Origin of the sequence: Amycolatopsis sp. A133 (genome assembly GCF_031082405.1) — a bacterium.
Lineage (GTDB): Bacteria > Actinomycetota > Actinomycetes > Mycobacteriales > Pseudonocardiaceae > Amycolatopsis.
Genome location: NZ_JAVHJU010000004.1, coordinates 228,826 through 342,535, shown reverse-complemented (window position 1 = coordinate 342,535; position 113,710 = coordinate 228,826). Strand labels below are relative to the sequence as shown.

The following is a 113,710-nucleotide window of genomic DNA, read 5'->3' as shown; positions in this document are numbered from 1 at the left end:
CGTGCGGCTGCGCAACGACGCCGACCTGCGGGCGGGCCGGAAGTACCTGTCGGTGGACGCGACGATCCGCACCTCACTGGAGGACCTGGGCGAGCCGGACGGCGTCGCCCGGTTGTCGGCAACCCGGATGTTCACCCGGACCGCCGATTCCGCCGAGGACGAACAACCGGCCTGAGGGGAACAACACGGCCTCGTCCGGGGTTGCCGGGCACATGACAATACTGGGGCCGCTGGGGGCCACGCACACCGCACTGGACACCGATCCGGCCGTGGCGGCCGAGCTCGAAGAGCTGGGCTTCGACACGCTCTGGCTGGCCGGGGGGCAGGGGAACAACCTGCCGCGGATCACCGAGGTGGTCCGCGGCACTTCGCGGATCCAGGTGGCGAGCGGGATCCTGTCGGTGGACCGGGTGCCGCCGGCCGCCGTGGCTTCGGCGTACGCGGAACTGCCGGCCGGCCGGTTCGTCGTCGGCCTCGGCGGGGCGCACGGCGCGCGTCCGCTGGCCACGCTCGGCGACTACCTCGACGAGATCGAGGACACCGTGCCGCCGTCCGCGCGGATCCTGTCGGCGCTCGGGCCGCGGATGCTCGAGCTGGCGCGCGATCGCGCGTCGGGCGCGTACCCGTACCTGGTGACGACGGACTACGTCGCGTCGGCGCGGGAGATCCTGGGCGCGGACCGGCAGCTCGCGGTCCTGCTCAGCGTGGTCGCGGGAACCGATCAGGCCGAGGTGCGCGAGGTCGTGCGCGGCGGCTCGCTGGGTTTCCTGGCCGGGATGCCGGGCTACGCGGCCAATTTCCGCCGGATGGGTTTCACCGATGCGGACATCGCGGACCGGTCGGACCGGCTGGTCGACGGCCTCACCGTGTGGGGCGACTTCGACGCCGTCGCCGCGCGGCTGCGGGAGTACCGGGCCGCGGGCGCCGACCAGGTGGTCGTCCCGCTCGACGGCCTGCCCCGCGAGTGGTGGCCGGAGCTGGTGACGGCGCTGGCCTAACCGCGGATCGCCCGCTGGTACGCGGCGAGGGCTTCGGCGTCGTCGATGCTGCCGTGGTGGTGGACCTGCACCCACCGGCCCGCCTCGTAGGCGAAGAACCGCGTCGTGCGGATGGTCAGGGGAACGGTTTCGGTCACGCGGTACTCGCCGGTCTCGCGCCCGGCGAACACCGCGTGGCCGTCGCCGGAGTACTCGACGATGTCGCCCAGCGTCACGGTGACCCGGGCCGGGCCGTGGAAGACCCGGTCGTACAGCTCGGTGATCGCTTCGCCGCCGCGGAGGATGCCGCCGAGCGGGTTGTTCAGCTGGGCCAGGGGATCGCCCGTCCAGACCCGGCGGAACACGTCGAGGTCGCGCTGGTTGAAGGCGTAGTAGAACGACTCGAGGGCGGCGAGGGCGCCTTCGCGGCCGGGCCGGGTGGCCTCGTCCAGCCGGTTGCGCGAGCCGGGGCCGAAAGTGGTGTCGAGGAGTCGGGGCACGATTGCTCCTAGAGTGTGTTCGACGGAGGTCGACCGGATGAGTGTACGACAATCATCGAACACTGCGCGAGCGCGCGGGCTGACCCACGCGCGCCCGGCGGAAGTTCCGCTGCAGGACGCACTGGCCGCGGTCGCCGACCCGGTGCGCCGCAGCATCCTGCGCGAGCTGGCGGCCGTGCCGGAGTGGACGAAGGCGTGCGGCACGTTCGACCTGCCGGTGACGAAGGCGACCCGCAGCCACCACTTCGCGGTGCTGCGCGCGGCCGGGCTGATCGAACAGCGCGACGAGGGCCCGCGGCGGCTGAACCGCTTGCGGCGCCCCGAATTCGACGCCGTTTTCCCGGGCCTGCTCGACCTGGTGCTCAGTCACCCCGGCCCGTGAAGGCCAGGGTGGTGCCCAGCCCGATCATCACCAGGCCGCCGGTGCCGCCGACCGCTTCGAGGCGCTTCGGCGAGCGGGCGAACCACGCGCGGGCGGTGCCGGCGACCAGCGCCCACGCGCTGTCGGTGGCCAGCGCGATCGCCGGCAGGCACAGCCCGAGGACCAGCATCTGGGCGGGCACGGACCCGGCGGCGGGGTCGACGAACTGCGGCAGCAGCGCCGCCAGGAACACGATCGACTTCGGATTCGCGAACCCGACGACGAAACCGTCGCGCAGCACGGCCCGCACCCGGCCCGGTGTGGCGCGCACCTTCGCGGTCATCGCGTCGGTCAGCTTCCGCCGGTGGCGCACGGCCTGGATCCCCAGGTAGACCAGGTAGATCGCGCCGGCGACCTTGATCGTGGTGAACACCGCCGCGGACGTCGTCACCAGCGAGCCGAGGCCGAACGCGACCGCGACGACCTGCGTGTACACGCCCGCGGAGTTGCCGACGACGGTGAGCAGCGCGTCGCGCCGCCCGACGGTGAGCGCGCGGCTGATCGTGAACAGCACGCTCGGCCCGGGGACCACGACCATGAGGAACGTCAGCGCGGCGAAGGCCGCCAAGTGCGCACCGGAGACCATCTCGCGAGGCTATCGCCGGTCGCGGCGCAGGACCAGGCGTTTCTGTCGGTGCCGGGTGGTAGGAAAAGCGGGTGCCTCCGAAGATCAGCACCGAGCAGCGCCGGGCCCGCCTCGCCGTCCGGCACCACCTGGCCGCGCCCGCGGCCACGGTGGCGGACGCCGTCGCCGGGGTCGTCGCGCTGCACGCCACCGACCCGGCGACCGTCCACCTGTCCGCGTCCGCCCGCCTCGCCGGGCCGGCGGTGGCTTCGGTGGAGCAGGCGCTCTACGAGGACCGGACGTTGCTGCGGCTGCTGGGCATGCGGCGCACGGTGTTCGTCACGGGCCTGGAGACGGCGGCCCTCGTGCAAGCCGGCTGCGCGGCGGACATCGTCGTCAAGCAGCGGAAACTGCTCGAACAGCACCTCGGTAAGCAGGGGCACCCGGAGAACGTGCCGGAGCCGGGGAAGTGGCTGGCCGACGTCGAGGCGTCGGTGGAGGCGGCGCTGCGGGCCCGCGGTTCGGCGACGGCGCAGCAGCTGAGCGAAGACGAGCCCCGCCTGCGCCAGCAGCTCCTGATGGCGGCGGGCAAGCCGTACGAAGCGATCGGCAACGTGACGAGCCGCGTGCTGTTCCTGCTGGCGGCGGGCGGCCGGATCGCCCGCGGCCGTCCCCGGGGCAGCTGGCTCAGCAGCCAGTACGTCTGGCACCCCCTGGACGAGTGGGTACCGGGCGGCCTGCCCCCGTGGGACCCGGACGAGGCCCGGGCGGAGCTGGCGCGGCGGTGGCTGCGCGCGTACGGCCCGGCCCCGGCGTCCGACCTCCGGTGGTGGACGGGCTGGACGGCGGGCCAGACGAAGAAGGCACTGGCGGCGCTGTCCCCGGCGGAGGTGGACCTCGACGGCTCGCCCGCGGTGGTCTTGGCGGACGATCTGGCTCCGCTGCCCGAGCCCCCGCCGTGGGTGGCGTTCCTGCCGGCCCTGGACCCGACGCCGATGGGCTGGCAGGACCGGGAGTGGTTCCTGGGGCCGCACCGCGCGGCCCTGTTGGACCGCAGCGGCAACATCGGCCCGACGGTGTGGGCGTCCGGGCGGGTGGTGGGCGGATGGGCCCAGCGGTCCTCGGGCGAGATCGCGTACCGCCTGCTGGAGGACGTGGGCGTCGAGACCGGCGCGAGGGTGGCGGCGGAGGCGGAGAAGTGCGCGGCGTGGTTCGGGGAGGTGCGGGCGGTGCCGCGGTTCCGCACGCCGCTGGAGCGGGAGCTGGCCGGGTGAACCGCTGTGGGTGCCTGGCGTGGCGAAGCGCGATTCCGCCGCCCGCCTGCCGCCCTGCCCGCCGGGCCCGCCCGGCCCGCCGGGCCGGCGGGCCGAGGTGTCGCTGGATCGGTCGAGTCACCGACCTCACGTCCGCGGTCGAGCCGCGGCGAAGCTTCTTCCACGCCGCCTTCCACGGCCTCGGAACGCCCCGTCGGCTGAATCGATCGAGTCGCCCCTCGTCCTCGGCGTCGTGCAGCCGGGCACACCCGGCACGATCAGCCGGAACCGGTCCCAGCCGGTCCTGCGCCGCACCCCGGCCGCCGACCCCGCAAAACCCCCGCGGAACGCCCCGGCTTCTTAATCGATTCTTGACCCGTTCGCCAAGTGGTGGAAGTCTCGTCAGGGCAGTCAGGGACGCGCATGCCCGCACGCTAGGGTGACCGCGAGCCCGCAAGTCACGGCCGGGGGTCCCGGCCGATCCTCAGAGGAGTGGCAGCAGTGACCGTTCGCGTAGGTGTCAACGGCTTCGGCCGCATCGGCCGCAACTTCTTCCGCGCCGTGCAGGCCAGCGGCCACGACATCGAGGTCGTCGCCTTCAACGACCTCGGCGACGTCGCCACCATGGCCCACCTGCTGAAGTACGACTCCATCCTGGGCCGGTTCCCGGGTGAGGTCAGCGTCAGCGACGAGGGCATCGTCGTCGACGGCAAGACCATCAAGGCCCTCGCCGAGCGCGACCCGGCCAACCTGCCCTGGGGCGACCTGGGCGTGGACGTCGTCGTCGAGTCGACCGGCTTCTTCACCAACGCCGACGCCGCCAAGGCGCACATCGCCGGCGGCGCCAAGAAGGTCATCATCTCCGCGCCCGCCAAGGGTGAGGACCTGACCATCGTCCTCGGCGTCAACGACGACAAGTACGACGGCTCGCAGGTCATCATCTCCAACGCCTCCTGCACCACCAACTGCCTCGGCCCGCTGGCCAAGGTGCTGCACGACGCGTTCGGCATCGAGCAGGGCCTGATGACCACCGTGCACGCCTACACGCAGGACCAGAACCTGCAGGACGCGCCGCACAAGGACCTCCGCCGCGCCCGCGCCGCCGCGCTGAGCGTCGTCCCGACCTCCACCGGTGCCGCCAAGGCCATCGGCCTCGTGCTGCCGGAGCTGCAGGGCAAGCTGGACGGTTACGCGCTGCGCGTCCCGGTCCCGACCGGCTCGGCCACCGACCTCACCGTGACCCTGACCAAGGCCGCCACGGTCGAGGAGATCAACGCCGCCTACAAGGCCGCCGCCGAGGGCCCCCTCGCCGGCATCCTGCGCTACAACGAAGACCCGATCGTGTCGGCCGACATCGTCACCGACCCGGCGTCCTGCATCTACGACGCGCCGCTGACCAAGGTCATCGGCAACCAGGTCAAGGTCGTCGGCTGGTACGACAACGAGTGGGGCTACTCCAACCGCCTCGCCGACCTGGTCAAGCTCGTCGGTACGAAGATCTCCTGAACCCGATGAGCGTCAAGAACCTCGAAGACCTGCTCAGCGAGGACAGTGCTGGTGTCCAGGGCCGCTACGTGCTGGTGCGCAGCGACCTGAACGTCCCGCTCGACGGGGACCGCATCACCGACGACGGCCGGGTCCGCGCCGCGCTGCCGACGATCAAGAAGCTCGCCGACGCGGGCGCGAAGGTCGTCGTCACCGCGCACCTCGGCCGCCCGAAGGGCGAGCCGGACGCGAAGTACACCCTCGCGCCCGTCGCCAAGCGGCTGTCCGAGCTGCTCGGCGCCGAGGTCGCGCTGGCCGGTGACCTGGTCGGCGAGTCCGCGAAGGCGCTGACGGCCGGCCTCGCCGACGGCGGTGTCGTCCTGCTGGAGAACGTGCGCTTCGACGCGCGTGAGACCAGCAAGGACGCCGTGGACCGCTCCGAACTGGCCGCCGAGCTGGGCGCGCTCGTCCCGGGCGGCGCGTTCGTCTCCGACGGCTTCGGCGTCGTCCACCGCAAGCAGGCCTCGGTCTACGAGGTCGCTTCGGTGCTCCCGGCGTACGCCGGCGGCCTGGTGCTGGCCGAGCTGGACGTGCTGAAGAAGCTCACCGACGACGTCAAGCGGCCGTACGTGGTCGTGCTCGGCGGCGCGAAGGTGTCCGACAAGCTCGGCGTCATCGCGAACCTGCTGACCAAGGTCGACCGGCTGCTGATCGGCGGCGGGATGGCGTACACCTTCCTCAAGGCCCAGGGCCACGAGGTCGGCAACTCGCTGCTGCAGGCCGACCAGCTCGACCAGGTGAAGGGCTTCCTCGCCGAGGCCGAGAAGCGCGGCGTCGAACTGGTGCTGCCGGTGGACGTCCTGGCCGCGACGGGGTTCGCGGCCGACGCCGAGCACGAGGTCGTCGCGGCCACCGCGATCCCGGCCGACCGCGAGGGCCTCGACATCGGCCCGGCGACCCGCGAGCTGTTCGCGAGCAAGCTGGCCGACGCCAAGACCGTGTTCTGGAACGGCCCGATGGGCGTGTTCGAGTTCGAGGCGTTCTCGGGCGGCACCCGTGCCGTGGCCGAGGCGCTGGTCAAGAGCGACGCGTTCACCGTGGTCGGCGGCGGCGACTCGGCCGCCGCGGTGCGGCAGCTGGGCCTGCCCGAGGACGGCTTCTCGCACATCTCCACCGGTGGCGGTGCCTCGCTGGAGTACCTCGAAGGCAAGGAACTGCCGGGCGTCTCTGCCTTGGAAAAGGTCGCCCTGGAGGAGAAGAACTAGTGGCACGCAAGCCGTTCATCGCCGGCAACTGGAAGATGAACCAGAACCACCTCGAGGCGATCGCGCTGGTGCAGAAGATCGCCTTCGCGCTGCCGGAGAAGTACTACGCGAAGGTCGACGTGGCGGTGCTGCCGCCGTTCACCGACATCCGCAGCGTGCAGACCCTGGTCGACGGCGACAAGCTGTCGCTCACCTACGGCGCGCAGGACATCTCGCCGCACGACTCCGGCGCCTACACCGGTGACATCTCCGGCCTGATGCTGGCCAAGCTGGGCTGCAAGTTCGTCGCGGTCGGGCACTCGGAGCGGCGCGAGTACCACGCCGAGACCGACGAACTGGTCAACAAGAAGGTCAAGGCCGCGCTCAAGCACGGCATCACGCCGATCCTCTGCATCGGGGAGAAGCTCGAGGTCCGCGAGGCCGGCGAGCACATCCACCACACCACGACGCAGCTGATCGACGGCCTGAAGGGCCTCAAGGCCGAGCAGGTCAAGGACGTGGTGATCGCGTACGAGCCGGTTTGGGCGATCGGCACCGGCAAGGTCGCGTCGTCGTCGGACGCCGAAGAGGTCTGCAAGGCCATCCGCGCCACCCTCCAGGAGAAGTACGGCGACGAGGTCGCTTCGTCCGTCCGGGTGCTCTACGGGGGATCGGTGAAGTCGGGCAACATCAGCGAGCTGGTGGGCCGGGAGAACATCGACGGTGCCCTGGTCGGCGGAGCGAGCCTGGACGGTGAAGAGTTCACGAAACTCTGCGCACTCGCCGCGGGCGGGCCGCTGCCCTGATCGAGGCCACGACCGGGTAGCCTGTGTATCCGGTCCGTCACACAGCAGTGGACGAGTCCAGGGGTACGGTGGTGGTCGGAAACGACCATGCCGTACCCCTGCATTCTCCTAGAGCCCAGAGGATGACATGAAGCTGTTCCTGCAAATCCTGTTGATCGTCTCCAGCGTCCTGCTGGTGGTCGCTGTGCTGCTGCACCGTGGCCGGGGCGGTGGCCTGTCGTCGCTGTTCGGCGGCGGGATGCAGTCGAGCCTGGCCGGGTCGAGCGTGGCCGAGAAGAACCTCGACCGGATCACCCTGCTGCTGGGCGCGGTCTGGCTGATCAGCATCGTGGGCCTGGGTCTGCTGCTCAAGGTGTGAGGCGTCCGGCGTTCCGTCGTCGAGCCGAGACCGGGTCGAGGCGGCGGGGCGCAGTGATTCGGCGTGCCTATTGGGGGGCGCGCCGCCGATTCCTAGGTGTGAGGGTTCATGGTTGGCGGTAACGCGATTCGGGGCACCCGGGTGGGTGCCGGTCCTACGGGCGAATCGGAACGGGGAGAGTCGGCGCCGCGACGCCGCATCTCCTACTGGTGTGCCAACGGGCACGAGGCACGGCCGTCGTTCTCGCTCGACGCGGAAATCCCCGACGAGTGGGACTGCCCCCGCTGCGGGCTCCCCGGCGGGCAGGACGAAAAGAACCCACCGGCCGCGCCGCGGACCGAGCCGTACAAGACGCACTTGGCCTACGTGAAGGAGCGGCGCAGCGACGCCGACGGCGAGGCCATCCTGGCGGAGGCGCTCGCCCGCCTGCGCAAGCGCCGGGAAATCCTCTAACCGTTCCACCCGAAAAGCCACCCCGAGGGCAGCAGACCCCTCGAGGTGGCTTTCCGCGCGCTCAAGCAGGCCTCACGCGTGACTGGCGGGGCATCACGCGTGATCAGCGGGGCATCACGCGTGACTGGATAGGCATCATCGCGATGCCCGCTCAATCACGCGAGATGCCTCCTGAGACACGGGTGATGCCCGTCCAATCACGCGAGATGCCCCTGGGGACACGGGTGATGCCCGCCGGATCACACGTCCTGCAGACCGGGCCGGCGGTCAGCGGTCCAGGGGGTAGCGTGCCCGGACCCGGAAGCCGCCGTCCTCCGTGCCCGAGGTCTCGAAGCTTCCGCCCAGCAGGCGGGCCCGCTCGGCCAGGCCCGTCAGGCCGTGGCCGCCCGAAGGCAGACCCTCCGTCGGCCGGTTGGCCCGTTCGTTGCGGACCTCGATCTTGAGTGCGCCGTGCTCACCCTGGATGCGGATGGTCGCCGTCGCACCCGGGGCGTGCTTGTGGACGTTCGTCAGGCACTCCTGCACCGTCCGGTAGGCGGCCGCCGAGACCTGGTTGGGCAGCGCCTCCGGCAGGTGCTCCACGGTCAGGTGCACCGGGACCTCGGACGTGCGGATCAGCCGGTCGAGCTCGTTGATGCCCGGCCGCGGGCCGTCGTCGTCCGAACCGGCGCGCAGCACGCTGACCAGCGACCGCAGCTCCTCCAGGGTCCGCTTCGACAACGTGCGGATGACCTGCGCGGTCTCCAGCGCCCGGTCGTCGGTGGTCTGGGCCTGCAGCGCGCCGGCCTGCATGGCGATCAGCGTGATCTGGTGGGAGACGACGTCGTGCATCTCGCGGGCCAGCCGGGCGCGTTCCTCGGCGCGGACGGCGTCGGCGTGGAAGCGGCGCTCACGGTCGCGGCTCGTGGCCAGCTCGGCGAGCTTGTTCGAAACCTCGGTCCGCGCCCCGACGAGCAGGCCGATCGCGATCGGCATGCCGGCGACCAGCACGCCGTAAATGCCGTCGAGGATGTGTTCGCGCCAGCTCAGCTGGGCGAAGTCCTCGAGCGGCCACTGCACGAACCGGCAGGTCCACACCAGCGCGGCCCCGACCCAGACCTGCCAGTGCAGCTGACGGCGGGTGGCGAGCATGCCGAGCGTGATCATCGACGCGAGCTGGGCCCAGCCGGCCAGGAAGCCGGGGACCGCGACGAGCACGGCGAGGAACGGGAACTTCCGCCGGAACACCACCGCGAGGCAGGCCGCGCCGGACAGGTAGATGGAGTACGGCTGGGCCTTCTCCGGAATGACCAGCCAGACGTCGAGCACGGCCAGGATGACCGCGGCCGCCTCGATGGCGAACGTGACCACAGCGGGGCGGGGCACCGAGCCGAAGAGGCTCAGGCCGCGCTTGCGCACCCGCTCGGCGGCCGACGGCCCCGAGCCGGCGATCGAGATGCCTGGAATCGAGAGTCCCTCTGTACTCATCGCTGGCGACCCCATTCGTCTTGTGGACTTGTTGGTGAGAGGCGCTCAGGGCCCGATCGGGACGCGCAGCGGCAGACAAATGTGCGGATGCTAACGAGGTCGCGTACGGAGACGGTTAGTTTCACCCGCAGTCGATGCTCCGGCGTCCGGATTCCGTAATTGGCTGGGCCGTCCGGGGCAGAGCCGGCGAGAAGTGCTACCCAGGGTGGGGGTGCTGTTTCTCAACGTGTGCCAAGACGACCACATCGTGGGAATCATGTTACCCACGTGTGGTCGTCCGGCGGTAGTTCTCAGGCGGCCATGGATCCGAGGTCGTCGCTCAGCAGGTCGTGCAGGCCCGAGGCGCACGCCTTCGCGGTCTCGATCGACCGCGGCAGCATCCCCGCTTCGTACGCCCGGACCGCTTCCCCGACGCTCGGCGCCGTGGCCAGCGCGGTCGCCAGCTCGGTGCCGTCCAGCATGGCGAGGTTCGCGCCGACACCGAGCGGCGGCATCAGGTGCGCGGCGTCGCCGAGCAGCGTGAGCCCGGGCGTGGTCGTCCAGGCGTGCGGCACCGGCAGGACGTGCAGCGGCCGGTGCGCGAACCCGCCGTCGAGGTCCCGCAGGTACGCGAGCAGATCCGGGTGCCAGCCGGCGTAGCGCTCGAGCAGGCTCGCCCGCACGGCGCCCGTGTCGGCGAAGTCGAGGCCGGCGGCCCAGTCCTCGGGGGCGTAGAAGGTCGCGTAGCAGCGGATGTGGCCGCTGCTGGTGCGCTGGGCGACAAGCGCCTTCCCGTCGACCTTCGTCATCATCGTGCCCTGGCCGGTCCGCGCGGCCAGCGCCGGATGACGGCGGTCGGCCTCGTCCAGGCCGAACTCCACGAAGGTGACCCCGCTGTACTCGGGCCGGACGCCGGTGAGGGCGCGCCGGACGCGGGACCACGCGCCGTCCGCGCCGACGACCAGCTCGAAGTCCTGAGCTCGGCCATCGGCGAACGTCAGCCGGGCGCCGTCGCCGGTCGCGGTGACGTCGGCGACCGGGTGTCCCCACCGGACGGTGCCGGGGGCGAGGGAGTCCAGCAGGATCCCGCGGAGCTGGCCGCGGTCGATTTCGGGCCGGAAGTCGCCCTCGGGCAGCTCGTCGATGACCACCTCGGCCGTGTGCGGGTCGAGGGCGCGCATCTGCTGGCCCTCCGGGCGGGCCAAGGTGCGGAACCGGTCGTGCAGCCGCGCGGTGCGGAGGGCGACCTGGCCGGTGTCGCCGTGCATGTCGAGCGTTCCGCCCTGCGGCCGGGCGTCGGCGGCCGGTTCCTGTTCGAAGACGGTGACGTCGAGGCCGTGGAGCTGCAGGACGCGGGCGCAGGCGAGGCCGCCGAGCCCGGCGCCGGCGATCGCGATACGAGAAGAAGTCATGTCACTACGAAAGCAGAGTGACTCAAAAGATGCAATGACTTAACTTTTGTAGTGAGTTAGACTTCAGTGCATGACCGAAGTGATCGGACGCCGCGAGCGCAAGAAGGCGCAGACCCGCAAGGCACTGGCCGACGCCGCGCTCGAGCTGTTCCTCGACCGCGGCTACGACCAGGTCAGCGTGAAGGAGATCGCGGACGCCGCCGACGTCTCGGTGACGACGTTGTTCAAGTACTTCCCGAGCAAGGAAGCCCTGGTGTTCGACCAGGACGAGGACATCGAGGCGGCGCTCGTCGGCGCGGTGCACGGCCGGCCGCCGGGCTGCACGGTCGTGGAGGCGCTGCGCGAGCACCTCCTGCGCCTGTCCGTGAGCGCGCCCAGCGACGAGTTCCTGCACCTGATCGAGAGCGAGCCGGCGCTGCGCGACTACGCGCGGCGGATGTGGATGCGCCACGAGACAGCGCTGGCCCGCGCGATCGCCGAGGAGAGCGCAGCCCCGGAGGGCGACGTGGCGTGCGCGGCCTTGGCCCGCTTCACGCTGGCGTCGCGCGAGCTGATCCTGGCCGACAGCCAGCCCCGCCGGGCCGCGGAGGAGATCTTCGCCCGCCTGGAGCGCGGCTGGCGAACCGAGTGACGCCGATGCGTGTCCGGTCCCGCGTATCGGCAGGCCCGCGCCAACGAGTGAAGGCCCCCTGCCGAAGCAGAGGGCCTTCACCGACAACACTCATGCGGTAGGCGGCTGATACACCTTCGTCAGCTTCCCCGCCGCAGCGCGGTCCAGCAGCCACAACGTCCGCCGGTGCCCGCGGGCCCCGGCCACCGGCAGCTGAACCTCGCCGGCCCCGGCCAACGCCAACGCCACCGCGTCGGCCTTGGCCTCGCCGGCCGTCATCAGCCACACGTCACGGGCCCGGCGGATCGCCGGCAGGGTCAGGGACACCCGGGTCGGTGGCGGCTTGGGGCAGTTGCGCACCGCCACCACCGATCGCTCGGTCTCGTACACCGCCGGGGACTCCGGGAACACCGATGCCGTGTGCCCCTCGCCGCCCAGGCCGAGGAGCATGATGTCGAACGACGGCACGTCGCCGTGGTCCTCCGGGCCCGCCTGAGAAGCCAGCACGTCGGCGTAAGCCGCGGCTGCCGCGTCGACGTCGTCGCCGAACTCGCCGTCCGACGGCGCCATCGCGTGGATCCGCTTCGGGTCCAGCGGCACGTGGTCCAGCAGGGCCTCGCGGGCCTGCTTCTCGTTCCGCTCGTCCGAATCCGCCGGCACGAACCGCTCGTCGCCCCAGTAGACGTCCAGCCGGGACCAGTCGATCGCGTCGCGGGCCGAGGAAGCCCGCAGCTCCGACAGCACCGCGATGCCCGTGCCGCCGCCCGTGAGCACCAGGGACGCCGATCCCTTCGCCGCCTGGACGTCCACCAGGCGGGTGACCAGACGAGCCGCCGCCGCGGCGGCCAGGAGGTCCTGGTTCGCGTAGACGACGACTTCCGTCTTGCTCATTTCTTCGCCTTGCCCGAAGCCGGACCGGCGGCCGAACCCGAACCCGAAGCCGGACCCGAAGAAGCAGCCGCCGCCGCGGCCGGGGACGTCACGTCGGCCTTGGGCGGTGCGCCCGTCTTGCCGTTCGTGCCCGACGTGATCTTGCCCAGGCCGTGCAGGGCCGCTTCGTAGACCTCGTCCGGGTCGAGCCGGCGCAGCTCCTCGATCAGGCAGTCCTGCGTGCTGCGCCGCTGCAACGCGAGCCGGCGGGTCGGCTGGCCCGGCTGGGTCAGCGTGCCCACGCGGCCGTCCGGGCGGTGCAGTTCCACCGGGCCCGAGCGGCGTTCGAGCGTCACCGAGATGATCCCGGCCGCGCCCGAGCTCTTGACCCGCTTGACCGGCACCTTCAGGTACTGGGCCAGCCAGGCGGCCAGCAGCTCGGTCGACGGCGAGTCGGCCTCGCCGGTCACCGTCGCGGCGGTGATCTTCTCGTACGGCGGCAGGTCGAGCGCCGAGACGAGCTGGGCGCGCCAGTGCGTGAGGCGCGTCCAGGCCAGGTCGGTGTCCCCCTCGGTGTACGCCTTCGCCCGCGTGGTCAGCGCCTTGACCGGGTTCTTCTCCGCGGCCGAGTCGGTGATCCGGCGCTGGGCCAGCTCGCCGAGCGGGTCCTTGTCCGGGTCCTTCGGGCCGGCCCCGGGCCACCAGCACACGATCGGCGCGTCCGGCAGCAGCAGCGGCACCACCGCGCTCTGGCCCTGCGCGGCCAGCGGGCCGTACAGGCGCAGCACGATGACCTCGCTCGCGCCGGCGTCGCCGCCGACCCGGATCTGGCCGTCGATGCGCGGCGCCGCCGTGCGGGCGCCCTTGGCGACCACGATCACCCGTGACGGGTGCTCGCGGCTCGCGCCGTTGGCCGCTTCGATGGCCTCTTCGAGGTGGGCGTCGTCGTCGGCCACGATGACCAGCGTCAGCACCCGCCCGAGCGCGACTTGCCCGCCCTGTTCGCGGATCTCCACCAGCTTCTTGTTGAGTGCCGAAGTCGTGGTGGACGGCAGGTCGATGATCACGGGCGCCTCCATTTCCGGCCGGTGCGCTCCAGCATTTCGTCGGCGGAGGGCGGGCCCCACGTGCCCGGCGCGTACTGCTCCGGCGCCCCTTCCTTGGCCCAGTGCTCCAGGATCGGGTCGAGGATCTTCCAGGAGAGCTCGACCTCTTCGTTCACCGGGAACAGCGACGGCTCGCCGAGCAGGACGTCCAGGATCAGGCGTTCGTAGGCCTCGGGGGAGGACTCGGTGAACGCGTGCCCGTACCCGAAGTCCATCGTGACGTCGCGGACCTCCATCGTGGTCCCCGGCACCTTCGAGCCGAACCGCAGCGTGATGCCTTCGTCCGGCTGGACCCGGATGACCAGGGCGTTCTGCCCCAGCTCCTCGGTCGAGGTCGAGTCGAACGGCAGGTGCGGCGCCCGCTTGAACACGACGGCGATCTCGGTGACGCGGCGGCCGAGCCGCTTGCCGGTGCGCAGGTAGAACGGCACCCCGGCCCAGCGGCGGCTCTGCACCTCGAGGGTCACCGCGGCGTAGGTCTCGGTCTTCGAGTCCTTCGCGAAGCCCTCTTCCTGCAGCAGGCCCGGCACCTTCGTGCCGCCCTGCCAGCCGCCCGCGTACTGGCCGCGCGCGCTCGTCTGGCTCAGCGGGCCGAGCGGCTTGGTGCCCGAGAGGACCTTGATCTTCTCCGCGCGCAGGGCCCGCGGGTCGAACGACAGCGGCTCCTCCATCGCGGTGAAGGCCAGCAGCTGCAGCAGGTGGTTCTGGATGACGTCCCGGGCGGCGCCGATGCCGTCGTAGTACCCCGCGCGACCGCCGAGGCCGATGTCCTCGGCCATGGTGATCTGCACGTGGTCGACGTAGTTGGCGTTCCAGATCGGCTCGAACAGCTGGTTCGCGAAGCGCAGCGCCAGGATGTTCTGCACCGTCTCCTTGCCGAGGTAGTGGTCGATGCGGAACACCGACTCCTCGGGGAAGACGTCGTTGACGATCGAGTTGAGCTCTTCGGCGCTCTTCAGGTCGTGCCCGAACGGCTTCTCGATGACCACGCGCCGCCAGGTGTTCTCGTCGGCGTTCGCCAGCCCGGAGCGGGCCAGCTGCTTGGTCACCACCGGGAACGCACCGGGCGGGATCGACAGGTAGAACGCGGTGTTGCCGCCGGTGCCGCGTTCGGCGTCGAGGTCGCGGACCGTCTGCGCGAGGCGGTCGAAGGCGTCGTCGTCGTCGAAGGTGCCCTGCACGAACCGGATGCCTTCGGCGAGCCGGTTCCACACCGACTCCTTGAACGGCGTCCGCGCGTGCTCCTTGACCGAGTCGTGCACGAGCTCGCCGAAGTCCTGGTGCTCCCAGTCGCGGCGGGCGAACCCGACGAGCGAGAAGCCCGCGGGCAGCAGCCCGCGGTTGGCCAGGTCGTAGATGGCGGGCATCAGCTTCTTGCGGGCCAGGTCGCCGGTGACACCGAAGATCACCAGGCTGGACGGCCCGGCGATGCGCGGGAGCCGCTTGTCCCGCTCGTCGCGCAGCGGGTTGGTCCAGGTCATGCTTGCCCCTCCTGTACAGCGACCTCCTGTACCGCGCGGACGACGGCCGCGAGGCCCGCGGCCCGGTCGGTCAGGTGCAGGCGCAGCACCGGGCGGCCGTGCCCGGCGAGCACCTGCCCGTCGCCGAGGGCCTGCGCGTGCTGCAGCTGCCCCAGCGTGTACGGCCGGTCCGGCACGTCGAGGTCCTGCTCGACGGCGCCGGTCAGCTGCAGGAAGACGCCGTTCTGGTGCCCGCCCTTGTGGTACTGCCCGGTGGAGTGCAGGAACCGCGGGCCCCAGCCGAACGTCGTCTGCAGCTGCGTGCGCTTGGCGATCTCGCCGCGCAGCACCGCCGTCGACGCGTCGTCGAGCCGGTCGAGGTAGGCCTGCACCGCGACGTAGCCCGCCTCCGGCGCCGAGGCGAAGAACGCCCGGAGCACGTCGGTCAGGCTGCCGTCCGTGGACACCCCGTCGGAGCCGAAGATCTCGACCGGGCCGTCCACATTGGACGCCTCTTCGCCGCCCTTCAGCTTCTCCGGGTCGTCCAGCAGCGCGCGGGCCGCCTTCTTGGCCGCCTCGACGTCCGGCTGGTCGAACGGGTTGATCCCGAGCAGCCGGCCGGCCAGCGCCGTGGCGAACTCCCAGAGCAGGAGCTGCGCGCCGAGCGAGCCGGTGACGGCGATCTTCGCCGCGCCCTTCGGGCTGCCGACGGCGACCGCGGTGGCGTCGGACTTCGCGTCGGCGAAACCGGCGGCCTCCGTGCCCTCGACCGCGACCGGCAGCAGACCGGTGCCCTGCTTGCCGGTGGACTCCGCGATCAGCTGCTCGGCCCAGTCCGGGAAGCCCTTGATGCCCGAACCGGAGTCGGCCAGGACGACCTTCTCGGCGCCGGCTTCGTGCGCGGCGGCCCAGGCGGCGGCCAGCTTGACCGCCGGGTTGGCCACGTCGTCGGCCGCGAGGTCCTCGGCCACCGAAGCGGCCTGGTCGAGCAGCCGGGCGACGTCCGCGCCGGCGAGCCCGGCCGGGACGAGCCCGAACGCGGTCAGCGCCGAATAGCGGCCGCCGACGTGCGGGTCGGCGAGGAACACCTTGCGGTATCCCTCCTTTTCGGACAGTTCCTGGAACGGCGAGCCGGGGTCGGTGACGACCACGATCCGCCGGCCTGCGTCGATCCCGGCGTCGGCGAACGCTTTTGCGAAGATCCGCCGGTGGCTGTCGGTTTCGACGGTGCCGCCCGACTTCGACGACACCACGATCACCGTGCGTTCGAGGTCGCCGGCCAGCGCGTCGGCGACCTGACCGGGGTCGGTGGTGTCGAGGACGGTCAACGCGACGCCGTCGGTCGCGGTGATCACCTCCGGCGCCAGCGACGAGCCGCCCATGCCGGCCAGCACGACCCGGTCGACGCCCTCGGACCGCAGTTCGGTCCGCAGCGCCTCGATCTCGCCGATCAGCGGCCGCGACGACTTGTGCAGCGTCGTCCACGACAGCCGGATCGACGCCTCGGATTCGGCGTCCGGCCCCCAGAGCGTCGCGTCCTGCGCCGCCAGCTTCGAGGCGGCCTGGTCGCCGACCAGCCGCTCGGCCAGCGGCGTGGCGCGCTCCGCCAGTGCGGCGTCCACGATCTCGACGCCGGTCTTCTCACCTGTCGTCATGTCGTGCGTCAGCCCTTCGCCTTCTCGAGCTGCCCGTTCACGGTCTCCAGCAGCTCGGTCCACGACTTCTCGAACTTCTCGACGCCCTCGTTCTCCAGCGCGAGGAACACGTCGGTGATGTCGATGCCGACGGCCTCGAGCTGGTCGAAGACCTGCTGCGCGTCCTTGCCGTGGCCGCTGACCCGGTCGCCCTTGAGGTCGGCGTGCTCGGCGACGGCGTCGAGGGTCTTCTCCGGCATGGTGTTGACGGTGTTCTTCACCACGAGGTCGTCGACGTACAGCGTGGGGGAGTAGTCCGGGTTCTTCACGCCGGTCGAGGCCCACAGCGGGCGCTGCGCGTTGGCGCCGTCGGCCGCGAGGGCCTTCCAGCGGTCCGAAGCGAACAGCTCCTCGAAAGCCACGTAGGCCAGGCGGGCGTTGGCGACGGCCGCCTTGCCGCGCAGCGCCTTGGCCTCGTCGGTGCCGATGGCTTCCAGGCGCTTGTCGATCTCGGTGTCCACCCGGGACACGAAGAACGACGCGACCGAGTGGATGCCGCGCAGGTCGTGGCCGTTGGCCTTCGCCTGCTCCAGACCGGCGAAGTAGGCCTCGATGACCTTCTTGTAGCGCTCGACGGAGAAGATCAGCGTGACGTTGACGCTGATGCCCTCGGCCAGAGTCTTGGTGATCGCCGGCAGGCCCTCTTCGGTGGCCGGGATCTTGATCAGCACGTTCGGCCGGTCGACGGTCTTCCACAGGTCCTTCGCCTCGGCCACCGTCTTGTCGGTGTCCTTGGCCAGGCGCGGGTCGACCTCGATGGAGACGCGGCCGTCGACGCCGTTCGTGGCGGTGTAGACGTCGCGGAACAGGTCCGCGGCGTTGCGCACGTCGGTCGTCGTCAGGTCGCGGATGGTCGCCTCGACGTCGGCGCCCTGGGCCGCGAGCTCCCGCGTCCGCTCGTCGTAGGCGTCACCCTTGGACATCGCGTTGGCGAAGATCGTCGGGTTGGTCGTGACGCCCACGACGTGCTTGTCGCGGATCAGGTCGGCGAGGTTGCCGGTGTTCAGGCGTTCACGCGAGAGGTCGTCCAGCCAGATCGATACGCCGGCCTCGGACAGCTGCGCGAGCTTGTCGGTGCTCATTGCTGCTTCAGTCCCTTCAGTTCTTGGTGTTGGCGATCGAGCGACGGGCGGCCTCGGCGACGGCTTCCGCGGTGAACCCGAACTCGCGGAACAGCGTGGCGGCGTCGGCGGAGGCGCCGAAGTGCTCGATCGAAACGTTCACCCCGGCGTCACCGGTGAAGCGGTGCCACGACTGGGCGATGCCGGCCTCGACGGACACGCGGGCCTTCACCGACGGCGGGATGACCGAGTCGCGGTACGCCTGGTCCTGCCGGTCGAACCACTCGACGCACGGCATCGAGACCACGCGGGCGGCGATGCCTTCCTCGGCGAGGGCCTGGCCGGCCTCGACGGCCAGCTGGACCTCGGAGCCGGTGGCGATGAGCACCACGTGCTCGTCGTCCGCCTTGCCGAAGTCGGCGAGCACGTACCCGCCCTTGGCGACACCCTCGGCGCTGGTGCCCTCGAGCACCGGCACGTTCTGGCGGGTCAGCGCCAGCCCGGACGGGTGGTCGGTGTCCTCCAGCACGGCCTTCCAGGCGTACGCGGTCTCGTTGGCGTCCGCGGGGCGGACGACGTTGAGGCCCGGGATCGCCCGCAGCGCCGACAGCTGCTCGATCGGCTGGTGCGTCGGCCCGTCTTCGCCGAGGCCGATCGAGTCGTGCGTCCAGACGTAGGTGACCGGCGCCTTCATCAGCGCGGCCAGCCGGACCGGCGGGCGCATGTAGTCGGAGAAGATGAGGAACGTCGCGCCGTACGGGCGGGTGCCGCCGTGCAGCGCGATCCCGTTGAGGATCGAGCCCATGGCGTGCTCGCGGACGCCGAAGTGCAGCGTCCGGCCGTACGGGTTGGCCTGCCACATGTCCGTGGCGGCCTTCTCGGGCCCGAACGAGTCGGCGCCCTTCATCGTCGTGTTGTTGCTCTCGGCCAGGTCGGCCGAGCCGCCCCACAGCTCCGGCAGCGGCTCGGCGAGGGCGTTGAGCACCTCACCGGAGGCCTTGCGGGTCGCGACGCCCTTGGCGTCCGGCTCCCACTTCGGCAGGTTGTCGGCGAAGCCCTCGGGCAGCGTGCGGGTGGCCATCCGGTCGCCCAGCTTCTTGCGCTCCGGGTTGGCCTGGGCCCACGCCTCGTACTTCTCCTGCCACTCGGCGTGCGCCTGCCGGCCGCGCTCGGCGGCCTGGCGGGTGTGCTTGAGCACGTCGTCCTCGACCTGGAACGTCTGCTCCGGGTCGAAGCCGAGGATCTCCTTGACCGCGGCGACCTCTTCGCCGCCCAGCGCGGCGCCGTGCGCCTTGCCGGTGCCCATCTTCTTGGGCGCCGGGTAGCCGATCACGGTCCGCAGCGCGATGAACGACGGCCGCTGCGTCTCGGCCTTGGCGGCCTTGATGGCCTCCTCGATCGCGACGACGTCCTCGCCGCCCTCGACGACCTGGGTGTGCCACCCGTAGGCCTCGTAGCGCGCGACGGTGTCCTCGGACAGCGCGATGTTGGTGTCGTCCTCGATCGAGATCTTGTTGTCGTCGTAGAAGACGATCAGGTTGCCCAGCTCCTGGCGGCCCGCGATGGACGAGGCCTCCGAGGTGACGCCCTCTTCGATGTCGCCGTCGGAGGCGATCACGTAGATGTGGTGGTCGAAGATGCTCTCGCCGGGAGCGGCGTCCGGGTCCAGCAGGCCGCGCTCGCGGCGCGCCGCCATCGCCATGCCCACGCCGTTCGCCAGGCCCTGCCCCAGCGGGCCGGTCGTGGTCTCCACGCCGTCGGTGTGGCGGTACTCCGGGTGACCCGGGGTCTTGGAGCCCCACTTGCGCAGCTGCTTGAGGTCCTCCAGCTCGAGGCCGTAGCCGGCGAGGAACAGCTGGATGTAGACGGTGAGGCTCGAGTGGCCGGCCGAGAGGACGAACCGGTCGCGGGCCGGCCAGTGCTGGTCGTTCGGGTCGTGGCGCATGGTGCGCTGGAACAGCGTGTAGGCCAGCGGAGCCAGGCTCATCGCGGTGCCGGGGTGGCCACTGCCACAGTTCTCGACCGCGTCCGCGGCGAGTACCCGGACGGTGTCCACGGCGCGGGTGTCGGTGTCGGTCCAGTCGGCGGGGACGTTACGCCGGAGGAGTGGGTTGTTCTCGCTGGTAGGGGCAGTATCGGACACTGAACTCCAACTCCCGGTGATGATGGTTGCGGCTGGTCTTCCTCGTTCCGGTTACCCGTGCGCGGGGTCATCTATCTCAATCGATCCCGAAGGGACGATATTCCTGCTCGCGACCCTGCGCAGAGGCAATCGCGGCCCGTCACGGCCAGCCTAGTGCTTGGGCCGGTCGAGGACCCGCGATCACCCACGGGATTCACCACGTCTAACATCGGTTCAGGGTTCAGTCCGGCGGGTTCCTCGCTTGCCCCACGTCTAACCGAGCTGTGGCCCCACCCGAACCTGACGCAGGGAGTGAAATGTCGCCGGTGAACGCTGCGCACGGACGCAGTGACGACACCAGCGCCGTGCACCCGACCGGTGAGCGACCGCACGGTGACCGGCGAAACTTCCGCCGGGTCGTGGGCGCGTACGCCGCGCTGGCGAAGCCCCGGGTGATCGAGCTCCTGCTGGTGACCACCATCCCGGCGATGTTCCTCGCCGGCCGTCAGATCCCCTCGCCGTGGCTGGTACTGGCCACGCTGGTCGGCGGGACGATGGCCGCGGGCAGCGCGAACGCGCTCAACTGCGTGATCGACGCGGACATCGACAAGGTGATGAACCGCACGAAGCGCCGCCCGCTGGTCAAGGACTCGGTGCCCCGCCGCGGCGCGCTGATCTTCGGCTTGGTCATGGGCGTCGCCTCGGCCGTCGTGCTCTACCTCACGGTGAACCTGCTCTCGGCGATCCTGGCCGTGGCGACCATCCTCTTCTACATCTTCGTCTACACGCTCGGCCTCAAGCGGCGCACGTCGCAGAACGTGGTCTGGGGCGGCGCGGCGGGCTGCATGCCGGTCGTGATCGGCTGGGCGGCCGTCACCGGCACCGTGCAGTGGCCGGCGTTCGTGATGTTCGGCGTGATCTTCTTCTGGACCCCGCCGCACACGTGGGCGCTGGGCATGAAGTACCGCGACGACTACGAGCGCGCCGGCGTCCCGATGCTGCCGGTGGTCGCCACGGCCCAGCACGTCGCCCGCCAGATCGTCATCTACTCGTGGGTGATGGTGGCGTGGACGCTGCTGCTGCTCCCGGTGACGTCTTGGCTGTACGGCACGTTCGCGATCCTCGCGGGCGGCTGGTTCCTCTTCTACGCGCACAGCCTGCAGGCCGCGGTGCGGCGCGGTGAAGAGACCAAGCCGATGGCGCTGTTCCACCGGTCGAACACGTACCTGATGATCGTGTTCGTCGCGCTGGCCGTCGACTCGGCGATCGGCCTGCCGACCCTCGGCCTGCCGTTCTGAATCCGGCTCTGAGGCGGATCGGGACCGCGCTCACCGCGGTCGTCGTCCTCGGCCTGCTCGCCCTCCTCGGCCGCGGGAAGCTCCCGGCCCTGGACGAGAGCCTGCTCACCGGCGGCTGCACCATCCCGTCCCGCATCACGGCGGTCCCCGGCCCGGCTCCCGACGGCGGCGCCGTCCGGGTCGCCGAACAAGGCCGGGGTGCCGCTGTGCTGGAGAACACCAGCACGCTGGCCGCCTACCGGATCCCGGTGACGTCCGGCTCCCGGACCGTCGAGATCCCGGTGCTCACCCCGGGGCAGCGGATCGGGGTGGTCCTCGACCGGCCCGTGGTCGGCCCGGTGATCTGGCTCGCACCCGAGTCCCTCGGCGGCTTCACGCCGGTGACCGCCGATGTCGTTCCCGGCGGCGTTCGTTACCGCTCCGGGAACTGCCGGGCGCTGACCAGCCGGGGTGCCGCGGTGTTGTTCCGTGCCCCGGACGGGCGAATCACCGGTGGCGAACAGCTGCCCGCGGCGAGTGTGTGGTGCGCCACGGGGGAGAAGGTGCTGCCGGCCGCCGTGCCGCCGGGCAGTGCGGTCTCTCCCTACTGCGACCTGCGGACGGAATGACCGCGCGGCGACCGCCGTTACACTTCGTTGGCTCTTTTCCTTGAGGCGAAAGCAGGATCCTTGTCTTCGGACGACTTTTCCGCCGAGCTCGCCCGCGAGCAGGCGTACGTCACCACCCTCTACACGAAGCTCGACGCCGAGCGCCTCGAAGCACAGCGGCGCCTCGACCAGACGCTGCGGCAGACCGGCGGCACCCCGCAGGCCCGGACCGAGCGCGACGTCGCCACGACCCTCTACACCGACCGGCTCGCCCAGCTCGGCTCGGTCGAGCAAGGCCTGGCCTTCGGACGCCTCGACTTCGTCCCCGAGAGCGCCGAGGAGACGACCTACGTCGGCCGGCTCGGGCTGTTCGACGAAGACGACGACTACCGGCCGCTGCTCGTCGACTGGCGGGCGCCGGTCGCGCGGCCGTTCTACCTGGCCACCGCGGCGTCACCCGAAGGGGTGCGGCGGCGCCGGCACCTGCGGTCGCTGAGCCGCAAGGTCACCGGCTTCGACGACGAAATCCTCGACCTCACCGCCGCCGACCAGGGCCAGGACCTCGGCCTGGCCGGCGAAGCCGCGCTGCTGGCCGCGCTGGAGCAGCGCCGCACGGGCGAGATGAGCGACATCGTCGCGACCATCCAGGCCGAGCAGGACCGCATCATCCGCGCCCCGCTCGGCGGCGTCATGGTCGTGCAGGGCGGGCCGGGCACCGGCAAGACCGCCGTCGCGCTGCACCGCGCGGCCTACCTGCTCTACACGTACCGCCAGCAGCTCACCACGCGCGGCGTGCTCGTCGTCGGCCCGAACAGCACGTTCCTGCGCTACATCGGCCAGGTGCTGCCGTCGCTGGGCGAGACGGGCGTGCTGCTCGCCACCGTCGGGCAGCTCTACCCGGGCCTGGTCGCCGACGGCGTGGAGCCGCGCGAGACGACCGAGGTCAAGGGGCGCCTGGTGCTGGCCGACGTGCTCGCCAACGCCGTCCGCGACCGCCAGCGCGTGCCCGAGCCGGTGCTGGAGATCGAGTACGAACACGACGTGCTCAAGCTCGACCGCAAGACGTGCACCGACGCCCGGACCCGCGCCCGCCGCTCCCGGCGCCCGCACAACCCGGCGCGGCGCCTGTTCGTCTCCGACGTCCTCGACGCGCTGACCCGCCAGGCCACCCGGAAGCTGGGGGAGGACCTCCTCGACGGGCAGGACGTGGCCGACATCCGCGCCGAGCTGGCCGCCGACGAGAACGTGGCCGCCGCGCTCGACGCGCTCTGGCCGGTGCTGACCCCGGAAGGCGTGCTCGACGACCTGTTCGCCGACCGCGAACGCCTCGACAGCGCCGCCGGGAAGCTGCTGTCGCAGGAGGATCGCGCGCTGCTGGAGAGCGGCCGCGACGGGAAGTGGACACCGGCCGACGTGCCGTTGCTCGACGAGCTCGCCGAGCTGATCGGCGTCGACGACACCGAGGCCCGCGTCGAGCGCAAACGCCGTGAGCGCGAGGACCGCGCGTACGCCGAGGGCGTGCTCGACATCCTCGAGCAGGACGAGGAGATCATCGACGAGGAGCTGCTGCGCGTCTCCGACGTCCTCGACGCCGAGCTGTTCGCCGAACGCCAGCAGGCGCGCAGCGAGCTGACCGCCGCCCAGCGGGCCGCGCAGGACCGGACCTGGACGTTCGGGCACGTGATCGTCGACGAGGCCCAAGAGCTCTCGGCGATGGACTGGCGGCTGCTGATGCGGCGCACGCCGAACCGGTCGATGACGCTGGTCGGCGACGTCGCCCAGACCGGCGCGGCGGGCGGGGCGCGGTCGTGGGGCGAGGTGCTCTCGCCGTACGTCGAGGACCGCTGGCGGCTCGAGCAGCTGACCGTGAACTACCGCACGCCGGCCGAGATCATGGCCGTCGCCGCGCGGGTGCTCGCCGAAGTCGACCCGTCGTTGTCCGCGCCGTCCTCGGTGCGGGAAACCGGAGTTCCGCCGTGGTCGGCGCACCCGGCCGACCTGGCCGCGGAGCTGCCCGGGCTGGTGGCCGCCGAACTGTCCGCTGTGGACGGTGGCACGGTCGCGGTGCTGGTGCCCACGGGCCGCTTCCGCGCGGTCTCGGCGTGGCTTTCGGACCACGACGAGCGGCTGAGCGTGCTGACCGTGGAGCGGTCGAAGGGCCTGGAGTTCGACTCCGTCGTGCTGGTCGCGCCGGACGAGGTCGTCGCGGGATCACCGCGGGGCCTCAACGACCTGTACGTGGCCCTGACGCGCGCGACCCGGCGGCTCGGCGTGGTCACCACCGGTGACGACGTCCCGGCACTCTCCGTGCTTGGCTAGGGTGCCCGGCATGCAGAACATCGGGAAGATCGTGGTCGCCGCCGCGGCGGTGCTGTCGCTGGCCGCGTGCGGCCAGGCCGCCAAGACCGAGACGGCCGCCCCGGCGGGGCCGGCCGTGCCGTCGTCGAGCGCCGCCCAGGCGCCCCAGAGCAAGGGCCGCGAGTGCACCGCGGACGACATCAAGACGACGGGCAAGTTCGGCGAGAAGCCCGAGATCACCATCCCGGACGACTGCGACCCGCCCAAGAAGCTGATCACCAAGGACCTGTCCCAGGGCACCGGTGACGGCGCGAAGGCCGGCCAGCAGCTCGAGATGAACTACCACCTGGTGACGTGGTCGGACAAGCAGGTGCTCGACAGCTCGTTCGGCCGGAAGCCGTTCGACCTCTCGCTCGGCGCGGGCAACGTCATCCCGGGCTGGGACCAGGGCCTGGTGGGCATCAAGCAGGGCGGCCGCCGCCTGCTGATCATCCCGCCGGACCTCGCATACGGCGAGGGCGGCAACGGCATCAAGCCGAACGAGACCCTGGTGTTCGTCACGGACGCCGTCTCCGTCGCCGCCGCCTGACGCCCGGAAGCGGCACTTTCACGTGAAAGTGCCGCTCTCGGGTCCGCACTTTCACGTGAAAGTGCGGGTGTCGTTCAGGGGATGAGCAGGAGCTTGCCGGTGGTGCGGCGGGCCTGGAGGTCCTCGTGGGCCTTGCGGGCGTCGGCCAGGGGGTACTTGCCGCCGATGCGGATGTTCAGCTCGCCGGCCGTGATGGCGTCGAAGAGCTCCTTGGCGCGCCAGTCCAGCTCCTCGCGGGTGCGGACGTAGTGGCCCGACGTCGGGCGGGTCAGGTACAGCGAGCCGCCGGCGTTGAGGCGCTGGGGGTCCAGGGGCGGCACCGGGCCGCTGGCGGCGCCGAACAGCGCGAGCAGGCCGCGGACCTTGAGGCTGGCCAGGCTGCCGTCGACGGTGTCCTTGCCGACGCCGTCGTACACGACGTCGACCCCCGCGCCGCCGGTCAGCTCGCGGGTGACCTTCGCGAAGTCGTCGCGGTCGTAGCGGATCACCTCGTCGGCGCCGGCTTCGCGGGCGAGCTTCGCCTTCTCGTCGGTCGACACCGTGCCGATGACGCGCGCGCCGCGCGCCTTCGCCAGCTGCACCAGCAGCAGGCCGACGCCGCCCGCGGCCGCGTGCACCAGCACGTCGTGGCCCGGCTTGACCTCGAACGTCGAGGCGACCAGGTAGTGCGCGGTGATGCCCTGCAGCATGGTCGCGGCGGCGGTCTCGAGGGAGACACTTCCGGGTACCTTCACCGCCACCGACGCCGGGACGAGCTTGCGGGCCGCGTAGCTGCCGAGCGATCCCTGCCAGGCGACGCGGTCGCCGGGCTCGAAGCCCGTGCCGGCGGCCGCCTCGACGACCGTGCCGGCACCCTCGAGGCCGAGCACGAAGGGCAGCTCCATCGGGTAGATGCCCTGGCGCTGGTAGGTGTCGATGTAGTTGACCCCGGCCGCGGCGACGTCGACCAGCAGCTCGCCGTCCTGCGGGGCGCGGACGTCCACTTCGGCCGGTTCGAGCACTTCCGGGCCGCCGGTCTTCGTCACCTGCACTGCGGTGGGCATGGGTCCTCCTCGGGTCGGGTCCTCCCGGTGCAACTATGGCCGAGGCCACGCTGTTCCGCGTTCCGGCGGGACATTGGTTATGGTTCGGTACGTGGCCGAATCATCTGAGACCGTCGTTCCGCCGACCAGCGCGCAGCTGGACGCGGCGCGCAAGTTCGTGAAGGCGCACGGCAAGCCGTCCCGTGCGGTGGTGGAGAACATCGGCCGGGCGGGTGCCCGGGTGGTGCTGGTCGGCGCGGACGGCGCTCTCGGTGACGTCGTGGTGCCTTCGGTGGCGACCGGCGAGGCGCTGGTCGAGGCGGTCGAGGACCTCGAAGCCGCGACGTGGGACGCCGAGACGGTCCAGGCCACGAAGATCGGCGCCGAGCACCGCCGCAAGATGGCGCGCCGGTGAGCCGCACCGCGATCCTGGTCAGCTGCAAGGAACTCCCCGAAGGCGACGGCGACGACGCCGCCGTGGTGCCGGCGCTGGCTTCCCTGGGTTTCTCGGTGTCGTGGGAGCCGTGGGACTCCGGGTTCGACTTCTCGGCGGCGGACGCGGTGATCCTGCGGGCGACGTGGGACTACCCTTCGCGGCGCTCCGAGTTCCTGTCGTGGTGCGAGTCGGTGCCGTCGCTGTTCAACCCGGCGGCTGTGGTGCGCTGGAACACGGACAAGTCGTACCTGGTGGAGCTGCTGGACGCGGGGGTGGCGGTGGTGCCCACTTCGCTGGTCCCGCCCGGCTCGCCGGCCACGTCCCCGTCGTCGGAGTTCGTGGTCAAGCCTTCGGTCGGCGCGGGTTCCCGCGGAGCGGCCCGGTTCGCGGCGGGCGCCGACGCTTCGGCCCACGTGGCCGCCCTGCACGCCGAGGGCCAGACGGCCCTGATCCAGCCGTACCAGTCCAGTGTGGACACCGAGGGCGAGCTGGCCCTGGTGTACCTCGGCGGGACTTTCTCCCACGCGTTCGCCAAGGGTGCCATGCTGGGGTCCACAACGGATTCGTCCGGGCTGTACCTGGCCGAGCAGCTGGCGAAGGCGGACCCGCCCGCGGACGCGGTGGAGCTGGCGGAGGACGTCCTGGATGCGGCGACGGGGTTGCTGGGAATCCTGCGGGCCGAGCTGCTGTACGCGCGGGTGGACCTGGTGCGCGGGGCGGACGGGAAGCCGCTGCTGCTGGAGCTGGAGCTGACGGAGCCGTCGCTGGGCTTCCGCCAGACGGACCCGAGCGCGGCGCTGCGGTTCGCATCGGCGGTGCGCCAGCAGCTGGCGTAGCTTCACCGGGCCACCTGCACGGCCACCAGAACGAGCGCCACGACCGCCCCGATCGCGGTGACGGCCAGGGAGCCGGTCACCAGGTAGAGCCCGCCGATCCCGGCCAGGCCGGCTTTGACCAGCTCGGGCAGCTCTCGCCGGGAGTTGCCGGGGTCAGGGTCTGTGATTTTCTTGGTCACTGTGCTACCCCTTTTATGGTGTACTAGTACGCCTGGGTAGATGATGGCTGACGGAAACCGTTGCCGGGCATGATCTTTTGTGTCCGCTGGGAGTCTTTCGTCGTCGGGCGGGTGCCTCTGCTGGTTGCGCTGTCGTCTGCTCTTGTCGCTGGTTGTCGTGAACCACGATGAGGTGGAGGAGGCGTTGTGACCATCGAGATCGACCGCGAAGTCCCGAGACCGGCGCAGGCGTCGCCGGGGATCGAAGCCGCGTTGCGGTGGTTGGCGATCCGCAAGGAAGGCGAGCCGTTGCGTTTCCTCCGGTACGCGCTCGAAGACCCGGCGAGCGAGTCGGCACTGATGTTGGGCTGTCTTGTCGAACCGGCTGCGACCATGCCGGAATCCACCCCGGAGTCGCGGGCGTTCGCAGTGTGGGGGCTGATCGCCGACGAGATCAGCAAGCTGGGATCGGCAGAGGATTCACGCCGCCGCAACACCTTGATGGCGGCCTTCCGGTTGCCGCCGGCCCCGGACACCGGATGGAAAGCCACGCTCGATGACCGCTTTCGGCAGCTGGTGGGCCTTCGTGGCGTCTTCGGCGATCCCCCGCCCACCACGACCACACCGATGCACAAGGCGTGGCGGCGGGCGGTCGACAAGTTGGCCGAGAACGTGTTGCGGCATTTGGGCCGGCTCCGGTTCGACGGCCAGGAGTGGCCGACCTACGCCGAAATAGGCCGGGCAGTGGCGAGTCCGATACCGCGTGGCCGATCGGTGCACGGGCTGAACGGGTATCGAGCTCCGTCCCGCGGTGCGCAACCGATCTTCATGGAACGCATGCTCGTCCAGGTGGTCATGCACCGGAAAACCGTTTCCCGGCGATCTACCGAGCGTGATGTCATCGCGTGCGAGGACGCGGTCGATGGCTACGACGTTTCGGCGTCGACCGGGTGGACGGCCGATCTGGCCGAAATACCGGTCAGGGCCGTGTGGGCATGCCGGCCCAGGATGCTGCCTGCGGTTCACCCGGGTGACCCGCTGACGGCTCGCCTGCTCTTCAGGAAAAAGCTCCGCTGCGGGGAGCGTTACCACTTCGTCTCCGAAGCGTTCGAGGGAGACCGTGAGCAGAAGCGCGAATGGATCAATGTGGAGGTGGATCACCACGGCATTGCGCCGGCCGCGTTCAATGAAGAGGGCAAACTGGTCGGCGGGCTGATGGTGCAGGTGAATTTCGACCCGGAATGCCTTCCCGAGGCCTGCTGGTGGTATGCGGAGCAGCTTGACGTCGAAAGGCGGAGGCGGCCGCCGGCCGGTGATCCCCATTTGCTCGACGTCGGCGACGGATTTGTGCAGCATGCGTTCAAGTCTTGCTGTCAACCGCGGGAGAACTACGGGATCGCGTTCAGGTGGCCTCAGGGGTGACAGAGGAGAGCAAGTCGCATCGGCTGTATGGCTTGCTCTCCTCCTTCGGGAAGCCGGCGCGGGCGCCAGGTCAGTTGCCGGTGTTGCCGCCTCCTTCGCCGCCGCCGATGGCCTGGCCGATTTGCTGGTGCACGTGACTCCCTCTCGTTGGGTTTCCGGTGAAACCGTTGCGAGAGAAATTACCGCAGTGTACTAGTACACCGCTGAGCGACCAGCCCCATCGGATTACCTGACTCTGCGTCGACCCGTTGCGGAACAGCAGTCGAGGCTTCAGCCGGTTGAGGGGCGGTCACCGAGGTGGGAGTGCGACCGCCGAGGCGGAACCGGGGCGGCGGCCGGGTCTGCTCGAAGTGCTGCAACCCGACCGCGCCCGGTGACTTGCCGGGGTCGTGACAAGGCGCCCGGTGTCTTGCCGGGTGGGCTGTCCGACCCCCGATCGAAGTCAGACGCGCTTCGCGGCCAGCCGCTCAGCCCGGGGCCACCGGACGTCGGTCGCCCAGCCGAGCCGCTCGAACGCCCAGATCACCCGCGCCGAGACGTCCACCTGGCCGCGCAGCACCCCGTGCCGTGCGCACGTCGGGTCGGCGTGGTGGGAGTTGTGCCAGGACTCGCCCATCGACAGCAGGGCCAGGGGCCAGAAGTTCGCCGCGCGGTCGCGGCTGGCGAACGGCCGCTCGCCGATCAGGTGGCACACCGAATTCACCGACCACGTCACGTGGTGCAGGAACGCGATGCGGACCAGGCCCGCCCAGAAGAACGCCGTCACCACGCCCCACCAGGACCACGTCAGCAGGCCGCCCAGGATCGCCGGCAGGGCCAGGCTCAACGTGATCCACAGCCAGAAGTAGCGGTTGACCCAGCGGACGTCCGGGTCCGCCACCAGGTCCGGGGCGAAGCGGTCCGCGTTGGTCACCTCGCGGCCGAACATCCAGCCCATGTGCGCGTGCCAGAAGCCGCGCAGGAGGGCCGAGGGGGAGGTGCCGAACAGCCACGGCGAGTGCGGGTCGCCCTCGCGGTCGGCGAACGCGTGGTGGCGGCGGTGGCTGGCCACCCAGAAGATCACCGAGCCCTGGACCGCCATGCTGCCCGCGATGGCCAGCACCACGCGGAGGGGACGCGACGCCTTGAACGCGCCGTGGGTGAAGTAGCGGTGGAAGCCGACCGTCACCCCGAGCGTCGCGAACACGTAGAACGCCGCCGCGAGGATCAGGTCGATCCAGGTCATGCCCCAGCCCCAGACCAGCGGGACCGCGACGAGGAGCGCCGCGAACGGCACGAGCAGGAAGGTCTTGAGCACGAGCATCTCCCCGGTGCCACGGCGGTGGGAGATCAGCGGCTTGGGCGCGGCGCGCGACGTCATGCGCGAACCCTAACCCACGGGCCGGACGGGCACGCCGACGCCGAGTTAAGCCCGCGTTGCCGTCAGGCGGCCGTGAGTTCGCGCGGCGCCGCCGTCAGCGACGTCACGGGGCCGCGGTCGCGGCTGCCCGTCCACAGCGACGCCGTCGCGATGATGACCGCCATCGCGCCGAGGACGTGGAACGACACCATCGCCTCCGGCACGCCCAGCGCGTACTGCAGCGAGCCGAGACCGCCCTGCGCGACCGCGACCACCCAGACCACCGTGTAGCGCCGCCAGAGGCTCTTCGGGGCGCCGATGCGCAGCAGCTGGAGGCCGAACACCGCGAGCAGCAGCAGGTAGAGCACCAGCAGCCCGCCGTGGACCTGGGCGAGCGCCTCGACCGGGGCGTCGAGGCGGTGCGTGTTGAGGTCGCCGCTGTGCGGGCCGGCGCCGGTCACCGTGGTGCCCGCCGCGAGCACCAGCCACATCACGGCCGCGAGCAGGACCAGGACCGTGCGCCCGGAGGACGGGACCAGCGGCCGGGCGGGTTCGTCGCCTTCGCGGAACGCGCGCAGCAGCAGGACGGCGAGCCAGACGAGCGGGGTGGTCGCGAGGAAGTGGATCGCGACGGTCCACCACTCCAGCTTCGCCAGCACGGTGAGCCCACCGACGACGGCCTGCAGCACCACGCCGCCCGGCATCGTCCAGGCCAGCTTGACCAGGCGCTTGCGGCCCGGGTGGTCGATCTGCACGCGCCACGCCGTCACGACCGCGATCGCAGCGACGACGATGATGACGCCGGTGAGCAGCCGGTTGCCGAACTCGATCCACTGGTTGAGCGCGTCGATCCCGGAGTCGTGCTTCGGCACCAGGCTCCCGGCGACGCACTCGGGCCAGGTCGGGCAGCCGAGCCCGGACCCGGTGACGCGCACGATGGACCCGGTGACGCCGATCAGCGCCTGCGCGAGGACGGCGGCGATCCCGACGGCCCGCTGCACGGAGGCGGAGGGAAACGGCAGACGGGCGACGAGGCTGGTGAACGGCACGGCATCGATGGTAGAGCGCGCGGAAAACGCGCTTTCGGCAGGTCCGGGCGCCCAGAACGGCGAGGCGCGCGCAAGGGACCAAGGTCACTTGGTTTTCTTGGCCTTCTTCTGGAACAGCCCCATCGACTGGGCGACGACGGCACCGAACCCCAGCACGGCCAAGGGAACGGTCCTGATCCAGAACGCTCCCGCGTCCACCTTGATCAGCAGGACGATCAGGCCGATCGCGACCGCCAGCAGGAGCAGCATGATCAGCAGGACGCGGGTTTTCGAAACCATGTGAACAGCCCCCTCGGATCCGGATGTGTCCGGAGGACCTTCCCAGCAGCGGCGGGCGGTTCGTGAGGTCAGTTCTACCCGTCCTGATCGGATTCAGGTGAGTTTCGTCGTGCGCGAAGCCAGCGCGCCCGCGAGAACCGCCCACACCGCCAGGACCAAAACCGGCCCGGGGGCGAACGAGCCGTCCACCAGAGCCGCGCGCATGCCCTCCGCCAGCGCGCCCGAAGGCAGCAGTTCCACCACGCGAGCCATTCCCGCGGGCAGCGAAGACGGCGCCAGCAGGATCCCGCCGGCCAGCAGCAGCACGAACCACACGATGTTCGCCAGGGCCAGCACGGCTTCCGCGCGCAGCGCGCCACCCAGCAGGACGCCCAGAGCGCCGAACGCGAGCGTCCCCAGCACCAGCAGCAACACCGCGGAAGCCAGGCCCGAGAGCGACGGCGACCAGCCCAGGAACGCCGCCACCACGCCGATGATCACCGACTGCAGGACCACGACCACCAGCGCCGCCGAGAGCCGGCCGGCCACCAGGAGCCACCGCGGCAACGCCGTCGCCGAAAGGCGCTTCAGCACGCCGTAGCGCCGGTCGAACCCCAGGGCGATCGCCTGGCCGGTGAACGCCGACGACAGCACCGCCAGCGCCAGGATCCGGGGCGTGATCCAGTCCACTTTGGACGTCGAACCCAGCTGGGCCGCGGGCAGGATGTCCAGCAGCGACAACCCGATCAGCAACGCCAGCGGGATGAGCAGGGTCAGCAGCACCTGCTCGCCGTGGCGCAGCGTCAGGCCGGCCTCGATCCGCGCGTGCGTCCGCAGCATCCGGCCCAGGGATCCCCGTCCGGGCGCCGGGGTGAAGACGCCGGGCTCGAAAACGCTCATGCCCGCAGCTCCCGTCCGGTCAGCTCCAGGAAGACCTCTTCGAGGGTCCGCTTGCCGACCTGCAGTTCCTCCGGCAGCACGCCCTGCTGCGCGCACCACGCCGTGACCGTCGACACGACCTGCGGGTCGACCGAACCCACCACGACGTACGTGCCCGGCGCCGATTCGCGCACCGTGTAGCCCTCCGGCAGCGCCGCGGTCAGCAGCGCCGTGTCGAGCCGCGTGCGGGCCTTGAACCGCAGGCCCGCGTTGCCCGTTTCGTCCATCGTCAGCGACTGGGGCGCGCCGGAGACGACGACCTTGCCGTGGTCCACGATCACCACGGTGTCGGCCAGTGCTTCGGCCTCCTCCATCAGGTGGGTGGTCAGCAGCACCGAAACGCCGTCGGCGCGCAGCGCGCCGAGCAGGTCCCACACCAGCCGCCGGGCCTGCGGGTCCATGCCCGCGGTCGGCTCGTCGAGGAACACCAGCTCCGGCCGCCCGACCAGGGCGCACGCCAGCGAAAGCCGCTGCTGCTGCCCGCCGGAGAGGCGCTTGAACGGCGTCCGCCGCACCGGAGCCAGCCCGAGGACGTCCAGCAGCCAGGCCGGGTCCAGCGGGGTCGCCGCGCAGGACGCCACCAGCCGCAGCATCTCGTCGGCCCGGACACCCGGGTAGGCGCCGCCGCCCTGGGGCATGATCCCGACCCGCGGGCGCAGGTCGGCGGACTCGCGCACCGGGTCGAGGCCGAGCACGCGAACCGAGCCCGCGTCAGCGCGGAGGAAGCCTTCGCAGACCTCGACGGTGGTGGTCTTGCCGGCCCCGTTCGGGCCGAGCAGGGCGAGCAGGCTGCCGCGCTCCATCCGCAGGTCGAGGCCGTCGACCGCGCGGGTGGAGCCGTAGTTTTTGACCAGCCCGCTGATCTCGACGGCAGGGACACTCACATCGCGTCACGATACGGCGTCGGCCCGCGCGGGCACCCGCGGGGACGGCCGGGAGAGCAACACGGGAGCGAGCCGCCGCACGATCAGCATTCCGGCGCCGCAGACGACGATCGCCGCGACGTAGGCGAACGGCAGCACGTACGGGCGGCCGTCGAAGGTGCTGCCGGTGGGCGGGAGCAGGAACGGCAGGGCGGCCGAGAGCACCGCCGCCGCCACCCGGAACCGCGACGTCCCGGCCGCGGCGGCGAGCGGGATCACCGCCCAGAGCACGTACCAGGGCTGCAGGTTGATCTGCAGGATCATCGCCGCGCCCAGGGAGACGCCGAGCCCGATGATCGGCCGGTAGCGCCACTTGAAGCTGTCCCAGAGGAACTTGAAGGTGATCGCGACGGCGACGAGGTAACCGAGCGCGCCGAGGATCGGCACCAGCGCGTTCGTGTGGTTGCCGAGCCCGAGCGCGATGCCGAGGACGCCGGAGAGGTTGGCCAGCTCGGCGGTGGGGGAGATCCAGGAGCGGACCAGGCCGGGGGTGTTGAAGGTCGCCCCGAACCAGCCGAAGCCGAGCCCGGTGCCGAAGCAGACGACGACCAGGACCAGCCCGAACCACAGCGCCATCGGCGCGCCCGCCACGAACAGGTCCTTGAGCCTGCCGTGCCACCGCCGCGCCACCATCACCGCGAAGAACGGCAGCGCGAACACCGCGGGCAGCTTCACCGCGACGCCGAGGGTGATGACCGCGACGCCGAGCGCGATGTACAGCAGCTCCCCGCGCGCGAGGGGCGGTGGCGTGTCGCCCTTCACCCGGATCGGCAGCCGCCGGATGCCGACCTCCAGCCCGGCGAGCATCAGGCCGATGGCCAGCGCGTCGTTGTGGGCGCCGGCGACGAAGTGGAAGATCAGCAGCGGGTTGGCCGCCCCGAGCCACAGCGCCGTCGCGGGCTGGACACCGAAGCGGCGCGCCAGCCGGGGCAGCGCCCAGACGATCAGGACCACGCCGGCCAGCGCGATCGCGCGCTGCATGAGCACGCCCATCGCGATGCTGTTGCCGGAGATCGGCGCGAGCCAGCCGCCGAGGCGCAGCACGACCGGCCCGTACGGCGCCGGCGTCTCGCGCCACATGTTCGACACGCCGGCGGTGAACTTGTCCGCGACGCCGAGGGCCTGCGCCGGGCCCAGGGTGTAGGGGTCCATCCCGCGGTGCACGATCTCGCTTTGGGCGAGGTAGCTGTAGACGTCGCGGGAGAACAGCGGCGGGATGACCAGCAGCGGCAGCACCCACAGCGCGATGGTGCGCGCGAGCTGGCCCTGTGACGCGAGCCGCGCGCGGCTGGGCTGGGCGAACCGGCCCAGCATCAGCCAGCTCAGCACCAGGATGCCCATCCCGGAGATGGCGATGGCCAGCGACACCGTCGGGATGCGGGTGAACAGCCGCAGCACCGGGATCTCCTGCACCGGGTTGATCACCGGGGCGGCCCCGGCGCCGAGGGAGCCGAGCGCGAGGAACAGGGACCCGACCGTGCCGAAGCGCCGGACGACGTTCAGCCCGCGCTGCTCGCCGGCTTCGAGGGGCAGGGGCTCGCGGGGGTGGACGGGCGAAAGCGTCACCGCGGGGACACGCCCGGTCGCGATCCGTGCCACTTGCCCGCCCGGCTGCGCCGGGTGTTCGCCCACTGCCACGCGTGCAGGGTATCGGTCCGCCCCCGAGTGAGTCGGGTCACTGCCGGACACCCCGCCTTTGCCGATCACCCGGAAATAAGACACACTTGTGTTGTGAAAAAGACGGAGGCGGGCGACCAGGTGGGCGGCGATCTGCCGCGTGCCGCGCACCCGCCCGTTCCGTCGCAGGTCAGCGCCGAGGGCAAGACCCGGCACGAGGTCGCCCGGCTGCTGCTGGAACAGGGTCCCATGACCGCCGTCGTGGTCGCCGAGCAGCTCGGCATCAGCCCCACCGCCGTCCGCCGCCACCTCGACGCACTTCTCGTGGATGGCGAAGCCGAGACGCGGGACGCGCCGCGTCGCGGGCCCCGCGGGCGGGGCCGTCCGGCGAAGCTGTTCCTGCTGACCGAGGCCGGGCGCGCCCGCTTCGGGCACGCCTACGACGACTTGGCCGTCTCCGCCATCCGCTTCCTCGCCGAACACGCCGGCGAAGACGCCGTACGCGCCTTCGCCGAGCGCCGCATCGAGAAGCTGGTCGGGCCGCACCGCCCGGCGATCACCGGTCCGAGTGATCCCGCAATGCGCGCGGAGGCCCTCGCGACCGCGCTGAGCAGGGAAGGCTACGCTGCGTCGACCCGTCAGGTCGGCGCGCCGGCTCCTGGTCAGAACGTCGGCGCACAGCTCTGTCAGCACCACTGTCCGGTCGCCCACGTGGCCGCGGAGTTCCCGCAGCTGTGCGAGGCCGAGACGGAGGCGTTCGCGCGGCTGCTGGGCACCCACGTCCAGCGGCTGGCGACCATCGCACGCGGTGATTCCGCGTGCACCACCCACGTACCCGTTCCGACGGGTCACCCGGCCCATCCCGAGCCGGGAAGAACGGTGTCCCCCGAGGGGCGCACAGCACGGATCCCGAATGGAGGGAAACCCGCATGACTGCCGCTGCCGAGCAGCGCACTCCCACCACCGCGCCCTTGAGCCAGGAAGAGACCATCGAGTCCCTGGGCAAGTACGCGTTCGGCTGGGCCGACTCCGACGAGGCGGGCGCCAGCGCCCGTCGCGGGCTTAACGAAGATGTCGTCACCGACATCTCCGGGAAGAAGTCCGAGCCGGAGTGGATGCGCGAAGCGCGACTGAAGGCGCTCAAGCTCTTCGAGAAGAAGCCCATGCCCAACTGGGGGGCCGACCTCTCCGGGATCGACTTCGACAACATCAAGTACTTCGTCCGCTCCAGCGAGAAGCAGGCTGCGAGCTGGGAAGACCTTCCCGAGGACATCAAGAACACGTACGACAGGCTGGGCATCCCCGAGGCGGAGAAGCAGCGCCTCGTCGCCGGTGTCGCGGCGCAGTACGAGTCCGAGGTCGTCTACCACTCGATCCGCGAGGACCTCGAGTCCCAAGGCGTGCTGTTCCTGGACACCGACACCGCGCTCAAGACGCACCCGGAGCTGTTCCAGGAGTACTTCGGCTCGGTCATCCCGGCCGGGGACAACAAGTTCTCCGCGCTGAACACCGCGGTGTGGTCCGGCGGCTCGTTCATCTACGTGCCCAAGGGCGTCAAGGTGGACATCCCGCTGCAGGCCTACTTCCGGATCAACACCGAGAACATGGGCCAGTTCGAGCGCACCCTGATCATCGTCGACGAAGACGCCTACGTGCACTACGTCGAGGGCTGCACGGCGCCGATCTACCAGTCCGACTCGCTGCACTCGGCGGTCGTGGAGATCATCGTCAAGAAGGGCGCCCGCTGCCGCTACACGACCATCCAGAACTGGTCGAACAACGTCTACAACCTGGTCACCAAGCGCGCCAAGTGCGAAGAGGGCGCGACCATGGAATGGATCGACGGCAACATCGGTTCCAAGGTGACGATGAAGTACCCGTCGGTGTTCCTCATGGGCGAGCACGCCAAGGGCGAGGTCCTGTCGGTCGCGTTCGCGGGCGAGGGCCAGCACCAGGACGCGGGCGCCAAGATGGAGCACCTCGCGCCGCACACGTCCTCGACCATCGTGTCGAAGTCGGTGGCGCGCGGCGGCGGCCGCACCTCCTACCGCGGCCTGGTCCGCGTGGCGAAGCGTGCGCACCACTCGCGCTCCAGCGTCGTCTGTGACGCGCTGCTGGTGGACACCATCTCGCGGTCGGACACGTACCCGTACGTGGACATCCGCAACGACGAAGTGTCCATGGGCCACGAGGCCACCGTGTCGAAGGTCAGCGAAGAGCAGCTGTTCTACCTGATGTCGCGCGGTCTCGACGAGGCCGAAGCCATGGCGATGATCGTGCGCGGGTTCGTCGAGCCCATCGCGCGCGAGCTGCCGATGGAGTACGCGCTCGAGCTGAACCGCCTGATCGAGCTCCAGATGGAAGGGTCCGTCGGCTAGTCATGTCGGTTACCGAGAACAACGTTTCCGAGGCTCTTCGCGAGGGTGCCTCGCCCGCCGGCGATGGAGGCACTAGCACTGTCATTCCGGCGGCCTCCCGCGCGGAGCGCTTCACCTCCTACGACGTCGAGGCCTTCGAGGTCCCGAGCGGCCGTGAGGAGAACTGGCGCTTCACGCCGATGAAGCGGCTGCGCGGCCTGCACGACGGCAGCGCGGTCGCCACCGGCGAGATCACCCTCGACGCCGACGCCGCGCCCGAGCTGGGCATCGTGACCGTCGGCCGCGACGACCCGCGGCTGGGCCAGGCCGGCGTCCCCAGCGACCGGATCGCCGCGCAGGCGTATTCGTCGTTCACCAAGGCCACCATCGTGACGGTGCCCAAGGAGACGAAGGCGTCCAAGCCGTCGGTGCTGCGCATCCACGGCCCGGGCGAAGGCCAGGTCGCCTACGGGCACCTGCAGGTCCGCGCCGAGCCGTTCGCCGAAGCGCTCATCGTGCTCGACCACGTCGGCTCCGGCACCTACGCCGACAACGTCGAGTTCGTCATCGGCGACGGCGCGAAGATCACCGTGGTCAGCGTCCAGGACTGGGCCGACGACGCGGTGCACGTCTCCGAGCAGCACCTGAAGCTCGGCCGCGACGCCGCGCTCAAGCACACGGTCATCACCCTGGGCGGCGACCTGGTCCGTGTTTCGCCGACCGCGACCTTCGCCGACAAGGGCGGCGACGTCGAGATGCTCGGCGTCTACTTCGCCGACGGCGGCCAGCACCAGGAGCACCGCCTCTTCGTCGACCACGCGGTGCCGAACTGCCGGTCCCGCGTCGGCTACAAGGGCGCGCTGCAGGGCGAAGGCGCGCACACCGTGTGGATCGGCGACGTGCTGATCCGCGCCGCGGCCGAAGCCACCGACACCTACGAGTTCAACCGCAACCTGGTGCTCACGCCGGGCGCCCGCGCGGACTCCGTGCCGAACCTCGAGATCGAGACCGGCGAGATCGAAGGCGCCGGCCACGCGAGCGCGACGGGAAGGTTCGACGACGAGCAGTTGTTCTACCTCCAGTCGCGCGGGATCGCCGAAGAAGCCGCCCGCCGGCTGGTCGTGCGCGGGTTCTTCCACGAGATCCTGGTGAAGATCGACGTTCCCGAGGTGCGCGAGCGCCTCGAAGCCGCGATCGAGGCCGAGCTCGAAGCCGTCGGCGCCTGACGCCGCCCACCGCAGACTTTAGGAAACGAAGAATGGCTACCCTGGAAATCAAGGACCTGCACGCCTCGGTCGACACCGACGAGGGCGCCAAGGAGATCCTCAAGGGCGTGAACCTGACGATCAAGTCGGGCGAGACCCACGCCATCATGGGCCCCAACGGCTCGGGCAAGTCCACGCTGTCCTACGCGATCGCCGGCCACCCGAAGTACCAGGTGACCTCCGGCGAGGTGCTGCTCGACGGCGAGAACGTCCTCGGGATGAGCGTTGACGAGCGCGCCCGCGCCGGCCTGTTCCTGGCCATGCAGTACCCCGTCGAGGTGCCGGGCGTGTCCATGTCCAACTTCCTCCGCACCGCGGCCACCGCGGTCCGTGGCGAGGCCCCCAAGCTGCGCCACTGGGTCAAGGAGGTCAAGGAGGAGATGGGCAAGCTCGAGATCTCGCAGGAGTTCGCCGAGCGCTCGGTCAACGAGGGCTTCTCCGGCGGCGAGAAGAAGCGCCACGAGATCCTGCAGCTGGCGCTGCTCAAGCCGAAGTTCGCCATCCTCGACGAGACCGACTCCGGCCTCGACGTCGACGCCCTGCGCGTCGTCTCCGAGGGTGTGAACGCGTACAAGGCTTCGAGCGAGGTCGGCGTCATGCTGATCACGCACTACACCCGGATCCTGCGGCACATCACGCCGGACTTCGTGCACGTCTTCGCCGGGGGCAAGATCGTCGAGTCGGGCGGCAAGGAGCTGGCCGACGAGCTGGAAGAGCACGGGTACGTCAAGTACACCGGCAAGACCGAGCCCGCCGCGGTCTGACACGTTCTATTACACCGAGAAGAGAGGAGTCGGCCCGATGACCACCACCTCGGCCAGCAGTGCTGATGCCGCCTCAGCTGAGAAGCGCGCTTCGGCGGTTGTGCCACTCGACGTGGCGGCCCTGAGGGCCGACTTCCCCATCCTGTCGCGCACCGTCCGCGACGGGAAACCCTTGGTGTACCTGGACTCCGGGGCGACGTCGCAACGTCCGACCGCGGTGTTCGAGGCCGAACGCGACTACGTCTTCACCTCGAACGCCGCCGTCCACCGCGGCGCGCACCAGCTGTCCGAAGAGGCGACGGACGCTTACGAGTCCGCCCGGGCGAAGATCGCCGAGTTCGTCGGCGCCGACCCCGAGGAACTGGTGTTCACCAAGAACGCCACCGAGGGCATCAACCTCGTTGCGTACTCGATGAGCAACGCCGCCACGGCCGGTCCGGAAGCCGCGCGCTTCGTCGTCGGGCCCGGTGACGAGATCGTCATCACCGAGATGGAGCACCACGCGAACCTCGTGCCGTGGCAGCAGCTGTGCCAGCGCACCGGCGCGACGCTGAAGTGGTTCAAGGTGACCCCCGAGGGCCGCCTTGATCTGTCCGATGTGGACGAGCTGATCACCGAGCGCACCAAGGTCGTCGCGTTCGCGCACCAGTCGAACGTCCTCGGCACGGTCAACCCGGTGAAGCTGCTGGTCGAGAAGGCCAAGGCCGTCGGCGCGCTCACCGTGCTCGACGCCTGCCAGTCCGTGCCGCACTTCCCGGTGAGCTTTCATGCGCTGGGCGTCGACTTCGCGGTCTTCTCCGGGCACAAGATGCTCGGCCCGTCCGGCATCGGCGTCCTTTACGGGCGCACCGAGCTCCTCGAAGCGATGCCGCCGTTCCTGACCGGTGGGTCGATGATCGAGATGGTCCGCATGGAGGGCTCGACCTTCGCGCCGCCGCCGCAGCGGTTCGAGGCCGGCGTGCCGATGACGTCGCAGGCCATCGGCCTCGGCGCGGCCGTCGACTACCTCTCGGCCATCGGCATGGACCGGATCGCGGCGCACGAGCACGAGCTCGCCGCGGCGGCCCTCGAGGGCATCGGCTCGATCCCGGGTGTCCGGATCATCGGGCCGACCGACCTGACCGACCGCGGCGCGACCGTGTCGTTCGTGATCGACGGCGTGCACCCGCACGACGCCGGCCAGGTCCTCGACAGCCTCGGCATCGCCGTCCGCGTCGGCCACCACTGCGCGTGGCCGCTGCACCGGGCCTGCAACGCCCAGGCGACCGTGCGCGCGTCGTTCTACCTGTACAACGACCTGTCCGAAGTGGACGCCCTGGTGGCGGGCGTCCGCGAGGCGCAGAAGTTCTTCGGGGTGGCGCAGTGAACCTCGAGAGCATGTACCAGGAGATCATCCTGGACCACTACAAGCACCCGCACGGGCGCGGGCTGCGCGACCCGTACGACGCCGAGTCGTTCCAGGTCAACCCGACCTGCGGCGACGAGGTGACGCTGCGGGTGAAGCTCGACGACGGGAAGGTCGCCGACGTCTCCTACGACGGCCAGGGCTGCTCGATCAGCCAGGCATCGACGTCGGTCTTGACGGATCTCGTCGTCGGCCACACGCTTGAGGAGGCGTTCACCACCATGGACGCCTTCGTGGAACTGATGCAGGGCAAGGGAAAGGTCGAGCCGGACGAGGACGTGCTGGAGGACGGGATCGCCTTCGCGGGCGTTGCCAAGTACCCCGCCCGCGTGAAGTGCGCCCTCCTCGGCTGGATGGCTTTCAAGGACGCCGTCGCCCGGACGACCAGTGGAGCTGAAAAGGCATGACCGAAGACACCGCCACTCGTGAGGGGCGCACCGCCGCCGACCTCGAGGCCGAGGCCACCGCGAAGCAGGACATCGACCTCGCCAAGCTCGAGGACGTCGAGGAAGCCATGCGCGACGTCGTCGACCCCGAGCTCGGCATCAACGTCGTCGACCTCGGGCTGGTCTACGACATCCGCGTCGAACCGGACAACACCGCCACGATCGACATGACGCTCACCTCGGCGGCGTGCCCGCTGACCGACGTCATCGAAGACCAGACGTCGGCGGCGCTGACCAGCGGCGGCCTGGTCAAGGACTTCCGGATCAACTGGGTCTGGATGCCGCCGTGGGGCCCGGAGAAGATCACCGAGGACGGCCGCGAGCAGCTGCGCGCCCTCGGCTTCACCGTCTGACTTCTTCTTCGTCGAGAAGGCCGCTCTCCGGAGCGGCCTTCTTTGCGTATAACGACCTATACCGCGCGTGCCAGGCCAGCGCGAAGAGCCCGAGCGCGACGGCGAACCCGCTGCAGGCGCCGGTGGCCAGCAGGTAGGTGGCGTTGCCGGCCACGCCCGCCCGGGTCATCGGGTCGTGGTGGGCCAGGAACGGCACCACGGACACCAGCACCCCGGTGAGCGCGCCGCCCGCCAGGAACACCGCGACGGCTTTCCGGTGCCGGGTGCCCGGCGGTGCCGGCGTGACCGGGGCGGTGCGGTACCAGCGCCGCAGCCACCAGGCGAGCACGGCGGCCCCGGCGAGGGTGCTGACCAGCTGGATCAGCCGTCCGACGTCGACGCCGGTGACGAGCGGGATCCGCAGGAACGCCGGCCCGCCGTTTTTGTGGGTGAAGGCGTCCCAGCCGACGTGCGTGGCGGCGCCGAGCACGAGCGACAGGGCGATCCACCCCGGCCGCTTCCAGCCGAAGGGGTGACGGGGGAGCCGTTCGGCCAGTGACCGGGGCGCCAGCGCCAGGAGCGGCCGCTTGAGCAGCAGGTGGAACACGGTGAGCAGGGCCAGCGCGAGGAGGGGGTCCAGCCAGAGGACCGCCGTGAACTCGTGGGTCCGGGAGAGGCCGAACCCGTCCGGCGCGGGCAGGAACCAGAAGAGATCCGGCGCGACGGACCCGGCGACGAGCGCCGAGGGCACCAGGGGGTGTCTCGCCAGCGGGAGCACCGCGGCCGGGTGACAGAGCGTGAACGGCACGGGGACTAGTATCCCGGGGTGGTCCTGCGGTCGATCCTCCTGTTCCTGGCCGCGGCGGTGTGCGAAATCGGCGGCGCCTGGCTGATCTGGCAGGGGATCCGTGAACACCGCGGTCTGCTGTGGATCGGCGGCGGAGTGGTGGCGCTGGGCGTGTACGGCTTCGTGGCGACCCTCCAGCCGGACGCCCACTTCGGCCGCATCCTCGCCGCGTACGGCGGGGTGTTCGTGGCCGGGTCGCTGGCCTGGGGCGTGGTCGCGGATGGTTACCGGCCTGATCGCTACGACGTGATGGGCGCGCTGCTGTGCCTGGCCGGGGTTGCGGTGATCATGTACGCGCCGCGCACGGGGTAACGTCGCAGGTAGCGGCGCGATGGATCTTCGTGACCGAAATGTCTTTCCCGCCGGTGCCTACGGCCTCGGCCGGATGTTCCTGGGGTACCAGCCCTACGTGCAGTTGAGCGGGAACATGAGTCCCACATTGCAGCGGGACGATCGGCTCGTGGTGCGCCGGGCGGACGGCGGCGAGGTGCACCGCGGGGACCTGGTGCTCATCGAGGGCCGTGCGTACGCCACCGACGGGTTTCCCGGTGTCAGTGTGGTCCGGGTGGTCGGCGTGGCCGGGGACACCGTCGCCTGCTGCACCGGCGAGCACCTCTCGGTCAACGGCATATCCATCACCGAGCCCTACGTCACCCCCGGCTACGAGGGCCTCTTCGAGTTCTCGGCCAAGGTGCCCGAAGCACGATCTTCGTCGAAGGCGACAACCGCGGCTCGTTGTCCGCGGTGACCGCGTTCACGGACGCAGGCCTGCCGGGGGCGCCGTTCACCGACTCGACCCTGCCCAGTCTGCGCTGGTGGTTCGTCGGTGGGTTCGTCCTGTTCGTCGCCGGCTTCATCGGGCTGATCGTGACGCTCGTCCGGAACGCCGGAAAACGACAAAAAGCAGCCGCAGCCCCACCAGGGCGCTGATCACCAGCAGGTTGTAGCCGAACACCTGGTGCAGCGTCAGGTCCGGCAGGATCCGCGGGCCGCCGGTGCCGGTCAGCAGGAACACCGCCATCAGCCCGGTCGCCGCGCCGACGAAGGCCAGCAGGGCTTCGTGGACCAGGCCGGTCACGACGTCGCGGTCGCGTTCGTCGGAGAACAGCCGGACGTTCACCGACAGCCTGCCCTCCTCCAGCGCCGCGCCGATCCGGTCGATGCGGCGGGGGATGCGGCGCAGCACCGGCAGCAACGCCGTCAGCTCGCCGAGCGCCGTGTGGCCCAGCGGGCCCGGCCGCAGCCCGGCGCCGGCCTGCTCGACGGCGAACGCGCGCGACTCGGCGACGACGTCGAAGCCGGGCGCCAGCGCGGCCAGGGTGCCCTCGACCGTGGCCAGGGCGCGGAAGACCGCGGCCACCGGCGGGGGCACGCTGAGCCGGAAGTCCGCGACCACGCGGAACAGGCCGGTGAACAGGTCGAGGTCCGGGGTGCGGCCGGGGCCGAAGTGCCGGGCGACCAGGGCGCCGAGCGCGCGTTCGAGGCGCTGCTCGTCGATCTCGCCGGTGCGGTCGACGATTTCCAGCAGCCCGTCGCGCAGGCCCGCCGGGTCACCGCGGTCCAAGGCGACCAGCAGGTTCTGCAGGCCGCCCTGCAGCCCGGCGTCGAGGCGGCCGACCGAGCCGAAGTCCAGCAGGCCCAGGCGGCCGTCGGTCAGCAGCATGAGGTTGCCCGGGTGGGGATCGGCGTGGAAGACGCCGCCGATCATGACCTGGTCGAGCAGGCAACGCAGGAGCGACCGCGCCAGCCGGCTGCGCTCGGCCGGCGGCAGGGCGTCCTTCGCCGCGGCGAGGGGCTTGCCGTCGAGGCGGGACATGACCAGCACCCGATCGGTGGAAAGTCCTTTGTGGACTTTCGGGAGGGCCACGTCCGGCGGGCCCGCGGCGGTGACGGCGGCGATGTTGCGGGCTTCGACGGTGAAGTCGAGTTCCTCGGCCAAGGCCTGGGCGAAGCCGTCGGCCAGCTCGGCGACGCCGAGCGACCGCGCCCAGTCCGCGCGGTCCTCCAGTGCCGCGGCGACGCGCCGCAGGATGGCGACGTCGCGCTCGGCCTGCTCCCGCACGCCCGGCCGCTGGACCTTGACCACGACGTCTTCGCCGCTGCGCAGCTTGGCGCGGTAGACCTGCGCGACCGACGCGGCGGCCAGGGGTTCGGGGTCGAACTCGGCGAAGACGTCGTCGGGGGAGCCGCCGAGCTCGGCGGCCAGCAGGGCCCACACGGCTTCGGCGCGGGCGGGCGTGACCTGGTCCTGGAGCCGGCTCAGCTCGTCGACGAACACCGGGGGCAGCAGGTCCGCGCGGGTGGAGAGGAGCTGGCCGAGCTTCACGAACGTCACGCCGCCCTCCTCGAGGGCCCGGCGCAGGGACCGCGCGAGCTTGGCGGGCCGGCCCGGCGCGAGGCCGGGTTCGCGCCGTCCGGCCAGGTAACGGCCGAGACCGTGCTTGACCGCGATCCGGCTGATCTGCGCGTACCGGCGGGTGCGGGACAGGCGCCCGCGCAGCCGGCCGAGCCCGACGCCGTGGGGCAGCGCGATCTCGGCGACGAGCAGGAAGATCAGCGTGGCGAGGAAGGCGCTGCCCGCCAACGGGATCAGCAGGCCGAGGGCCGCGCCGCCGTTGTGCAGCAGCGAAACGGGGAACGCCCGCCCGATCCCGCCCGCGACGAGCCAGCCGAACGCCGCGGCGCACAGGGCGCGGACGACGCCGATCCGGACGCCGAGCACGCGCCGCGACGCGGCCACGAGCGGCCACAGCACCAGCACGTACAGGGGGAGGGTCAGCAGGCCCAGCAAGATGTCCATCGGTTCCCTTTCGCCGGCGCCGAGCAGACCACGGCGGCCGGTGCCGGCGGCTCACGCGGCGGCGGGAGGCGGCTCCCTCCCGCGAGGGAACGACTTTCGGCCGTTGGCCGCGGTGGTGGTGACCTTCTAACCTGATCGCGCGAACCACGGTGAAGTGCTTCCTGAATCGGACTAAGGAGACACGATGAACGGACGCGTGATCGGCCGGGTCGTGGCACTGGCCACGGCCGTCGCGGCCCCGCTGGGCCTCGGCCTCGCCACCGCCCCGGCCGCCTCGGCGGCGGCGGTCACGACCCTGTACTACAGCTCGTCGGGCGCGCCGGACTACCTGACCCAGATCGACCAGGGCGCGGCCAGCTGGAACGCGGCCGTCACCGACGTGAAGCTGGTCAAGCGGGCCACGGGCGCGACGATCGTGTTCCACGAGGTGCACAGCGGAGGCTCGTACACGAACACCAACGGCCACGGCCGCGGGCAGATCTACCTGGACACGAGCCAGGTGGCCGAAGGCTACGATCCGACCCGGATCGCGGCCCACGAGCTGGGCCACAACCTGGGCTTGCCGGACCACTACAGCGGCCCGTGCACGGAGCTGATGTCGGGCCACGGCCCGGGAACGGCGTGCAAGAACGCCAAGCCGTCCGCGGCCGAGGCGGCGAAGGTGCAGTCGTTGTGGGTCAACGGCTTGGTGGCCGCGGCCGAGAGCCGCGCGGTCGCTTACTGACTCGCGGAGGTGGCCTTCGGTGCGGGTGGTGCGCCGGAGGCCACGTTCTTCCTCCGGTGCAGGCCGAGCGTGACCCCGGCGATGACGACGGCCCCGCCGAGCACTTGGACGAGCGTGAGCCGCTCCCCGGCCAGCACGACCGCCCACCCCAGTCCCGCCACCGGGACGACGTTCAGCAGGTTCACCGCGACACTCGCCTCCAGCCGCCGGAGTCCGTGGTTGTACAGCAGGAACCCGGCCACCGAGCAAAGCCCGGCCAAGAACCCGATCCGCAGCACGTTCGCCCCGCTCGGCACGCTCCACCGGTCCACTTCGGACAGCGACAGCAGGACGAACCCGGCCGCCCCGGCCAGCGTCTGGTAGTACGTCACCACGATCGGCGAAGCGCCGGATCCGTCCCGCCGGGCCAGGAGGTTGTACGCCGCCCAGGCCACGCCGCCCGCGATGAGGAACACGTCGCCCCACAGCGAGTGCGAGCCGTCGCCCCGGACCACCAGCCACACCCCCGCGACCGCCACCAGCATGCCCGTCAGCCGAACCGGGGAGAAAACCGTGCGGCCGGACAAAACCAGCGTCAAAATCGGGTAGGACGCCACGATCAGCGTCGCATCGGAAGCCGACGCCAGGTCGACGCCCACGTTTTCCAGCGCGAAGTACGCCGTGATCCCCAGCAGGCCCGCCAAGCCGATGAACAGCCGCTCCCGCGGCGCCGGCAGGCGCCGGCGCTCCGGGCCCGCGTGCACCGCCACCGCCAGGATCAGCGCCGCCAGCACGAACCGCAGTGCGCCCAGCGTCATCGGCGGGACCTCCGCCAGCACCACCTTGGTGACCGCGAACGAACTGCTCCAGATCAGGGCCGCGCCCAGGACGGCAGCGACGGCAAGGCCCCGGCGAGAAGAATCGGTGATCATGGGCGTCACGGTAAACAAGAGCCGGGACTTGACCGATGAATGCCGTGCTAGATTCGGTGAACCGGCAAAATGCCGAATCGCATGAGCCTGAGAGGCGGAGCAAGGCCCGATGGACGAACTTGACACGGCCCTGCTGACCCTCCTCCAGGAGGACGCCAAGCAGACCAACAAGGAGCTCGCCCGCCGCCTGCACATCGCGCAGTCGACCTGCCTCGAACGGGTGCGGGACCTCACCCGGCGCGGCATCGTGCGCGGGCACACCGTCGACGTCGACCTGAAGAAGATCGGCCGTCCCGTGCAGGCGATGGTCGCGGTGCGGCTGCGGCCGCCCGACCGCGCGGTGATCGAATCGTTCCGCGCCTTCGTGACCGGCCTGCCCGAGGTGCTGTCGGTGTTCGTCATGTCCGGCAGCGACGACTTCCTGCTGCACATCGCCGTCGCCGACAACGACCACCTGAGCGGCTTCGTCCTCGACCGGCTCACCCAGCGCCGGGAGATCGTCGACGTCCGGACCTCGGTCATCTTCAGCCACTTCCGCCGCACCGTCGTGACGCCGCCCGACGGCGGAAGCTGAGGCACCTCCACCGCGGGAGGGAGGCGCGCGCGGGGGTCCGGCTGCGAAGATCGGCCCGTGCGCATCCTCCGGCCCCTGACGAGCAAGGCGACCTACCGCCGCTGGGTCTACCTCGTGCTCGGCGGCGCCATCAGCGTGCCCTACCTGCTGTTCTCCGCGGTCGCCGTGCCGTCGCTGCTGCCGTTCGTCACCACGGTGGAGCAAGCCACCGTCGTCGGGGGCCTGCTCACCCTGGCCGTCCTGGCCGGGACGGCGTTCCTGCCCGCGGTGCACGTCCTGGAGTCCACCGCGGTCCGGGAGCTGCTGGACGATCCGGTGCCGGACGCGCCCGCGAAACCGCAGAGCCGTCCGGGCCGCCGGCGCGCCGCGGTGATGTTCGTGCTGCACGTCGGCGCCGGGTTCGTCGTCAGCTCCTTGAGCCTCGCCGCCCCCGTCGCGATCGGGTTCTCGATCAGCGCCGTGTTCACCGGGCACCTCGTTCAGGCCGGCGAGGGCGACGCGGTCACCGTGCCGAAGGGCTGGGCGTCGGCGTGGCTCCCCGTGGTCTTCGTGGCCGGCCTGGTGCTGCTGATCTACGCCGCCGGGGCGATCGGCGGGCTGCTGCGCCGGGCCGCGACCGGGCTGCTCGGGGCCACGGCCGCCGACCGGATCGCCCGGCTCGAACGGCGGACCGAGCAGCTCGCCGAGCGCAACCGCCTGGCCAGGGAGCTGCACGACTCGGTCGGGCACGCGCTCAGCGTCGTCACGATCCAGGCGGGTGCCGCCCGGCGGACGCTGCGCACCGACCCGGACTTCACCGAGCGGGCGCTGGGCGCCATCGAGGAGTCCGCCCGCACGGCGCTCGACGACCTCGACCACGTGCTGGGGCTGCTGCGGGAGGAGGCGGCGGGCCGGACGCCGCAGCCGACGCTGGCCGGGCTGCCCGCCCTGCTCGAAACCACCCGGCTCGCCGGCACCGACGTCACCGCCGACCTCGGCGGCGACCTGGCTGCCGTGCCGCCGGTGGTGTCCCGCGAGGTGTACCGGATCCTGCAGGAATGCCTGACCAACGCGGTGCGCCACGCCGGTAGGGTCCCGGTGTCGGTGACCGTCGAGGTCGCGGCGCACGAGCTGGTCGCCCGGGTGGTCAACCCGCTGGGAAGCGGCTCGCGCCGGTCCGGTGGTGGCCGGGGCCTGCGCGGGATGGCCGAACGGGTGGCGGTGCTCGGCGGGGAGTTGTCGGCCGGTCCGGTGGACGGGCGGTGGGAGGTCGTGGTGCGGGTGCCGTGGGGGAGCGGGCGATGAGGGTCGGTGTGCTGCTGGTGGACGACGAGCCGCTGATCCGGGCCGGGCTCCGGGCGATCGTCGACAGCGAGGACGACCTGAGCGTGCTCGGCGAAGCCGCCGACGGGGCCGAAGTGCCCGGGCTGGTGGCCCGGCTGCGGCCCGACGTCGTGCTGATGGACGTGCGGATGCCCGCGGTGGACGGCATCCGGGCCACCACGCACCTGATGTCCGCGGTGGACCACCCGCCGAAGGTGATCGTGGTGACCACCTTCGAGAACGACGACTACGTCTACGACGCGCTCGTCGCCGGCGCCAGCGGCTTCCTGCTCAAGCGCGCCCGGCCGGAGGAGATCGTCGCGGCGATCCGGACCGTCGTGGCCGGCGAATCACTGCTGTTCCCGGCCGCGATCCGGCGGCTGGCCGCCCGGCACGCGCCCCCGGCAGGCGACGGCCTGGCGTCGGCCGGACTGACCGAGCGCGAGCGCGAAGTGCTGCGGCTGATGGCCGTCGGACTGTCCAATGTGGAGATCGCGGGCGAGCTGTACCTGGGCATCCAGACGGTGAAGACCCACGTCGGCAACGTGTTGGCGAAGCTCGGCGTGCGCGACCGCACCCAGGCCGTGATCCGGGCGTACGAATCGGGCTTCGTGGCACCGTCGGGCTGATTCGGGCACCATGGGCCGCATGGCTGCCACCTACGACGCCTTCGCCGGAGCGTACACGGCCGAAAACGAAACCAGCCTGATGAACGCCTACTACGAGCGGCCCGCCACCCTCGCGCTGGCCGGCGACGTGGCCGGGCGGCGGATCCTCGACGCCGGCTGCGGCTCGGGTCCGCTGTTCGCCGCACTGCGGGACAAGGGCGCTGTCGTCAGCGGGTTCGACCAGAGTGCCGGCATGGTGGAGCACGCGCGGGGCCGGCTCGGCGACGACGCGGACCTGCGGGTCGCCGACCTGACCGGCCCCCTGCCCTACCCGGACGGCGAGTTCGACGACGTCGTGGCGTCCCTGGTGCTGCACTACCTCCGGGACTGGGCGCCGGTGCTCGCCGAATTCCGGCGCGTGCTCAAGCCCGGCGGCCGCCTCATCGCCTCCGTCAACCACCCGATGATGGTGAACGTGACGCACCGCCACGAGGGGCCGCGGCCCGACTACTTCGAGGCCTACACCTGGACCGACGAGTTCGAATTGCACGGCGAAAAAGCGCGGATGACCTTCTGGAACAAGCCGCTGCACGCGATGACCGACGCCTTCACCGCGGCCGGCTTCCGGATCGCCGTCATCAGCGAACCCCACCCGGTGCCGGAAGCCCGGGAGCTGTTCCCCGGCGACTTCGAAATCCTCGACACCTTCCCGAGCTTCCTGTTCTTCGTCCTGGAAGCCGGGTAAGCCTCAGTCGACGCAGAACTCGTTGCCCTCGATGTCCTGCATGTTCTGGCACGATTCGTTTTCCTCGTCGGCGAGCAGCAGCCGCCCGCGGACCGCGCCGAGCGCCTCCAGGCGTGCGCACTCGGCCTCGAGCGCGGCCAGCCGCTCGTCGCCGACGAGCCCGGTACCGACCCGGACGTCGAGGTGCACGCGGTTCTTGACGACCTTGCCTTCGGGGACGCGCTGGAAGTACAGCCGCGGGCCCACACCCGCCGGGTCGACGCAGGCGGTGTCCCCCTGCAGCTCGTACCCCAGCACCTCGCACCAGAACCGGGCGACGCGCGCCGGATCCACGCAGTCGAAGGTGACCTGAACCTGCCTGACCGGACTCATGCCGCCACTCTAAGGACCAAGGCAAGAGAATTTTTCAGCCGAGCTCGTCGAGCAGCGCCTGGATCGCCGCGGCCATCGCCGCCGGGTCGCCGTCGGCCGGCCGCAGCACCAGATCGGGTGACGCCGGGCGCTCGTAGGGGGCGTCGATGCCGGTGAAGCCGGTGATCTCCCCGGCGCGGGCCTTTGCGTACATGCCCTTCGGATCGCGGGCTTCGCACACTTCCAGCGGCGTGTCGACGAAGACCTCCACGAACGGCAGCCCCTCGTGAACCGCCCTGGCCCGGGCCCGGTCGGCTTCGTACGGGCTGATCAGCGACGCGATCGCGACCACGCCCGCGTCCGCGAACAAGCGCGCCACCTCGGCCACGCGCCGGACGTTCTCCGCGCGGTCCTCGGGGCTGAAGCCCAACCCGGCGTTGAGCCCGTGGCGCAGGTTGTCGCCGTCGAGCAGGTACGCCGGGCGGCCCGCCGCGACCAGGCGGCGTTCCAGCTCGACCGCCACCGACGACTTGCCCGACGCCGAAAGCCCGGTGAGCCACACCGTCGCGCCGCGGGTCGGGCGGTCCTCGCGCCGCACCGCGGCGGTGTGCCAGACGACCGGGGAGGCGACCGCGCCGGTGATCATGCCCGCCGCGACCGTGTCGCCCGTGTGCTCGTCGACCAGGAGGAAGCCGCCGGTGGCCCGGTTGCGGCGGTAGGGGTCGAACAGCAGCGGCGCCCGCGTGCGCAGGCGGATCCGGCCGATGTCGTTCAAGGACAGCGCTTCCGCCGTCTCGTCGCGGTGCAGCGTGGTGACGTCGAGGCGGTACTCCAGCCGGTCCACCGTGCCGCGCGTCTCGGTCGTCGTGTGCCGCACCGCGTAGGTCGCGCCCGGCGTCAAGGCGGCGCGTTCGGAGAACCAGCAGACCAGCGCGTCGACTTCGCGGGCCGACTCCGCGCGGTTGCCCGGGCGGCACAGCATCGCCCCGCGGCCGAGGTCGAGGTCGTCGGCCAGCTCGACCGCCACCGCCTGGCCGGTGAACGCCTCTTCGAGGGGCTGCCCGCCGGGACCCCACACCGCGCGCACCTTCGACGTGAATCCCGACGGCAGCGCCACGACCTCGTCACCGGGCTTGAACACCCCGCCGGCGATGGTGCCCGCGTAACCGCGGAAGTCCGACCGGCGGATCACGTACTGCACCGGGAACCGGGCGTCGATGAGGTTGCGGTCGGAGGCGACGTGCACCTCCTCCAGCTGGTGCAGCAGCGAAGTGCCTTCGTACCAAGGCATGCTCGCGCTGCGGTGCACCACGTTGTCGCCGTGCAGCGCCGAAACCGGCACGAACGTCAGGTCGGCGACGTCGAGCTTCATCGCGAAGCGGCGGAAGTCCTCGCGGATCTCGGCGAACCGCTCGGGCGACCACCCGACGAGGTCCATCTTGTTCACGCACACCACGAGGTGCCCGATCCCGAGCAGCGACGCGAGGAACGCGTGCCGCCGCGACTGCTCCAGCACGCCCTTGCGCGCGTCCACCAGGACGAGCGCCAGGTCGGCGGTGGACGCGCCGGTCACCATGTTCCGCGTGTACTGCAGGTGCCCCGGCGTGTCCGCGATGATGAACTTGCGCTTGGGCGTGGCGAAGTAGCGGTGCGCGACGTCGATCGTGATGCCCTGCTCGCGTTCGGCCCGCAAGCCGTCGGTGAGCAGCGCGAGGTCCGGGTAGTCCTCGCCGCGGGCGCGGCTGGCGCGCTCGACGGCGGCGAGCTGGTCGGTGAAGATCGCCTTCGAGTCGAACAGCAGCCGGCCGATCAGGGTCGACTTGCCGTCGTCGACGCTCCCCGCCGTGGCGATCCTCAGCAGCTGCATCAGAAGTAGCCTTCCCGCTTGCGATCTTCCATGCCCGCTTCGGAAATCCGGTCGTCGGCGCGCGTGGCGCCGCGTTCGGTGACGCGGGTGGCGGCCACTTCGGCGACCACTTCGGCCGGTGTCGCCGCCGACGACTCGACGCAGCCGGTGCAGGTGGCGTCGCCGACGGTCCGGAAGCGGACGGTCGCCTCGTAGGGCGTCTCGCCGTCCACAAGGGACAGGAAACGGGTGGCTGCCAGCAGCATGCCGTCGCGCTGGACCACGGACCGCCGGTGCGCGTAGTACAGCGGCGGCAGCGCGATCCGCTCGTCCCGGATGTACTGCCAGATGTCGAGCTCGGTCCAGTTCGACAGCGGGAACACCCGGATGTGCTCACCGCGGCGGTGCCGCCCGTTGTAGAGGTTCCACAGCTCCGGGCGCTGCGCCCGGGGGTCCCACTGGCCGTGCTCGTCGCGGAAGCTGAACACCCGCTCCTTCGCCCGGGCCTTTTCCTCGTCGCGGCGGGCTCCGCCGAACACGGCGTCGAAGCCGCCCTCGCGGATCGCCCGCAGCAGGGTCACCGTCTGCAGCCGGTTGCGGCTGGCCCGCGGCCCGGTCTCCTCGGCGACGCGGCCGGCGTCGATGTCGTCCTGGACGCGCGCGACCTCCAGGCGCAGGCCGAGCGCGGCGACGGTCTCGTCGCGGAACCGCAGCACCTCGTCGAAGTTGTGGCCGGTGTCGACGTGCAGCACGGGGAACGGCAGCGGTGCCGGCCAGAACGCCTTCGCGGCGACGTGCAGCATCACCACCGAATCCTTGCCGCCGGAGAAGAGCAGGACCGGGCGCTCGAAGGTCGCCGCGACCTCGCGGAAGACGTGCACGGCCTCCGCTTCGAGCGCGGCCAGGTGCGAGAGCTCGTACGAGGTCACGGACACCCGAAAAAAGTAGAACATGTTCTTGTCTTTGGTCAAGCGGTGCGGGACGCTGGGGGCATGGACCTGGTCGTACTCGAAGAGATCAAGCGGCTGAAGTACCGGTACCTGCGCGGGGTGGACCTGAAACTGTGGGACGAGGTGGCCGGCACTTTCACCGCCGACGCCACGGCCGACTACGGGACGCACGCCGTGGGCGGCGACGGGAAGCGGTTCGAAGGCCGCGACGCCATCGTCGGCTTCCTCACCCAGAGTCTCGGCAACGGCATCATCACGGTGCACCACGCAGGTCAGCCCGAGATCGACGTCGACGGCGACACCGCGACCGGGCGGTGGTCGTTCACCGACCGGGTGATCGTCCCCGAGCACAAGGTGATCATCGAAGGGGCCGCCTTCTACGAGGACACCTACCGCCGCGAGAGCGACGGCGCCTGGCGGATGTCGCACATCGGGTACGTCCGCACCTACGAATCGATGCTGTCCTGGGACGCCCTGCCGGGTTTTCGGCTGCTCGCGAACCGCTGGGCCGTCCCGGCATGATCGAGAACGAGTTCTCGTTGACCCGGCCGTTCGCCGACGCCATCGCCGAGGCCGAGAAGCTGATCGCCGAAGCTCCGCCGGCGCAGACCGAGCAGGGCCTCCTGGAGGGCTACGACTACCTCGCGGGCAGCATCCGGGCGTCGCTGCAGATGGCCTGGGCCTACCAGCGCGACTTCCCGTACTTCACCGCGTCCACCGGGCCCTACACGAAGATGGGCCTGGACAACCCGGACACGCTGTACTTCAACGCGAACATCCGCGCCGACCGCGAGTACCTGGTCACCGGCGTCCGCGGGACCACCGCCGACCTGAGCTTCCAGGTCCTCAACGGCGACTACTCGCCGGTGGAGGTGCCCGACAGCCTCGCCGCGTTCGACGACCGGAAGATCGAGATCGGCGGGGGAGGCCGGTTCGAGCTGCGGTTCGGCCCGGCCCGCGAGAACCCGGGGCCGAACTACTTCGTCCTCGGCGAAGGCTCGTCGATGCTCGTGGTGCGCGAGGTCTACAGCGACTGGGCGACCGAGCGGCGGGGCGAGATCCGCATCCGGTGCGTCGACACGGCCGGCCAGGCGCCGCCGGTGCCGGACCGGTCCGCACTGGCCAAGCGCTACGGCGTCACCGGCAAGATCCTGCTGAGCCGGCTCAAGACGTTCCTGGCCTTCCCGAAGTGGTTCTACTACGACCTGCCGGTGAACACGATGACCGAGCCGCGCTCGACGCCGGGCGGGCTCACCACGCAGTTCTCCTCGGCCGGGCACTACGAGCTCGGTCCCGAGGAAGCGATGATCGTCACCGTGCCGCGCTGCGCGGACGCGCCGTACCAGGGCATCCAGCTCGGCAGCCTCTGGTACGTCTCGCTCGACTACGTCAACCACCAGACGAGCCTCACCGCCGACCAGGCCCGCGTCGACCCGGACGGCAAGATCCGGTTCGTCATCGCCGAGCGCGACCCCGGCCTGGTGAACTGGCTCGAACTCACCGGCCACGACCGCGGGTACGTGCAGATCCGCTGGCAGCGGCTGGCCCGCGACCTCGGCCCGGACGACGGCCCGGTCGTCGAGGTGGTCAAGGCCGACGAACTGCCCGACCGGCTGCCCCACCACGCCGACGCGCGGGTGACGCCGGAGCAGTGGGCGGCGAGGATCGCGGCCCGGCAGGACGCCGTTGCCGCCCGGATGCTGGGGTGAGCGTGGAGAACCTGTTGCAGGGCAAAGTGGTCGTCGTTTCGGGGATCGGCCCCGGGCTCGGCCGGTCGATCGCCGTGCGCAGCGCGCGGGCCGGCGCGGACGTCGTGCTCGCCGCCCGCACCGAGTCGCGGCTCACCGAGGTCGCCAAGGAGGTCACCGACCTCGGCCGCCGGGCGGTCGCGGTCCGCACCGACATCGACGACGCGGACTCCGCGGCGAACCTGGTGAGCCAGTCGATCGAGGCGTTCGGGCGGGTCGACACCGTGGTGCACAACGCCTTCGCCGTCCCGCCGCTGACCGATCTGGCCACTGTGGACCTCGACGGCGTCCGCGCGGGCTTCGAGACCGCGGCGATCTCCGTGCTCCGGCTGACCCGGCTGTTCCTGCCCGCGCTCAAGGAGAGCCGGGGCTCGCTGGTGATGATCAACTCCGCCGTGCTGCGGCACTCGCGGCGCACCTTCGGCGCCTACAAGATGGCGAAGTCGGCGCTGCTGTCGCTCTCCCAGAGCCTCGCCAGCGAGCTGGGGCCGGACGGCGTGCGCGTCAACACCGTGGCGCCGGGGTACATCTGGGGCCCGAACCTCCAGTGGTACTTCACCTACCTGGCCAAGGAACGCGGCATCACGCCGGAAGACGTCTACGCCGAAACGGCGTCCACAATAGACCTGCGCAAACTGCCGGAACCCGACGAGATCGCCGACGCCGTGGTCTTCCTCGCCTCGCCGATGGCGCGCGCGATCACCGGGCAGTGCCTCGACGTCAACGGCGGCGAGTACCACCACTAGGAGGTTCGATGCTCCCCGGCAGGGAAGACGTGGGCACCGTCGAGGACCTGCACGCCTCGGCGTCGAAGCTCACCGGGCTCGACGATTTCGGCGCGGACGAGTACGTCGAAGGCCTGCGCGTGCTGCTGGAGTCGTACGAGGCGGACGAGGACCTGACGCCGTACGGCAACAAGGTGCACCGGGCGTTCCTGCGCGGCGCACTGGTGGCGCGGCTGCTCAGCGAAGCGTCGTGGAAACAGCATCCGGCGTACGCGGACGTCCGGGTGGAGCGGCCGATCTTCGTCACCGGCCTGCCGCGCACCGGCACGACCGCGCTGCACCGGCTGCTCGCCGAGGACCCCGCGCACCAGGGGCTGGAGGTGTGGCTCGCCGAGGTGCCGCAGCCGCGGCCGCCGCGTGCGACGTGGGCGGAGAACCCGGTCTTCCAGGGCATCCAAACCGGCTACGAACGCCACCACGTCGAGCACCCGGAGTTCATGGGGGTGCACCACATGTCCGCCGACCAGGTGGAGGAGTGCTGGCAGCTGCTGCGCCAGTCGATGCGGTCGGTGTCCTTCGAATGCCTCGCGCACCTGCCGCGGTACTCGCGCTGGCTGGCCAAACAGGACTGGACGGACGCCTACGCCCGGCACAAGCGCAACCTGCAGCTGATCGGGCTGCCGGACGCGGGCAAGCGCTGGGTGCTCAAGAACCCGAGCCACCTCTTCGCGCTGGATGCCCTGATGGCGAACTACCCGGACGCGCTGGTGATCCAGACGCACCGGGCGCCGAGCACGATCATGGCGTCGATGTGCAGCCTGGCCGAGAAGGCCGCGGACGGCTGGTCCTCGACGTTCCGGGGCGAAGTGATCGGTCGGGGGCAGCTCGAGCTGTGGGCGCGCGGAGCGGACGAATTCGGCTGGGCCCGCGCGCGCCACAACCCGGCGCAGTTCTGCGACGTCCGGTACGAGGACTTCGTCGCGGACCCGATCGGCACGGTGTCCACTGTGTACGACCACTTCGGACTGGACTTCACCCCGGAGGCGCGGGCGGCCATGACGGCCGTGCACGAGGTGAGCCGGACGGGGGAACGGAAACCGGTGCACCGCTACCGCCTGGCGGACTTCGGCTTGACGCCCGAGGAGGTCGACGAGCGGTTCGCGAGCTACCTCTCGGCCCACGGCTCGTGAGTGGTAAGGCGGGTTAGAACCCGCCTTACCACTCACGACAAGCTGCGGCAGGGGGCCGTGATCAGCTTCACCACTTCGTCCATCGCCGGTCCGGCGGCCATTTCGGCGGCCAGTTCGCGCGCCCGGTTCCGGTAGCGCGGATCGGCCAGGACCGTGCGGACGGCCCGCCGCAGCGTCCGCGGCGAGGCCGAAGCGCGGGCGCGGCCGATCCCGGCGCCGGACCAGGTGACCCGGGCGGCGACCTCGCGCTTGTCCTCGCTGGCCCCGACCACGACCAGGGGCACGCCGTAGCGGAGGGCGTGGTTGACGCCGCCGTACCCGCCGTTGCTGACCATGGCCGCGCAGCGGGGGAGCAGCTCGTCGTAGGGCAGGAAGCCCGCCACCCGGACGTTCTCCGGCAGCGGGCCGGGTCGCAGCCGCCCGCCGCACGTCGTCGCGACGACCAGGACGTCCTCGCCGGCCAGCGCGGCGATGGTGGGTTCGACGAGCCGGCCGAGGTCGTCGTTCGCCACGGTTCCCTGGGTCACGTGCACCACCGGCCGGGCGCCGTCGAGGTCGCTCCACCACGGCGGCAGCGGGTGCTCGCTCGCCGCGCTGACCGTCGTCGGCCCGATGAAGTGCAGCGGCGCTCCCTCGCGCGGGTACTCGAAGCCGGGGCAGGTCATCTGGAGCACACCGTCGCTGTGCAGGGGCCAGTCCGTGAACAGCATGCCGGGGTCGCCGCCCAGCAGGTCGTTCGCCAGTTTCCGGGCCGGCCCGGTCACCCACGGCGCGAGCGCCTTGAGGAGCGCGCCGCGCAGGGGGTGCCCGGGCGGGCCGGTCGGGACCGGCGGCATGAACGGCAGGAACCCCAGCGTCAGCAGGCGTGGCCGCGGGTCGCGCCGGACCAGGGCCAGCCCGGCCATCATCAGCGGATCGCACAGCACGACGTCGGCTTGCCGGGCGTCGATGACGCTCAGCTGCGCGGGCATGGCGCGCACGAAGTGGGTCAGCTCGAACCGGGCGAGCTTCAGCCCGCTCAGCCCGGCGCGGCCGGGGATCGTGCCGTCCAGGTCGGTCTCGTCGAAGTCGGCCTCCGGCGGCAGGACTCTGACCTCGGCACCTCGTTCTTCGAACGCCCGCCGGTAGCGCGCGCCGGTGACGACGGCGACGTCGTGGCCGGCGGTGATTAACGCTTCGACGACCGGCTTGGTCGGCCCGACGTGACCGCGGGCGGGCTGCACGCACACGAGTATCCGGGCCACGGCACGTCCCTTCATTGACCGATACACTGTACTATCCAATGACGATGACGATACCGGATTCCGAGGACGCGCGGCGCCGTTACGAGTCGCCGGTGCGCGAGGCCCGCGCCCGGCGCACCCGGGCCCACGTGGTGGCAACGGCCGGGAAGCTGTTCGCCTCGCGTGGTTATGCGGGCACGAGCATGCGGCAGATCGCCGCGGAGGCGGGGGTGAGCCTGGAGACGGTGACGCAGACGGGCCGCAAGCCGCAGCTGCTGATCGCCGCGTTCCGCGCCGGCTTCGCGGGCGACCCGGACGCGATGAACCTGGACGCCCTGGCGGGCCCGGCCGGCCCGGCGGATCTGCCGTCGGTGGTGTCCCGGGTGGCGACGGGAGTACGCAGGTCGTTGCCGATCTGGCGCGCGTTCACCACGGCGGCGGCGGCCGACCCGGCGGTGGCGGCGGTCCGCGCGGAGCAGGCGGTGGCCCGCCGCACGGAGATCACGGCCCGGCTCCGCGCGGCGGGGCTGGCACCGGAGGGCGCGGAGGCCGGCCGCTTGGCGGACGCGATCGGGCTGGTCATGTCGCACGAGGCGTACGACCACCTGACGGAGGTGTGCGGCTGGGCGCACGAGGACTACGTGAGCTGGGCGGCGATGGCGATCCAGGCCCAGCTGACCCTCGACTGGCAGTGAGCACCGGCTCCCGACGGCGCGGGCCCTGCTGACGTGGTGCGGGCGGCCGCGGCGTCCGCTAACCCGCGGCCGCCTGCAAGCCCCGGGTTCCGATGCCCCGCAGCACTTCGACTCGCTCCGAACCCGGGCGGCTCAGCACCCAGCTCGACCCCGGCACCGCCTTCGCGCGCTTCTTCAACGGTGCCAGCAGCCGCGAAACCTCCTGGTACGAGCCGATTGCGCCGCTCGCGCACACCAGCGTCGCCAGTGACACCGTCACCGGCAGGCCCTCGGCCGACCACCCGCGGTCCAGCAGCGCCCCCGCCACCGTGGCGATCTCGTCGACGTCGCAGACCACCAGGAAGTCGTCGCCGCCCACGTGGCTCACGCGCATCCGGCGCAGGCCGCCGGACAGCTCCGTCAGCGCCGCGCCCAGCTCGCGGATCAGGTTGTCGCCCGCCGCGAAGCCCGCCGTGTCGTTGATCGCCTTGAAACCGTCGATGTCCAGCCACGCCGCCACGAACGGTTCGCCGATCGTGATGCGGCGGGCGACGTCGCGGGCGATCGTGTCGCTGCCCGGCAACCGCGTCAGCGGGTTCAGCGCCGCGGCCGCCTCGACCTTCGCCTCGGCCACGCCGCGGACCACCTCGGTCACCAGCACCACGCCGAGGCAGCGGCCGAGCTCGTCGACCACCACCACGTCGTCGCCGGTGCGGGCCCAGTCCGCGTCGGTGACCAGCTCCAGGAACTCCATCGCGCCGGCGCGGGCCTCGATCGTGTGCGGGGTGTCGGCGAGCCGGGCGGCCGGGCGCTTCGCGTGCAGCGCGTGCCCGTACGGGCCGGTGACCGCGACCAGGAACCGGGTCCGGTCGACCGACCAGCGCGGCCGGTTCAGCTCGTCCACCCCGACCACCCCCGACGGCGCGTCCGCCGCCGCGAGCACCGCGCGGACCTCGTCGCACGTCGCGGATTCCGGCAACGTCGTGGCCGGGCGGAGGAAGTCGCCGACGCACGGGGCCGGTGCCCCGGTCGCGGGACGGCCGCGCGTCAGCAGGGCCGGCGCGGGACCGGCCGCGGTCGGCGGCGCGAGGAGGTGCCCCTGCGCGATCCGGACACCGAGGCCGCGGACGGCGTCGAGCTGCTCGCCGGTCTCCACGCCGGTCGCGACGAGCCGGGTGCCGGTGCGGTTCGTGTAGTGCAGCAGCGCCTCGACGACGGCGACCGGCGCCGGCTCGTCCGGCAGCCCGCGCAGCACGGTGCGGTCGAGCTTCACCAGGTCGATCGGCGCCTCGACGAGCAGGCCCAGCGGCAGGTCGCCGCGGCCGAGGCCGTCGAGCGCGACCCGGAAGCCGAGCTCGGTGAGCTCCCGCATCCCGGCGAGCGCGCGGCCGGCGGGCAGCGGCGCGAAGGGCGGCCCGATTTCCAGGACGACGTCGCGGGTGCGCCGGCCCGCGTGGCCGAGCTCCTCGAGGAGGTCGTCGAACATCGCCTGCGGCGCGGCCAGGGTGCGGGCGGAGAGGTTCAGGTGCAGGGGGAGCGACGTGGGGTTTCCGGCGTCCTGCCGGACGGCGGCGACCGCGAGCCCGAGGTCGGCCTCGGCGAGCCTGCCGTCGCGGCGCGCCTGCGCGAGCAGCTCGGGGACGGTTCCGCGGCCGGGCCTGGCCAGCGCTTCGTGCGCCACGACGCCTCCGGTGTGGAGGCTGTACAGCGGCTGGAAGGCGAAGCGGACCGCGGGTGGCGACTGCACGGCCCGATCGTCGCGGGTCGTGCGGCGGAGCGGAACCGATGTCGGCTGATGTTCACCGGGGCTTACCCACATCGGAGTAATAGTTTCAGTGTTGACTTATATAAGTCACTGCTTGTAGCTTGGCGGGGTGCACGCGTTCGACGTCCTCGGCGACCCGGTCCGCCGCCGGATCCTCGAGCTGCTGGCCGACGGCGAACGAGCCGCCGGCGCGGTGACCGAGGTGATCCGGGCCGAGTTCGGCATCTCGCAGCCGGCCGTCTCCCAGCACCTGAAGGTGTTGCGGGAGAACGGCTTCGCGGTCGTCCGCCAGGACGGGACGCGGCGGCTGTACGCGGTCGGGCACGCCCCGCTGCGTGACGTCGACGTCTGGCTCGACCGGTTCCGCCGGCACTGGACGCCGCCACTGGACGCGCTGGCCACCGAAATCGCCCGCGGCAAACGTGCCCGGCGCCTCACCGAAGGAGAAAGTTCGTGATCGACGTCAGTCACCAGATCAGCGCCGTCCGCCGGACGGTCGGCCGGCGCGTGCTCGAGGCGGGGGAGGCGCGCGTGATGACCATCAGCCAGGTCTACGACACCGACGTCGACGACATGTGGGACGCGGTGACCAGCGCCGAGCGCATCCCGCGCTGGTTCCTGCCGGTGTCCGGTGAGCTGCGCGTCGGCGGGAAGTACCAGCTGGAGGGCAACGCGGGCGGCACGGTCGAGCGCTGCGACCCGCCGAAGAGCTTCGCCGCGACGTGGGAGATGCACGGCGGCGTCAGCTGGATCGAGGTCCGGCTGACGCCCGAAGGCGATGGCACGCGGTTCGAGCTGGAGCACGTCGCGCACGTCGACGACCACTGGGACCAGTTCGGCCCCGGCGCGGTCGGCATCGGCTGGGACATGGCGCTCACCGCCCTGGTCCGCCACCTCGCGGCCGGCCCCGGGTACGTCGTCGACCCGCAGGAGGCGATGGCCTGGATGGCGTCGCCGGAAGGCGTCGAGTTCGTGACGAAGGCGGGAGAGGCCTGGTACGAGGCGCACGTCGCCGGCGGCGAGGACGAGGCCGTGGCCCGCGCGCAGGCCGGCCGCTGCCTGGCCGCCTACACCGCCCAGCCGGAGTCCTGATCACCCGTGATCGCCGGAAAGCGACGCCGTCACTTTCCCGACGAAAGTGATCCGGAGTGAGCGCTCCGGGTAGCTTTCACGTGAAAGCTCGGGGTTGGGGGTCAGCGGTCGTCGTACTTGACCGCGGTCAGGGTGATCACCGCGTCAGCCGGGACCTCCGTGCCGGGTGCCGGGTCCTGGCCCGTCTGACGCCAGTTGCGGTCGACGACCAGCGCGCGGCCCTGGCCGGTGCCGTCGACCTCGCGCAGGTTGTAGAGCCCGGCCCGCTGCATCGCGTCCTGGGCGTCCTGGTGGTTCATGCCGGAGACGTCCGGGACCTTGATCAGCTTCGCGGGAGCCGAGGCCGACGTCGAGGCCGACGCCGAGGTGGTGACCACCGTCGTCGTGCCCGGCTCGGCGGGCTGGGTGCCGCAGGCGACCGGGGCGAAGGCGAGGACCGCGAGGGCCGTGAGCGTGCGTCGGGACATGCCCCCGGGGTACCCCGGCGCCTGCCCGCCGTTCAGGTGAACCTCCGGATAGGGTCGTGCGCATGGATCAGGCCAGCGAACACCCCGACCCGCGGGCGGCCCGGCGCGACCCCGTGGCGAACGTCGGCGGGTTCACCGACCTGGCGACCAGCCCGTTCCGGATCGACCGCGACCGGATCGCGGCGTCGCCGTTCTTCGCGCGGCTCGGCGGCGTCACGCAGGTGGTCAGCGCCGGCGGCGCCGGGCTGCTGCACAACCGGCTCACCCACAGCCTGAAGGTCGCGCAGGTCGCGCGCGCCGTCGCCGAGCGGATCACCGCCGGGCCCGACGCCGGGCTGGCCGACAAGCTGGGCGGCTGCGACCCCGACGTCGCCGAGGCCGCCGCGCTCGCCCACGACCTCGGGCACCCGCCGTTCGGGCACCTCGGGGAGCAGACGCTCGACCGCATCGCCCGGCACCGCTTCGGCCTCGCCGACGGCTTCGAGGGCAACGCGCAGACGTTCCGGATCATCACCACCACCGACGTGCGCGGGCCGGAGGCGATCGGGCTCGACCTGACCGCCGCGGTGCGCGCCGCCGTCCTCAAGTACCCGTGGCTGCGGCTGCACCACCCCTCGCCGCACCCGTCGGAGATGGCCGTGCCGCCCCGCGGGGCCGGGGAGCCGGGCGGCCTGCCGGGCACCGGCGCGGGCAAGTTTTCCGCCTACGCCACCGAACTCGACGACTTCGAGCAGGCCCGCGCGGCGTTCGCGGGCCGCGTCGAAGGCTGGCAGCAGACCGTCGAAGCGTCCGTGATGGACACCGCCGACGACATCGCCTACGCCATCCACGACCTGCAGGACTTCCACCGCATCGGGGTGCTGCAGCACGCGCCGGTCGCCGCGGAGCTGGGGGAGTGGCTCGAGCACGCGGCCGAGCTGGCCTCGCTGGACGACGAGACGCTGCACGTCCAGCTGCGCCGCCCGGGCCGGTCGCTGGAACGCCTGCGCCGCCGCATGCACGCCAAGGACGCGTGGATCGTCGACGACGACGCGTTCGCCGCGGCTGTCGCGCGGGTCCGCGCGGAGCTGGTCGACGGCCTGCTCGCCGGCGAGTTCGACGGCTCGATCGAGGCGGAGCAGACGACGGCGGCGTTCTCCGCGAACTGGACCGCCCGGCTGGTGGACGGGGTGTTCCTGCTGGCCTCGCCGTCCACCCGCGCCGGCCACGTCTCGCTGCGGCCCGCCCAGTGGCACGAGGTGCAGGTGCTCAAGTTCGTGCACCGCCGGTTCGTGCTGCTGCGCCCCGACCTCGCGCTGCACCAGCGCGGCCAGGCCGGGGTGGTGACGAGCCTGGTCGACGCCCTCGACGCGTGGCTGCTCGACCGCGACGAGGTGTCCCGGCTGCCGCGCCGGCTGCACGACCTCGTCGAGCTGGCCGGTGCCGAGTACACCGAGCTGGCGCGCTCGGCGCCGGAACTGCTGGTGGGGGCCACGGGGGAGCCGGTGACGGGCGCGGATGCGGTGCGCGGCCTGGCCCGCGGGCGGGCCGTCGTCGACTTCGTGGCTTCGCTGACCGACAAGCAGGCGGTGACGCTGCTGGACGCCCTGTCCGGGCGGGCCGCGCAGCCGTGGTCCGATTCGTTCGTGCTCTGAGACGCCGGGGTGGCCGGACCAGCGAACTCGCGTACCTGGACGGACGGCTCGCGTACTCGGCGGCCCGTGTCTCGCGTGATCGGAGGCGTAACTCGCCCGCTCGCCGCGCCGCCTCGCGCGGTAACGGACTTTCCCCGTGGTTCCGCCGGTTGCACGCCTCCGGCGAGTTGCATGTGGACATCCCAGTCCGTGGTCACCCTTGCGGCCGGCGGTGGGACGATCACTTGTCCGGTGCGTGTCCGGTGACCGGTTCGCCGCTGCGCTGACTGGCCTACGTCATCCGGCCTATTCGGGAAATTATCCGTCCTTTGTCACTCGAACGGCTGATGTTTACGGAGAACTACCGGTACTTAGCTGGGTCCAGCCGGTGATCACCGGCGTAGGTCAGCGTGAGTCGGGGCACGCGCCTGGAGATTCGGAGGGCGCCCGTGCGTCGTACCCGTTCCACAAGATCGAGATCCACTGTGTTCACCGCCGGGGCCGCGGCTCTGCTCGCCGCGCTCGGCCTGGTGTCCCCGCCCGCAGCGGGGGCCGCCACCGCGTCCGCACCGGACGCGTTCAGCGAAACCGCGCAACAGCAGATCGCCGCCCTGCAGGCGGTCAAGGCGGGCCGCACCGCCGCCGAGTCCAAAGTGGACAGCAAGCTGCTCGTCGCCGCCAAGGGCGTGGGGAAGCAGCTGAACAGTTTGCAGGCTGGGGCCACCGTTTCCGCGACCGGGACCGTCCTGGTCGACATCCGCGCGAGCAAGGTCTCACCGGACCTCCTCGCCGGGCTCGCCAAGGCCGGTGCGGGCATCCGCGCGGTGTCCGACCGCTACGGCAGCGTCCGCGCCGAAGTGCCGCTGGCCAAGGTCGGCGAGATCGCCGCCCGCGGCGACGTCAAGCGGGTCGAGCAGGCCGACCAGGCGATGACCGCCCGGGAACTGGCCACGCCGGCGACGACGCCGGGCAAGACCGAAACCAAGCAGCAGAAGGCCGACCGCATCGCCGGGGAGCTGCAGAAGGCCGTCAGCGCGAAGTCCCAGCGCAGTGCGGCCGCCGCGGCCGCGCCGCTGGTCAGCGAAGGCGACCGCGCGCACAACGCCGACCTCGCCCGCCAGCAGTTCGGCGTCACCGGCGTCGGCGTCAAGGCGTGCGCGCTGTCCGACGGCGTCGACTCCCTGGCCGCTTCGCAGGCCAAGGGCGAGCTGCCGGACGTCGACGTCATCGCCGGCCAGGAGGGCGACGGCGACGAGGGCACCGCGATGCTCGAGATCCTCCACGACCTCGCGCCCCGCGCCGCGCTCGGCTTCGCGTCGGCGTTCAACTCGGACGCCAGCTTCGCGGACAACATCCGCAAGCTGCGCTTCGAGTCGCACTGCGACGTCATCGTCGACGACGTCATCTACTTCAAGGAATCGCCGTTCCAGGACTGGATCATCGCCCAGGCCGTGAACGACGTGACCGCCGACGGCGCGCTGTACTTCTCCTCGGCGGGCAACGAGGGCAACGTCGCCAGCGGCACCGCCGCGCACTGGGAAGGCGACTTCGTCGACTCGGGCAAGTCGGTCGGCAAGTTCGCCGGCACCGCGCACAACTTCGCCGGCGCGGCGGGCACCCAGATCTACGAGCCCATCTCGAACGCGTCCTCGGCCGGCGTCCCGGTGACGCTGCACTGGTCGGACCCGATCGGCGCGTCCGCCAACGACTACGACCTCTACCTGCTCAACTCCGCGGGCGGCGTGGTCAGCTTCAGCCAGAACGTCCAGGACGGCACGCAGGACCCGTACGAGATCCTGCAGACGCCGGCCTTCGGCGGCACCGGGCTGCGCCTGGCCGTCGTGAAGTTCTCCGGCCAGAACCGCTACCTGTCGCTTTCGGCGTTGCGCGGCCGGTTCTCCGACTCGGCCGACGGGCTCAAGGCCTACAACACCCCGGGCGTGACGGTCGGCCACTCGGCCGCGCGTGACGCCGTCAGCGTCGCGGCCGCCCCGGCGGCCAAGGCGTTCGGCCGGGCCCTGGAACCGGGCGACCCGGCCAACCCGGCGGGCCCGTACCCGGGCTCGTTCAGCGGCGCCACCAAGGCCGAGCGGTTCACCTCCGACGGCCCGCGGCGGGTGTTCTACGAGGCCGACGGCACGCCGATCACCCCGGGCAACGTGTCGTCGACCGGCGGCGAGGTCCGGAACAAGCCGGAGATCACCGCGGCCGACGGCGTCACCACGAGCGTGACCGGGTTCAACCCGTTCTTCGGCACCTCGGCCGCCGCGCCGCACGCGGCCGCGATCGCCGCGCTCGTGCTGTCCGGCAACCCCGGCCTGCCGCCCGCGGAGGTGCGGGAAGCGCTGATCAACACCGCGATCGACATCGAGACCCCGGGCCGCGACAACTTCACCGGGGCCGGCGTCATCCTCGCGGACAAGGTGCTGGCCTACACCGGCGCCAGCCCGCAGCCCCTCGCGGTGGCCAAGCAGCCGACGGTCACCCCGGCCGACGGCGGCTCGGCGCTCGACCCGGGCGACACCGCCAAGGTGACGCTGCCGGTGACCAACGACGGTGACGGCACCGCGGTGTCCACCAGCGTCGTGCTCACCAGCCCGACCCCGGGGGTCACGGTGGCGCCCCGGTCGAAGTCCTACGGCACCATCAGCCCGGGACAGACCGGCGTGAACGACTTCACCATCACCGTCCCGGCGAGCCAGCAGCTCGGCGCGCCGGTGGTGCTGAACGCCCGCGTCACCTTCGCCGGTTCGCACTCGCCGACGACGTCGACGTTCTCGCTCCCGGTCGGCACCCCGTCGCCGGTCGCGCAGGACTTCGCCTACACCGGCGCGCCGGTGGCGATCCCGGACAACAGCCCGGTCGGGGCGTCGGTGACCATCCCGGTCACCGGGGTCGGCCGCGCGTCCAAGGTGGCGTTCTCCGTGGACGGCACCACCTGCAGCACCGACGCCACGTCGACGACGGTGGGTCTGAACCACTCGTACGTCGGTGACCTGGTCGGCACGCTGACCGCGCCTTCGGGCGCCAAGGCGACGGTGTTCCAGCGCAACGGCGGCTCGGGCAAGAACCTGTGCAAGGTCGTCTTCGCCGACGACGCGGCGGCGGCGTTCAGCACGGTGACCTCGGCCAACGCGCCGTTCACCGGCACCTGGCGGCCGGCGCAGTCCCTGACCGGCGGCCTGACCGCCGCGGCAGCGGACGGCACCTGGACGTTCTCCGTGGTCGACGCCGCCGGCGGCGACGCGGGCTCGATCCGCGCGGTGGCCCTGCACATCAACGGGTTCGTCCAGCCCGCGGCGGCCGGCGCGCCGTCGAACGTGCGGGCCGTGACGCACAACGGCCCGGTGCACCCGCTGTAAGCAGCATCCGGTGCGGGGCCGTCGCGGTGATCGCGGCGGCCCCGTACCCTTTTCCTGTGAAGGCACGGTTCCCGTGAAGCCGCGGGAAGCCGCGGGCGGCGGCCGCACGGTCGAGGTGCCGCCCGAGCGGCTGGACGGCTTCTTCGCCCGCTTCGCCGAGCGGCACGACGGGATCGCCCGCACCGAGGCCACCTCGCGCGAGGTCCGCGTGACCGCGGCCGACGGCACGACCGCGACCGCCGCCGTTCCGTTCGGCTCCCTCGAAGAGCCGTCCGTCGAGGCCCTCGTCGCGCACGTCCTGCTCCCGCGCCGGATCGCGCTCGTGCTGGTGCGGCGCGGCGGGCACAGCGTCGGCATCGCCCGTGCCGGCCGGATCGAGGTCTCGCGCACCGACCGGCACCTCGTGCAGGGCCGCTCCGCCGCGGGCGGCTGGTCGCAGCAGCGCTTCGCCCGGCGTCGCGCGGGCCAAGCGCGCCACGCGCTCCAGGACGCGGCGAAGGACGTCTTCGAGGTGCTCGTGCCCCGGCTGTCCGAAGTGGATGCCGTGGTGCTCGGCGGTGACCGCCGGGCGCTCGACGAGCTGCGCGAGGACCGCCGGCTGGTCCCGCTGTTCGCCCGGGCGGAACCGCGCGTGCTGGACGTCGGCGAACCGAGCCGGGCCGTGCTCGAGGAAGCCGCCGTGCGCGCGCTGTCCGTGCAGGTCACGCTACGCGACGGGTGAGTCGGCACACGTCCGGAAAAACCGCTGGCCCCCAGCCCGTACACTGGTCTCCGTGGATATCCAGCTGGAGTGACGCCGCGGCCGACCGGCTGTTCGACGCTGTCCTCCGTTCACCCCCTTTCCACGGGAGTTTCCCTTGATCACGGCCACCGGCCTTGAGCTGCGCGCGGGTTCGCGCATCCTGCTCAACGGCGTCAGCATCCGCATCCAGTCCGGCGACCGCATCGGTCTCGTCGGCCGCAACGGCGCGGGCAAGACCACCTCGCTGAAGGTCCTCGCCGGCGAAGGCGAGCCGCACGCGGGCGACGTGCGCCGCACCGGTGAGCTCGGTTACCTGCCGCAGGACCCGCGCGAAGGCGATCTGTCCGTCACGGCGAAGGACCGCGTGCTCTCCGCCCGTGGTCTGGACAAGCTGATGCGCGACATGGAGAAGGCGCAGGCCTCGATGGCCGAGCTCGTCGACGACGCCGCGCGCGACAAGGCCATCAACCGCTACGCCCGGCTCGAGGAGCGCTTCGCCTCCCTCGGCGGGTACGCCGCGGAGAGCGAAGCCGCGCGGATCTGCTCCAACCTGGGCCTCGCCGACCGGGTCCTCGCGCAGACGCTGGGAACGCTTTCCGGCGGCCAGCGCCGGCGCGTCGAGCTGGCGCGGATCCTGTTCGCCGCGGCCGAAGCCGGTGCCGGCGGCAAGTCCGAAACGATCCTGCTGCTCGACGAGCCGACCAACCACCTCGACGCCGACTCCATCAACTGGCTGCGCGGGTTCCTCAAGCAGCACGACGGCGGCCTGGTCGTGATCAGCCACGACGTCGAGCTGCTGGCCGACGTGGTCAACAAGGTGTGGTTCCTCGACGCCACCCGCGCGGAGCTCGACCTGTACAACATGGGCTGGCAGCGCTATCTCGACGCGCGCGCCACCGACGAGAAGCGGCGCCGCCGGGAGCGCGCCAACGCCGAGAAGAAGGCGTCGGCGCTGCAGCAGCAGGCCGCGAAGCTCGGTGCGAAGGCGACGAAGGCCGTGGCGGCCAAGAACATGGCGCGCCGCGCCGAGCAGATGCTGTCCGCCCTCGAGGACACCCGGCACGCCGACAAGGTCGCCCGGATCAAGTTCCCCGAGCCCGCGCCGTGCGGCCGCACCCCGCTCACCGCCGAGGGCCTCTCGAAGTCGTACGGCTCCCTGGAAATCTTCACCGGCGTCGATCTCGCGATCGACCGCGGTTCGAAGGTTGTCGTACTCGGCCTGAACGGCGCGGGAAAGACGACTTTGCTCCGGCTGCTCGGCGGAATGGAAACCCCGGACACCGGATCCGTCGTTCCGGGTCACGGATTGCGTTTGGGGTATTACGCACAGGAACACGAAACTCTTGATCATGAAGCGTCGGTGTGGGAAAACATCCGACATCTCGCTCCGGACACCGGGGCGCAGGAGTTGCGGAACCTGCTCGGCTCGTTCCTCTTCACCGGCGAACAACTCGACCAGCCGGCGGGCACGCTTTCCGGTGGCGAGAAGACCCGGCTCGCGCTGGCGGGCCTGGTCTCCAGTGCTGCCAACGTGTTGCTGCTCGACGAGCCGACCAACAACCTCGACCCGGCCAGCCGGGCCCAGGTCCTGGACGCCTTGCGCAGCTTCGCCGGTGCCGTCGTCCTGGTGACGCACGACCCCGGCGCGGTCGAGGCGCTGGAGCCCGAGCGGGTCATCCTGCTGCCCGACGGGACCGAGGATCACTGGTCGGCGGACTACCTCGAACTTGTCCAGCTCGCCTGAGCCGTGCGTCCATTCGGGTGCAAGATCACTCGCCGTAGAGCACTGGAATGGCCCAATGTGATCGCAATTTCGGCTGTTTCGCGTCTGTCGTCTGGCATTCCGGCGCTCAGTGTTCGATCATTGCCCCGGCAGGGGCCGATATGTGGCCCAGAACACTCTCGGCGGGAAGGCGATCGACGTGGCTGATCTCAAGAAAGGCGCGCGGATCACCGGCAACACGCGCGACAAGCTGGCCGCTGACCTGAAGAAGAAATACGAGAAGGGCTCGAGCATCCGGGCACTGGCGGAGTCGACGGGGCGGTCCTACGGGTTCGTCCACCGGGTGCTGTCGGAGTCCGGCGTCCAGCTGCGGGGGCGTGGCGGGGCCACCAGGGTCAAGAAGAAGTAGTCGCGGACTGCTGCGCGGGGGGCGCAGCGGGATCTTCGGCCACGCGGAAGGCCAGGTGGGCCCCGAGCAGGACCAGCGGGTACACCAGGTAGCCGTACCGGGTGGCCGGGGTGAGCAGGATCAACGCGCCGAGTCCGACGGCGATGCGCAGCAGTGCGCCGGAGCCGTTCGCGGGGGGCCGGCGCACCAGCCAGGCGACCATCGCCACGGCCGCGGCGCCGACGAGCGCGAACGCCGCCACCTGTCCGAACGGGCCGGTTCCGGCGATCAGGTGGCCCGGCAGCGGGCTGGCCGCGGGCGACCGCACAACGCCCATCCCGAGCGGGAACCGGAAGACGTGCTCGACGAACGCCGCCGGGTCCACCAGGTACACCGGCAGGTGCAGGGCGGCCGTCGTCGCCACCAGAGCCGCCGCGAACCGGGCCAGTGCCGCCCAGCCGGGACCTTTTTTGTGGGGAACCGGGCCGCGGCGCACCAGCACGAGCACCGCCAGCACGGCGGCCGCCGGCGCGACGATGAGCTTCGCGCTGACGACCAGCGCGAGTACCAGGCCCGACCAGGCGACCCGCCCGGTGGCCGCGAGCGCGCAGCTGAGCACCAGCAGGCCGACGATCGCCAGGTCGGGGCCGGCCACGGCCCAGGTGAGCGCGGTGAGCGGGCAGGCCAGCGCGAGCTGCGCGGCACCGACCGGCACCCGGGGCCACTTCAGCAGCTTCAGCGTGCCCAGCACGCACGCGCAGGCGGCCAGCGCGAAGATCCAGCGGGCGTCGGTCAGCGCGTCGGTCAGCGGGGTGCCGCCGAACAGCGCCCGCGGCAGGCCGAAGACCGCCATCACCGGGCCGTAGGGCGTGTAATCGTTTACCACGGGCGGCCGGCCGAGCGCGGTGACGTCGACGTACGGGGTTCCGTGGTGCAGCAGCAGATCCGCGGACCGTTCGATCACCCAGACCTCGGGCTGCGCGGCCCACGAGACCGGCGTGATCAGCCAGTCCACTCCGGTCAGGCGGCGAATCACGAGAAGCGCCAACGGGAAGATCATCGCCAACAAGGCGACCGCGGCGATGCCGCACCAGCGTGAACCCGCTAGGCCGCGCGGCGTACGTCCCTTGCGGGCGGCCAGCAGCAGGTACCCGCTGTGCGCCGCGGCGAAGCCGTACGCCGCCGTCGCGAAGTTGCCCCAGACGCGGTAGCCGTAGAACTCCGACACCAGCGCCGTCGGCAGCGCGAAAGCCAGGCAGGCCAGGTAAAATCCCAGGTCCCAGCGCAGCGGGCCGGCCTCCCCGGGGTGCGCCGGAGCCGTGAAGAGACGGGCCATGCGCCGCCGTGCGGGCGCCTGGCCCACCTCCGTTTCCACGTCGTCAGGCTACCGAGGGGCCGGCCGCCCGGTTCAGCCGACATCTCGCAGCCGGGGCAGCAGCTTCGCGGCCGCTTCGGAAGCCGCGACGACGCCGCCGGGCCCCGCCGGCATCAAGACCAGCTCGGTGAAGCCGGCGTCGACGTAGCTGCGCGCGAGGCGCACCGCACTGTCCGCATCGGACGGCAGCCGGAACTGCACGGCCCGGCGGACCGCCGCCGGGTCGCGCCCGGCTGCGGCGCAGTGCGCGTCCAGGACCCGCGAAAGCCGCTGCAGCTCGGCGATTTCCGTTCCGGGCAGGGCCGCGTTGAGCCAGACGTCGGCGTGTTCGGCGACGACCCGCAAACCGCGCTTTTCGCCGCTGCTGCCCAGCCACAGCGGCGGTTTCGGCCGCTGCACCGGCTTCGGGTCGCTGATCGCGCCGGTCAGCGTGTAGTGGCGGCCGCGGTAGCCGGTTTCCGGCCGGGTCCACAGCAGACCGAGGATTTCGCAGGTCTCGGCCAGCCGTTCGACGCGTTCGACCGCCGACGTCGTCGGGGTGCCCATCATCGTGTCGGTCAGGGTGTCGCCGCCCGCGCCGAGGCCGACGTCGAGCCGGCCGCCGGAGAGGTGGTCGACGGTCGCGGCGATCTTGGCGAACGTGCCCGGGTGCCGGTTGGTGTTGCCGGAGACCAGGCAGCCGATCCGCACCCGGTGCGTCGCTTCGGCCATCGCGGCCAGCAGGCTCCAGCCGTCGAAGACGTCGCCGGTGCGATCCGGGCCCATCGGGGCGAGGTGGTCGAACGTCCAGCACCCGTCGAAGCCGGCGTCGTCGGCGATCGCCCAGATCTCGCGGAGGGCGGCGATGCCGATGTGCTGCTGGGGCGGCTTGAGCCCGATGGTGGTCATGAGGAGCTCCTGATTGTCAGTCGTAAAAATTATCAGCGATACTGACGATCAGCGTAGGTGTAGAGTCTGCTCATGTCCAGCGCGCCCCCTGCCGTCACCCAGCGGCTCGGCTACCTCCTCAAGCACGCCCAGCTGCGGCTCGCCGAACTGGCGGAGCCGCTGTACGCCCCGCTCGGCGTCACCGGGCGGCAGCTCGCGCTGCTCACGCTCTTCGGTGACGGGCCGGCGCAGTCGCAGCAGGACGGTGCGGCACGGCTCGGGGTCGACCGGACGACGATGGTCGCCCTCGTCGACGAACTGGAGGCCAAGGGGCTGGTCCGGCGCGAGGTCGCGCCGGGCGACCGCCGCAAGCGCCTCGTGACGCTGACTCCGGAGGGGGAGCGCGTCCGGGCGGAAGGGGCGGAAGTCACCCGGAAAGCCGAGGCGCTGCTGCTGGAGCCGCTTTCCGCCGAGGACGCCGGGCGGCTGCGCTCGGCGTTGCACCAGGTTGTTCGCGCGGGGTGAACGGCATCGGGAAGCAAACGGGCAACCAGGGCGTTGTCCAGGTCATATCCGGCGAAAACCTCAGTTAATGTAGAGGTTTCCAGACACTGGGGGTTTCCCGTGGACAACATGTGGGGGCTGTGGAGCTCCGCGATGCGCGCCGGCGATACGCCGAAGGCGCTCACCCGCGGCACGCTGAAACGCATCGCGCGCTTCGCCCGGCCGCACTGGCGGCGGTTGCTGGCGTTCCTCGTGCTGACGGTCGTCTCGGCCGTGCTCGCCGTGTCGACGCCCGTGCTGGCGGGCAAGGTGGTCGACGCGATCGTCGGCGGGCGCGAGGTGTCGCTGGTCGTCTGGCTCGCCGTCGTGATCGCCGCGCTGGCCGTCGTCGACGCCGGGTTCGGCCTGATCGAGCGGTGGCAGTCCGCGCGCATCGGCGAGGGCATCATCTTCGACCTGCGGCGTGCGGTGTTCGAGCACGTGCAGCGGATGCCGATCGCTTTCTTCACCCGCACCCGCACCGGTGCGCTCGTCTCGCGGCTCAACAACGACGTCATCGGCGCGCAGCGGACGTTCACCGCGACGCTGTCCGGGCTGGTCACCAACGTCATCCAGCTGGCCCTGTCGCTGGCCGTCATGCTCACCCTGTCGTGGCAGGTCACGCTGCTCGCGCTGGTGCTGCTGCCGATCTTCGTCATCCCCGCGCGCCGGCTCGGCCGCCGGATGGCCGGCCTGCAGCGGGAGGCCGCGGACCTCAACGCCGGGATGACCACGCAGATGACCGAGCGCTTCTCGGCGCCGGGCGCGACGCTGGTGAAGCTCTTCGGCCGTCCCGTGCAGGAGGCGGACGACTTCGGGCTGCGGGCCGGGCGCGTGCGCGACATCGGCGTGCGGACCGCGATGCTGACCCGCTGGTTCATGACGAGCCTGACCCTGGTTTCGGCGCTGGCGCAGGCGCTCGTGTACGGCCTCGGCGGTTACCTCGCGCTGACCGGCAAGCTCGCGCCGGGCACCGTCGTCGCGCTGGCGCTGCTGCTGACCCGGCTCTACGCGCCGCTGACCGCGCTGGCCAACGTCCGCGTCGACGTGATGACCGCGCTCGTGTCGTTCGAGCGGGTCTTCGAGGTCCTGGACCTCAAGCCGATGATCGAGGAAAAGCCCTCCGCGCGTGCTGTGCCTGCTTCGTCCTCCGGCGGGGTCTCGGTCGAGTTCACGGGAGTCCGCTTCGGTTACCCGGCGGCGGACCGGTACTCGCTGGCGTCGCTGGAAGACGTCGTCACGCTCGACCACCGCGGCGGGGAAGAGGTGCTGCACGGCATCTCGTTCCGCGCCGAGCCGGGGCAGATGGTCGCGCTGGTCGGGTCGTCGGGCGCGGGGAAGTCGACGATCGCGTCGCTGCTGCCGCGGCTGTACGACGTCGACTCCGGTGCGGTGCGGCTGTCCGATGTGGACGTCCGGGACCTGACTTTCGCTTCGCTGCGGGAAACCGTCGGCGTCGTCACGCAGGACGGGCACCTGTTCCACGACACGATCCGCGCCAACCTCGCGTACGCGCGCCCGGACGTCACCGACGACGAGATCTGGGAGGCGCTGGACCGGGCGCGGCTGGGCGAGCTGGTCGGGTCGCTGCCCGACGGCCTCGACACGACGGTGGGGGAGCGCGGCTACCGCCTCTCCGGCGGCGAGCGCCAGCGGCTGACCATCGCCCGGCTGCTCCTGGCCCAGCCCAAGGTCGTCGTCCTCGACGAGGCGACCGCCCACCTGGACTCGGAGTCCGAGGCCGCCGTCGGCGAGGCCCTGACCCACGCACTGGCCGGCCGCACGGCCCTGGTGATCGCCCACCGCCTCTCGACGGTCCGCGCGGCCGACCAGATCCTGGTCCTGGAACACGGCGAGATCGTCGAGCGCGGAACCCACGACGAACTCCTGGCCGCCAACGGCCGCTACGCCACCCTCCACGCAACCCAGTTCGCCGACGAGGAACCCGCCATCGCGTGATCAGCGGGGCATCACCCGTGACTGGGGAGGCATCTCGCGTGATTGGAGGGGCATCTCGCGTGATTGGGCGGGCATCATCGTGATGCCCCGCTGATCACGCGAGTGTCCCCTCCAATCACGGGTGTGTCCCCTCCAGTCACGGGTGTGTCCCCTCTGATCACGCGTGATGCCCCTCGACCCGCCCCACAGGTCGGCCACGACTTCGCCGTGGCGGATGGCGGTGAAGGCCGCGCCCAGCTCGCCGCGGGAGCGGAAGTTCTCCTCGAAGGCTTCGCGCACCGGTTCGAAGCCGGGAGCGCACTCGCCGTGCACCGTCGCCGTGGCACCGTCCATCGGACCTCCTCCGGGAACGACCGATCCACACCGACCAGTCGGTATGTCGACGCCAGGACGGCCGGGCGCGTCCGTCAAGACGCGCCCGGCCGGTGCTTTCCGACGAACTACCGCAGGCGGGGGACGATTTCCCCGTACTTGGCCAGCAGCGCGGCGTTCGCCTCGTCGCCACCCTCCACATTGGAACTGCGCCACAGCGGGACCTCGAGGCCCTCGGCCGTGCCGCGGTCGTACACCTGGGCCAGCACGAGGTTCCACAGGAACGCGTTGACCACAGTGGACAGAGGTGCGGTGCGCGGGGCGTCCGGCGGGTAGCTCGCGTCGCCGGGGATGACCAGCGAGTCCAGCACCACCGTGCCCTGCTCGACCAGCGTGCTCGACGACCGCCGCGGCGCCGCCGCCACGCAGGCCCGCGACGTCACCGCGATCACCGCCGCGCCCCGCTTGCGCGCCTCGATGCACAGCTCGACCGGGTAGGGGTTCGACCCGGACGTCGAAAACACCACCAGCACGTCGTCCGGCCCCGGCGCGCGCTCGGCCAGCACCTCCGCCGCGAGGCCCGTGCGCCGCTCGGTCTGCGTGCTGGAGACCGCGCCGTGCAGCGGGAGCAGGTCCGGGTGGTAGAGCGGGTAGACGCACGCCAGCCCGCCGGCCCGGTAGAACGTCTCGGCGACCGCGGCCAGCGAGTGCCCGGCGCCGGCGGTATAGACCAGTGCGTCGGCCCGGATCACCCCCAGCACCAGGTCCGCCGCGGCGCGCACCGCTTCGGCGTTGGCCTGCTCGACGTCCGCCAGCTGCTTGGCGACGCTGCCTGCGATGTCCGTGGCGCTCACCACACCCACCCTTCCGTCGGGGATCGGGCGCCGAATCTACCGCGAAGATGGGAATACGCGGTGGAATAGCCGGACGGGCGGCCGGGGTTGTCCCGGAATGCGGGCGAGGAGGACACGGGTGAGCGAGGCGGAACCGGCGGTGTCCGTGCGGCGGGCGCGCGGGCGGACCCGGGCGGTCGTGCTGGTGCTGCACGGCGGTGCCGAGCACGGCACAGGCCGGGTGCAACCCTGGAAACCGGCCTACTTGAGGATGGTCCCGATCGCGCGCGCCCTGCACCGGGCCGGCCGCAAGGACGGCGTCGAGGTGCGGCTGCTGCGCAACCGCCGCTACGGCTGGAACGCCCCCGCCGAAGACCCGGTCGACGACGCCCGCTGGGCCCTCGACCGCATCCAGGCCGACCACCCCGGCCTGCCGGTCGTGCTCGTCGGTCACTCGATGGGGGCACGGGTGGCCCTGCGCGTGGCCGACGACCCGGCCGTGCGCGGGGTCTGCGCACTGGCGCCGTGGACACCGCGGGGCGAGCCGGTCGAGGCCGTCGCCGGGCGGTCGGTGCTCATCGTGCACGGCACCCGCGACCGGATGACGAGCCCGGCGGAGTCGCACGCCTTCGCCGAACGGGCCGGCGCGGTCGCCGCCCGCGTCGCCCGGTTCGAGATGGCCAACGAGGGTCACGCGATGCTGCGCCGGGCCGGGGTGTGGACCCGGCTGACGGTGGCCTTCACGCTGGATCTGCTCGCCGGGGAGGACGGCGGGGCCCTCCGCGGCGCGTGGGCCGCAAAGGGGCCCGAACGGCTGCGGATACCGGTGTGAAAGCGCCCCGGACGGGGCATTCGGCGCGCCGCGCCAGGTGCGGGCGACCAGGATCGATCACCGGCGCACCCGGCCGGCCGGAGGGAGTACCCGTGACCACTTCGAGCGCTGACCGGGCGTCGGCCCGGGACGTCCCGGACGGGACCCGGTGGCCGGGCCTGGCCACCCCGCCGCATTCCGCGCTGCGCGCGCGGATCGCCGCCGCGCTGTTCCGCCACGCGGCCCGCCCCCTCGCCGTGCGTGTGCTCTTCCCCGACGGCACCGTGCTCGGCGCCGGCGGCCCGGAGTCGCCGGAAATGCGGATCCTGCGCCCCCGGGCGTTCTTCCACCGCCTCGGCGTCGACGCCAAGATCGGCTTCGGCGAGTCCTACATGGCCGGTGACTGGACCGCCTCCGACCTGGCCGACGTGCTCACGCCGTTCGCCGAGCGGATGGGCACGCTCGTCCCGCCGGTGCTGCAGAAGTTCCGCCGGCTCGCCGAGCGGACGCAGCCGCCGACCGAAGAGAACACCCTCGAGGGCGCGCGGGCCAACATCCACCGTCACTACGACCTGTCCAACGACCTGTTCGGCGCCTTCCTCGACGAGTCGATGACGTACTCCTCGGCGCTGTTCGCGCCGGGCGACGACCTCACCGCCGCGCAGCACCGCAAGATCGACAGCGTGCTCGACTACGCCGGGGTCCGCGACGGCAGCGAGGTCCTCGAAATCGGCACCGGATGGGGTGAACTCGCCATCCGCGCCGCGGCCCGCGGCGCGCACGTGACGTCGTTGACCATTTCGGAGCAGCAGCGCGCGCTGGCCACCGAACGCATCGCCGCGGCCGGGTTCGCCGACCGCGTCGAAGTCAAGCTGTGCGACTACCGCGAGTCGAGCGGCCGCTACGACGCCGTGGTGAGCGTCGAGATGATCGAGGCCGTCGGTGCGTCCTACTGGCCGGCGTTCTACGCCACGATCGGGGAGCGGCTGCGCCCGGGCGGGCGGTTCGGCCTGCAGGCCATCACCATGGACCACGACCGGATGCTGGCGGCCTCGCGCGCCTACGGCTGGGTGCACAAGTACATCTTCCCGGGCGGCCTGATCCCCTCGGTGCGGTCGATCGAGGAGGGCGTCAAGGCGAACACCCGGCTCAAACCGGCCGGGATGCGCGAGTTCGGCCAGGACTACGCGCGCACGCTACGGTGGTGGCGCGAACGGTTCCTGCACCGCTGGGCCGACATCGCCGGGTTCGGGTTCGACGACGTCTTCCGCCGGATGTGGGAGTTCTACCTGGCCTACTCCGAGGCCGGGTTCCGGTCCGGGTACCTCGAGGTCCACCAGTTCGGCTTCGAGGCGACCGGCCGGTAACCGCCCGCGGCAACCCGACCCCGGTGCCGAACGTCCCTCTTCCGAGGACGTGCGGTGTACTGACGGCGACAATTTGTCCGGATCGGGATTGGGTGATGGAGATGACGTACCGTGGCGACGACGGCGGGCGCCGCATGCCGCCCCGGCCTCCCGCGCGCCCCCGTGACCACCAGCGCGCGCAGATGATGCCGCTGCCCGGGCGGGGCCGCAGCCCGTACGACGAGCGCACCCGCCCGATGGGCACCCGCGACCAGGAGCCGCAGTACGCGCCGCCCCCGCCGCCGCGGCAGGGTCCGCGCGGGCGTCCGGCCGACGACGGCTACCCGCCGTCCCGGCCGCCGCGCCGCCGCCGGTGGAGCTTCGGCCGGATCCTGCTCACGCTGGTGCTGGTGTTCGTCGTGTTCCTCGCCGGCATCTGGGTCTACCTCGAGTTCTCCATCAAGCGCGTCGACGCGCTCGCCGACTACTCCGGCCGCCCGGTCGCGGAGTCCGGCACCAACTGGCTGATCGTCGGCTCGGACAGCCGCGAGGGCCTGACCGCGGAGGACGAGGAGCGGCTCGCGACGGGCGACGTCGCCGCGGCGGGCGGCGGGCAGCGCACCGACACGATCATGGTCGCGCACATCCCGGAAAACAGCACCAAGCCGACGCTGCTGTCGCTCCCGCGCGACTCGCAGGTGTCGATCCCCGGGCACGGCAAGAACAAGATCAACGCGGCGTTCTCCCTCGGCGGCCCGAAGCTGCTCGCGCAGACCGTCGAAGGCGCGACCGGCCTGCACATCGACCACTACGCGGAGATCGGCTTCGGCGGGTTCGCCAAGATCGTCGACGCGATCGGCGGGGTCGACATGTGCATCGACAAGGACATGAACGACACGATGACGGGCATCAGCATCAAGGCGGGCTGCCAGTCGCTGGACGGCCGCTCGGCGCTGGGCTTCGTCCGGATGCGCCACAGCGCGGCGACCCCGCGCTCGGACCTCGACCGCGTCGCCAACCAGCGCAAGTTCATCGGCGCGCTGGTGAGCCAGATCGCCAGCCCCGGCACGCTGCTGAACCCGTTCGACTTCTTCCCGCTGCTGTCCTCGGCGCCGGACGCGCTGACCATGGACTCGGGCGACCACGTGCACAACCTCGCCGGCCTGGCGATCGCGATGCGCGGGATCTCCTCGGGTGGCGTGGTGACGACGACGGTGCCGGTGACCAGCGGGTCGGCGGAGAACTGGGACAAGGCCAAGTCGAAGCAGCTGTTCGACGCGCTGAAGAACGACACCGAGATCCCGGACAGCATCATCGTCAATTGATTTCGCGCCGGAAGTCCCGGCCGGGGCACCATGAGGTGCATGGAAGCCCCGGCCGAGACCTACCGCGACGGTGACCTGACCCTGACCCGCTGGCACCCCGGCGACCGGACGGTGCTGACGGCGGTCGTCAGCGGGTCCCTCGAGCACCTGGGCGCGTGGATGATCTGGGCCACCGGCGGGTACACCGACGACGACTCGTCGGAGTTCCTCCGGCTGACCGGGCAGCGCTGGGACAGCGGCGAAGCGTACGAATACGCGCTCATGCTCGGCGCCGAACTGGCCGGCAGCGTCGGCTTGATGAGGCGCGACGGCGGCGTCGAAATCGGTTATTGGCTGGCTCGCGGTTTTGTCGGCCGCGGCTTGATGACCCGGGCCGTCACGCTGCTGACCGAGGAGGCGTTCCGCCTCGGCGCCGGGTACGTCGAGATCAAGCACGACGAGCTCAACGTCCGAAGTGGAGCGGTGCCCGCGCGCCTCGGCTTCACCAAGGTGCGGTCGGAACCGGCGGAGAAGCCGCTGGCACCGTCGTGCACGGGCACCAACCACGTGTGGCGGCTCGCTAGGAGACCGGGTTCCGCTCCCGCAGCACCTTGAGCGCCTGGTCGGCGTGGACGGTGAAGTTCAGCTCGCTCTTGATCTTCGCGAGGACCATCCGGTCTTCGCCGATGACGAAGGTGGCGCGCTTGGTGTGCAGCGGCACGAGCTTCCGCCAGACGCCGAACTGCTTGGCGACCTCACCCTCCACATCGGACAGGAGGGGGTAGTCGAAGCTGTTGGCTTCGGCGAAGGCCCGCTGTTTGGTGATGGCGTCCGGGCTGATCCCGACGCGGTGCGCCCCGAGGTCCGCGAACTCGGCGGCGAGGTCGCGGAAGTGGCAGCTCTCCGCGGTGCAGCCGCCGGTCATCGCGGCCGGGTAGAAGAACAGCACGACGGGACCGGTGGCGAGGAAGTCCGAGAGCGTGCGCTCCCGGCCCCGGTCGTCGGGCAGGGTGAAGTCGGGGGCGAGGTCTCCGGCGTCCATGGACGTCCCTTCTCGTCGGCGGCAGAACCCATCCTGCCGGGTGTTCGGAGCCGACGGGACACCGGCTTGGTCGGACGCGCGGTTGCCAAGCGCCCCAATGTGGCGTTCGGTGCTCCATCCATGCCCCCGCCACCGCCCTCAACGGAGGCGCTCCGCGCCGCAGTGCCGATTCAACGCACCGAACGCCACATTGGGTGCGTTGGACGCAACCAACGCCACATTGGGGCGGTTGGGCGCTACTTCGGCGGGTGGCGGGCGATCATCTCGTCGACCTCGTCGCCCGTCGCCGAATCCGCCACGAACGGGCCGCGGGCCGCGATCACCCCGAGCTGGCGCAGCCGGGCCGCCTGCTCGTACGTGCGCACTCCCTCGGCTCCCACCCGCAGGTGCAGCTCGCGGGCGCGGGTGATCAGCTGCGTCAGGTGCCGCAGGTCGGGCTCCGCGGGCTCGTCGGTGTCCAGTGCGTCGACCACCGGGCCCGACAGGATCACGTGCCGGACCGGCAGCTGGTGCTGGGGGATCAGCTCCAGGTCCGCCGACCCCGAGATCGTCAGCACCAGCTGCGCGCCCAGGTCGGCCAGCACCGACAGCGAGTCCAGGACCTCGCCGCGCGGGTCGAGCATCGATTCGCGGTCCGTGCACAGCCGCAGGGCCCGGGCCGGGAGCTCGTGCTTGTCCAGCTGCTCCTTCACCAGCAGCACCAGGTCCGGGTCGATCGCCAGCCGGGCCGGCAGCCGGACGCAGACGTCCGGGGCCGCGTCGCCCAGGTGTGTCCGCCAGCGGGCCGTGGCGGCCAGGGATTCGGCGAGCAGCCAGCGGCCGAGCGGCACCGTCATGCCCGTGGTCTGGGCCAGCGGGTAGAACTCGTCGGAGCCGAGTTCGCCCTTCTCCGGGTGGTTCCAGCGCAGCCCGGCGTTGACGGCGGCGAGCTCGTCCGGCCGGGCGAGCTTCACCGTGGGCTGGTAGACGAGCGAGAATTCGCCGTTCTCCAGCGCGCCGGCGATCACCGCGCCCAGCTGGTAGCGGCCGCGGTCGCGGGCGTCGAGCTCCGGGTCGAACAGCATCCACTGCGCCTTGCCGGCCTCCTTGGCCCGGTGCAGCGCGATCTCCGCCGCCCGCAGCAGTTCCGCGGCGCCGCCCTCGACGGCCGCGCGCACGACGATGCCCGCGCTCGCGCTGACGCCGATGCCGTGCCCGCCGAGGTAGATCGGCTCGTTGAGGTCCTCCAGCGCGCGCTCGACCAGCCTGACGACCTCGGTCGCCGTGAGCTCGCCCCGCAGCAGCACCGCGAAGCCGTCACCGGACAGTCGCGCGACGAACCCGTCGTGGTGGCCGGTGAACACCGCCGACAGCTTGTTCGCGACCCCGCGCAGCACCTGGTCGCCGACCCCGGCGCCGAGGCCGTCGTTGATCACCTTGAAGCCGTCGACGTCGAGGTAGATCAGCGCGATCTCGTCGCGCGCGCCGGCGCCGAGCGCGGCTTCGAGCTTGGTGGTGAACGACGACGCGTTGGGCAGGCCGGTCAACGGGTCGTGCACGTTCTGGTGCAGCAGCTGCTCCTGCAGCAAGTGCAGCTCGTTCGCGTCGGACACCATCAACACCGGGTAGATCGAGCCGGGCCGGTCGCCGGGCAGCCGGGCGAGGGTGACGTCGGTCCAGAGCCTGCCGTCCTCGGTGTGGTCGAGCAGCATCCGCTCCTGGTAGCGGTCCCGTCCCGAGCGCACCTGCTCCAGGCCCGCCTCGAGCCGGGAGACGTCGTGGTCGGTGGAGCCGAGGTCGGTGAGGTGCCTGCCCCGCAACCGATCCGGCGAGCAGCCGAGCAGCTGGCCGAGCGCGAGGTTCGCCTCCACGATGGCGCCGTCGGGGTCGGCCAGCGCGATCCCCATCGGCGACGCGGCGTAGAGCGCGGTGAACCGCAGCAGGGCGCCGTCGTGCTGGGAGCCGGCTTGGTCGACGGCGTCGTGCGCAACCTCCAGCAGGAGCGCTTCGAGCTCTTCCGGGGGAAGCGTTACTCCTTTGGTGTCGGCCAACGTCGCCGCCCACCGGCGCGCCACGTCCAAGAGCCCTGACGCGGCACCGGGTTCAGGCACACTCCACCTCTTCACGCACAGGTATGGCCAGGTCGGACACGGTGTCGGGGATCATGAAGCCACACCAGGCAGCCTTCGCCCACGATCGATGTCACGCCATCATGTACGTCACGGGGTGTCTACCGGCTGAACGAGTGAACGAATCGCCACAAGCGGTAACATTTCGTTACCGGGCGTATGCAGTGGTGGACGCCGGCCGGGTCAGCGCGGGGTCAGCCGGACCGGGAGACCGTCCGCCGGCACCGGCAGGGAGACGTAGTCCCAGCGCGCGGTGTAACTCTCCGGAACCGACCAGCGGTACGCCCGCAGCAGTTCGTGCATCAGCAACTTCACCTCGAGACTGCCGAAGTGCAGCCCGATGCACTTGTGCGCGCCGCCGCCGAACGGCATCCACGCCATCCGGTGCGCCTTGTCCTCGCGGCGCGGCTCCGCGAACCGCTCGGGGTCGAACGCGAAGGGGTCGGTCCAGCACTCGGGCGAGAAGTGGTTCACCGTGGGCGAAACGCCGACGAGGGTGTCCGCCGGGATGTAGTGCCCGAGCACCTCGGTGTCCTTGACGGTCTTGCGCGCCAGCGACGGCACCGGCGCCACCAGCCGCAGCGCCTCCTTCAGCACGAGGTCCAGGGTTTCCAGCTTCTCCAGCGCCGCGATGTCGGGCAGGTCGTCGCCGAGGGCCAGTGACTCCTCACGGGCGCGTTCCTGCCACTGCGGGTACTTGGCGAGGTAGTAGGCCATGGCGCTGCTGGTGATCGTCGTCGTGTCGTGCGCGGCCATCATCAGGAAGATCATGTGGTTGACGACGTCGGTGTCGGAGAACCGGTCGCCGTCCTCGGTGGTGGCCTGGCACAGCGCGGCGAACAGGTCGTCCCCGCCGGAACGCCGTTTGGCGGGCAGGGTTTCGCCGAAGCAGCGCTCGAGGACCTTCCGGCCGTGCAGCCCGGCCGACCAGCGCCCGCCCGGCACCGGGACGCGCACGAGCGCGGTGCCGGCCCGCACGGAGCTGACGAACGCGCGGTTGATCCGCGCCGCGTCGTCACCGCTGGGCATGCCCATGAACACGCGCGACGCGACGTCGAGGGTCAGCTGCTTGAGCGCCCAGTACAGCCGCGGCCGCCCGCTGCCCCATGCGGCGACGCCGTCGCGCAGGGCCGGGCCCATTTCGCCGACGTAGCCGGCGAGCCGCGGGCGCGTGAAGGCCTCCTGCATGATCCGGCGGTGCAGGTGGTGCTCGCCGAAGTCCATCAGCATCAGGCCGCGCTCGAAGAACCGCTCGATGAAGAACTTCCAGCCCTCCTGCGAGAACGCCTTGTCCTTGTTGACCAGTGCGATCTGCGTCGCCTCCGGCCCGGACAGCGCGACGATCCGGCGGCCGAACCCGCCGGTCCACGAGACCGGGCCGTAGAGCTCGTGGCGGCGCAGCCCGAAGGCGGTGCCGAACCGCATCATCTCGAGCATGTGCCCGACCAGTGGCGGCCCTTCGTCCCCGAGCACCGGCTTGAGGCCGCTGCCCGCGGGCGGCGTCGCGAGCTCCTTGACGGGCCAGCGGGAGTGCAGCCAGCGCTCGTCGACACCCCGGGGGAGCGGCAGGGCGGTCAGCGGCGGCACGCGCTCGCGCAGTGCTTCGGCGGCTCGGCTCACGGTGCCCGGCAAAGTGACCATCTCCCCGTCGAGATCGGCTATGCCTCCACGATGCACCCTTGTTGACGGTCTGACAATACCTGGGGGGCCGTCTTTTCGGGTGGTCCGTGGCGGTGTTTGCGGAACTCGCTCGGCGTGCTGCCCCGGATCCGCTTGAACGCCGCGCTGAACCCGAAGGCGTCGGCGTACCCGACGCTGCGGGCGACTTCCGAGACGGTGGCGGTGCTCCGCTCGGTCAGCAGGTCCGCCGCGAGCGCCATCCGGCGCCGGGTGAGGTAGGTCAGCGGCGGTTCGCCGACCAGCTCGGCGAACCGCTTGGCCAGCGTCGAACGCGAAACCCCGGCGCGGCCGGCCAGCGCGCCGACGGTCCACGGCGCCGCGGGCTCGTCGTGCAGCAGACGCAGCACGGGGCCGACGACCGGGTCCCGCTGGGCGGTCCACCACGCCGGGGGTTCGCCGCCGGGCCGGTCGAACCACGCGCGCAGCGTGCAGACGAGCATCCAGTCGAGCAGGCGGTCGAGGACCACCTGCTGGCCCGGCGCGTCGACGCCCACTTCGGCGGCGAGGTGGTCCAGCACGGCGTCGCCCGTGCCGGCCCCGGTCACGCGGAGCACGACGGGCAGGGCGTCCAGCAGCGGACGGCTGACCTCGCCGCCGGCCGGGTAGGCGCCGACGATCAGCGTGGTCGGGCCGTCGCCGTCGTCGTGCCAGCCGCGCCGGTGCCGCGTCCCGCCCAGTTCGGGTGCCGCGCAGAACTCGCCGCACGCGACCGGCTCGGCGCGGGTGCCGACCTCGTCGACGAAGGTGAACGTGCCCGGCCCGCGCACGACGACGGTGTCGTAGGCGCGCAGCGGCTCGGGCTCGCCCCGCTCGGGGACGATCCAGCCGCCGCCGGAGAGCACGGTGCACAGGGTCAGCGGCGCGCCGTCGACGAAGTGCAGGGCCCAGGGCGCGGACAGGGCCGAACTGCCGAAGAGCGAGCCGTGGGCCCGCACGCCGCGGAAGAGATCACCGAAGACGTCCACGCCGTCCGACATTAGACGAACGGACAGGGATTCCGGCTTCTCGCCCATGGGATCGTCCGGCTCGGTGCGGTTCACTGGACCTCATGAACACCATGACGCCCGACGATCTCGAGTTCCTCCAACGCCCGCTGCACGGCTTTCTGGCCGTGTCCGCCGGGGAGCCCCGCCCGGTGTGGTTCGAGGCCACCGGTGAAGGGCTGATCCAGCTGTTCAGCGAAGCGGACGCGCTCAAGGTGCGGCGCGTGCGCCGGGACCCGCGGGCGTCGATCGTGGTCGCGGCGCCGGTGGGGGAGCAGGAGCGGTGGGTGTCGGTGGCCGGCCGCGTTTCGCTGGAGCCCGATGGCGCGCACGACCTGGCCACGCGCCTGGCGTCTCGCTACTGGGACCTGGACGACCCGGTGCGCGCCGCCGACCTCGAGGCGATGCTGAAGACGGACCTGGTACGCCTGGTGATCCACCCGGAAACCGTGCGCCGCACCGTGTATTGAGCAAGGAGCGGGATGGCCGACCTGCCGCTGCGCGACCGAGCGGGCAACGTGCTGCTCGCCGTGCACCACCCCGCGGAAAGCGACCTGCCGCGGCTGGTCCCGTTGCCCGCCGCTCTGGTGGTGGCCGTCCACGCCGGCGCCGTTCTCCTGATGTTCGGCAAGTGGCGCAGGCAGTGGGAACTGCCCGGCGGTATGCGGGAGCCCGGCGAAACCTGCCGGGAAGCCGCGGCGCGCGAGCTGGCCGAGGAGACCGGCATCCGCGGCGTGGCGCTGACCTTCGCCGCGGTGGCCGAGTTCGCCCTGACCGAGCCCGCGCGCCGCGAATTCCTCGCCGTCTACCGGACCGAACTGACCATCGCGCCGCGGCTGACCCTCAGCGACGAAGGGACCGGCTTCCGCTGGTGGCCGCCCGGCGAACCCGTCGACGCGGACCTGAGCCCGCTGGACGCGGAGCTGGCCGCGCGAGTGGCCACGGCGTGAAACGGCCCCGCCCCGGCGAACCAGGGCGGGGCCGGGTGCACCGGGAGCTCAGTCCCAGTCGAGGGCGCCGCCCGACTGGTACTCGATCACGCGGGTCTCGAAGAAGTTCTTCTCCTTCTTCAGGTCCATCGCCTCGGACATCCACGGGAACGGGTTCTCGGTCTCGCCGAAGATCGGGGCGAGCCCGATCTGCTGCGCGCGCCGGTCGGTGATGAAGTGCATGTACTGCTCGCACAGCTGCGCCGACAGGCCCAGCATGCCGCGCGGCATCGTGTCACGCGCGTACGCGACCTCCAGCTCGCACGCGTCCTTCAGCATCCCGCGCACCTCGGCCTGGAACTCCTCGGTCCACAGGTGCGGGTTCTCGATCTTGATCTGGTTGATGCAGTCGATGCCGAAGTTCAGGTGGATCGACTCGTCGCGCAGGATGTACTGGTACTGCTCGGCGATGCCGACCATCTTGTTCCGGCGGCCCAGCGACAGGATCTGCGCGAAGCCCGTGTAGAACCACATGCCCTCGAAGATGACGTAGAACGCGACGAGGTCGCGCAGGAACGCCTGGTCGGCTTCCGGCGTGCCGGTCTCGAACTCCGGGTTCTCCAGGTTCTGCGTGTACTTCAGCGCCCACGCGTCCTTCGCCGAGATCGACGGAACCTCGCGGTACATGTTGAACAGCTCGCCCTCGACCAGGCCGAGGCTTTCGCAGATGTACTGGAAGGTGTGCGTGTGCACGGCCTCCTCGAACGCCTGGCGCAGCAGGTACTGGCGGCACTCGGGGTTGGTGATCTGCCGGTACACCGCGAGGACGATGTTGTTGGCCACCAGGGACTCCGCGGTCGCGAAGAAGCCCAGGTTGCGCTTGAGCATCTGCCGCTCGTCCTCGGTGAGGCCGTCCGGTGACTTCCAGAGCGCGATGTCGGCCTGCATGGCGACCTCGGTCGGCATCCAGTGGTTGTTGCAGCCGGCCAGGTACTTCTCCCACGCCCACTTGTACTTCATGGGCAGCAGCTGGTTGACGTCGGCGCGCGCGTTGATCATGCGCTTGTCGTCGACGTTGATCCGGGCGGCGCCGACCTCGATCTCCCCGAGGCCGGTCGCGTCCGTCGTCTCCACGTTGGTCATGTGTGCAGGGATTCCTTTACTGGCAGGCTTCGCAGTCGGGGTCGTCGATGCGGCAGGCGGCGCCTTCGGTGGCGACGAAGTCGACGTCCGGCTCCGGCTTCGGCGAAGGCGAAGGGGCGGGAGCAGGCGCCGGCGTCGGCGCGGGAGCCGGGGCCGGGGTGACCGCGGCGGGAGCCGCCGGAGCCGGGGTGGCCGCGACGGCGTTCAGCTTGCCGTCGGTGCCGCGCAGGGTGCTCTTCTCCACGTGCGTCGCGGACTGCGCCCGCAGGTAGTACGTGGTCTTGAGGCCCTTGTGCCACGCGTAGCGGTAGAGCTGGTCGAGCTTGCGGCCGCTCGGCGCCGCGATGTAGAGGTTCAGCGACTGCGCCTGGTCGATCCACTTCTGGCGCCGCGAACCCGCGTCCACCAGCCACTTCGACTCGATCTCGAACGCCGTCGCGTACAGCGCCTTCAGGTCGTCCGGGACGCGGTCGATCTGGCCGAGGCTGCCGTCGAAGTACTTGAGGTCGCTGACCATGACCTCGTCCCACAGCCCGCGCGCCTTGAGCGAGCGGACCAGGTGCGGGTTCACCACGGTGAAGTCGCCGGACATGTTCGACTTGACGAACAGGTTCTGGAACAGCGGCTCGATCGACTGGCCGACGCCGCAGATGTTGGAGATCGTCGCGGTCGGCGCGATCGCCATCACGTTGGAGTTGCGCATGCCGACGGTCTTGACGCGCTCGCGCAGCGGCGCCCAGTCCAGCGTCGTGGACACGTCGACGTCGAGGGCGTCACCCTGACGGGCGTCGATGAGCAGCTGCATCGAGTCGATCGGCAGGATGCCCTTGCTCCACAGCGAGCCCTCGAACGACTGGTACTGGCCGCGCTCCTCGGCGAGGTCGGTCGACGCCGAGATCGCGTAGTAGGAGATGTGCTCCATGCTCTCGTCGGCGAACTGCACAGCGGCTTCCGACGACAGCGGCACGCCGATCTCGAACAGCGCGTCCTGGAAGCCCATCAGTCCCAGCCCGATCGGGCGGTGGCGCAGGTTGGAGCGGCGCGCCTCCGGGATCGTGTAGAAGTTGATGTCGATCACGTTGTCCAGCATGCGGACGGCGGTGCGCACGGTCTTCTCGAGCCGCTCGGTGTCCAACCCGGCCGGGGTGACGTGCTTGAGCAGGTTCACCGAGCCGAGGTTGCAGACCGCGACCTCTTCGCTGTTGGTGTTCAGCGTGATCTCGGTGCACAGGTTGGACGAGTGCACGACGCCGACGTGCTGCTGCGGCGAGCGCAGGTTGCACGGGTCCTTGAACGTGATCCACGGGTGGCCGGTCTCGAACAGCATGGTCAGCATGCGGCGCCACAGGTCGACCGCGCGGACCTTGCGGAACACCTTGATCTCGCCGCGCTCGGCCATCGCCTCGTACTCGGCGTAGCGGGCGGAGAACTCGTTGCCGTAGAGGTCGTGCAGGTCCGGGGTCTCGTTCGGCGAGAACAGCGTCCACTGCGCGTCGGCCTCGACGCGGCGGAGGAACTCGTCGGGCACCCAGTTCGCGGTGTTCATGTCGTGGGTGCGGCGGCGGTCGTCACCGGTGTTCTTGCGCAGGTCGAGGAATTCCTCGATGTCGACGTGCCACGTCTCGAGGTACGCGCAGGCCGCGCCCTTGCGCTTGCCGCCCTGGTTGACCGCGACGGCGGTGTCGTTGGCGATCTTGAGGAACGGCACGACACCCTGCGACTGGCCGTTGGTGCCCTTGATGTGCGCGCCGAGGCCGCGGACCGGGGTCCAGTCGTTGCCGAGACCGCCCGAGTACTTGGCCAGCAGCGCGTTGTTCTTGTAGGCCTGGAAGATGGAGTCCAGGTCGTCGTCCACCGTGGTCAGGAAGCAGGACGACAGCTGCGGGCGGGTGGTGCCCGAGTTGAACAGCGTCGGGGTGGACGCCATGAAGTGGAAGCTGGACAGCAGTTCATAAAACTCGATGGCGCGGGCTTCGCGGTCGTCCTCGCGGATCGCCAGACCCATCGCGACGCGCATGAAGAACGCCTGCGGCAGCTCGAAGCGGGTGCCGTCGTGGTGCTGGAAGTACCGGTCGTAGAGCGTCTGCAGGCCGAGGAAGCCGAAGTCGAGGTCGCGCTCGGGCCGGATCGCGGCAGTGATCTTGTCCAGGTCGAAGCGCTGCAGCTCGGCGTCGACCAGCTCCAGCTCGATGGCGCGGCGCAGGTAGGCGCGGAAGTACGCGGGGTACTCGCCGGCCATCTCGTCCTGGCTGGCCAGGCGCGGGGTGCCGGCGAGGTAGCTCAGCGCCTCGCCGCGCAGCTTGTCCAGCAGCAGCCGGGCGGAGACGTAGGAGTAGTTCGGCTCCTGCTCGACGAGCACGCGGGCGGCCATGATCTGGGCCAGGGCGAGCTCGTCGGCGCTGATGCCGTCGTAGAGGTTGCGCTTGGTCTCGGCCAGCACCGGCTCGGCGGTGACGTCGTCGAGGCCGTCGACGGCCTCGCCCACCACGTGGGACACGCGGGCCCAGTCGAGCGGGCGCAGGACGCCGTCGGTGCCCTTGACGTTCAGCGCGACCTCGGCCGCGACCGGCTTGACGGCCTCGCGGGCCTTCGCGCGCTCCTCGCGATAGAGGACGTAGGCGCGGGCGACCTTGTGGTGCTCCCCGCGCATGAGGGCGAGCTCGACGATGTCCTGGATCTGCTCGATGTGCAGGGCGGTTTCGGGGCCGGCGTGGCGCAGCAGGGTCGTCTCCACCTGCTGGGTGAGCTCGGCGACGACGTGGTGCACGCGGGAGGACGCGGCGGCGTCGCCGCCCTCGACCGCGAGGAACGCCTTGGTCAGCGCGACCGAGATCTTCCCGGCGTCGAACGGCGACACGCTGCCGTCCCGCCGGATGACCCGGATCGCGGTGGGTGTGTCGGCAGCGGAGGGCCGCTGACCGGTTTCGACTGACATGCGTGTCTCCAGGTTTCGGGCGCGTCGGATCGCCGCACGGCCGCACAAGGCCGTGCGCTGCAGGTTCTTCAAAGCTGCCCGGCGACCCTCTGCAGCGGTCTCCCCGTCGCTGGGGGCTGCCGGTGTTGAGAGACTACATGTTGGGGTCGGGGTGTGCGCGGGACCCCAGATGGCGTGTCGCAGGCTCACCCTGCCGGGTTACGTGATCACCGAGAGGTGCTGCTCGCGCTGCGGGCGGGGGTGGGTGGCGGTAGCTTCCGGGGCCGCTGGGGGAGGACCGCGATTGGCTCGTTCAGGCAGGTTCGACGCCATCGAGGTCTGCGATTGCCCGGCGGACGTACCGCACACTGCGGGAGTCCTCGGCGTACTCCCGGGAAATCGGTGGAAGCAGGGTCTCGAGCTCCGCTTTGGCTTCGGCGGTGGTGAGCTTGCCCCGGGCATGCCGGATGACGGCCAGGTGCGCGGCGGTCACGAGGGTTTCCGGGGCGTCGGAGCCGAGCGCGCGGGCTTCGGCGTCCCTGGTGGCGTCCAGGACGGTTTCGGCGGCTTCGTACCGGGAGAGCTTCTCGAGCAGCAGCCCGTGGCAGTAGCCGGCTCTCCTGGCCTGTTTGGCGGTCGGGTCGAGGATCCGGCCGAAGGTCTCGCTCACCGTGCGGAACTCCTTCTCCGCATCCTCGAGCCGGCCGACGCGTTCGTAGGTGTGCGCGAGGCAATGCCTCTCGGTGAGGACAACGGAATCCTCGTCCGATGCCCCCGCAGCCACTCTGGCGGCGAGGATCGACGATATCTCTTGAACGGCTTCGTCGTCGCGGTCGAGTTTTCCGAGCAAGTCGGCACGTTCATGCCGGAGGCGCAGCACGAACTCAGGCGAAGGTGGTGCCGGCGAACTCAAGATGCGTTCATAGACGGAGTTGGCGTCTTCGAAACGTTTTTGTTCGCGAAGGTTGCGGGCGAGGCAGACCTGGAGGTCGTGGAAGAGCATGCCACTCGTTTCGTCCCGCTCTTCCAGCTCTTCGAGGAGCGAATGGTATTCGTTCTCGGCTTCTTCGTAGCGGCCGGCTCGATCGAGAGTATGCGCGAGTTGGTGCCGGGTCTCCAGCGAGATGAGCCGGTTGCCTGCATCGTTCGCACGGGCGGGGTGGGCGAACAACTGGTTGTATTCCGAAACTACAGCGTCGGAGTGTCCGCGCTGGTCCATGACCCTGGCGAGTGCCGACATCGTGGCGAGCGTCCGCTCGTTGATGACACCGAGTTGCTCGCGGCACGAGCCGAGAAGCCCGCGCAAAGCGGCTTCGGCTTCGGCTTCGTGACCGGTGCCGGCGAGGGCGATCGCCCACCGCCGGTGCGTGAGGACGGTATAGGGGTCGAGTTCGCCCAGGACCTCGCGGCGGGCGGTGAGGACACCGGCGAATTGCCGTTCCTGTTCTTCGCCCTCCAGGGTGCTCGCCCAGTCGTGCCAGGTGATGAGGGTTTCGGGGTGCCGTTCGCCCAGTACCTTTCGTTGCTCGGCCAAGATGGCGGCGAGCTCGGCAGACCTGGCTTCCGGCTCCGTGGCGAAGATCAGCGCAAGTCTGTGCCTGATCACCAAGTGGGCCGGGTGCTCGCCGGGAAGGCTTCCGGCAAGCTCGCGAACCCGTTCGATCAGTGTTGCCGCGTCGCCGCGGTCTTTGGTGAACACGAGGTAGGCGAACGCCCGAAGGCCGGAATTGATCATCACCTCGAGTGTCTCGCCGATTTTCGACGGTGCCGGGGGAAGCCGCAGCAATGCGGAGAGCACGTGAGGTGCGATGAGCCGCCACCACGACCAGTTCGTTTCGACCTCCGGAGCGAGCGCGGTTGCCGTGTCCAGGGCCGCGGCCGCGGCGCGCCACGTCGACACCTGCTCGGAGTCCGAACAGCTCTTCAGCCGTTGAGCCGCCGACTCGAGCACCAGCCGGTGGGCGGTGAGGTAGACGACCGGCGTGAAGACCGGCTCGGGGCGGACGCCGACGTCGCCGATTTCCCCGGCCTCGAGCATGCTGAGGTCGACCAGAGCTTCCAGCGCGCGATCCAGGTCGTCGCCGGCGAACGCCCCGGTGACCAGGCCCGCGCGTGCGAGCGCGTCGGCTTCGAGCAGGTCGACCGGGAACGGTGCGGCCGCGAAACACGACAAGAGCCGCATCAGGCCGCGGGCTCCGGCGACCCCCTGGCTTTCGAGGAGGTTCAGGCTCAGTTCCCAGGTGCGCCCCACGAGCCTGCGGTGCAGTTCTTCCTGCTGGTTCTGGGTCGGTGAGCGTTCGTCCAGGAGCTCGGGGCCGATTTCTCCCAGTGCCTCCCGGTAGGAGTCGAAGCTCGTGATGCGTGCTGACGCCGTCCTGCGCAGCAATCCCGCTCCCCGGGCCGCCCGGGCGAGGTACCGGCCGGCCGACGCCAGTGCGAGGGGCAGGCCGCCGAGGCGATCGGCCAAGGCCAGGGCGTCACGCCGGGTACCGGCGTGCCCAGCCTGGTCGATGAGCACGTCGGCCGCGGTGCCGGAGTCGAGCACGGTGACCGCGTGCCGGTCCGCTTGGCTGCCCCAGATCTCCGGGAGGCCGATCCGCGTGGTGATCACCGTGGTGCCGGCCGCGCTCGCCCGCGCCCAGCCGGTGCCTTCCCCGGCCATCGCACCGGCCGCGGCGAGGTGCCGTGGTTCGTCGGCGTTGTCGAACACCAGCAGCCAGCGATCCGCCGCGTGGTCGAGCGCAGACCACAGAAGGTCCATCGCGCTGGCCTGCCCCGACCACGCTCGATCGATCAGGAGCTGGTCGACACCGAGTTCGATGGCGATCTCGCGCATCAGCGTCGAAATGCCCTCGGGACGATCGGCGGCGACCCAGAACACGGTCTGACCGGCTTCGGCGGCCAACCGGGAGAGTTCCAGCGCGATGGTCGTCTTGCCGCACCCGCCCAAGCCGTGCAGCACCTGGATCCGCGCGGACGTGCCGGGAAGGCGGTCCTGCAGGCGCCGGAGCAGGTCGTCTCGCCCGCGGACACGGGCGGGCAGCATGCCCAGAGGAGGCCGGACCGAGTAGAAGCCCTGGGCGTTCGGCTCCGCGGTGGGCGGCCGATCCGGTGGCCGGAGCTCTTCGGCTTCAGCCGCCTTGGCTGCTTCCTGGGCGGCCGCCCAGTTCCTCGTGGCGGGGACGCCGCAGGCTTTGAGGATCGCGGAGATGGTCTCCCAACTCGGCGGATGGCGTCCCGCCAGTGCCTCGGAGACCGTCGAGGCGCTCAGCTTGGCGGCCTTGCTGAGCTCGCGTTGAGAGGGATAGCCGGCTTCCCGCATCGCGTCGCGCAGGCGCGCGGCCAGAGCTCGTACCGCTTCGGGTGCCGACGGGCCGGGACGACTCACCGCGCCCCCCTCCGAAGTTCGCCGAACGCCGAGATCGCGGGGGATTGACGCTGGTCGGAACGGTCGCGTTCGCCGAACGTTCGCGATCATCCCCGAGCGCCGACCCGACGCGCTTGCCTGTGTTCATGCAGACATGGGAAACGATCGAACAGGCACTCACCATCGTTACACTGTGCGTCAAGCTGACCCGGGAGCTGCGCTCGCTCAAGAGGGAATCGGCGGTCGAAATCCCCGCTCAGGCGCCGAAGCGCAGCTGCGAGCCGGGCAGGGCGAGGCTCAGGAACGGGCGGCGGCCGGCCAGGTAGCCGAGCGGGCCGTGCGCGTTGATCGCCCAGTCGGCCGCGGCGAGCGCGGGACGGATCTTCGCGCCCACCGGCGTCCGGACCGGGGTGCCGTCGCGGTCCTGGAGGACGTCGAACCCGGACGGGAGCGCGAGCGGTGAGCCCGGCCTCGGCGTGAAAGCCGCCGTGGCGATCCAGTCGTCGGCCGTGGCCGCGGTGTGGGTGCGGTCGGTGAACCGGAGGTCGGCGAGGTCCTTCGGGATGGCCCACAGCTCCCGGCCGCCGGCGAGGGACACCTCGGAGTCGACCCAGATCCGGGTGATCGTGCACGTCGTCCGCTTGCCGCGCACCGGGACCGCGGCGAGCAGCTCGTGGTAGCTGAGCTGCCCGGGCTCGCGGTAGGCGATCCAGGCGGTGAACACGGAGGTGTACCCGGCCACGGACAGGGCGGCCGGGTGCACGTCGCGCGCGGGGACGCGCCAGATCGACACGTGCGCGTCGGCGGTCAGGTTCCAGGGCTGCGGCGGGTACGGGGTCATTTCTCCAGCCAGGGCAGGTAGTCGGGCAGGTCCTTCTCGACGCGCATGCCGAACGCGGGCGGCCGCTTCTGCAGGAACGACAGGACCCCCTCGACGGCGTCCGGGCTCGTGCCGAGGCCGCCGATCAGGCGGGAGTCGAGTTCGTGCACCGGGAACGGCGAGTCCGCGCTCGCCATCCGGTAGAGCAGCTGGCGGGTCACCGCGACCGACACCGGCGCCGTCTTCTCGACGATTTCCCCGGCGAGCCGGTAGGCCTCGTCGAGCACGGTTCCGGTGGGGAAAACCCGGTGCACCAGGGCTTTTTCGAGGGCTTCGGCGGCGGTGAAGACGCGGCCGCTGATCATCCAGTCGAGCGCGGTGCCCATGCCGACCAGCCGGGGGAGGAACCACGCGGACGCGCCTTCGGGGTAGATGCCGCGGCGGGTGAACACGAAGCCGAACCGCGAGTCCTCCGCCGCGAGCCGGTAGTCGCACGAGAGCGTGATGGTGATGCCGCCGCCGACGGCCGCGCCGTGCAGGGCCGCGATCACCGGCTTGTTCATGGTGAAGATCCGCTTCGAGCACCGGCCGGCGGGTTCCTGCCACGCCGCGTCCGGGCCGGTCGAGGGGTCGAAGTCGAAGCCGCCCTGTGAAAGATCGGCCCCGACGCAGAAGTCTTTCCCGGCCCCGGTCAGCACGACGACCCGGACATCCTCGTCACGGTCGGCCCGGTCCATCGCGGCCCCGAGCTCGTCGGCCATCCGGATCGTGTAGCCGTTGCGCGCTTCGGGGCGGTTCAGCGTCACCGTGGCGACCCGGTCCGCGACGGCGTAGGTGATCTCGGCGTAGTCGGCCATGCGAAGACGCTATTGCAGGCGGACGCTACTGGCAAGATGTCAATAGTGGGTCCGCAGCGTCCTCGCCGGTCCGGCGGCGCGCGCGGCGGCTCGCCCAGGCCGAACCGCCGCCGGCTGCCGCGGCGGCGACCCAGGGGATCACCGTGCCGACGAGGACCACGGCGCCGACCACCAGAATGAACAGTGAAACGATCCTGACAAAGGTTTCCCGGTCGCCGGTGACCGCGAGACCGATCACCCGGTTGAGCAACGGAGAACCGATGGCCGTGGAACGCCGGTGCAATTCTTCGCCTGAGATGAGGCCGATCTGCTCCGTTGTTGTCGCGTGCTCGTGGCATCCGTGTTTCCGGTTGTGCACGGGTCCTCCTCGGCCATGGGTCGGTGGGGAGAGATCCTTCGTCGGCTCCGGCGAGTCGAGGTATCGAACGGGTGAAGCGGGCAGGCTGTGGGCTACGCTGCATGCTGCTTCGGGTGGACATTTCACCCGCTGCGGGGGATGAATGGCGGCGGGGAGGGAGTTATCGCTACGCGGAGTGAGCGTCGTCTATACGACGAGTTGCGCGCCCTCAGAGGGAGGGCCGACGCTGCGCGCCGCAAAGCCGGACTTCGTCCGTTGTCTCAGGACGAAACCGAACGGATCCTGCGTAAATCGCCGTATCTCGTCGCCGATTTTCGGGGCCAGCGCCTCAGCGACTGGCTGGCCGAAGATTTTTCGAAGACCAAGACGCCGTCGGTCGGCAGTTTGGCCGCCGTCTTCGCGCTGGTACGGGTCTGGAGCGAACTGGCCGGTGTCACCGCTCCGGCCGAGCGGTACTGGGCCGACCTGCTGGAGGCTGCCCAGCCCGGCCGATCCGCCAAGAGCCGGACGGCGGCCGAGGCCGATCCGGCAGGCAATCCGGCCCACTCCCTGATCGACGACTACATCGCGGCGGCCGTCCGCGCGGCTCGAGAACACCCGTACCCGGGTGTGTTGCCGGGGAACACGCCTCCGCTGACCGAGGTCTACGTCCGTCAGCGGGTGCGGGTGGGAGACCCGCGCGCGCGATCGGCGGTACCCGGGAAATTCGCGCGCCCGGTCTCCGCCTTGGCCGGCGAGGCGGCTCCGTGGACGTCCGTGCCGCCGCCCCGGCGTGTCTCGGGCCGGATGTCCGCCGAAGAAATCCTGGACAGGGATCGCCTCTGCGTGGTCGTCGGCACCCCGGGCGGGGGCAAGACCAGCCTCTTCCGCACCCACCTGATCCGGGCGGTGGAGGCGAGGAGGGCGGGTGAGCTCGAAACTTCGCTGCCGATCCTGGTGCCCGCGGCCGCCTTGTCGGGCAAACCGCTGGCGGCGGCGCTCGCGGAGGCGGCGACCGCCGAACTGAGCAGTTTCGGCCTGCTCGAGAAGCTGCCGGACGCCCTGTTCAAGGAGTGCCCGTACGAGGACGTGCCGTGGCTGGTCATGGTCGACGGACTCGACGAAATCACCGATACCGCCGCCCGCCGGAACCTGTTGGCCGCGCTGGAGCAGATCTCCGACGGCAGCCGCGGGCGTCAGTACCGGTTCGTCATCGCCACCCGTCCCCTGCCCGAATGGGAGCTCGGCGTCCTCGGAGCGCAGGCTCCGGTGTACGAGCTGGAACCGTTCACCTGGTCGGACCTGAACCGCGTTTCCACCGACTGGTTCCGGGTCCTCGGACTCGAGAATCCCGACCGGGTGGCCGAGCGGTTCGCGAGCACGGTGCGGCGGACCAGAGTCTTCGGGCTGGCCCGGACGCCGCTGATGGCGGCGCTGCTCTGTCAGCTGCACGGTGCGAACCCGGACGCTCCGTTGCCGGCCAGCCGCGGCGAGATCTACCGCAAGTACGTGGAGCAGCTGACCCGGCGCATGCAGAGCGCAGATCTGTCGGGTATCCAGGCTCAGGTGCGGGCCGGCTTGGCCCGCTACGGGGACGAGGCACTGGGGGAGGGCTGGCGGACACTCGAGCGCCTGCCGGAACTGATCTCCCAGTCGGCGGCAGAGTTGCGCGGTGGCTGCCCGGCGCCGATCCTGGACATCTTCTCGGGACTGCCCGGCGCCGCGTGTCCTCAACGGGTACCGGCCACCGTTTGGCGCGAGTACCTGCAAAGCCTGTTGCTGCGCAGCGGCCTGCTGGTCCTGCGTGGCGGGGAACTGTCGTTCTTCCACCAGACGGTCGAGGAGTTCCTGGCCGCGGCCCACGCGACGCGATCGGCGCCCGCCTGCCTGGAGTCGCTGGCCGCCCTCTTCGGGAGGCGTCGCGTCTCCTGCTTCGAACGGGTTCTCGGCCGGCGTGTCCCGCCGCCGCCGGAGGTGGACACGTCGTTCACGGGGTTCGTGCTCGACCAGTGCGGCGAAGTCCAGGATGCGGTCGCCGATCACCTGCTCCGGTTGGTCGACCGCGGCGGCTTGGCCGGGTGCGGGTTCATCGCCGTGCTGCTCCGCCTCGGCACCGATGTTCCGAGACGGGTCGTCCTGGCGATGGCGAGGAAGCTCGTCGACCTGGTCTGGGTCCTGGGCAACACCGCGAATCCCGCGCCTCCTCGTCGCGCCCGAGGTGTGGTGCGCAGTGATCAGGAGCGGTTCGAAAACGCTTTCCTGGCCCTGCGCCTGCTGGCCTCCATCGGTGCGGAGGACGCGCTCGATCGGCTGCGCTCGATCGCCCGCGACGCCGACCTCCACCCCGCCGTCCGTGCCAGGGCGGCCGAGGCGGTCGTCGACCTCGACGTCGATGTCACCGCCGCGGTCGGGCTTCTGGATGAGCTGGCGAGGAACGAATCGATCGGCTCGCGGATGCGAGCCACCCTGGCGGCGCGGGTCGAGTCGCTGGATCCGGACTACGTGTCCCGCCTGCTCGTCGATCTCGCTCGGGACGCCACGCTGGCCGGGCGGGAACGGGTCGCGTCGGTCATGACCCTGCGCGGCCACGAAGCCGCACTGGCGTCGGATCTGTTCGCCGAACTCGCCCTGGACACCAGGATGAGCGGGTACTCGCGGATCCGGTCCGCCGGCGTCCTGGCCGGTGCGGGGGACGTGCGCGGGATCGAATTGCTCGACGGACTGGCCCGGGCCGCGGACCTTCCGGTCTACGTGCGCGAGGAGGCGGTCCGTGCGCTGGTCAAGCACGGCGGTTCCAAGGCGGAGAACGCGTTGTCGAAGCTGGCTTCGGACCTTTCGATCGATCCGCACGTCGGGATCCGTGCTGCCGGTGCGTTGGCCGAACACGGGGACAAGGAAGCGCTGAAGGAGCTCGAACGCATCGCGACGCAGCACCTGAGTGACCACAACGTGCGGATCGGCGCGGTCGAAATGCTGGCCGCCATGGGGGAGTACCACTCGATGGAGCTGCTCGAGTCGCTGGTCCGGGACACGACGCTCGACGACGACGGACGGCTCCGGATCCTCGAGATCATGCTCGAAACCGGTGGCCGTCGCGGAGCCGACGCGGTGGATTCGCTGGTCGGCGACCGTTCTCTCGGCGACCGCGCCCGCGTCTTCGTCGCGGGCCTCCAAGGTTCCGTGGACCGGCCGGCCGCGGTTCGCACCCTCATCGACTTCATCGGTGACCGCAGGGTGGCGGGGGTGGCAAGGGTCGACGCGGCCGAGTTGCTCGCCCATTTCCTGCTCGGCGAGCACGCTCGGCTGCCGGACGCGGTGGATGTCCGGACACACCTCTCGGAAGACTTCCGGGTGGACCCCGTCGGCAACGTCGACCTGGACCGGGTCATGATCATCGATCTGATCGACGACCTGAGCCGCGACCGGAGAGTACCGAGAGCCGATCGCGGCCGGGCGTTCGAGGTTCTCCGCCGGTTCTCCCTGGAGCGGCGCTAGTCCGGTCCGGGCTGATGGAGGTTCTGGCTGCGCGGCCGTCTGGTGTCGCAGCGAAACAATCAGGCGTGCTTGATTTTTCCGCCCCCCGGTGCGACGCTGGCCGCAGGACGCAAGGAGGCGGGCGATGGCGGATCTCGGCGTGATCCTCGGGGATCTCGACGCGGAGACACGGACGATCGACGATGTGGTGGCGGAGCTGCCCGCGGCGGAGTGGGCGCGTGCGACACCGGCCGAAGGGTGGACGATCGCGCACCAGATCGCGCACCTGGCCTGGACCGATCGCAAGGCCCTGATCGCGGCCGCGCACCCGGAGCACTGGCAAGCCGAAGTCGAAGAACTCCTCAAAGCCGGGGAGACCTACGTCGACGACGGGGCCGCCGCCGGGGCGCAGCGACCGCCGGGGGAAATCCTCGAAGACTGGCGGGCGGGCCGGGAACAGCTCGCCGAAGCCCTCGCCGCGGTGCCCGGCGGGCAGAAACTGCCCTGGTACGGCCCGCCGATGAGCGCCGCCTCGATGGCGACCGCGCGGATGATGGAGACCTGGGCCCACGGCCAGGACGTCTTCGACGCCCTCGGCCGGACCCGGGAGCCGACCGCGCGGCTGTGGCACATTGCCCGCTTCGGCACCCGCACCCGCGACTTCGCCTACCTGACCCACTCGCTCGCTCCGCCGGCGAAGGAGTTCCGCGTCGAACTGACCGCGCCCGACGGCTCCACCTGGGCGTTCGGCCCCGAGGACGCCGAACAGAAGCTCACCGGCAGCGCGCTGGACTTCTGTCTCGTCGTCACCCAGCGGCGGCACCCGGCCGACACCGATCTGGCCGCCCACGGCGCCGACGTCGAAGAGTGGCTCGGCATCGCGCAGGCCTTCGCCGGCCCGCCCGGCAGCGGCCGGAAGCCGGGACAGTTCGCACCGCCGACGGACTCTCCTCCGCGGAGGCGGCAGTGACACAGCCGTACCGCATCGGCAACGCGTCCGGGTTCTACGGCGACCGGTTCTCCGCCGTCCGCGAGATGCTCACCGGCGGGCCGCTCGACGTCCTCACCGGGGACTACCTGGCCGAGCTGACCATGCTCATCCTCGGCCGCGACCGGATGAAGGACGCGACCCGCGGCTACGCCAAGACGTTCCTGCGCCAGATGGAGGAAAACCTCGGCCTGGCGCAGGAAAAGGGCGTCAAGATCGTCACCAACGCGGGCGGGCTCAACCCCGCCGGGCTCGCCGGCGCGCTCCGCGAGCTGGCCGGCCGGCTGGGCCTCGACGTCAAGATCGCGCACGTCGAAGGCGACGACCTCGTGGGCCGCGCCGAAGAACTGGGCCTCGGGAAACCGTTGACCGCCAACGCCTACCTCGGCGCCTGGGGCATCGCCGAATGCCTGAACGCGGGCGCGGACGTCGTCGTCACCGGGCGGGTCACCGACGCTTCGGTGATCGTCGGCCCGGCCGCCGCGCACTACGGCTGGGCCCGCGACGACTACGACGCCCTCGCCGGCGCGGTCGCCGCCGGGCACGTCATCGAGTGCGGTGCGCAGGCCACCGGCGGCAACTACGCCTTCTTCACCGAACACGCCCTGGGCGTCCCGGGGTTCCCGATCGCCGAGATCGAGGCCGACGGCTCCAGCGTCATCACCAAGCACCCGGGCACCGGGGGCGTGGTGAACGCCGGCACGGTCACCGCGCAGCTGCTGTACGAGATCACCGGCGCGCGCTACGCCGGGCCGGACGTCACGACCCGGTTCGACACGCTGTCGCTCACCGAAGACGGCCCCGATCGCGTCCGCATCTCCGGCGTCCGCGGGGAAGCGCCGCCACCGACCCTGAAGGTGGCGCTGAACACCCTCGGCGGCTTCCGCAACGAGACGACGTTCGTCCTCACCGGACTGGACATCGAGGCGAAAGCCGCGCTGGTGCGGGAACAGCTCGAAGCGTCCATGAAGGACCGGCCGCCCGCCGACGTGCGGTGGACCCTCGCCCGCACCGACCACGCCGATGCCGGTACCGAGCAGACCGCGAGCGCACTGCTGCACGTCGCCGTCAAGGACGCCGACCCGAAGGTGGCCGGCCGCGCGTTCACCGGCGCCGCCGTCGAACTCGCGCTGGCCAGCTACCCCGGCTTCCACGTCACCGCGCCGCCGTCGGACGCCTCGCCGTACGGCGTCTACACCGCGGCCTACGTGGACGCCGGCGAAGTCCCGCACGTCGCCGTGCTGCCTGACGGCATGCGGGTCGACATACCGCCTTCGGCGTACACGCGCGAGCTGTCCGAAGTGGACGAGCCCGCCCTGCCCGAACCCCTCGGCCACGGGCCGGTGCGGCGGGTGCCGCTGGGCACGATCGCCGGCGCCCGCAGCGGCGACAAGGGCGGCAACGCCAACCTCGGCGTCTGGGTGCGGTCGGACGAGGCCTGGCGGTGGCTGGTGCACCGGCTGACCGTCGCCGAGTTCCAGCGGCTGCTGCCCGAGACCGCGGCCCTGCCGGTGACGCGGTACCTGCTGCCCAACCTGCGGGCGGTGAACTTCGTCGTCGAAGGCATCCTCGGCGAGGGCGTCGCGTCGCAGGCGCGGTTCGACCCGCAGGCCAAGGCCCTGGGCGAGTGGCTGCGGTCGCGGGAGATCGACATCCCGGAGGCGCTGCTGTGACCGACCCCTTCCGGACCCCCGAACGGGCCGAACTGCGCACGACCGTGCGGAAGTTCGTCGAGCAGGAGGTCCTGCCGCACCTCGACGGCTGGGAACGCGCCGGCGAACTGCCCCGCGAACTGCACCGCAAGGCCGGTGACCTCGGCCTGCTGGGCGTCGCCTTCCCGGAGGAGATCGGCGGCGGGGACGGCAACTACCTCGACGCGCTGGTCGTCGCCGAGGAGATGCACTACGCGGGCGGTTCCGGCGGGCTGTTCGCGTCGCTGTTCACCTGCGGCATCGCCGTTCCGCACATCGCCGAGGCGGGCGATCCGGTCCAGGTCGAACGCTGGGTGCGCCCGGCACTGGCCGGGGACAAGATCGGCTCCCTGGCCGTCACCGAGCCCGACGGCGGCTCGGACGTCGCCGGCATCCGGACCACCGCCGTCCGCCAAGGTGACGAGTACGTCATCAACGGGGCGAAGACCTACATCACCTCCGGCTGCCGAGCGGATTTTGTGACGACGGTCGTGCGCACCGGCGGCGACGGCGCGCACGGGCTCTCGCTGATCGTCGTCGAGCGCGGGACACCCGGGTTCACCGTGTCGCGCAAGCTCGAAAAGATGGGCTGGCTCTGCTCCGACACCGCCGAGCTGTCCTACGTGGACGTCCGGGTGCCGGTGGAGAACCTGGTGGGCACCGAGAACAGCGGGTTCGCGCAGGTCGCCACCCAGTTCGTCACCGAACGGCTGTCGCTGGCCGTGCAGGCGTACGCGCACGCGCAACGGGCCCTCGACCTGACGCTGGACTGGTGCCGGCTGCGCGAGACGTTCGGCCGTCCGCTCATCTCCCGGCAGGTCGTGCAGCACAAGCTCACCGAAATGGCCCGGCGGGTGGACGTGGCCCGGACCTACACCCGGCAGGCCGCGATCCGGCACGTCTCGGGCGAGGAGGTCATCGCCGAAGCCTGTTTCGCCAAGAACACCGCCGTCGAAGCCGCCGAGTGGGTGGTCAACGAGGCCGTCCAGCTGCACGGCGGGCTCGGCTACATGCGCGAGTCCGAAGTGGAACGCCACTACCGCGACGTCCGGATCCTCGGCATCGGCGGCGGCACCACCGAGATCCTCACCGGCCTGGCCGCGAAGCGATTGGGATACACCTCGTGACAACTCTGAGGTCCACAGTGGACACGCGGGCCGCCGAGTTCGGCGCGAACCGCGAGGCGATGCTGGAAAAGCTCGCCGAGATCGACGCCGAGCAGGCCAAGGCCGTCGCCGGCGGCGGCGAGAAGTACGTCGAGCGGCACCGCAAGCGCGGCAAGCTCCTGGCCCGGGAACGGATCGAGCTGCTGCTCGACCCCGACTCGCCGTTCCTGGAGCTGTCGCCGCTGGCGGCCTGGGGCACCGACTACCGCGTCGGCGCGAGCCTGGTGACCGGGATCGGCGTCGTCGAAGGGGTCGAGTGCCTGGTCTCGGCCAGCGACCCGACGGTCAAGGGTGGCGCGAGCAACCCCTGGACGACCAAGAAGAGCTTCCGGGCGGCGGACATCGCCGCGCAGAACCGGCTGCCGTCGATCAACCTCGTCGAATCCGGCGGCGCGGACCTGCCGACGCAGAAGGAGATCTTCATCCCCGGCGGCCGGATCTTCCGGGACATCACCCGGGCCTCGGCCGCCGGCTGCCCGACGATCGCGCTGGTCTTCGGCAACTCCACGGCGGGCGGGGCGTACCTGCCGGGCATGTCCGACTACGTCGTGATGGTGAAGGAACGCGCCAAGGTGTTCCTCGGCGGGCCGCCGCTGGTCAAGATGGCCACCGGCGAGGAGTCCGACGACGAGTCGCTCGGCGGCGCCGAGATGCACGCGCGGACCTCGGGCCTGGCCGACTACCTGGCCGTCGACGAGCAGGACGCCATCCGCCTGGGCCGGAACATCGTCAAGCGGCTCAACTGGACAAAACAGGGGCCTTCGCCCAAGCCGGACTACGAAGAGCCGCTGTACGACGCCGAGGACCTGCTCGGCATCGTGCCGACCGACCTCAAGGTGCCGTTCGACCCCCGCGAGGTCATCGCCCGCGTCGTCGACGGTTCCGACTTCGACGAGTTCAAGCCGCTCTACGGATCGTCGCTGGTGACGGGCTGGGCGAGCATCCACGGCTACCCGGTCGGCGTGCTGGCCAACGCCCGGGGCGTGCTGTTCGGCGAGGAGTCGCAGAAGGCCGCGCAGTTCATCCAGCTGGCCAACCAGATCCACACACCGCTGGTGTTCCTGCACAACACGACCGGCTACATGGTCGGCAAGGAGTACGAGCAGAGCGGCATCATCAAGCACGGCGCGATGATGATCAACGCCGTGTCGAACTCGAAGGTGCCGCACCTGTCCGTCCTCATGGGAGCGTCCTACGGGGCCGGCCACTACGGGATGTGCGGCCGCGCCTACGATCCCCGGTTCCTGTTCGCGTGGCCGAGCGCGAAGTCCGCGGTGATGGGCCCGGCGCAGCTGGCCGGCGTGCTGTCCATCGTGGCCCGCGCGGCGGCCGAAAGCCGCGGCCAGGAGTACAACGAAGAGCACGACAAGGCCATGCGCGCCATGGTGGAGGGCCAGATCGAAGCCGAGTCGATGCCGATGTTCCTCTCCGGCATGCTCTACGACGACGGCATCATCGACCCGCGCGACACCCGCACCGTGCTCGGCCTGAGCCTGTCCGCGATCCACAATGGACCAGTGAAGGGCGCCGAGGGCTTCGGCGTCTTCCGGATGTGAGCGAGCGATGATCCAGAACCTGCTGGTCGCCAACCGCGGTGAGATCGCCCGCCGCGTCTTCCGCACCTGCCGTGACGCCGGGATCGGCACGGTGGCGGTGTTCTCCGACGCCGATGCCGCCGCCCCGCACGCCCTCGAAGCCGACGCAGCCGTCCGCTTGCCCGGCAACGCACCGTCGGAGACGTACCTGCGGGCCGAGCTGCTGGTGAAGGCCGCCGCCGACACCGGCGCCGACGCCGTGCACCCCGGTTACGGCTTCCTGTCCGAGAACGCGGCGTTCGCACGAGCCGTGCTCGATGCCGGGCTCACCTGGGTGGGGCCGCCGCCCGAGGCGATCGAGACCATGGGCTCCAAAGTGGAGTCCAAACGGCTGATGGCCGCCGCCGGTGTCCCCGTGCTGTCCGAACTGGACCCGGCGTCGGTGACCGACGCCGATCTCCCGCTGCTGGTCAAGGCGTCCGCCGGTGGCGGCGGCCGCGGGATGCGCGTGGTCCGCTCACTCGGCGAGCTGGCGGAAGCGGTGGAGGGCGCCAGTGCCGAGGCCGGATCCGCCTTCGGCGACCCGACCGTCTTCTGCGAGCGCTACCTGGAGACCGGGCGGCACATCGAGGTCCAGGTGCTGGCGGACCGGCACGGGACGGTGTGGGCGGTGGGGGAGCGGGAGTGCTCGATCCAGCGCCGGCACCAGAAGGTCGTCGAGGAGGCGCCGTCGCCGTTCGTCGACGCGGGGATGCGCGAGGAGCTGTTCGACGCCGCGCGCAAGGCCGCCAAGGCGATCGCCTACGTCGGCGCGGGCACGGTCGAATTCCTCGCCGGGCCCGACGGGCGGTTCTACTTCCTCGAGATGAACACCCGGCTGCAGGTCGAGCACCCGGTGACCGAAAACGTCACCGGCCTCGACCTGGTCGCGCTGCAGCTGCGGATCGCCGAGGGCGAGCGCCTCCCGGCCGACCCGCCGCCGACGGTGGGGCACGCCATCGAGGTCCGGCTCTACGCCGAAGACCCGGCGGCCGGCTGGCAACCGCAGAGCGGGACGCTGCACACGTTCGAAGTGCCCGATGTGGACCGTTCGTTCACGCACGGGCCCGGCCTGCGGCTCGACTCCGGCTTCGAGAGTGGTTCCGTGGTGGGCGTCCACTACGACCCGATGCTGGCCAAGGTGATCACCTGGGCGCCGACCCGCGCGGAGGCCGCCCGGCGGCTCGCCAAGGCTCTGGCGGTGGCGAAGATCCACGGTGTCGTCACCAACCGCGACCTGCTGGTGAACATCCTGCGCCATGAGGCGTTCCTGGCCGGGGAGACGGACACGGCGTTCTTCGACCGCCATGGCCTCGACACCCTGGCCGCGCCCTTGGCCACAGTGGATACCGAACGGCTCTCGGCCCTCGCGGCGGCGTTGGCGGACGCGTCGGGCAACCGGGCGTCGGCGACCACGCAGGGGCGGCTGCCCAGTGGCTGGCGCAACGTCCGCTCGGCCGGGCAGCGCAAGGTCTTCACCGTCGCGGATCGCGAGTACGCAGTGGACTACTCGCTGACCCGTGACGGCCTTCGCGCCGAAGGGTTCGGTGCCGAGCTGGTCACCGCCGAGCCGGGCCGGGTCGTCCTGGACGTCGGCGGGGTGCGGCGCACCTTCGACGTCGCCCGGCACGACGGTGTGTCCTATGTGGATTCGGCGCTGGGGTCGGTGGCGCTGACGGTGGCGCCGCGCTTCGCTGACCCGGACGCGGCCCTGGCGGCCGGGTCACTGGTCGCGCCGATGCCGGGCACCGTCGTCCGGCTCGCTGTGCAGGCCGGGGATCCGGTCAAGGCCGGCGACCCGTTGCTGTGGCTCGAGGCGATGAAGATGGAACACCGGATCGCCGCCCCGGCCGACGGCGTGGTGACCGAGCTGCCGGTGACCGTGGGCCAACAGGTCGAAGTGGGCACGATCCTCGCCGTCGTCGGAGACGCGCAATCGGACACTGTGGTGGGAGACGAAGCATGAACGCCATGAACTTCATCGAGCCGGAGGAGCGGATCGCGCTCCGGAAGGCCGTCGCCGAGCTCGGCGCCAAGTACGGGCACGAGTACTACGCCCGCAAGGCCCGCGCGGACGAGAAGACCCACGAGCTGTGGGACGAGGCCGGGCGGCTGGGCTACCTCGGTGTCAACATCCCCGAGGAGTACGGCGGCGGGGGCGCGGGCATCGCCGACCTCGCCGCGGTGCTGGAGGAACTGGCCGCCGCGGGCTCGCCGTTGCTGCTCATGGTCGTCTCGCCGGCCATCTGCGGCACCGTGATCTCCCGGTTCGGCACCGAAGAGCAGAAGAAGCAGTGGCTGCCCGGCATCGCCGACGGCACCAAGCGGATGGTCTTCGCGATCACCGAGCCGGACGCCGGGTCGAACTCGCACAAGATCACCACCACCGCGCGCCGTGACGCCGGCGGCTGGGTCCTGAACGGGCGCAAGGTCTACATCTCCGGCGTCGACGAGGCCGACGCGGTGCTCGTCGTCGGCCGCATGGAGGACTCGAAGACCGGCAAGCTCAAGCCCGCGCTGTTCATCCTGCCGACGGGCACCCCGGGCTTCGAGTACACGAAGATCCCGATGGACATCGTCGCGCCGGAGGACCAGTTCTCGCTCTTCCTCGACGACGTCAAGCTTCCGGCCGAAGCGCTCGTCGGCGAGGAGGACGCGGCGATCGCGCAGCTGTTCGCCGGGCTCAACCCCGAACGCATCATGGGCGCGTCGTTCTCCCTCGGCATCGCCCGGTACGCGCTCTCCAAAGCCGTCTCCTACGCCAACCAGCGCCAGGTCTGGGGCGCCCCGATCGGCACCCACCAGGGCCTCGCGCACCCCCTCGCCGAGATCAAGATCGAGCTCGAGCTGGCCAAGCTGATGACGCAGAAGGCGGCTTCGCTCTACGACTCGGGTGACGACTTCAGCGCGGGCGAGTCGGCCAACATGGCCAAGTACGCCGCCGCCGAAGTCGCCATCCGCGCGACCGACCAGGCCGTGCAGACCCACGGCGGCAACGGCCTGGCCACCGAGTACGGCCTGGGCACGCTGGTCACCGCCGTCCGGCTGGGCCGGATCGCGCCGGTCAGCCGCGAGATGGTCCTCAACTTCGTCGGCCAGCACAGCCTCGGCCTCCCCAAGTCCTACTGACTACAGAACCGGAAGCGTAGCTTTCACGTGAAAGCTCCGCTTTCGCCGGAGGGATGCATGTCCGATCTCGGTGGCAAGACGATCATCATGTCCGGTGGCAGCCGCGGCATCGGTGAGGCGATCGCGGTCCGGGCGGCGAAGGACGGCGCGAACGTCGCCCTGCTGGCGAAGACGGCCGAGCCGCACCCGAAGCTGCCCGGGACCATCTACACCGCCGCGGAGGCCATCGAGGAGGCGGGCGGGCACGCGCTGCCGATCCTCGGCGACGTCCGCGACGACGACGGTGTGGCCGCGGCCGTGGCGAAGACCGTCGAGCAGTTCGGCGGCATCGACATCGTCGTGAACAACGCCAGCGCGATCGACCTGACGCCGACCGAGCAGGTCAGCATGAAGCGGTACGACCTGATGCAGGACATCAACGCGCGCGGCACGTTCCTGCTGTCCAAACTGGCCATTCCGCACCTGCGCCGGGCGGCGAACCCGCACATCCTGACGCTGTCGCCGCCGATCAGCCTCGACGAGAAGTGGTTCACCGCCGGGCACCTCGCCTACAGCATCGCCAAGTACTCGATGAGCCTGGTGACGGTGGGGCTCGCGGCGGAGCTGCGCGCCGACGGCGTCGCGGTCAACTCCCTCTGGCCGCGCACGACCATCAACACGGCGGCGATCCGCAACGTCGTCGGCGCCGAGCTGGCCGACCGCAGCCGGACGCCGGAGATCATGGCCGACGCGGCGTACGCGATCCTCACCAAACCGAGCGGCGAGGCAACCGGGAACTTCTTCCTCGACGACGAGGTGCTGCGCGCTTCCGGTGTCACGGATTTCTCGAAGTACCGCGTCGGCGGCACCGCGGAAGAAGATCTCCAGCTCGACTTCTGGGTGGAACCGGCTTGACCGGCGTCCGCGAACCCCAGCAGGAGCGCAGCCGCACGACGCGGCGGCGGCTGATCGAGGCCGCGCTCGACAGCTTCGGCGAGCGCGGCTGGCACGGCGTGACGGTGGCCGGGATCGCCGAGCGCGCCGGCGTCTCCCGCGGCGCGGCGCAGCACCACTTCCCGGCGCGCGAGGACCTCGTGGTGGCGGCGGTCGACCTGCTCGGGGAGGCCCAGATCGAGGAGCTGCGGGCCCAGGCCGCCGGCCTGCCGAGCGGGGCGTCGCGCATCGAGCGCGTTGTGGAGATGGTGCTGAACCTGTACACGGGACCGCTGTTCCGCGCGGCGTTGCAGCTGTGGTCGGTCGCGGCGACCGACGAAGCCCTGCGTGACGTGCTGGTGCCGCTGGAGGCCCGGGTCGGGCGCGAGGCGCACCGGGTGACGGTGGAGCTGCTCGGCGTCGACGAGTCCCGGCCCGGGGTGCGGGAACTGGTCCAGGCGACGTTGGACCTGGCCCGCGGGCTCGGGCTGGCGAACCTCCTGACGGACGACACCCGGCGGCGGCGCCAGATCGTGCGGGAGTGGGCCCGGACGCTGGAGCTGCGGCTGGCCGGGTGAGCCGCCCAGGTGACGCGCGTCGATCACCTGGGCGGCCAGCACGCCGACGACGAGCTGCCGCCGAGGACCGGCTTGTTCGCGCCGCCCGGGACTACGGGCAACCGATGAAGCCGATCGACGAAGCCCGGTCGTTCCAGTCGGGGGTGAAGGGCCCGTTGCTCGGGGCAGGCATGGTGTTGTCCGGGTCGCCGCCGTTGATGCCCGCGGAGACGCAGTACTTCTGGCCGGTGAAGTTGGCCCAGGAGCTGGCGTCGTCGTTGAAGTCGCCCCCGCTGCACCCCGAACACTTGATGGTCCGGAAGTCGGGGGTGTAGGTACCGGCTCGCCAACCGGCCATGAATCCGGTGTAGTTGATGTGCTGCCACAGACACACGGAGCCGGCGGGGCAGTCGGCCAGTCCCGCGGCCTCCACGTACAGCACCGGTGCGGTGGCGGCGTTCGCCGTGGCCGGCGCCGCCGCGGCGACGAGTGCTGCGGCACCCGCCACGGCGAGGGAAGCCTTGGTGAAGAAGCGGTGCATGGTGGTCTCCGTTCTCCGGTTCGGTGGGCGTGGCCCGCGAAAGCCCGGACGAGGACCTACGGCTCGCGGGTCCGCCCCTCACGCCGGAGAGTCTTCGGATCCTCCTTGCCCAGCGGTGGCGGCATGTCCACCATCCTGCGAATCGTGTCTCCGGTCATCCCGTAGTGGCTCAGGAACGCCTGCCGCAACGTCTCCGCCGACCGGAACCCGCAGCGCCGGGCGATCGCGACCAGCGACAGTTCGCTACCGCGCACCAGGTGGGCGGCCGCTTCGGTCCGCGCCACCCGGACCGCCCGCGCCGGCGTGACCCCCCATTGGCTCGTGAACAGCCGGGCGAGGTGCCGGGTGCTGATCCCGGCGCGGGCCGCCAGCGCGGGCGGGCTGAGGTCTTCGGCGAGGTGGGTGGCGATGTAGCCGGTCAGGTCGCGCACGACCCGGTCGCCCGGCGGCGGGGCCAGGAACGTGCTGATCTGCGCTTGATCGGCGGGCCGGTGCAGGTAGGCGACCATCTCCCGGGCGACCTCCCGGGCCAGCGTGGGACCGTGGTCGTCCTCGACCAGCGCCAGCGCGAGGTCCAGCGCACTCGTGACACCGGCGGAGGTGTAGACGTTGCCGTCGCGCACGTAGAGGGGGGCGGGGTCCACGGTGACGGCGGGGAACACCGAGGCCATCAGCTCGCTGTAGCCCCAGTGGGTGGTGGCCCGGCGGCCGTCGAGCAACCCCGCCGCGGCCAGCACGAACGCGCCCGTGCACACCGAGGCGATCCGCCGGCTCCGGGGAGCCAGCCGCCGTACCTGCGTCAGCAGCCCTTCGTCGGTCATCGCCGTCTCGGTGCCGTGGCCGCCGACGACCAGCAACGTGTCGATCCGGCCGGTCACCGACGCCAGCCTCCGGCCCCCGGTCAGACCGATCCCGGACGAGCTGCGCACCGCCCTCCCGGTCACCGACCCGAGTTCGACCGCGTACGGCGGGTTCGCCCCGTACTCGTTCGCGATTTCGAACGTCGCGCTCGAGCACGCGACATCGAGGATCTGCGCGTCGTCGTAGGCGACGACCAGCACTCGCCGGGTCACCGTGCACCGAACATCCATACCGCTGTCCCCCGCCCCGTGGACCGCAAAGCCCAGCGTACGCGGGTCAGTCGCCCGACCAGGCTCGAAGCGGAACCTCGGCCGCATCCCCCGCGTCATAGTGCCGTAAGTAACACAATCGGCCCAATGGGCGAATGACAGTTAGTAGTGATTCTGAGGGGAAGGCAGTCCGGTGTCCGGTTCAGGAGTCGAGCTCACCCACCGCGCGATGGCCATGCTGAGGGCGGTGGCCGCCGGTCGTGCGCAGATGTCGTGCAGCTGCGAGCCGGACCTCTTCATCGATGGATTCGCCTGTTGCGATCAAATGACCGCCCACGCGCTGGCGCACGGCGGTTACCTCCGGCCCGCCCCCGAAGGCGCCACGGGGCGGGTGGCCGCCGAGCTGACCGAGGCGGGGCGGGCCGTGCTGGCGGTGGCCGTCGCCGCCTGATCGGGTGGTCACGCACTACGCACGGTCGTGATTTCGCTCGTGCGTTCGATTTATCGCGGGTCGCCGACCTGGCAGGCTTGTCCCCATGGCGGAGCACCCACCACCGGTGGACGACGAGGCGACGGTCTTCCTCCCGAGCGACCTGCGGGGCCCGCACTGGCCGACCCGTGACCCCGACGTCTCGCGGCGGCCCTACGACGAGTTCGCCGGCCAGATCGTCGCGCGGCCGCCCGCCTCGCCCGTCAGCGCCGGCCGCGGCGAGGGTGCCGGCTCGTCGCTGGCCCGCTCCAGCGGCCGGATGGCGGTCGCCTCCGCCGTCAGCCGGGTCACCGGGTTCGTCGCGAAGCTGCTGCTCGCCGCCGTGGTCGGGACCGGGATCGTCAACGACTCCTTCACCGTGGCGAACACCCTGCCCAACATCGTGTTCGAGCTGCTCTTCGGCGGCGTGCTGGCCAGTGTCGTGGTGCCGCTGCTGGTGCGCTCCCACGACGACCCGGACGGCGGCCGCGCCTACACGCAGCGGCTGATCACGATGGCGCTGGTGCTGCTCACCGTCGGCACGGCCGTCGCGGTGGCGATCGCGCCGCTGTTCACCGCGCTCTACGTCGACAAATCGTCCGCCACCGCCAACTCCGGGCTGACCACCGCGCTGGCGTACCTGCTGCTGCCGCAGATCCTGTTCTACGGCCTGTTCGCGCTGCTTTCGGCGATCCTCAACGCCCAGAACGTCTTCGGCCCGCCGGCCTGGGCGCCGGTGCTGAACAACGTCGTCGTCACCGGCACGCTCGTCGTGTTCGCCCTCGTGCCGGGGGAGCTGACCCTCGACCCGGTCCGGATGGGCGACCCGAAGCTGCTCGTGCTCGGCCTCGGCACCACGCTCGGCATCGTCGCGCAGGCGTTCGTGCTCGTTCCGGCGTTGCTGCGCACCGGGTTCCGGTTCCGCTGGCGCTGGGGCTTCGACCCGCGGATCAAGGAGTTCGGCGGCCTGGCCGCGTGGATCCTCGGCTACGTCGTGGTCAGCCACGTCGGGTTCGTCGTCACCACCCGCGTGCTGACCGGCGGCAACAGCGGCGGCGTCACGGCCTACAGCTACGCGTCCCTGCTCTTCCAGCTGCCCTACGGCATTCTCGGCGTTTCGCTGCTGACCGCGCTGATGCCGCGGATGAGCCGCGCCGCCGCCGACGGCGACACGGTGTCGCTGGTCGGGGACCTCTCGCTCGCCTCCCGCATGTCCACGGTGCTCTTCGTGCCGATCTCGGCGGTGCTGGCCGTGGTCGGCACGCCGATCGGCATCGCGATCTTCACCTGGGGCCGCGGCACCCTCGACGACGCCGAGCGGCTCGGCCAGACCCTGGCCGTCTCCGCGGTCGGGCTGCTGCCCTTCGCGCTGGTCATGTTGCAGCTGCGGGTGTTCTACGCGATGAAGGACGCCCGCACGCCCACGCTGATCATGCTCGTGATGACGGCGGTGAAGATCCCGCTGCTGCTGCTCTGCCGCGGGCTGCTCGACGGCGAGCACGTCGTCTACGGCGTGATGCTCGTCAACGGCGCCGGGTTCGTGGTCGGGGCCGTCCTCGGCCAGGTCTGGCTGTGGGTCCGGCTCGGGCACCTGCGCAGCAAGCGGTCGCTGCGGGTCGGCCTGATCACCCTCTCGGTGAGCGGGCTCGGCGTGGTCGCGGCGGTGCTCGCCGGGCACGCCGTGCCCGCGTCGCTGGGGGCGATCCCCGCGGCGTGGGTGAAACTGCCGGTGCAGGGACTGCTCGGGATGGCCGTGCCGTTCGGGTTGCTGGCGTTGTTCAAGCTGCCGGAGTTCGCGCCGGTGACCCGGCGGGTGGCCGGGCTGTGGCGGCGGTTCGCGGCTCGTTGACGACTACGGCCACCGAACCGATCCGGTTGTCTCGAAACGGTAACGGGAGCGCGGCGATCAGCGCGTTTACATTTGCTGCACGGGTTTCTACTATCCACCGGGATCAGGCGGCCGCGGGCGAGCGCGGCGGCGGGGGTACGGGTGGAGGTCGTGCATGACGCGCAGTGCGCGCAGGCGGCGGGACCGGGTCACGGTCGACGAACTGCTGCAGCAGACGGGGGCGCGGCCGCGCAAACCCGGCTCGCGGGCGGCCGAGCTGGCGGCGCGCCGGGACCGTGCGCCCGAACCCGGGCCGAGCGGGGCGGCGCGGCTGGCGCTGGCCTCGGCGGTGATCGTCGTGCTGGGCGGGCTGGTGCTCGTGCTGGCGACGCGGCCGGATCCGGTGCCCGGTTCCACGCAGTTCCCGCAGCTGCAGCCGGCCACCGCGGCCCCGGCGTCGTCGACCGCCCTGGCCGTTCCGACCGAGACGACCACGCCGTCGCCGGCGGTGATGCACGCGCGCCGGACGCCGACCCCCACCCCGACGGTGACGGTCGAACTGCCGCCCCCGGCCACCACGGCGAAGCCGAGCGCCCCGCCGTCCACAAGGGACCCGCGGTGGAGCCACTACGGGTGCTACCCGTACTACTGCGGTGGCTGGCGGCGCTGACCCGCGAAGGCCCCCTCACCGACCCCGATGCCGGTGAGAGGGCCCCCGACAGCCCCACTACGGGTCCGGTGCGTCAGCCGGTGTAGCCGGCGACGATCTTGGTGAATGCGTACTTGTCCTGGGTGATGCCGCTGCACTCGCCGCCACCGCTGCAGTCGCGGTTGGTGGCCCAGAACGTGAGGCGGGCCAGGTGGTGGCTCGCCGCGTAGCCGCGGATGGAGTTGAAGTTCGCCACCGTGACGGTCTCGCCCGCGTTGTCGGTCTTGCCGTTCATCGAGGAGAGGCCGCTGTGCCGGTAGGCGGTGTCGTCGCTCCAGCCGAACGTGGTCTTGAGCTGGTTCTTCAGCCCGTCGACCGCGGACTTGGTCAGGGCGGCCATGTCGCCGCCGCTGGAGAAGTCGAACGGCATGACCGACCAGACGTCGACGCCCGCGCCGATCGCCTTGGCCTGGTTGATCAGGCGCTTGCCCCAGGTGTCGGGGCCGGTCGTGGTGGTGCCGATGGTGATGACGACCTTCAGGTTCGGGTTGGCCTGCTTGGTCAGCTTCACCGCGTTGA

At 71.2% G+C, this 113,710-nt stretch carries 106 protein-coding genes (2 of these 106 running past the window's edge); 63 read left to right on the top strand and 43 right to left on the bottom strand.

All coding sequences use genetic code 11. The annotated features are described in order from the left end of the window. Positions 1-175 carry the 3' end of a hypothetical protein gene (locus Q5425_RS05805; protein ID WP_308671048.1) on the top strand. The gene continues 4,274 nt to the left of window position 1, outside the view, so 175 of the gene's 4,449 nt are visible here — the last part of the coding sequence; its start codon lies beyond the left edge, outside the window; its stop codon occupies positions 173-175. A gap of 37 nt (positions 176-212) precedes the next feature. Continuing rightward, on the top strand, positions 213-998 hold the full coding sequence (locus Q5425_RS05800) for a TIGR03620 family F420-dependent LLM class oxidoreductase (protein ID WP_308671047.1): 786 nt from the start codon (positions 213-215) through the stop codon (positions 996-998). Here the strand turns inward: Q5425_RS05800 and Q5425_RS05795 are convergent. After that, a complete protein-coding gene (locus Q5425_RS05795) occupies positions 995-1,477 on the bottom strand; it encodes a nuclear transport factor 2 family protein (RefSeq protein ID WP_308671046.1) in 483 nt (160 codons plus the stop codon). The genes Q5425_RS05800 and Q5425_RS05795 overlap by 4 nt on opposite strands. Before the next feature lie 37 nt (positions 1,478-1,514). On the opposite strand from Q5425_RS05795, the gene Q5425_RS05790 reads away from it, so the two are divergent. Further along, positions 1,515-1,859: a helix-turn-helix domain-containing protein gene (locus Q5425_RS05790; RefSeq protein ID WP_308671045.1), complete on the top strand. Its 345-nt coding sequence runs from the start codon at positions 1,515-1,517 to the stop codon at positions 1,857-1,859. On the opposite strand, the gene Q5425_RS05785 is transcribed toward Q5425_RS05790, so the two are convergent. Further along, positions 1,840-2,484, bottom strand: coding sequence for a LysE family translocator (locus Q5425_RS05785; RefSeq protein WP_308671044.1), 645 nt, complete (start codon positions 2,482-2,484; stop codon positions 1,840-1,842). The two genes, Q5425_RS05790 and Q5425_RS05785, sit on opposite strands and share 20 nt — an antisense overlap. 71 nt (positions 2,485-2,555) lie before the next feature. On the opposite strand from Q5425_RS05785, the gene Q5425_RS05780 reads away from it, so the two are divergent. From Q5425_RS05780 to Q5425_RS05755, 6 genes are all read left to right on the top strand, one after another. Beyond that, on the top strand, positions 2,556-3,737 hold the full coding sequence (locus Q5425_RS05780) for a winged helix DNA-binding domain-containing protein (RefSeq protein ID WP_308671043.1): 1,182 nt from the start codon (positions 2,556-2,558) through the stop codon (positions 3,735-3,737). 480 nt (positions 3,738-4,217) lie between these two features. After that, positions 4,218-5,222 (top strand): type I glyceraldehyde-3-phosphate dehydrogenase, encoded by a 1,005-nt coding sequence (gene gap, locus Q5425_RS05775; protein ID WP_308671042.1) that lies wholly within the window; start codon positions 4,218-4,220, stop codon positions 5,220-5,222. A 5-nt stretch (positions 5,223-5,227) separates the two neighbouring features. Next, entirely contained in the window at positions 5,228-6,466 is a 1,239-nt protein-coding gene (locus tag Q5425_RS05770) for a phosphoglycerate kinase (protein WP_308671041.1), read from the top strand. Next, a complete protein-coding gene (gene tpiA, locus Q5425_RS05765) occupies positions 6,466-7,251 on the top strand; it encodes a triose-phosphate isomerase (RefSeq protein WP_308671040.1) in 786 nt (261 codons plus the stop codon). Before Q5425_RS05770 ends, tpiA begins: the two co-directional genes overlap by 1 nt. Positions 7,252-7,378: 127 nt before the next feature. After that, positions 7,379-7,609, top strand: a complete 231-nt coding sequence (gene secG / locus Q5425_RS05760; protein ID WP_003071471.1) for a preprotein translocase subunit SecG — start codon at positions 7,379-7,381, stop codon at positions 7,607-7,609. A 108-nt stretch (positions 7,610-7,717) separates the two neighbouring features. Continuing rightward, on the top strand, positions 7,718-8,062 hold the full coding sequence (locus Q5425_RS05755) for an RNA polymerase-binding protein RbpA (protein ID WP_308671039.1): 345 nt from the start codon (positions 7,718-7,720) through the stop codon (positions 8,060-8,062). Between the two features lie 267 nt (positions 8,063-8,329). Here the strand turns inward: Q5425_RS05755 and Q5425_RS05750 are convergent, their stop codons facing one another. Then, positions 8,330-9,529, bottom strand: a complete 1,200-nt coding sequence (locus Q5425_RS05750; RefSeq protein WP_308671038.1) for a histidine kinase — start codon at positions 9,527-9,529, stop codon at positions 8,330-8,332. A 290-nt stretch (positions 9,530-9,819) separates the two neighbouring features. Then, a complete protein-coding gene (locus Q5425_RS05745; RefSeq protein ID WP_308671037.1) occupies positions 9,820-10,920 on the bottom strand; it encodes an NAD(P)/FAD-dependent oxidoreductase in 1,101 nt (366 codons plus the stop codon). 70 nt (positions 10,921-10,990) lie between these two features. Between Q5425_RS05745 and Q5425_RS05740 the strand changes: the two genes are divergently transcribed. Next, positions 10,991-11,551, top strand: coding sequence for a helix-turn-helix domain-containing protein (locus tag Q5425_RS05740; protein ID WP_308671036.1), 561 nt, complete (start codon positions 10,991-10,993; stop codon positions 11,549-11,551). A gap of 90 nt (positions 11,552-11,641) precedes the next feature. Here Q5425_RS05740 and pgl read toward each other — a convergent pair whose 3' ends face one another. The 6 genes from pgl to tkt are packed head-to-tail and all read right to left on the bottom strand — an operon-like array spanning position 11,642 to position 19,864. Continuing rightward, on the bottom strand, positions 11,642-12,421 hold the full coding sequence (pgl, locus tag Q5425_RS05735) for a 6-phosphogluconolactonase (RefSeq protein WP_308671035.1): 780 nt from the start codon (positions 12,419-12,421) through the stop codon (positions 11,642-11,644). Next, complete coding sequence (gene opcA / locus Q5425_RS05730; RefSeq protein ID WP_308671034.1) at positions 12,418-13,467, bottom strand: glucose-6-phosphate dehydrogenase assembly protein OpcA; 1,050 nt, start codon at positions 13,465-13,467, stop codon at positions 12,418-12,420. The genes pgl and opcA overlap by 4 nt, the downstream gene beginning before the upstream one ends. Beyond that, positions 13,464-14,987, bottom strand: a complete 1,524-nt coding sequence (gene zwf / locus Q5425_RS05725) for a glucose-6-phosphate dehydrogenase (protein WP_308671033.1) — start codon at positions 14,985-14,987, stop codon at positions 13,464-13,466. Before zwf ends, opcA begins: the two co-directional genes overlap by 4 nt. Next, the gene (locus tag Q5425_RS05720) at positions 14,984-16,621 is read right to left on the bottom strand and encodes a glucose-6-phosphate isomerase (protein WP_308671032.1); all 1,638 of its coding nucleotides are present in this window, start codon (positions 16,619-16,621) and stop codon (positions 14,984-14,986) included. Before Q5425_RS05720 ends, zwf begins: the two co-directional genes overlap by 4 nt. An 8-nt stretch (positions 16,622-16,629) precedes the next feature. Beyond that, positions 16,630-17,742 (bottom strand): transaldolase, encoded by a 1,113-nt coding sequence (tal, locus tag Q5425_RS05715; protein ID WP_308671031.1) that lies wholly within the window; start codon positions 17,740-17,742, stop codon positions 16,630-16,632. 16 nt (positions 17,743-17,758) lie between these two features. Further along, positions 17,759-19,864, bottom strand: coding sequence for a transketolase (gene tkt, locus Q5425_RS05710; protein ID WP_308671030.1), 2,106 nt, complete (start codon positions 19,862-19,864; stop codon positions 17,759-17,761). 296 nt (positions 19,865-20,160) lie between these two features. Here tkt and Q5425_RS05705 point away from each other — a divergent pair, with 296 nt between their 5' ends. The 4 genes from Q5425_RS05705 (at position 20,161) to Q5425_RS05690 (ending at position 24,615) form a co-directional block, all read left to right on the top strand. Then, the gene (locus Q5425_RS05705) at positions 20,161-21,141 is read left to right on the top strand and encodes a heme o synthase (protein WP_308671029.1); all 981 of its coding nucleotides are present in this window, start codon (positions 20,161-20,163) and stop codon (positions 21,139-21,141) included. Between the two features lie 206 nt (positions 21,142-21,347). Beyond that, on the top strand, positions 21,348-21,749 hold the full coding sequence (locus Q5425_RS05700; RefSeq protein WP_308671028.1) for a hypothetical protein: 402 nt from the start codon (positions 21,348-21,350) through the stop codon (positions 21,747-21,749). 60 nt (positions 21,750-21,809) lie between these two features. Continuing rightward, entirely contained in the window at positions 21,810-24,047 is a 2,238-nt protein-coding gene (locus Q5425_RS05695) for an ATP-binding domain-containing protein (protein ID WP_308671027.1), read from the top strand. A 10-nt stretch (positions 24,048-24,057) separates the two neighbouring features. Next, positions 24,058-24,615, top strand: a complete 558-nt coding sequence (locus Q5425_RS05690; protein WP_308671026.1) for an FKBP-type peptidyl-prolyl cis-trans isomerase — start codon at positions 24,058-24,060, stop codon at positions 24,613-24,615. Between the two features lie 74 nt (positions 24,616-24,689). Here the strand turns inward: Q5425_RS05690 and Q5425_RS05685 are convergent, their stop codons facing one another. Further along, positions 24,690-25,658 (bottom strand): quinone oxidoreductase, encoded by a 969-nt coding sequence (locus tag Q5425_RS05685; RefSeq protein WP_308671025.1) that lies wholly within the window; start codon positions 25,656-25,658, stop codon positions 24,690-24,692. 91 nt (positions 25,659-25,749) lie between these two features. Between Q5425_RS05685 and Q5425_RS05680 the strand changes: the two genes are divergently transcribed. Together Q5425_RS05680 and Q5425_RS05675 are read left to right on the top strand one after the other, a co-directional pair. Next, positions 25,750-26,052: a hypothetical protein gene (locus Q5425_RS05680; protein WP_308671024.1), complete on the top strand. Its 303-nt coding sequence runs from the start codon at positions 25,750-25,752 to the stop codon at positions 26,050-26,052. After that, a complete protein-coding gene (locus Q5425_RS05675; RefSeq protein ID WP_308671023.1) occupies positions 26,049-26,909 on the top strand; it encodes a hypothetical protein in 861 nt (286 codons plus the stop codon). The genes Q5425_RS05680 and Q5425_RS05675 overlap by 4 nt, the downstream gene beginning before the upstream one ends. Before the next feature lie 2 nt (positions 26,910-26,911). Here Q5425_RS05675 and Q5425_RS05670 read toward each other — a convergent pair whose 3' ends face one another. After that, on the bottom strand, positions 26,912-27,088 hold the full coding sequence (locus Q5425_RS05670; protein WP_308671022.1) for a hypothetical protein: 177 nt from the start codon (positions 27,086-27,088) through the stop codon (positions 26,912-26,914). 186 nt (positions 27,089-27,274) lie between these two features. Between Q5425_RS05670 and Q5425_RS05665 the strand changes: the two genes are divergently transcribed. Beyond that, positions 27,275-28,489, top strand: a complete 1,215-nt coding sequence (locus Q5425_RS05665) for a hypothetical protein (RefSeq protein ID WP_308671021.1) — start codon at positions 27,275-27,277, stop codon at positions 28,487-28,489. A 442-nt stretch (positions 28,490-28,931) separates the two neighbouring features. Here Q5425_RS05665 and Q5425_RS05660 read toward each other — a convergent pair whose 3' ends face one another. The 6 genes from Q5425_RS05660 to mptB all read right to left on the bottom strand — a co-directional run bounded on the left by Q5425_RS05660 (position 28,932) and on the right by mptB (position 34,596). Beyond that, entirely contained in the window at positions 28,932-29,849 is a 918-nt protein-coding gene (locus Q5425_RS05660) for a fatty acid desaturase (RefSeq protein WP_308671020.1), read from the bottom strand. Positions 29,850-29,911: 62 nt separating this feature from the next. Continuing rightward, positions 29,912-30,877 carry a COX15/CtaA family protein gene (locus tag Q5425_RS05655; RefSeq protein WP_308671019.1) on the bottom strand — a complete coding sequence of 322 codons (966 nt, stop codon included), beginning with the start codon at positions 30,875-30,877 and terminating at the stop codon, positions 29,912-29,914. An 84-nt stretch (positions 30,878-30,961) separates the two neighbouring features. Next, positions 30,962-31,156, bottom strand: coding sequence for a hypothetical protein (locus Q5425_RS05650; RefSeq protein WP_308671018.1), 195 nt, complete (start codon positions 31,154-31,156; stop codon positions 30,962-30,964). 93 nt (positions 31,157-31,249) lie between these two features. Next, positions 31,250-32,035 carry an ABC transporter permease gene (locus Q5425_RS05645; protein WP_308671017.1) on the bottom strand — a complete coding sequence of 262 codons (786 nt, stop codon included), beginning with the start codon at positions 32,033-32,035 and terminating at the stop codon, positions 31,250-31,252. Continuing rightward, entirely contained in the window at positions 32,032-32,958 is a 927-nt protein-coding gene (locus tag Q5425_RS05640) for an ABC transporter ATP-binding protein (protein WP_308671016.1), read from the bottom strand. The genes Q5425_RS05645 and Q5425_RS05640 overlap by 4 nt, the downstream gene beginning before the upstream one ends. A 6-nt stretch (positions 32,959-32,964) precedes the next feature. Continuing rightward, entirely contained in the window at positions 32,965-34,596 is a 1,632-nt protein-coding gene (gene mptB, locus Q5425_RS05635) for a polyprenol phosphomannose-dependent alpha 1,6 mannosyltransferase MptB (protein ID WP_308671425.1), read from the bottom strand. A gap of 132 nt (positions 34,597-34,728) precedes the next feature. On the opposite strand from mptB, the gene Q5425_RS05630 reads away from it, so the two are divergent. The 7 genes from Q5425_RS05630 to Q5425_RS05600 are packed head-to-tail and all read left to right on the top strand — an operon-like array spanning position 34,729 to position 41,204. Next, complete coding sequence (locus Q5425_RS05630) at positions 34,729-35,547, top strand: helix-turn-helix transcriptional regulator (protein ID WP_396135128.1); 819 nt, start codon at positions 34,729-34,731, stop codon at positions 35,545-35,547. Beyond that, positions 35,544-36,992 (top strand): Fe-S cluster assembly protein SufB, encoded by a 1,449-nt coding sequence (sufB, locus tag Q5425_RS05625; protein ID WP_308671015.1) that lies wholly within the window; start codon positions 35,544-35,546, stop codon positions 36,990-36,992. The genes Q5425_RS05630 and sufB overlap by 4 nt, the downstream gene beginning before the upstream one ends. 2 nt (positions 36,993-36,994) lie before the next feature. Beyond that, positions 36,995-38,197: a Fe-S cluster assembly protein SufD gene (gene sufD, locus Q5425_RS05620; RefSeq protein ID WP_308671014.1), complete on the top strand. Its 1,203-nt coding sequence runs from the start codon at positions 36,995-36,997 to the stop codon at positions 38,195-38,197. 32 nt (positions 38,198-38,229) lie between these two features. Further along, positions 38,230-39,000, top strand: coding sequence for a Fe-S cluster assembly ATPase SufC (gene sufC / locus Q5425_RS05615; RefSeq protein WP_308671013.1), 771 nt, complete (start codon positions 38,230-38,232; stop codon positions 38,998-39,000). Between the two features lie 37 nt (positions 39,001-39,037). Next, on the top strand, positions 39,038-40,366 hold the full coding sequence (locus Q5425_RS05610; protein ID WP_308671012.1) for a cysteine desulfurase: 1,329 nt from the start codon (positions 39,038-39,040) through the stop codon (positions 40,364-40,366). Then, a complete protein-coding gene (gene sufU, locus Q5425_RS05605; protein WP_308671011.1) occupies positions 40,363-40,812 on the top strand; it encodes a Fe-S cluster assembly sulfur transfer protein SufU in 450 nt (149 codons plus the stop codon). Before Q5425_RS05610 ends, sufU begins: the two co-directional genes overlap by 4 nt. After that, entirely contained in the window at positions 40,809-41,204 is a 396-nt protein-coding gene (locus Q5425_RS05600; RefSeq protein ID WP_308671010.1) for a metal-sulfur cluster assembly factor, read from the top strand. The genes sufU and Q5425_RS05600 overlap by 4 nt, the downstream gene beginning before the upstream one ends. Here Q5425_RS05600 and Q5425_RS05595 read toward each other — a convergent pair. Next, positions 41,194-41,991 (bottom strand): DUF4184 family protein, encoded by a 798-nt coding sequence (locus Q5425_RS05595; RefSeq protein ID WP_308671009.1) that lies wholly within the window; start codon positions 41,989-41,991, stop codon positions 41,194-41,196. The two genes, Q5425_RS05600 and Q5425_RS05595, sit on opposite strands and share 11 nt — an antisense overlap. Positions 41,992-42,009: 18 nt before the next feature. Here Q5425_RS05595 and Q5425_RS05590 point away from each other — a divergent pair, with 18 nt between their 5' ends. Together Q5425_RS05590 and Q5425_RS05585 are read left to right on the top strand one after the other, a co-directional pair. Beyond that, positions 42,010-42,342, top strand: coding sequence for a YnfA family protein (locus tag Q5425_RS05590; protein WP_308671008.1), 333 nt, complete (start codon positions 42,010-42,012; stop codon positions 42,340-42,342). 115 nt (positions 42,343-42,457) lie between these two features. Further along, positions 42,458-42,778 (top strand): S26 family signal peptidase, encoded by a 321-nt coding sequence (locus Q5425_RS05585; RefSeq protein ID WP_396135127.1) that lies wholly within the window; start codon positions 42,458-42,460, stop codon positions 42,776-42,778. 105 nt (positions 42,779-42,883) lie between these two features. Here the strand turns inward: Q5425_RS05585 and Q5425_RS05580 are convergent, their stop codons facing one another. Further along, complete coding sequence (locus Q5425_RS05580; protein WP_308671006.1) at positions 42,884-44,830, bottom strand: AarF/UbiB family protein; 1,947 nt, start codon at positions 44,828-44,830, stop codon at positions 42,884-42,886. A gap of 184 nt (positions 44,831-45,014) precedes the next feature. Between Q5425_RS05580 and Q5425_RS05575 the strand changes: the two genes are divergently transcribed. Further along, complete coding sequence (locus Q5425_RS05575) at positions 45,015-45,554, top strand: snapalysin family zinc-dependent metalloprotease (protein ID WP_308671005.1); 540 nt, start codon at positions 45,015-45,017, stop codon at positions 45,552-45,554. Here Q5425_RS05575 and Q5425_RS05570 read toward each other — a convergent pair. Next, on the bottom strand, positions 45,548-46,465 hold the full coding sequence (locus tag Q5425_RS05570) for a DMT family transporter (RefSeq protein ID WP_308671004.1): 918 nt from the start codon (positions 46,463-46,465) through the stop codon (positions 45,548-45,550). The genes Q5425_RS05575 and Q5425_RS05570 overlap by 7 nt on opposite strands. 109 nt (positions 46,466-46,574) lie before the next feature. Here Q5425_RS05570 and Q5425_RS05565 point away from each other — a divergent pair, with 109 nt between their 5' ends. From Q5425_RS05565 to Q5425_RS05550, 4 genes are read left to right on the top strand one after another with little or no spacing between them, the layout of a single operon-like run. Further along, complete coding sequence (locus tag Q5425_RS05565; RefSeq protein ID WP_308671003.1) at positions 46,575-47,039, top strand: Lrp/AsnC family transcriptional regulator; 465 nt, start codon at positions 46,575-46,577, stop codon at positions 47,037-47,039. A 57-nt stretch (positions 47,040-47,096) separates the two neighbouring features. Beyond that, positions 47,097-48,323: a histidine kinase gene (locus Q5425_RS05560; RefSeq protein ID WP_308671002.1), complete on the top strand. Its 1,227-nt coding sequence runs from the start codon at positions 47,097-47,099 to the stop codon at positions 48,321-48,323. Continuing rightward, entirely contained in the window at positions 48,320-48,970 is a 651-nt protein-coding gene (locus Q5425_RS05555) for a response regulator transcription factor (RefSeq protein WP_308671001.1), read from the top strand. Before Q5425_RS05560 ends, Q5425_RS05555 begins: the two co-directional genes overlap by 4 nt. Positions 48,971-48,989: 19 nt before the next feature. Then, on the top strand, positions 48,990-49,694 hold the full coding sequence (locus Q5425_RS05550) for a class I SAM-dependent methyltransferase (protein WP_308671000.1): 705 nt from the start codon (positions 48,990-48,992) through the stop codon (positions 49,692-49,694). A 3-nt stretch (positions 49,695-49,697) separates the two neighbouring features. Here Q5425_RS05550 and Q5425_RS05545 read toward each other — a convergent pair whose 3' ends face one another. The 3 genes from Q5425_RS05545 to cysD are packed head-to-tail and all read right to left on the bottom strand — an operon-like array spanning position 49,698 to position 52,844. Then, positions 49,698-50,066 (bottom strand): VOC family protein, encoded by a 369-nt coding sequence (locus tag Q5425_RS05545; protein ID WP_308670999.1) that lies wholly within the window; start codon positions 50,064-50,066, stop codon positions 49,698-49,700. A 34-nt stretch (positions 50,067-50,100) separates the two neighbouring features. Further along, entirely contained in the window at positions 50,101-51,912 is a 1,812-nt protein-coding gene (gene cysC, locus Q5425_RS05540; RefSeq protein ID WP_308670998.1) for an adenylyl-sulfate kinase, read from the bottom strand. Continuing rightward, a complete protein-coding gene (cysD, locus tag Q5425_RS05535; RefSeq protein WP_308670997.1) occupies positions 51,912-52,844 on the bottom strand; it encodes a sulfate adenylyltransferase subunit CysD in 933 nt (310 codons plus the stop codon). The genes cysC and cysD overlap by 1 nt, the downstream gene beginning before the upstream one ends. A 39-nt stretch (positions 52,845-52,883) precedes the next feature. Between cysD and Q5425_RS05530 the strand changes: the two genes are divergently transcribed. From Q5425_RS05530 to Q5425_RS05515, 4 genes are read left to right on the top strand one after another with little or no spacing between them, the layout of a single operon-like run. Continuing rightward, positions 52,884-53,363, top strand: coding sequence for a nuclear transport factor 2 family protein (locus Q5425_RS05530; protein WP_308670996.1), 480 nt, complete (start codon positions 52,884-52,886; stop codon positions 53,361-53,363). Next, a complete protein-coding gene (locus Q5425_RS05525) occupies positions 53,360-54,550 on the top strand; it encodes a hypothetical protein (RefSeq protein WP_308670995.1) in 1,191 nt (396 codons plus the stop codon). Before Q5425_RS05530 ends, Q5425_RS05525 begins: the two co-directional genes overlap by 4 nt. Next, positions 54,547-55,335, top strand: a complete 789-nt coding sequence (locus Q5425_RS05520; protein WP_308670994.1) for an SDR family oxidoreductase — start codon at positions 54,547-54,549, stop codon at positions 55,333-55,335. The genes Q5425_RS05525 and Q5425_RS05520 overlap by 4 nt, the downstream gene beginning before the upstream one ends. An 8-nt stretch (positions 55,336-55,343) precedes the next feature. Continuing rightward, a complete protein-coding gene (locus Q5425_RS05515; RefSeq protein ID WP_308670993.1) occupies positions 55,344-56,504 on the top strand; it encodes a sulfotransferase in 1,161 nt (386 codons plus the stop codon). Between the two features lie 32 nt (positions 56,505-56,536). Here Q5425_RS05515 and Q5425_RS05510 read toward each other — a convergent pair whose 3' ends face one another. Beyond that, positions 56,537-57,763 carry a glycosyltransferase gene (locus Q5425_RS05510; RefSeq protein ID WP_308670992.1) on the bottom strand — a complete coding sequence of 409 codons (1,227 nt, stop codon included), beginning with the start codon at positions 57,761-57,763 and terminating at the stop codon, positions 56,537-56,539. Between the two features lie 23 nt (positions 57,764-57,786). Here Q5425_RS05510 and Q5425_RS05505 point away from each other — a divergent pair, with 23 nt between their 5' ends. After that, positions 57,787-58,422 carry a helix-turn-helix domain-containing protein gene (locus Q5425_RS05505; RefSeq protein ID WP_308670991.1) on the top strand — a complete coding sequence of 212 codons (636 nt, stop codon included), beginning with the start codon at positions 57,787-57,789 and terminating at the stop codon, positions 58,420-58,422. Between the two features lie 58 nt (positions 58,423-58,480). Here the strand turns inward: Q5425_RS05505 and Q5425_RS05500 are convergent, their stop codons facing one another. Next, on the bottom strand, positions 58,481-60,148 hold the full coding sequence (locus tag Q5425_RS05500; RefSeq protein WP_308670990.1) for a GGDEF domain-containing protein: 1,668 nt from the start codon (positions 60,146-60,148) through the stop codon (positions 58,481-58,483). A 127-nt stretch (positions 60,149-60,275) separates the two neighbouring features. Here Q5425_RS05500 and Q5425_RS05495 point away from each other — a divergent pair, with 127 nt between their 5' ends. Then, positions 60,276-60,623 carry a metalloregulator ArsR/SmtB family transcription factor gene (locus Q5425_RS05495; protein ID WP_308670989.1) on the top strand — a complete coding sequence of 116 codons (348 nt, stop codon included), beginning with the start codon at positions 60,276-60,278 and terminating at the stop codon, positions 60,621-60,623. Continuing rightward, on the top strand, positions 60,620-61,258 hold the full coding sequence (locus Q5425_RS05490) for an SRPBCC family protein (protein WP_308670988.1): 639 nt from the start codon (positions 60,620-60,622) through the stop codon (positions 61,256-61,258). Before Q5425_RS05495 ends, Q5425_RS05490 begins: the two co-directional genes overlap by 4 nt. A gap of 101 nt (positions 61,259-61,359) precedes the next feature. Here the strand turns inward: Q5425_RS05490 and Q5425_RS05485 are convergent, their stop codons facing one another. Next, the gene (locus Q5425_RS05485; protein ID WP_308670987.1) at positions 61,360-61,725 is read right to left on the bottom strand and encodes a PASTA domain-containing protein; all 366 of its coding nucleotides are present in this window, start codon (positions 61,723-61,725) and stop codon (positions 61,360-61,362) included. A 62-nt stretch (positions 61,726-61,787) separates the two neighbouring features. Here Q5425_RS05485 and Q5425_RS05480 point away from each other — a divergent pair, with 62 nt between their 5' ends. The 5 genes from Q5425_RS05480 to Q5425_RS05460 all read left to right on the top strand — a co-directional run bounded on the left by Q5425_RS05480 (position 61,788) and on the right by Q5425_RS05460 (position 69,574). Continuing rightward, positions 61,788-63,359: a dGTP triphosphohydrolase gene (locus tag Q5425_RS05480; protein WP_308670986.1), complete on the top strand. Its 1,572-nt coding sequence runs from the start codon at positions 61,788-61,790 to the stop codon at positions 63,357-63,359. Between the two features lie 464 nt (positions 63,360-63,823). Then, positions 63,824-66,700 (top strand): S8 family serine peptidase, encoded by a 2,877-nt coding sequence (locus tag Q5425_RS05475; protein ID WP_308671423.1) that lies wholly within the window; start codon positions 63,824-63,826, stop codon positions 66,698-66,700. A 73-nt stretch (positions 66,701-66,773) separates the two neighbouring features. After that, positions 66,774-67,421 carry an acVLRF1 family peptidyl-tRNA hydrolase gene (locus Q5425_RS05470; protein WP_308670985.1) on the top strand — a complete coding sequence of 216 codons (648 nt, stop codon included), beginning with the start codon at positions 66,774-66,776 and terminating at the stop codon, positions 67,419-67,421. A gap of 136 nt (positions 67,422-67,557) precedes the next feature. Next, positions 67,558-69,186, top strand: a complete 1,629-nt coding sequence (locus Q5425_RS05465) for an ABC-F family ATP-binding cassette domain-containing protein (protein WP_308670984.1) — start codon at positions 67,558-67,560, stop codon at positions 69,184-69,186. Between the two features lie 178 nt (positions 69,187-69,364). Beyond that, positions 69,365-69,574, top strand: a complete 210-nt coding sequence (locus Q5425_RS05460) for a helix-turn-helix domain-containing protein (protein ID WP_003071237.1) — start codon at positions 69,365-69,367, stop codon at positions 69,572-69,574. Here Q5425_RS05460 and Q5425_RS05455 read toward each other — a convergent pair. Together Q5425_RS05455 and Q5425_RS05450 are read right to left on the bottom strand one after the other, a co-directional pair. Beyond that, positions 69,561-70,889: a glycosyltransferase 87 family protein gene (locus Q5425_RS05455; protein ID WP_308671422.1), complete on the bottom strand. Its 1,329-nt coding sequence runs from the start codon at positions 70,887-70,889 to the stop codon at positions 69,561-69,563. The two genes, Q5425_RS05460 and Q5425_RS05455, sit on opposite strands and share 14 nt — an antisense overlap. A gap of 72 nt (positions 70,890-70,961) precedes the next feature. Continuing rightward, positions 70,962-71,816 carry an LLM class flavin-dependent oxidoreductase gene (locus Q5425_RS05450; RefSeq protein WP_308670983.1) on the bottom strand — a complete coding sequence of 285 codons (855 nt, stop codon included), beginning with the start codon at positions 71,814-71,816 and terminating at the stop codon, positions 70,962-70,964. Positions 71,817-71,888: 72 nt separating this feature from the next. Here Q5425_RS05450 and Q5425_RS05445 point away from each other — a divergent pair, with 72 nt between their 5' ends. Then, positions 71,889-72,320: a MarR family transcriptional regulator gene (locus Q5425_RS05445; protein WP_308670982.1), complete on the top strand. Its 432-nt coding sequence runs from the start codon at positions 71,889-71,891 to the stop codon at positions 72,318-72,320. 99 nt (positions 72,321-72,419) lie between these two features. After that, positions 72,420-74,297: an ABC transporter ATP-binding protein gene (locus Q5425_RS05440; protein WP_308670981.1), complete on the top strand. Its 1,878-nt coding sequence runs from the start codon at positions 72,420-72,422 to the stop codon at positions 74,295-74,297. Positions 74,298-74,737: 440 nt separating this feature from the next. On the opposite strand, the gene Q5425_RS05435 is transcribed toward Q5425_RS05440, so the two are convergent. Next, positions 74,738-75,466 (bottom strand): SIS domain-containing protein, encoded by a 729-nt coding sequence (locus Q5425_RS05435; RefSeq protein WP_308670980.1) that lies wholly within the window; start codon positions 75,464-75,466, stop codon positions 74,738-74,740. 115 nt (positions 75,467-75,581) lie between these two features. On the opposite strand from Q5425_RS05435, the gene Q5425_RS05430 reads away from it, so the two are divergent. From Q5425_RS05430 to Q5425_RS05415, 4 genes are all read left to right on the top strand, one after another. Continuing rightward, entirely contained in the window at positions 75,582-76,274 is a 693-nt protein-coding gene (locus Q5425_RS05430; RefSeq protein ID WP_308670979.1) for an alpha/beta fold hydrolase, read from the top strand. Between the two features lie 92 nt (positions 76,275-76,366). Next, entirely contained in the window at positions 76,367-77,620 is a 1,254-nt protein-coding gene (locus Q5425_RS05425; protein ID WP_308670978.1) for a cyclopropane-fatty-acyl-phospholipid synthase family protein, read from the top strand. A 95-nt stretch (positions 77,621-77,715) separates the two neighbouring features. Continuing rightward, positions 77,716-78,924 (top strand): LCP family protein, encoded by a 1,209-nt coding sequence (locus Q5425_RS05420; protein ID WP_308670977.1) that lies wholly within the window; start codon positions 77,716-77,718, stop codon positions 78,922-78,924. A gap of 39 nt (positions 78,925-78,963) precedes the next feature. After that, entirely contained in the window at positions 78,964-79,518 is a 555-nt protein-coding gene (locus tag Q5425_RS05415) for a GNAT family N-acetyltransferase (protein WP_308670976.1), read from the top strand. Here Q5425_RS05415 and Q5425_RS05410 read toward each other — a convergent pair. The 4 genes from Q5425_RS05410 to Q5425_RS05395 all read right to left on the bottom strand — a co-directional run bounded on the left by Q5425_RS05410 (position 79,484) and on the right by Q5425_RS05395 (position 84,698). Further along, the gene (locus Q5425_RS05410) at positions 79,484-79,945 is read right to left on the bottom strand and encodes a peroxiredoxin (RefSeq protein ID WP_308670975.1); all 462 of its coding nucleotides are present in this window, start codon (positions 79,943-79,945) and stop codon (positions 79,484-79,486) included. The genes Q5425_RS05415 and Q5425_RS05410 overlap by 35 nt on opposite strands. 236 nt (positions 79,946-80,181) lie before the next feature. After that, the gene (locus Q5425_RS05405) at positions 80,182-81,999 is read right to left on the bottom strand and encodes a diguanylate cyclase domain-containing protein (RefSeq protein WP_308671421.1); all 1,818 of its coding nucleotides are present in this window, start codon (positions 81,997-81,999) and stop codon (positions 80,182-80,184) included. A gap of 237 nt (positions 82,000-82,236) precedes the next feature. Continuing rightward, the gene (locus Q5425_RS05400; RefSeq protein ID WP_308670974.1) at positions 82,237-83,694 is read right to left on the bottom strand and encodes a cytochrome P450; all 1,458 of its coding nucleotides are present in this window, start codon (positions 83,692-83,694) and stop codon (positions 82,237-82,239) included. A gap of 17 nt (positions 83,695-83,711) precedes the next feature. Next, positions 83,712-84,698, bottom strand: a complete 987-nt coding sequence (locus tag Q5425_RS05395) for an AraC family transcriptional regulator (protein WP_308671420.1) — start codon at positions 84,696-84,698, stop codon at positions 83,712-83,714. An 83-nt stretch (positions 84,699-84,781) separates the two neighbouring features. On the opposite strand from Q5425_RS05395, the gene Q5425_RS05390 reads away from it, so the two are divergent. Then, positions 84,782-85,186: a pyridoxamine 5'-phosphate oxidase family protein gene (locus Q5425_RS05390; RefSeq protein ID WP_308670973.1), complete on the top strand. Its 405-nt coding sequence runs from the start codon at positions 84,782-84,784 to the stop codon at positions 85,184-85,186. A 12-nt stretch (positions 85,187-85,198) separates the two neighbouring features. Continuing rightward, a complete protein-coding gene (locus Q5425_RS05385; RefSeq protein WP_308670972.1) occupies positions 85,199-85,666 on the top strand; it encodes an NUDIX domain-containing protein in 468 nt (155 codons plus the stop codon). Between the two features lie 48 nt (positions 85,667-85,714). On the opposite strand, the gene Q5425_RS05380 is transcribed toward Q5425_RS05385, so the two are convergent. The 6 genes from Q5425_RS05380 to Q5425_RS05355 all read right to left on the bottom strand — a co-directional run bounded on the left by Q5425_RS05380 (position 85,715) and on the right by Q5425_RS05355 (position 95,104). Further along, positions 85,715-86,788, bottom strand: a complete 1,074-nt coding sequence (locus tag Q5425_RS05380) for a ribonucleotide-diphosphate reductase subunit beta (protein WP_308670971.1) — start codon at positions 86,786-86,788, stop codon at positions 85,715-85,717. 16 nt (positions 86,789-86,804) lie between these two features. Then, entirely contained in the window at positions 86,805-89,723 is a 2,919-nt protein-coding gene (locus Q5425_RS05375) for a ribonucleoside-diphosphate reductase subunit alpha (RefSeq protein WP_308670970.1), read from the bottom strand. A gap of 292 nt (positions 89,724-90,015) precedes the next feature. Beyond that, on the bottom strand, positions 90,016-93,180 hold the full coding sequence (locus Q5425_RS05370; RefSeq protein ID WP_308670969.1) for a helix-turn-helix domain-containing protein: 3,165 nt from the start codon (positions 93,178-93,180) through the stop codon (positions 90,016-90,018). Positions 93,181-93,325: 145 nt separating this feature from the next. Then, positions 93,326-93,910, bottom strand: a complete 585-nt coding sequence (locus tag Q5425_RS05365; protein WP_308670968.1) for an acetoacetate decarboxylase family protein — start codon at positions 93,908-93,910, stop codon at positions 93,326-93,328. After that, entirely contained in the window at positions 93,907-94,746 is an 840-nt protein-coding gene (locus tag Q5425_RS05360; RefSeq protein ID WP_308670967.1) for an enoyl-CoA hydratase-related protein, read from the bottom strand. The genes Q5425_RS05365 and Q5425_RS05360 overlap by 4 nt, the downstream gene beginning before the upstream one ends. A 25-nt stretch (positions 94,747-94,771) precedes the next feature. After that, positions 94,772-95,104: a hypothetical protein gene (locus Q5425_RS05355; RefSeq protein WP_308670966.1), complete on the bottom strand. Its 333-nt coding sequence runs from the start codon at positions 95,102-95,104 to the stop codon at positions 94,772-94,774. 138 nt (positions 95,105-95,242) lie between these two features. Here Q5425_RS05355 and Q5425_RS05350 point away from each other — a divergent pair, with 138 nt between their 5' ends. The 9 genes from Q5425_RS05350 to Q5425_RS05310 all read left to right on the top strand — a co-directional run bounded on the left by Q5425_RS05350 (position 95,243) and on the right by Q5425_RS05310 (position 108,595). Further along, a complete protein-coding gene (locus Q5425_RS05350; protein ID WP_308670965.1) occupies positions 95,243-98,578 on the top strand; it encodes a HEAT repeat domain-containing protein in 3,336 nt (1,111 codons plus the stop codon). A gap of 124 nt (positions 98,579-98,702) precedes the next feature. Next, positions 98,703-99,527: a TIGR03084 family metal-binding protein gene (locus tag Q5425_RS05345; RefSeq protein ID WP_308670964.1), complete on the top strand. Its 825-nt coding sequence runs from the start codon at positions 98,703-98,705 to the stop codon at positions 99,525-99,527. Continuing rightward, the gene (locus Q5425_RS05340; RefSeq protein ID WP_308670963.1) at positions 99,524-101,218 is read left to right on the top strand and encodes an acyclic terpene utilization AtuA family protein; all 1,695 of its coding nucleotides are present in this window, start codon (positions 99,524-99,526) and stop codon (positions 101,216-101,218) included. The genes Q5425_RS05345 and Q5425_RS05340 overlap by 4 nt, the downstream gene beginning before the upstream one ends. Beyond that, positions 101,215-102,363 (top strand): acyl-CoA dehydrogenase family protein, encoded by a 1,149-nt coding sequence (locus Q5425_RS05335; protein ID WP_308670962.1) that lies wholly within the window; start codon positions 101,215-101,217, stop codon positions 102,361-102,363. Before Q5425_RS05340 ends, Q5425_RS05335 begins: the two co-directional genes overlap by 4 nt. Beyond that, positions 102,360-103,958 (top strand): carboxyl transferase domain-containing protein, encoded by a 1,599-nt coding sequence (locus tag Q5425_RS05330; RefSeq protein ID WP_308670961.1) that lies wholly within the window; start codon positions 102,360-102,362, stop codon positions 103,956-103,958. Before Q5425_RS05335 ends, Q5425_RS05330 begins: the two co-directional genes overlap by 4 nt. 7 nt (positions 103,959-103,965) lie before the next feature. Then, entirely contained in the window at positions 103,966-105,942 is a 1,977-nt protein-coding gene (locus Q5425_RS05325; protein WP_308670960.1) for a biotin carboxylase N-terminal domain-containing protein, read from the top strand. Beyond that, entirely contained in the window at positions 105,939-107,105 is a 1,167-nt protein-coding gene (locus Q5425_RS05320) for an acyl-CoA dehydrogenase (protein WP_308670959.1), read from the top strand. Before Q5425_RS05325 ends, Q5425_RS05320 begins: the two co-directional genes overlap by 4 nt. Before the next feature lie 57 nt (positions 107,106-107,162). Next, positions 107,163-107,999: an NAD(P)-dependent oxidoreductase gene (locus tag Q5425_RS05315; RefSeq protein WP_308670958.1), complete on the top strand. Its 837-nt coding sequence runs from the start codon at positions 107,163-107,165 to the stop codon at positions 107,997-107,999. Further along, positions 107,996-108,595, top strand: coding sequence for a TetR family transcriptional regulator (locus tag Q5425_RS05310; RefSeq protein WP_308670957.1), 600 nt, complete (start codon positions 107,996-107,998; stop codon positions 108,593-108,595). Before Q5425_RS05315 ends, Q5425_RS05310 begins: the two co-directional genes overlap by 4 nt. A 91-nt stretch (positions 108,596-108,686) precedes the next feature. On the opposite strand, the gene Q5425_RS05305 is transcribed toward Q5425_RS05310, so the two are convergent. Beyond that, positions 108,687-109,115 carry a peptidase inhibitor family I36 protein gene (locus tag Q5425_RS05305; protein ID WP_308670956.1) on the bottom strand — a complete coding sequence of 143 codons (429 nt, stop codon included), beginning with the start codon at positions 109,113-109,115 and terminating at the stop codon, positions 108,687-108,689. Between the two features lie 56 nt (positions 109,116-109,171). Beyond that, positions 109,172-110,206 carry a DJ-1/PfpI family protein gene (locus Q5425_RS05300; RefSeq protein WP_308670955.1) on the bottom strand — a complete coding sequence of 345 codons (1,035 nt, stop codon included), beginning with the start codon at positions 110,204-110,206 and terminating at the stop codon, positions 109,172-109,174. Positions 110,207-110,378: 172 nt separating this feature from the next. Here Q5425_RS05300 and Q5425_RS05295 point away from each other — a divergent pair, with 172 nt between their 5' ends. The 3 genes from Q5425_RS05295 (at position 110,379) to Q5425_RS05285 (ending at position 113,152) form a co-directional block, all read left to right on the top strand. Next, positions 110,379-110,636, top strand: coding sequence for a hypothetical protein (locus Q5425_RS05295; RefSeq protein ID WP_308670954.1), 258 nt, complete (start codon positions 110,379-110,381; stop codon positions 110,634-110,636). A gap of 85 nt (positions 110,637-110,721) precedes the next feature. Continuing rightward, positions 110,722-112,503, top strand: a complete 1,782-nt coding sequence (gene murJ / locus Q5425_RS05290; RefSeq protein WP_308670953.1) for a murein biosynthesis integral membrane protein MurJ — start codon at positions 110,722-110,724, stop codon at positions 112,501-112,503. A 154-nt stretch (positions 112,504-112,657) separates the two neighbouring features. Further along, on the top strand, positions 112,658-113,152 hold the full coding sequence (locus tag Q5425_RS05285) for a hypothetical protein (RefSeq protein ID WP_308670952.1): 495 nt from the start codon (positions 112,658-112,660) through the stop codon (positions 113,150-113,152). Between the two features lie 73 nt (positions 113,153-113,225). Here the strand turns inward: Q5425_RS05285 and Q5425_RS05280 are convergent, their stop codons facing one another. Then, positions 113,226-113,710, bottom strand: the 3' portion of a protein-coding gene (locus Q5425_RS05280) for a chitinase (RefSeq protein ID WP_308670951.1). 475 nt of this gene lie beyond the right edge of the window; the window shows 485 of its 960 coding nt (coding positions 476-960); the start codon falls outside the window, past its right edge; it ends in the stop codon at positions 113,226-113,228.

Bases quoted from the DNA above. Each gene is read 5' to 3' on its own strand.
- Q5425_RS05800 (WP_308671047.1), top strand. From the start codon at position 213: ATGACAATACTGGGGCCGCTGGGGGCCACGCACACCGCACTGGACACC.
- Q5425_RS05790 (WP_308671045.1), top strand. From the start codon at position 1,515: ATGAGTGTACGACAATCATCGAACACTGCGCGAGCGCGCGGGCTGACC.
- Q5425_RS05785 (WP_308671044.1), bottom strand. From the start codon at position 2,484: ATGGTCTCCGGTGCGCACTTGGCGGCCTTCGCCGCGCTGACGTTCCTC.
- Q5425_RS05770 (WP_308671041.1), top strand. From the start codon at position 5,228: ATGAGCGTCAAGAACCTCGAAGACCTGCTCAGCGAGGACAGTGCTGGT.
- secG (WP_003071471.1), top strand. From the start codon at position 7,379: ATGAAGCTGTTCCTGCAAATCCTGTTGATCGTCTCCAGCGTCCTGCTG.
- Q5425_RS05755 (WP_308671039.1), top strand. From the start codon at position 7,718: ATGGTTGGCGGTAACGCGATTCGGGGCACCCGGGTGGGTGCCGGTCCT.
- Q5425_RS05750 (WP_308671038.1), bottom strand. From the start codon at position 9,529: ATGAGTACAGAGGGACTCTCGATTCCAGGCATCTCGATCGCCGGCTCG.
- Q5425_RS05745 (WP_308671037.1), bottom strand. From the start codon at position 10,920: ATGACTTCTTCTCGTATCGCGATCGCCGGCGCCGGGCTCGGCGGCCTC.
- Q5425_RS05740 (WP_308671036.1), top strand. From the start codon at position 10,991: ATGACCGAAGTGATCGGACGCCGCGAGCGCAAGAAGGCGCAGACCCGC.
- pgl (WP_308671035.1), bottom strand. From the start codon at position 12,421: ATGAGCAAGACGGAAGTCGTCGTCTACGCGAACCAGGACCTCCTGGCC.
- zwf (WP_308671033.1), bottom strand. From the start codon at position 14,987: ATGACCTGGACCAACCCGCTGCGCGACGAGCGGGACAAGCGGCTCCCG.
- Q5425_RS05720 (WP_308671032.1), bottom strand. From the start codon at position 16,621: ATGACGACAGGTGAGAAGACCGGCGTCGAGATCGTGGACGCCGCACTG.
- tal (WP_308671031.1), bottom strand. From the start codon at position 17,742: ATGAGCACCGACAAGCTCGCGCAGCTGTCCGAGGCCGGCGTATCGATC.
- Q5425_RS05705 (WP_308671029.1), top strand. From the start codon at position 20,161: ATGTCGCCGGTGAACGCTGCGCACGGACGCAGTGACGACACCAGCGCC.
- Q5425_RS05690 (WP_308671026.1), top strand. From the start codon at position 24,058: ATGCAGAACATCGGGAAGATCGTGGTCGCCGCCGCGGCGGTGCTGTCG.
- Q5425_RS05685 (WP_308671025.1), bottom strand. From the start codon at position 25,658: ATGCCCACCGCAGTGCAGGTGACGAAGACCGGCGGCCCGGAAGTGCTC.
- Q5425_RS05660 (WP_308671020.1), bottom strand. From the start codon at position 29,849: ATGACGTCGCGCGCCGCGCCCAAGCCGCTGATCTCCCACCGCCGTGGC.
- Q5425_RS05650 (WP_308671018.1), bottom strand. From the start codon at position 31,156: ATGGTTTCGAAAACCCGCGTCCTGCTGATCATGCTGCTCCTGCTGGCG.
- Q5425_RS05645 (WP_308671017.1), bottom strand. From the start codon at position 32,035: ATGAGCGTTTTCGAGCCCGGCGTCTTCACCCCGGCGCCCGGACGGGGA.
- sufB (WP_308671015.1), top strand. From the start codon at position 35,544: ATGACTGCCGCTGCCGAGCAGCGCACTCCCACCACCGCGCCCTTGAGC.
- sufD (WP_308671014.1), top strand. From the start codon at position 36,995: ATGTCGGTTACCGAGAACAACGTTTCCGAGGCTCTTCGCGAGGGTGCC.
- sufC (WP_308671013.1), top strand. From the start codon at position 38,230: ATGGCTACCCTGGAAATCAAGGACCTGCACGCCTCGGTCGACACCGAC.
- Q5425_RS05610 (WP_308671012.1), top strand. From the start codon at position 39,038: ATGACCACCACCTCGGCCAGCAGTGCTGATGCCGCCTCAGCTGAGAAG.
- Q5425_RS05600 (WP_308671010.1), top strand. From the start codon at position 40,809: ATGACCGAAGACACCGCCACTCGTGAGGGGCGCACCGCCGCCGACCTC.
- Q5425_RS05585 (WP_396135127.1), top strand. From the start codon at position 42,458: ATGAGTCCCACATTGCAGCGGGACGATCGGCTCGTGGTGCGCCGGGCG.
- Q5425_RS05580 (WP_308671006.1), bottom strand. From the start codon at position 44,830: ATGGACATCTTGCTGGGCCTGCTGACCCTCCCCCTGTACGTGCTGGTG.
- Q5425_RS05575 (WP_308671005.1), top strand. From the start codon at position 45,015: ATGAACGGACGCGTGATCGGCCGGGTCGTGGCACTGGCCACGGCCGTC.
- Q5425_RS05570 (WP_308671004.1), bottom strand. From the start codon at position 46,465: ATGATCACCGATTCTTCTCGCCGGGGCCTTGCCGTCGCTGCCGTCCTG.
- Q5425_RS05565 (WP_308671003.1), top strand. From the start codon at position 46,575: ATGGACGAACTTGACACGGCCCTGCTGACCCTCCTCCAGGAGGACGCC.
- Q5425_RS05555 (WP_308671001.1), top strand. From the start codon at position 48,320: ATGAGGGTCGGTGTGCTGCTGGTGGACGACGAGCCGCTGATCCGGGCC.
- Q5425_RS05550 (WP_308671000.1), top strand. From the start codon at position 48,990: ATGGCTGCCACCTACGACGCCTTCGCCGGAGCGTACACGGCCGAAAAC.
- Q5425_RS05545 (WP_308670999.1), bottom strand. From the start codon at position 50,066: ATGAGTCCGGTCAGGCAGGTTCAGGTCACCTTCGACTGCGTGGATCCG.
- cysC (WP_308670998.1), bottom strand. From the start codon at position 51,912: ATGCAGCTGCTGAGGATCGCCACGGCGGGGAGCGTCGACGACGGCAAG.
- cysD (WP_308670997.1), bottom strand. From the start codon at position 52,844: ATGTTCTACTTTTTTCGGGTGTCCGTGACCTCGTACGAGCTCTCGCAC.
- Q5425_RS05530 (WP_308670996.1), top strand. From the start codon at position 52,884: ATGGACCTGGTCGTACTCGAAGAGATCAAGCGGCTGAAGTACCGGTAC.
- Q5425_RS05525 (WP_308670995.1), top strand. From the start codon at position 53,360: ATGATCGAGAACGAGTTCTCGTTGACCCGGCCGTTCGCCGACGCCATC.
- Q5425_RS05515 (WP_308670993.1), top strand. From the start codon at position 55,344: ATGCTCCCCGGCAGGGAAGACGTGGGCACCGTCGAGGACCTGCACGCC.
- Q5425_RS05510 (WP_308670992.1), bottom strand. From the start codon at position 57,763: ATGAAGGGACGTGCCGTGGCCCGGATACTCGTGTGCGTGCAGCCCGCC.
- Q5425_RS05505 (WP_308670991.1), top strand. From the start codon at position 57,787: ATGACGATGACGATACCGGATTCCGAGGACGCGCGGCGCCGTTACGAG.
- Q5425_RS05485 (WP_308670987.1), bottom strand. From the start codon at position 61,725: ATGTCCCGACGCACGCTCACGGCCCTCGCGGTCCTCGCCTTCGCCCCG.
- Q5425_RS05480 (WP_308670986.1), top strand. From the start codon at position 61,788: ATGGATCAGGCCAGCGAACACCCCGACCCGCGGGCGGCCCGGCGCGAC.
- Q5425_RS05455 (WP_308671422.1), bottom strand. From the start codon at position 70,889: ATGGCCCGTCTCTTCACGGCTCCGGCGCACCCCGGGGAGGCCGGCCCG.
- Q5425_RS05450 (WP_308670983.1), bottom strand. From the start codon at position 71,816: ATGACCACCATCGGGCTCAAGCCGCCCCAGCAGCACATCGGCATCGCC.
- Q5425_RS05445 (WP_308670982.1), top strand. From the start codon at position 71,889: ATGTCCAGCGCGCCCCCTGCCGTCACCCAGCGGCTCGGCTACCTCCTC.
- Q5425_RS05420 (WP_308670977.1), top strand. From the start codon at position 77,716: ATGGAGATGACGTACCGTGGCGACGACGGCGGGCGCCGCATGCCGCCC.
- Q5425_RS05415 (WP_308670976.1), top strand. From the start codon at position 78,964: ATGGAAGCCCCGGCCGAGACCTACCGCGACGGTGACCTGACCCTGACC.
- Q5425_RS05410 (WP_308670975.1), bottom strand. From the start codon at position 79,945: ATGGACGCCGGAGACCTCGCCCCCGACTTCACCCTGCCCGACGACCGG.
- Q5425_RS05400 (WP_308670974.1), bottom strand. From the start codon at position 83,694: ATGGTCACTTTGCCGGGCACCGTGAGCCGAGCCGCCGAAGCACTGCGC.
- Q5425_RS05390 (WP_308670973.1), top strand. From the start codon at position 84,782: ATGAACACCATGACGCCCGACGATCTCGAGTTCCTCCAACGCCCGCTG.
- Q5425_RS05385 (WP_308670972.1), top strand. From the start codon at position 85,199: ATGGCCGACCTGCCGCTGCGCGACCGAGCGGGCAACGTGCTGCTCGCC.
- Q5425_RS05380 (WP_308670971.1), bottom strand. From the start codon at position 86,788: ATGACCAACGTGGAGACGACGGACGCGACCGGCCTCGGGGAGATCGAG.
- Q5425_RS05375 (WP_308670970.1), bottom strand. From the start codon at position 89,723: ATGTCAGTCGAAACCGGTCAGCGGCCCTCCGCTGCCGACACACCCACC.
- Q5425_RS05370 (WP_308670969.1), bottom strand. From the start codon at position 93,180: ATGATCGCGAACGTTCGGCGAACGCGACCGTTCCGACCAGCGTCAATC.
- Q5425_RS05365 (WP_308670968.1), bottom strand. From the start codon at position 93,910: ATGACCCCGTACCCGCCGCAGCCCTGGAACCTGACCGCCGACGCGCAC.
- Q5425_RS05360 (WP_308670967.1), bottom strand. From the start codon at position 94,746: ATGGCCGACTACGCCGAGATCACCTACGCCGTCGCGGACCGGGTCGCC.
- Q5425_RS05350 (WP_308670965.1), top strand. From the start codon at position 95,243: ATGAATGGCGGCGGGGAGGGAGTTATCGCTACGCGGAGTGAGCGTCGT.
- Q5425_RS05345 (WP_308670964.1), top strand. From the start codon at position 98,703: ATGGCGGATCTCGGCGTGATCCTCGGGGATCTCGACGCGGAGACACGG.
- Q5425_RS05325 (WP_308670960.1), top strand. From the start codon at position 103,966: ATGATCCAGAACCTGCTGGTCGCCAACCGCGGTGAGATCGCCCGCCGC.
- Q5425_RS05320 (WP_308670959.1), top strand. From the start codon at position 105,939: ATGAACGCCATGAACTTCATCGAGCCGGAGGAGCGGATCGCGCTCCGG.
- Q5425_RS05315 (WP_308670958.1), top strand. From the start codon at position 107,163: ATGTCCGATCTCGGTGGCAAGACGATCATCATGTCCGGTGGCAGCCGC.
- Q5425_RS05305 (WP_308670956.1), bottom strand. From the start codon at position 109,115: ATGCACCGCTTCTTCACCAAGGCTTCCCTCGCCGTGGCGGGTGCCGCA.
- Q5425_RS05300 (WP_308670955.1), bottom strand. From the start codon at position 110,206: ATGGATGTTCGGTGCACGGTGACCCGGCGAGTGCTGGTCGTCGCCTAC.
- murJ (WP_308670953.1), top strand. From the start codon at position 110,722: ATGGCGGAGCACCCACCACCGGTGGACGACGAGGCGACGGTCTTCCTC.
- Q5425_RS05285 (WP_308670952.1), top strand. From the start codon at position 112,658: ATGACGCGCAGTGCGCGCAGGCGGCGGGACCGGGTCACGGTCGACGAA.